The 115,343-nt window shown below is 68.4% G+C and carries 92 protein-coding genes (2 of these 92 only partly in view); 51 read left to right on the plus strand and 41 right to left on the minus strand.

Going from position 1 to position 115,343, the window contains the following annotated elements; genetic code table 11:
- Window positions 1-128, plus strand: the 3' portion of a protein-coding gene (locus tag ENSA7_RS29040) for a secondary thiamine-phosphate synthase enzyme YjbQ (RefSeq protein WP_106092632.1). Its footprint begins 316 nt before the window's first position; only the last 128 of its 444 coding nucleotides appear in the window; the start codon falls outside the window, past its left edge; it ends in the stop codon at window positions 126-128.
- Entirely contained in the window at window positions 125-967 is an 843-nt protein-coding gene (gene ttcA / locus ENSA7_RS29045) for a tRNA 2-thiocytidine(32) synthetase TtcA (RefSeq protein ID WP_244923942.1), read from the plus strand. The genes ENSA7_RS29040 and ttcA overlap by 4 nt, the downstream gene beginning before the upstream one ends.
- On the opposite strand, the gene ENSA7_RS29050 is transcribed toward ttcA, so the two are convergent.
- The 8 genes from ENSA7_RS29050 to ENSA7_RS29085 form a co-directional block, all read right to left on the minus strand.
- On the minus strand, window positions 945-2,015 hold the full coding sequence (locus tag ENSA7_RS29050) for a metallophosphoesterase (protein ID WP_244923943.1): 1,071 nt from the start codon (window positions 2,013-2,015) through the stop codon (window positions 945-947). The two genes, ttcA and ENSA7_RS29050, sit on opposite strands and share 23 nt — an antisense overlap.
- Window positions 2,016-2,041: 26 nt before the next feature.
- A complete protein-coding gene (locus ENSA7_RS29055; RefSeq protein WP_219908076.1) occupies window positions 2,042-2,479 on the minus strand; it encodes a TraR/DksA family transcriptional regulator in 438 nt (145 codons plus the stop codon).
- A 29-nt stretch (window positions 2,480-2,508) separates the two neighbouring features.
- Entirely contained in the window at window positions 2,509-3,285 is a 777-nt protein-coding gene (locus tag ENSA7_RS29060) for a hypothetical protein (RefSeq protein ID WP_106092634.1), read from the minus strand.
- A gap of 47 nt (window positions 3,286-3,332) precedes the next feature.
- A complete protein-coding gene (locus ENSA7_RS29065; protein ID WP_106092761.1) occupies window positions 3,333-3,992 on the minus strand; it encodes a phenylalanine--tRNA ligase beta subunit-related protein in 660 nt (219 codons plus the stop codon).
- 72 nt (window positions 3,993-4,064) lie between these two features.
- Window positions 4,065-5,168, minus strand: coding sequence for a sensor histidine kinase (locus tag ENSA7_RS29070; RefSeq protein ID WP_181234225.1), 1,104 nt, complete (start codon window positions 5,166-5,168; stop codon window positions 4,065-4,067).
- A gap of 38 nt (window positions 5,169-5,206) precedes the next feature.
- On the minus strand, window positions 5,207-5,944 hold the full coding sequence (locus ENSA7_RS29075; RefSeq protein ID WP_106092636.1) for a response regulator: 738 nt from the start codon (window positions 5,942-5,944) through the stop codon (window positions 5,207-5,209).
- Entirely contained in the window at window positions 5,941-7,188 is a 1,248-nt protein-coding gene (locus ENSA7_RS29080) for a protoglobin domain-containing protein (protein WP_106092637.1), read from the minus strand. The genes ENSA7_RS29075 and ENSA7_RS29080 overlap by 4 nt, the downstream gene beginning before the upstream one ends.
- A gap of 11 nt (window positions 7,189-7,199) precedes the next feature.
- Window positions 7,200-7,586 (minus strand): CBS domain-containing protein, encoded by a 387-nt coding sequence (locus ENSA7_RS29085; protein WP_244923953.1) that lies wholly within the window; start codon window positions 7,584-7,586, stop codon window positions 7,200-7,202.
- Between ENSA7_RS29085 and ENSA7_RS45490 the strand changes: the two genes are divergently transcribed.
- Window positions 7,515-7,682 carry a hypothetical protein gene (locus tag ENSA7_RS45490; RefSeq protein ID WP_244923957.1) on the plus strand — a complete coding sequence of 56 codons (168 nt, stop codon included), beginning with the start codon at window positions 7,515-7,517 and terminating at the stop codon, window positions 7,680-7,682. The two genes, ENSA7_RS29085 and ENSA7_RS45490, sit on opposite strands and share 72 nt — an antisense overlap.
- A 98-nt stretch (window positions 7,683-7,780) precedes the next feature.
- Here the strand turns inward: ENSA7_RS45490 and ENSA7_RS29090 are convergent, their stop codons facing one another.
- On the minus strand, window positions 7,781-9,052 hold the full coding sequence (locus ENSA7_RS29090; protein WP_244923944.1) for a DUF5690 family protein: 1,272 nt from the start codon (window positions 9,050-9,052) through the stop codon (window positions 7,781-7,783).
- Window positions 9,053-9,208: 156 nt separating this feature from the next.
- On the opposite strand from ENSA7_RS29090, the gene ENSA7_RS29095 reads away from it, so the two are divergent.
- The 4 genes from ENSA7_RS29095 to ENSA7_RS29110 all read left to right on the plus strand — a co-directional run bounded on the left by ENSA7_RS29095 (window position 9,209) and on the right by ENSA7_RS29110 (window position 14,385).
- Window positions 9,209-10,201: a TRAP transporter TatT component family protein gene (locus ENSA7_RS29095; protein WP_106092639.1), complete on the plus strand. Its 993-nt coding sequence runs from the start codon at window positions 9,209-9,211 to the stop codon at window positions 10,199-10,201.
- Between the two features lie 197 nt (window positions 10,202-10,398).
- Complete coding sequence (locus ENSA7_RS29100; RefSeq protein ID WP_106092640.1) at window positions 10,399-11,424, plus strand: TRAP transporter substrate-binding protein; 1,026 nt, start codon at window positions 10,399-10,401, stop codon at window positions 11,422-11,424.
- A gap of 202 nt (window positions 11,425-11,626) precedes the next feature.
- Window positions 11,627-12,565 (plus strand): TRAP transporter small permease, encoded by a 939-nt coding sequence (locus tag ENSA7_RS29105; protein ID WP_106092641.1) that lies wholly within the window; start codon window positions 11,627-11,629, stop codon window positions 12,563-12,565.
- A complete protein-coding gene (locus tag ENSA7_RS29110) occupies window positions 12,562-14,385 on the plus strand; it encodes a TRAP transporter large permease (RefSeq protein ID WP_219908077.1) in 1,824 nt (607 codons plus the stop codon). Before ENSA7_RS29105 ends, ENSA7_RS29110 begins: the two co-directional genes overlap by 4 nt.
- A gap of 35 nt (window positions 14,386-14,420) precedes the next feature.
- Here ENSA7_RS29110 and ENSA7_RS29115 read toward each other — a convergent pair whose 3' ends face one another.
- On the minus strand, window positions 14,421-15,200 hold the full coding sequence (locus tag ENSA7_RS29115) for an arginyltransferase (RefSeq protein ID WP_244923945.1): 780 nt from the start codon (window positions 15,198-15,200) through the stop codon (window positions 14,421-14,423).
- 244 nt (window positions 15,201-15,444) lie between these two features.
- Between ENSA7_RS29115 and ENSA7_RS29120 the strand changes: the two genes are divergently transcribed.
- On the plus strand, window positions 15,445-16,398 hold the full coding sequence (locus ENSA7_RS29120) for a TonB family protein (RefSeq protein ID WP_181234226.1): 954 nt from the start codon (window positions 15,445-15,447) through the stop codon (window positions 16,396-16,398).
- Here the strand turns inward: ENSA7_RS29120 and hemH are convergent.
- Window positions 16,395-17,459 carry a ferrochelatase gene (gene hemH, locus ENSA7_RS29125; RefSeq protein ID WP_106092764.1) on the minus strand — a complete coding sequence of 355 codons (1,065 nt, stop codon included), beginning with the start codon at window positions 17,457-17,459 and terminating at the stop codon, window positions 16,395-16,397. The two genes, ENSA7_RS29120 and hemH, sit on opposite strands and share 4 nt — an antisense overlap.
- Window positions 17,460-17,584: 125 nt before the next feature.
- Here hemH and ENSA7_RS29130 point away from each other — a divergent pair, with 125 nt between their 5' ends.
- The 3 genes from ENSA7_RS29130 (at window position 17,585) to lon (ending at window position 21,783) form a co-directional block, all read left to right on the plus strand.
- Complete coding sequence (locus tag ENSA7_RS29130; protein WP_106092643.1) at window positions 17,585-18,409, plus strand: SDR family oxidoreductase; 825 nt, start codon at window positions 17,585-17,587, stop codon at window positions 18,407-18,409.
- Between the two features lie 3 nt (window positions 18,410-18,412).
- Window positions 18,413-19,042: a hypothetical protein gene (locus ENSA7_RS29135; RefSeq protein WP_106092644.1), complete on the plus strand. Its 630-nt coding sequence runs from the start codon at window positions 18,413-18,415 to the stop codon at window positions 19,040-19,042.
- 356 nt (window positions 19,043-19,398) lie between these two features.
- Window positions 19,399-21,783 (plus strand): endopeptidase La, encoded by a 2,385-nt coding sequence (gene lon, locus ENSA7_RS29140; RefSeq protein ID WP_106092645.1) that lies wholly within the window; start codon window positions 19,399-19,401, stop codon window positions 21,781-21,783.
- 75 nt (window positions 21,784-21,858) lie between these two features.
- Here the strand turns inward: lon and ENSA7_RS29145 are convergent, their stop codons facing one another.
- A complete protein-coding gene (locus ENSA7_RS29145) occupies window positions 21,859-23,376 on the minus strand; it encodes a HEAT repeat domain-containing protein (protein ID WP_106092646.1) in 1,518 nt (505 codons plus the stop codon).
- 60 nt (window positions 23,377-23,436) lie between these two features.
- The gene (locus ENSA7_RS29150) at window positions 23,437-24,156 is read right to left on the minus strand and encodes an FHA domain-containing protein (protein WP_106092647.1); all 720 of its coding nucleotides are present in this window, start codon (window positions 24,154-24,156) and stop codon (window positions 23,437-23,439) included.
- Window positions 24,157-24,285: 129 nt separating this feature from the next.
- On the opposite strand from ENSA7_RS29150, the gene ENSA7_RS29155 reads away from it, so the two are divergent.
- A complete protein-coding gene (locus ENSA7_RS29155) occupies window positions 24,286-25,515 on the plus strand; it encodes a glycosyltransferase (RefSeq protein ID WP_106092648.1) in 1,230 nt (409 codons plus the stop codon).
- Here ENSA7_RS29155 and ENSA7_RS29160 read toward each other — a convergent pair.
- Window positions 25,490-27,568 carry a PQQ-dependent sugar dehydrogenase gene (locus ENSA7_RS29160; protein WP_106092649.1) on the minus strand — a complete coding sequence of 693 codons (2,079 nt, stop codon included), beginning with the start codon at window positions 27,566-27,568 and terminating at the stop codon, window positions 25,490-25,492. The genes ENSA7_RS29155 and ENSA7_RS29160 overlap by 26 nt on opposite strands.
- Before the next feature lie 103 nt (window positions 27,569-27,671).
- Here ENSA7_RS29160 and ENSA7_RS29165 point away from each other — a divergent pair, with 103 nt between their 5' ends.
- From ENSA7_RS29165 to chaB, 8 genes are all read left to right on the plus strand, one after another.
- Window positions 27,672-28,019 (plus strand): hypothetical protein, encoded by a 348-nt coding sequence (locus ENSA7_RS29165; protein ID WP_146158252.1) that lies wholly within the window; start codon window positions 27,672-27,674, stop codon window positions 28,017-28,019.
- Window positions 28,019-28,324: a DUF3817 domain-containing protein gene (locus ENSA7_RS29170; RefSeq protein WP_106092651.1), complete on the plus strand. Its 306-nt coding sequence runs from the start codon at window positions 28,019-28,021 to the stop codon at window positions 28,322-28,324. Before ENSA7_RS29165 ends, ENSA7_RS29170 begins: the two co-directional genes overlap by 1 nt.
- Before the next feature lie 15 nt (window positions 28,325-28,339).
- On the plus strand, window positions 28,340-29,290 hold the full coding sequence (locus tag ENSA7_RS42610) for a C40 family peptidase (RefSeq protein ID WP_146158253.1): 951 nt from the start codon (window positions 28,340-28,342) through the stop codon (window positions 29,288-29,290).
- A 118-nt stretch (window positions 29,291-29,408) separates the two neighbouring features.
- The gene (locus ENSA7_RS29180) at window positions 29,409-30,203 is read left to right on the plus strand and encodes a hypothetical protein (protein ID WP_106092652.1); all 795 of its coding nucleotides are present in this window, start codon (window positions 29,409-29,411) and stop codon (window positions 30,201-30,203) included.
- 2 nt (window positions 30,204-30,205) lie between these two features.
- Window positions 30,206-30,814 (plus strand): hypothetical protein, encoded by a 609-nt coding sequence (locus tag ENSA7_RS44320; protein ID WP_181234227.1) that lies wholly within the window; start codon window positions 30,206-30,208, stop codon window positions 30,812-30,814.
- Between the two features lie 36 nt (window positions 30,815-30,850).
- Window positions 30,851-31,351, plus strand: a complete 501-nt coding sequence (locus ENSA7_RS29190) for a hypothetical protein (protein ID WP_106092653.1) — start codon at window positions 30,851-30,853, stop codon at window positions 31,349-31,351.
- A gap of 39 nt (window positions 31,352-31,390) precedes the next feature.
- Window positions 31,391-31,699: an encapsulin-associated ferritin-like protein gene (locus ENSA7_RS29195; RefSeq protein WP_106092654.1), complete on the plus strand. Its 309-nt coding sequence runs from the start codon at window positions 31,391-31,393 to the stop codon at window positions 31,697-31,699.
- Window positions 31,700-31,813: 114 nt separating this feature from the next.
- Window positions 31,814-32,062 carry a putative cation transport regulator ChaB gene (gene chaB / locus ENSA7_RS29200; RefSeq protein ID WP_106092766.1) on the plus strand — a complete coding sequence of 83 codons (249 nt, stop codon included), beginning with the start codon at window positions 31,814-31,816 and terminating at the stop codon, window positions 32,060-32,062.
- A 3-nt stretch (window positions 32,063-32,065) separates the two neighbouring features.
- Here chaB and ENSA7_RS29205 read toward each other — a convergent pair whose 3' ends face one another.
- From ENSA7_RS29205 to ENSA7_RS29220, 5 genes are all read right to left on the minus strand, one after another.
- Window positions 32,066-35,140, minus strand: coding sequence for a protein kinase domain-containing protein (locus ENSA7_RS29205; RefSeq protein ID WP_106092655.1), 3,075 nt, complete (start codon window positions 35,138-35,140; stop codon window positions 32,066-32,068).
- A 267-nt stretch (window positions 35,141-35,407) separates the two neighbouring features.
- Entirely contained in the window at window positions 35,408-37,222 is a 1,815-nt protein-coding gene (locus ENSA7_RS29210; RefSeq protein ID WP_106092656.1) for a serine/threonine-protein kinase, read from the minus strand.
- 156 nt (window positions 37,223-37,378) lie between these two features.
- Window positions 37,379-37,504: a hypothetical protein gene (locus ENSA7_RS45875; protein WP_280524044.1), complete on the minus strand. Its 126-nt coding sequence runs from the start codon at window positions 37,502-37,504 to the stop codon at window positions 37,379-37,381.
- Window positions 37,494-39,560, minus strand: coding sequence for a tetratricopeptide repeat protein (locus ENSA7_RS29215; RefSeq protein WP_106092657.1), 2,067 nt, complete (start codon window positions 39,558-39,560; stop codon window positions 37,494-37,496). Before ENSA7_RS29215 ends, ENSA7_RS45875 begins: the two co-directional genes overlap by 11 nt.
- A gap of 206 nt (window positions 39,561-39,766) precedes the next feature.
- Window positions 39,767-40,282 (minus strand): response regulator, encoded by a 516-nt coding sequence (locus ENSA7_RS29220; protein WP_106092658.1) that lies wholly within the window; start codon window positions 40,280-40,282, stop codon window positions 39,767-39,769.
- A gap of 340 nt (window positions 40,283-40,622) precedes the next feature.
- On the opposite strand from ENSA7_RS29220, the gene rpsB reads away from it, so the two are divergent.
- From rpsB to ENSA7_RS44325, 5 genes are read left to right on the plus strand one after another with little or no spacing between them, the layout of a single operon-like run.
- Window positions 40,623-41,510, plus strand: a complete 888-nt coding sequence (gene rpsB / locus ENSA7_RS29225; protein WP_244923954.1) for a 30S ribosomal protein S2 — start codon at window positions 40,623-40,625, stop codon at window positions 41,508-41,510.
- A 23-nt stretch (window positions 41,511-41,533) separates the two neighbouring features.
- Window positions 41,534-42,184 (plus strand): translation elongation factor Ts, encoded by a 651-nt coding sequence (gene tsf, locus ENSA7_RS29230; protein ID WP_106092660.1) that lies wholly within the window; start codon window positions 41,534-41,536, stop codon window positions 42,182-42,184.
- A 42-nt stretch (window positions 42,185-42,226) separates the two neighbouring features.
- Window positions 42,227-42,985 carry a UMP kinase gene (gene pyrH, locus ENSA7_RS29235; protein WP_106092661.1) on the plus strand — a complete coding sequence of 253 codons (759 nt, stop codon included), beginning with the start codon at window positions 42,227-42,229 and terminating at the stop codon, window positions 42,983-42,985.
- Between the two features lie 3 nt (window positions 42,986-42,988).
- Complete coding sequence (gene frr, locus ENSA7_RS29240) at window positions 42,989-43,558, plus strand: ribosome recycling factor (protein ID WP_244923946.1); 570 nt, start codon at window positions 42,989-42,991, stop codon at window positions 43,556-43,558.
- Window positions 43,558-44,058 (plus strand): hypothetical protein, encoded by a 501-nt coding sequence (locus ENSA7_RS44325; protein WP_106092663.1) that lies wholly within the window; start codon window positions 43,558-43,560, stop codon window positions 44,056-44,058. Before frr ends, ENSA7_RS44325 begins: the two co-directional genes overlap by 1 nt.
- Before the next feature lie 13 nt (window positions 44,059-44,071).
- On the opposite strand, the gene ENSA7_RS44330 is transcribed toward ENSA7_RS44325, so the two are convergent.
- Complete coding sequence (locus tag ENSA7_RS44330; RefSeq protein ID WP_181234228.1) at window positions 44,072-44,695, minus strand: hypothetical protein; 624 nt, start codon at window positions 44,693-44,695, stop codon at window positions 44,072-44,074.
- A 100-nt stretch (window positions 44,696-44,795) separates the two neighbouring features.
- On the opposite strand from ENSA7_RS44330, the gene ENSA7_RS29255 reads away from it, so the two are divergent.
- Together ENSA7_RS29255 and ENSA7_RS29260 are read left to right on the plus strand one after the other, a co-directional pair.
- Window positions 44,796-45,695, plus strand: coding sequence for a ChaN family lipoprotein (locus ENSA7_RS29255; RefSeq protein WP_181234229.1), 900 nt, complete (start codon window positions 44,796-44,798; stop codon window positions 45,693-45,695).
- 69 nt (window positions 45,696-45,764) lie between these two features.
- Window positions 45,765-46,427, plus strand: a complete 663-nt coding sequence (locus ENSA7_RS29260) for a transglutaminase-like domain-containing protein (RefSeq protein WP_106092665.1) — start codon at window positions 45,765-45,767, stop codon at window positions 46,425-46,427.
- Here the strand turns inward: ENSA7_RS29260 and ENSA7_RS29265 are convergent.
- The 4 genes from ENSA7_RS29265 to ENSA7_RS29280 form a co-directional block, all read right to left on the minus strand.
- Window positions 46,402-47,517, minus strand: a complete 1,116-nt coding sequence (locus tag ENSA7_RS29265; RefSeq protein ID WP_146158254.1) for a hypothetical protein — start codon at window positions 47,515-47,517, stop codon at window positions 46,402-46,404. The genes ENSA7_RS29260 and ENSA7_RS29265 overlap by 26 nt on opposite strands.
- A 70-nt stretch (window positions 47,518-47,587) precedes the next feature.
- Window positions 47,588-48,727 (minus strand): lamin tail domain-containing protein, encoded by a 1,140-nt coding sequence (locus ENSA7_RS29270; RefSeq protein WP_106092667.1) that lies wholly within the window; start codon window positions 48,725-48,727, stop codon window positions 47,588-47,590.
- A gap of 49 nt (window positions 48,728-48,776) precedes the next feature.
- Complete coding sequence (locus ENSA7_RS42615) at window positions 48,777-48,956, minus strand: hypothetical protein (RefSeq protein ID WP_146158255.1); 180 nt, start codon at window positions 48,954-48,956, stop codon at window positions 48,777-48,779.
- A 94-nt stretch (window positions 48,957-49,050) separates the two neighbouring features.
- On the minus strand, window positions 49,051-51,930 hold the full coding sequence (locus ENSA7_RS29280; protein ID WP_106092669.1) for a serine/threonine-protein kinase: 2,880 nt from the start codon (window positions 51,928-51,930) through the stop codon (window positions 49,051-49,053).
- Between the two features lie 186 nt (window positions 51,931-52,116).
- On the opposite strand from ENSA7_RS29280, the gene ENSA7_RS29285 reads away from it, so the two are divergent.
- Together ENSA7_RS29285 and ENSA7_RS29290 are read left to right on the plus strand one after the other, a co-directional pair.
- Window positions 52,117-52,794 carry a sterol desaturase family protein gene (locus ENSA7_RS29285; RefSeq protein ID WP_181234230.1) on the plus strand — a complete coding sequence of 226 codons (678 nt, stop codon included), beginning with the start codon at window positions 52,117-52,119 and terminating at the stop codon, window positions 52,792-52,794.
- Window positions 52,795-52,849: 55 nt separating this feature from the next.
- A complete protein-coding gene (locus ENSA7_RS29290; RefSeq protein ID WP_146158256.1) occupies window positions 52,850-53,386 on the plus strand; it encodes a hypothetical protein in 537 nt (178 codons plus the stop codon).
- On the opposite strand, the gene ENSA7_RS29295 is transcribed toward ENSA7_RS29290, so the two are convergent.
- The gene (locus ENSA7_RS29295) at window positions 53,387-55,018 is read right to left on the minus strand and encodes a CPBP family glutamic-type intramembrane protease (RefSeq protein WP_181234231.1); all 1,632 of its coding nucleotides are present in this window, start codon (window positions 55,016-55,018) and stop codon (window positions 53,387-53,389) included.
- Between the two features lie 262 nt (window positions 55,019-55,280).
- Here ENSA7_RS29295 and ENSA7_RS29300 point away from each other — a divergent pair, with 262 nt between their 5' ends.
- Together ENSA7_RS29300 and ENSA7_RS29305 are read left to right on the plus strand one after the other, a co-directional pair.
- The gene (locus ENSA7_RS29300) at window positions 55,281-56,696 is read left to right on the plus strand and encodes an Ig-like domain-containing protein (protein ID WP_106092673.1); all 1,416 of its coding nucleotides are present in this window, start codon (window positions 55,281-55,283) and stop codon (window positions 56,694-56,696) included.
- Window positions 56,697-56,742: 46 nt separating this feature from the next.
- Window positions 56,743-57,879 (plus strand): hypothetical protein, encoded by a 1,137-nt coding sequence (locus ENSA7_RS29305; protein WP_106092674.1) that lies wholly within the window; start codon window positions 56,743-56,745, stop codon window positions 57,877-57,879.
- Window positions 57,880-57,900: 21 nt separating this feature from the next.
- Here ENSA7_RS29305 and ENSA7_RS29310 read toward each other — a convergent pair whose 3' ends face one another.
- Window positions 57,901-58,638 (minus strand): hypothetical protein, encoded by a 738-nt coding sequence (locus tag ENSA7_RS29310; RefSeq protein ID WP_146158257.1) that lies wholly within the window; start codon window positions 58,636-58,638, stop codon window positions 57,901-57,903.
- Window positions 58,639-58,859: 221 nt separating this feature from the next.
- Between ENSA7_RS29310 and ENSA7_RS29315 the strand changes: the two genes are divergently transcribed.
- Together ENSA7_RS29315 and ENSA7_RS29320 are read left to right on the plus strand one after the other, a co-directional pair.
- The gene (locus tag ENSA7_RS29315) at window positions 58,860-59,867 is read left to right on the plus strand and encodes an Rpn family recombination-promoting nuclease/putative transposase (protein WP_106092676.1); all 1,008 of its coding nucleotides are present in this window, start codon (window positions 58,860-58,862) and stop codon (window positions 59,865-59,867) included.
- A 5-nt stretch (window positions 59,868-59,872) separates the two neighbouring features.
- A complete protein-coding gene (locus tag ENSA7_RS29320) occupies window positions 59,873-61,027 on the plus strand; it encodes an alpha/beta fold hydrolase (RefSeq protein ID WP_106092677.1) in 1,155 nt (384 codons plus the stop codon).
- A 23-nt stretch (window positions 61,028-61,050) separates the two neighbouring features.
- On the opposite strand, the gene ENSA7_RS29325 is transcribed toward ENSA7_RS29320, so the two are convergent.
- The gene (locus tag ENSA7_RS29325) at window positions 61,051-62,082 is read right to left on the minus strand and encodes a tetratricopeptide repeat protein (RefSeq protein WP_146158258.1); all 1,032 of its coding nucleotides are present in this window, start codon (window positions 62,080-62,082) and stop codon (window positions 61,051-61,053) included.
- Between the two features lie 102 nt (window positions 62,083-62,184).
- On the opposite strand from ENSA7_RS29325, the gene ENSA7_RS46015 reads away from it, so the two are divergent.
- Complete coding sequence (locus ENSA7_RS46015; protein WP_219908078.1) at window positions 62,185-63,633, plus strand: PQQ-binding-like beta-propeller repeat protein; 1,449 nt, start codon at window positions 62,185-62,187, stop codon at window positions 63,631-63,633.
- A 109-nt stretch (window positions 63,634-63,742) separates the two neighbouring features.
- Window positions 63,743-67,474 (plus strand): AAA-like domain-containing protein, encoded by a 3,732-nt coding sequence (locus ENSA7_RS29335; RefSeq protein WP_106092679.1) that lies wholly within the window; start codon window positions 63,743-63,745, stop codon window positions 67,472-67,474.
- Here the strand turns inward: ENSA7_RS29335 and ENSA7_RS29340 are convergent.
- Window positions 67,457-68,812, minus strand: a complete 1,356-nt coding sequence (locus tag ENSA7_RS29340; protein ID WP_106092680.1) for a putative porin — start codon at window positions 68,810-68,812, stop codon at window positions 67,457-67,459. The genes ENSA7_RS29335 and ENSA7_RS29340 overlap by 18 nt on opposite strands.
- Window positions 68,813-69,254: 442 nt before the next feature.
- On the opposite strand from ENSA7_RS29340, the gene ENSA7_RS29345 reads away from it, so the two are divergent.
- Both ENSA7_RS29345 and ENSA7_RS29350 read left to right on the plus strand, forming a co-directional pair.
- Complete coding sequence (locus tag ENSA7_RS29345) at window positions 69,255-72,875, plus strand: BadF/BadG/BcrA/BcrD ATPase family protein (RefSeq protein WP_106092681.1); 3,621 nt, start codon at window positions 69,255-69,257, stop codon at window positions 72,873-72,875.
- A gap of 103 nt (window positions 72,876-72,978) precedes the next feature.
- Window positions 72,979-74,820, plus strand: coding sequence for a 2-hydroxyglutaryl-CoA dehydratase (locus tag ENSA7_RS29350; protein WP_181234232.1), 1,842 nt, complete (start codon window positions 72,979-72,981; stop codon window positions 74,818-74,820).
- A gap of 165 nt (window positions 74,821-74,985) precedes the next feature.
- Here the strand turns inward: ENSA7_RS29350 and ENSA7_RS29355 are convergent, their stop codons facing one another.
- Both ENSA7_RS29355 and ENSA7_RS29360 read right to left on the minus strand, forming a co-directional pair.
- On the minus strand, window positions 74,986-76,530 hold the full coding sequence (locus tag ENSA7_RS29355) for a sodium/proline symporter (protein ID WP_219908079.1): 1,545 nt from the start codon (window positions 76,528-76,530) through the stop codon (window positions 74,986-74,988).
- 64 nt (window positions 76,531-76,594) lie between these two features.
- The gene (locus tag ENSA7_RS29360) at window positions 76,595-79,516 is read right to left on the minus strand and encodes a serine/threonine-protein kinase (protein WP_106092682.1); all 2,922 of its coding nucleotides are present in this window, start codon (window positions 79,514-79,516) and stop codon (window positions 76,595-76,597) included.
- An 83-nt stretch (window positions 79,517-79,599) separates the two neighbouring features.
- Between ENSA7_RS29360 and ENSA7_RS29365 the strand changes: the two genes are divergently transcribed.
- Complete coding sequence (locus ENSA7_RS29365; RefSeq protein WP_181234233.1) at window positions 79,600-80,517, plus strand: LysR family transcriptional regulator; 918 nt, start codon at window positions 79,600-79,602, stop codon at window positions 80,515-80,517.
- A gap of 45 nt (window positions 80,518-80,562) precedes the next feature.
- Window positions 80,563-81,411, plus strand: a complete 849-nt coding sequence (locus ENSA7_RS29370) for an endo alpha-1,4 polygalactosaminidase (protein WP_106092684.1) — start codon at window positions 80,563-80,565, stop codon at window positions 81,409-81,411.
- A 9-nt stretch (window positions 81,412-81,420) separates the two neighbouring features.
- Here the strand turns inward: ENSA7_RS29370 and ENSA7_RS29375 are convergent, their stop codons facing one another.
- Window positions 81,421-83,103: an IgGFc-binding protein gene (locus ENSA7_RS29375; RefSeq protein ID WP_106092685.1), complete on the minus strand. Its 1,683-nt coding sequence runs from the start codon at window positions 83,101-83,103 to the stop codon at window positions 81,421-81,423.
- 80 nt (window positions 83,104-83,183) lie between these two features.
- Between ENSA7_RS29375 and ENSA7_RS29380 the strand changes: the two genes are divergently transcribed.
- Window positions 83,184-84,401, plus strand: coding sequence for a glycosyltransferase (locus tag ENSA7_RS29380; protein ID WP_181234234.1), 1,218 nt, complete (start codon window positions 83,184-83,186; stop codon window positions 84,399-84,401).
- A 6-nt stretch (window positions 84,402-84,407) separates the two neighbouring features.
- On the opposite strand, the gene ENSA7_RS29385 is transcribed toward ENSA7_RS29380, so the two are convergent.
- A complete protein-coding gene (locus ENSA7_RS29385) occupies window positions 84,408-87,323 on the minus strand; it encodes a hypothetical protein (RefSeq protein ID WP_146158259.1) in 2,916 nt (971 codons plus the stop codon).
- A gap of 71 nt (window positions 87,324-87,394) precedes the next feature.
- Window positions 87,395-88,243, minus strand: a complete 849-nt coding sequence (locus ENSA7_RS29390) for a formylglycine-generating enzyme family protein (RefSeq protein WP_106092688.1) — start codon at window positions 88,241-88,243, stop codon at window positions 87,395-87,397.
- A 200-nt stretch (window positions 88,244-88,443) separates the two neighbouring features.
- Here ENSA7_RS29390 and ENSA7_RS29395 point away from each other — a divergent pair, with 200 nt between their 5' ends.
- From ENSA7_RS29395 to ENSA7_RS29405, 3 genes are all read left to right on the plus strand, one after another.
- Window positions 88,444-90,600, plus strand: a complete 2,157-nt coding sequence (locus ENSA7_RS29395) for a M3 family metallopeptidase (protein ID WP_106092689.1) — start codon at window positions 88,444-88,446, stop codon at window positions 90,598-90,600.
- Window positions 90,601-90,633: 33 nt separating this feature from the next.
- Window positions 90,634-94,560 carry a DEAD/DEAH box helicase family protein gene (locus ENSA7_RS29400; protein WP_106092690.1) on the plus strand — a complete coding sequence of 1,309 codons (3,927 nt, stop codon included), beginning with the start codon at window positions 90,634-90,636 and terminating at the stop codon, window positions 94,558-94,560.
- 64 nt (window positions 94,561-94,624) lie between these two features.
- On the plus strand, window positions 94,625-95,596 hold the full coding sequence (locus ENSA7_RS29405) for a glycosyltransferase (protein ID WP_181234235.1): 972 nt from the start codon (window positions 94,625-94,627) through the stop codon (window positions 95,594-95,596).
- On the opposite strand, the gene ENSA7_RS29410 is transcribed toward ENSA7_RS29405, so the two are convergent.
- Window positions 95,597-95,911, minus strand: a complete 315-nt coding sequence (locus ENSA7_RS29410) for a hypothetical protein (RefSeq protein WP_106092692.1) — start codon at window positions 95,909-95,911, stop codon at window positions 95,597-95,599.
- Between the two features lie 135 nt (window positions 95,912-96,046).
- On the opposite strand from ENSA7_RS29410, the gene ENSA7_RS29415 reads away from it, so the two are divergent.
- The gene (locus ENSA7_RS29415) at window positions 96,047-96,817 is read left to right on the plus strand and encodes a glycosyltransferase family 2 protein (protein WP_106092693.1); all 771 of its coding nucleotides are present in this window, start codon (window positions 96,047-96,049) and stop codon (window positions 96,815-96,817) included.
- A gap of 126 nt (window positions 96,818-96,943) precedes the next feature.
- The gene (locus tag ENSA7_RS29420) at window positions 96,944-98,089 is read left to right on the plus strand and encodes a choice-of-anchor L domain-containing protein (RefSeq protein ID WP_106092694.1); all 1,146 of its coding nucleotides are present in this window, start codon (window positions 96,944-96,946) and stop codon (window positions 98,087-98,089) included.
- On the opposite strand, the gene ENSA7_RS44335 is transcribed toward ENSA7_RS29420, so the two are convergent.
- Entirely contained in the window at window positions 98,073-98,675 is a 603-nt protein-coding gene (locus ENSA7_RS44335; protein ID WP_181234236.1) for a PP2C family protein-serine/threonine phosphatase, read from the minus strand. The genes ENSA7_RS29420 and ENSA7_RS44335 overlap by 17 nt on opposite strands.
- A 290-nt stretch (window positions 98,676-98,965) precedes the next feature.
- Here ENSA7_RS44335 and ENSA7_RS29430 point away from each other — a divergent pair, with 290 nt between their 5' ends.
- Window positions 98,966-100,405, plus strand: a complete 1,440-nt coding sequence (locus ENSA7_RS29430; RefSeq protein WP_181234237.1) for a high affinity choline transporter 1 — start codon at window positions 98,966-98,968, stop codon at window positions 100,403-100,405.
- On the opposite strand, the gene ENSA7_RS29435 is transcribed toward ENSA7_RS29430, so the two are convergent.
- Both ENSA7_RS29435 and ENSA7_RS29440 read right to left on the minus strand, forming a co-directional pair.
- Window positions 100,402-101,679, minus strand: coding sequence for a PEGA domain-containing protein (locus ENSA7_RS29435; RefSeq protein WP_106092697.1), 1,278 nt, complete (start codon window positions 101,677-101,679; stop codon window positions 100,402-100,404). The two genes, ENSA7_RS29430 and ENSA7_RS29435, sit on opposite strands and share 4 nt — an antisense overlap.
- A complete protein-coding gene (locus ENSA7_RS29440; RefSeq protein ID WP_106092698.1) occupies window positions 101,676-103,163 on the minus strand; it encodes a serine/threonine-protein kinase in 1,488 nt (495 codons plus the stop codon). The genes ENSA7_RS29435 and ENSA7_RS29440 overlap by 4 nt, the downstream gene beginning before the upstream one ends.
- 245 nt (window positions 103,164-103,408) lie before the next feature.
- Between ENSA7_RS29440 and ENSA7_RS29445 the strand changes: the two genes are divergently transcribed.
- Entirely contained in the window at window positions 103,409-104,617 is a 1,209-nt protein-coding gene (locus ENSA7_RS29445; RefSeq protein ID WP_106092699.1) for a hypothetical protein, read from the plus strand.
- A gap of 9 nt (window positions 104,618-104,626) precedes the next feature.
- Here the strand turns inward: ENSA7_RS29445 and ENSA7_RS29450 are convergent, their stop codons facing one another.
- Window positions 104,627-105,352, minus strand: a complete 726-nt coding sequence (locus ENSA7_RS29450; RefSeq protein WP_106092700.1) for a YebC/PmpR family DNA-binding transcriptional regulator — start codon at window positions 105,350-105,352, stop codon at window positions 104,627-104,629.
- Window positions 105,353-105,456: 104 nt separating this feature from the next.
- On the opposite strand from ENSA7_RS29450, the gene ENSA7_RS29455 reads away from it, so the two are divergent.
- Window positions 105,457-105,981, plus strand: coding sequence for a tetratricopeptide repeat protein (locus tag ENSA7_RS29455; RefSeq protein ID WP_106092701.1), 525 nt, complete (start codon window positions 105,457-105,459; stop codon window positions 105,979-105,981).
- Window positions 105,963-106,292, plus strand: a complete 330-nt coding sequence (locus tag ENSA7_RS44340; protein WP_181234238.1) for a hypothetical protein — start codon at window positions 105,963-105,965, stop codon at window positions 106,290-106,292. The genes ENSA7_RS29455 and ENSA7_RS44340 overlap by 19 nt, the downstream gene beginning before the upstream one ends.
- Before the next feature lie 9 nt (window positions 106,293-106,301).
- Here ENSA7_RS44340 and ENSA7_RS29470 read toward each other — a convergent pair whose 3' ends face one another.
- Complete coding sequence (locus tag ENSA7_RS29470; RefSeq protein ID WP_106092703.1) at window positions 106,302-107,981, minus strand: FG-GAP repeat domain-containing protein; 1,680 nt, start codon at window positions 107,979-107,981, stop codon at window positions 106,302-106,304.
- Window positions 107,982-109,094: 1,113 nt separating this feature from the next.
- Here ENSA7_RS29470 and ENSA7_RS29475 point away from each other — a divergent pair.
- Window positions 109,095-111,563: a serine hydrolase gene (locus ENSA7_RS29475; protein ID WP_181234239.1), complete on the plus strand. Its 2,469-nt coding sequence runs from the start codon at window positions 109,095-109,097 to the stop codon at window positions 111,561-111,563.
- A 767-nt stretch (window positions 111,564-112,330) separates the two neighbouring features.
- Here the strand turns inward: ENSA7_RS29475 and ENSA7_RS29480 are convergent.
- Together ENSA7_RS29480 and ENSA7_RS29485 are read right to left on the minus strand one after the other, a co-directional pair.
- On the minus strand, window positions 112,331-113,029 hold the full coding sequence (locus ENSA7_RS29480; protein WP_244923947.1) for a Dph6-related ATP pyrophosphatase: 699 nt from the start codon (window positions 113,027-113,029) through the stop codon (window positions 112,331-112,333).
- 60 nt (window positions 113,030-113,089) lie between these two features.
- A complete protein-coding gene (locus tag ENSA7_RS29485) occupies window positions 113,090-114,769 on the minus strand; it encodes an FG-GAP repeat domain-containing protein (RefSeq protein ID WP_146158260.1) in 1,680 nt (559 codons plus the stop codon).
- Between the two features lie 164 nt (window positions 114,770-114,933).
- Between ENSA7_RS29485 and ENSA7_RS29490 the strand changes: the two genes are divergently transcribed.
- On the plus strand, window positions 114,934-115,343 hold the 5' portion of the coding sequence (locus ENSA7_RS29490) for a protein kinase domain-containing protein (RefSeq protein ID WP_106092706.1). It continues 1,669 nt past the right edge of the window; the window shows 410 of its 2,079 coding nt (coding positions 1-410); the start codon lies at window positions 114,934-114,936; its stop codon lies off the right edge, out of view.

Here is a 115,343-nt window from a genome sequence, read left to right on the forward strand (position 1 = left end):
CCCAGGGCAAGCTCCCGCTCGGGACCTGGCAAGGCATCTATATGTGGGAGCATCGCCACGCCGCCCACGGTCGCCGCGTCACGATCACCGTGCAGGGCGAGACCCGCGACCCGGACGACCGCGCGTGACCACCACTCAACCCAACTCAACGGCCGGTCAATCCCCGCTGGCGAGCAAGCGCCTGCGTCGGATCATGGGCAAGACCATCGCCGACTATCAGCTGCTCGCCTCCGGCGACCACCTCATGGTTGCGATCTCTGGCGGCAAAGACAGCTACACCCTGCTCGAGCTGCTCGCCCAGCTCCGGGCTCGCGCCCCCATCGAGTTTCGGCTCACGGCGGTCCACCTCGACCAGGTCCAGCCCGGCTACGACGGCGCGCCTCTGCGACGCTGGCTCGAGCGCTCGGGGATCCCGTTCGAGATCCTGCGCGAGGACACCTACTCGACGGTCATCGACGTCACGCCGGCCGGCAAGGCCTTCTGCGCCGCGTGCTCGCGCCTGCGCCGGGGCGTGCTGTACACCAACGCCGAACGGCTCGGCTGCAACAAGATCGCGCTGGGTCACCACCGCGACGACGCGCTCGAGACCCTGCTCCTCAACCTATTCTACACCGGCAAGCTGCAGGCGATGCCGGCCAAGTACACGACCGACGATCAGCGCTTCGAGGTCATCCGCCCGCTGATCGAGTGCGCCGAGACAGACATCATCGAGCACGCCAATTGGGCCAGCTATCCGATCTTGCCCTGCAACCTGTGCGGCTCGCAAGACGGCCTGCGCCGCGAGCAAATGCGCGGGCTCATCGAGACCCTGGAGGCCGACAACCCCCACGTGCGCGCGAGCATGCTCAACGCGATTCGCAATGTTCGGCCCACGCACTTGTTGGACCGCAAGCTGTCCGATTACCGCGATTCAACCGCGGCACAAGCGGGTGACGCAGGCCTGATCACCCTGCGTCTTCCCCGATAGCGCGCGACTCGCTCAATACCGCGACCTGCTCGCCCTGAATGTCCAATACCTGCACGGGGCCGCCGTAGTAGTTGGCCATGCCCACGTCGATCATCCAGACCCGCTCGTCGCAAGCCGAGACGACGCCCTCCGTGTGCACGGTATGCCCGACCACCATGCGCTGGACGCCAATGATCTTCAATGCTTGCCCGAGCTGCTCGCAGTCGGCTTGGTCGGGCCCGTCGGAGTAGCGCCGCGTCCACACCGGGCCGTCCGAGTCCACCACCGCGGCAGGCGGCTCTGCGCGCTCGCCCGCGAGCCATTGCCGCGACTCGTTGTTGATGGTCTCGATCTGGCCCGCCCAGGTCGGCGTCACGCCGCCGTGCACGAACACGCTGTCGCCGACCACGACGATGGTGTTGCGCTTGGCCAGCTCCTTGGCCCATGGCTGCCCGGGCCAGAACGCGGCCACCCGCGCCCGGGCCTGCTCGGGCGCCTGCGCCATGATCTTGGCGAGCTCCGGCCGCGCGGTGTCGACCCCCGGCGCGTCCTCGAAGTCGGCGAAGCCACCCGGCGTCACGTAGCGCAGATCCCCGAGGGCGTTCATGAATTCGTGGTTGCCGTTGAGCAGGTGCACCGCGCCACCGGCCGCCGCCGCCTCGCGCTGAACCTTGGCGAGGAGCTCGAGGATCGCCTGCTCGTCGTCGCCGCGATCGAGCTGATCGCCGGTCTGGACCACCACCAGCTCGCCGCCGATCCAGTGATCCCCCTGGTCGATCGCCCCGGCCAGCCGCAGCGCCCGGCGGGTCGCCGCGATGTCACCATGCAGATCACCGACCGCGACCAGGCGCGCGGGCGCGGGGTAGCGATCGCTGGTCACGGGCAGCTCGCCGGGCTCGATCGCAAGCTCACCAGCAGGTCGAGCGGCGGGCTCGGTCGCCGCTGCCGCCGGCTCACCCGCGCTTGGCTCGGCCGCTGCCGATGCCGGCGCTGCATCGTGCTGCTCGTGGGCCGGGGGCGGGGCGAGCCGCTCGCAGCCCACACCCAGCGGCAAACTCAGTGACACCACCAGAGACAACGATCGATATGAATTCATCAGTAACCCGTGGGCTCACCAGCTTGGGGATTGGCGCGACCCGCCTCGCGCTCGCGCTGGGCGAGCGCCTCGACGGTGAAGCGGGTGGTCGGCTCGAGCTCGAGTCGGCGATACGAGATCTCCTCGTCGCTGTCTTCGCAGATCCCGTAGCTACCGTCCCGCATGCGCTCGAGCGCGGCTTCAATCTCGCTGATCCGCGCGCGATCGCGGCCAAGCAGCGAATTGGTCCGGAACCGACCGGCCTCCTCGGCCGCCGCGTCCTCGATGTCGCCCGGCTCGGCGGTGGGCGTGTCGGCGAGCTCGCTGGCCTCGGCGATCAACCGCGAGCTCAGCTGCGCGAGCTCGGTCTCGAGCTTGGCTCGCAAGCTGGCCAGCTGGGCTGCAGTGAGGTGGTCCATCGTGGGATCGAGCTTGCAGGTTGGATCGACGGCTGGCAAACACGCCGCTCCGGCAAGATTAGACCGGTTCAGTCGCCCGTCGTGATCGACAGCTTCAGCGGCACCCGAACGCTCGCGCCCGCTGCGGCAGCGAGGCTCCACGCGTCAGCGACCGACACCAGGCAGCGATCCAGCGCCGCGCCCAGCGGCGAGCTCCCCTCGATCGTCGCCGCCGAGACCTTCCCGCCTGCGTCGAAGCGCAGCTTCAAGGTCACCGCGCCCGCGAGCTTCGGAGCTTTGCCCAGCGCCAGCGCATAGCAGCCCACGAGGTCCCGCTGGCTGGCCTGGGCCATGTCTGCGAGCTTGCTCGGCGCGACCGAAGAGCCGGTCACCGTCGGCGCGCCGATGTCCACGAGCGGGCGCCCCCGCGGGCGCTCGTTGGGCCCGAACATGAATTGATCGCCCTCGATCTTGGGACCCCCACCCCGAAACGCGCTGTCGAACTCCTCTTGGGTCAGCGTCGACTCGTCGAGCAGCTCAGCGAGCTCGGCGTCGGCCTCCGGCGTTCCTGGGGCAGGTCCCGACGGCTGGATCGACGCGGCGGCATCGGCTGCCGGGGGTGACTCGGGGGCCTCGGGGAGCTTGGGGGCTTCGCCTGTCAGCTCCGGCTCGACCGGGCCGACCGCGGCGCCCGGTGTCGAAGCATCCAGACCAGGGTCGCGCGCGTCCGGCTGGGCCGGCTCGCTCGGGCGGTCCGGGCCGTTGGGGCCGGCCTGCGCTACTTCGTCGCTGCGCTGCTGGTGTTGATCCGCGAGCGTCGACTCGCTCGAGCTCGAGCACGCGAGCGCCAGCGCGGCGAGAGACACCAGGACAGTTGGCCGTGGTCGCACAGGCACCTCACCATAGTGGCTAATTATTGCCCGGCAGACGAGACCGGCGAGGTCTCGGCACCCAGCTGCGCGTGGAGCTGCCGATACCACTCGAGCGTCGCGCTCACCCGGGACGCCAGCGCCATGCAGCCCCACACCACGCACAAGGTCGTGCGCGTGTTCGCGTGGGTCTTGCTGCGCTGGCTGTCCTTGACCGGATTGGCGCACGGCCCCGCCGCGTCGTGCAGACACACCAGGCCATCGAGGCGCATCTCCTGGCCCGAGGGGTTGAACACGTAGCTTGTCTGTGGGCCTGCGATCTCGACCCGGAGCGGCGTCGCGATCAGCTCGAGGTCGACCACGCTGATCGGCAGTCCGCTGTGCAGCGAGACCACGTTGCACAGATCCACCGCGAGGTTGATCGAGCCCAGCTCCCGCTTGCGCGCGGCGCCCAGCAGGAACTCGCTGGCCGGCTTGCTGCGGCCCGAAGGCCGGAACCCACCATGTCGAAGCAGGTCGCGAACCGCCTTGCGAGTGGCGTCGTCCGGCGGCGGCAGCGGCGTCGCGTCAAACTCGAGCTCGAGCCCGGCGCGCAACCACGGCGGGGTCTCGAGCCCCTCGAGCGGCCCCGGCAGCCGGGCCACGAACACACCGAGCTGTAAGAGCGGATGCTCGGGAACGGTCAGTTGCAGCGAGCTGGACATCGCCGCCTGATACCGCGAAGCCGGTCGCGCGACCAGCACCGAAACCGCACCGAAGCCGCTCTAGCTCTAGCTCTAGCTGGACGACGCAGGCAGCAGGATGTCGACCTCGGTGCCCTTCTTGCACCGCACCAACATCGCCCCGCCGTGTTGCTGCACGAGCGAGTGACAGATCGCCATCCCCAACCCTGTCCCCATCGGCTTGGTCGAGAAGAACGGCTCGAAGATCCGCAGCAGGATCTCGTTGGGGATCCCGGGGCCGTCGTCGGCGACGCGCAGCCGGACCATGCCGTCTTCGCCCCATCCGAGCGAGACGACAATATTGCCGCCGTCGAACTCGAGCGCCTCGATCGCGTTGCGGACCACGTTGAGCACGACCTGCTGCAGCTTCTCGCGGTCACCGTCGACGTACATCGGGCCGGGCGGCAAGTCCGTGCGCAGCTCGATCTGCATGCGCGCGAGCTCCGGCGCGAGCAGCTCGACGACATGCGCGACCATCTCGTTGGCGTCGAAGCGACGGCGATACAGGTCCGCGGGCCGGGCGAAGCGCAGGAAGTCTTCGACGAGGTTGGAGAGCCGACCGAGCTCACCCTGCACGATCTCGACGGGGTCGAGCAGCTTGGGATCGTCCGACATTCGCTTGATGCGTCGCTCGAGCAGCTGCAGCTGCAGGCTCGCGGCGTTGAGCGGGTTGCGGATCTCGTGGGCGAGGCCCGCCGACAGCGTGCCGACGGCGGCGAGCTTCTCCGCGATCCGGGCGCGACGCTCGAGCTCTCGCGACTCCCGCTGCAGCCGAACCTTCTCGAGCGCGCGACCGACTGTCGCCAGCAGGTCGACGGGATCGAAGGGCTTGAGCACGTAGGCGTAGGCGTCGTGGCCAACGGCCTCGATCGCGTCGTCGATCGAGCTGCTACCGGTGATCAACAGGACCTCGCCGAAGCCATCGCCCGACTGCTTGAGCAGCGGCAGGAGTGAGAGACCGGTCGCGTCGGGGAGCCGGATGTCGACGAGCGCGACGTCGAAGCCCGCTCGCGCGAACGCGATCGCCTCGGACGCGCGGGCGGCCCGAGTCACTCGCGCACCTTCTTCTTCGAGGATCTCGGTCAGGTTGTCGGCGAGGTCGTCGTGATCATCGACGAGCAGGACGTGGGCGTTCCGCAGCTGCGGGCGAGTCGGCATCACGAGAGATCCCCCAGGCTCATAGAATGTCAGGTGTTTCATACGATCTCCCGAAAGCGCTCGAGCAAGGTCCGGACTAATAATGGCTTAGTCAGGACGATTAGCTCAGGGCCTGCCGATGACCGGTCTGGGTCACCTCCGACCGAATCGAGCTGTTCAGGGTGCCCTGTCATCACGAAGACGGGGCGCGCGCTGCCGTCGGGCCGGCGCTGAAGCTCGCGCACGAGATCCAACCCATTCCCGTCAGGCAGGCGTAGATCGATGATCGCGGCGTGAAAGTCGATGACAGCGGCGAGCTGTCGAGCCAGCGCCATGCTCGTGGCTGGGTGCGGAAGCACCCCTCTCTCTTCGCCCAGAATATCGGTGAGATTTTCGATCAGTGAGATGTCGTCCTCGACGATCAACACCGGCTTCTCGGCCACCGCCACGCGCCCCACGAGCTCGACGAAGGCGTCGAGGTTCAGGGGCTTGTCGACGATCGCCAGCGCGCCAGACTCGTGCGCTCGCGTCACGGTATCTAGGTCCGCAAAACCCGTCATGACCAGCACTGGAGTGGCAGGGCTTCGCAGCTTGAGCAGCGAGAGCAGCTCGAGACCGTTGCGCCCGGGCATGCGGACATCAGTGACAACCAAGCTCCACACGCGCTCGTCAAAGCAGCCCAACGCCTCATCGGCGCTCCTGGCCAGGCGAACCTCGACGTCCAAGTCTTCGAGGATCTCGGCGATGTTCTCCGCCAAGGCGGTGTTGTCGTCGATGAGAAGAATTGAGGTCTTCACGGCTGCCCCTGCCCAGCACTCAATGCCACACTGCGCACGGCGCCTGGCAAAAACATGTTCACTACGGCGCCACCCAAGGCGGCATTGTTTGCGCTCACGCGTCCACCATGGCGCTTAACTACACTCTTGACCAGCGCGAGACCTAGACCGGTCCCGCTGGGCTTGGTCGTGACCAGCGGCTCGAACACGGTGGGCACCGTGTCGAGCTCGAAGCCAGGGCCGCTGTCGGCGACGGAGATTGTCACGTTGGTGCCGTCGACCTCGGCGAGCACGCGAATGCCACCTGCCCCGCCGTCCTGCGCCTGAACCGAGTTGATGAACAGGTTGACCAGCGCCTGCTTGAGCAGACCGCCGTCGACCCACAGCTGCAGGTCGGCGAAGCCGACGCGCTCGAGCTCGAAGGCCTCGGGCACCCGCGCCGCCAAGATCGCGGCATTGATCAGCTCGATGCCGGCCACGAGCTCGCGTCGGGGCGGCTGATTTCGTGCCATCTCGAGCAGGTGGGTGATGATCGCGTCGCATTCCTCGACTTGATGCGCGATCTTCTCGACATGTTTCACCGCGCGCGCGTCCCCATCGACTCGTCGACGCAGGATATACAGCGAAGACTCCATCACGCTCAATGGATTGCGCAGGTCGTGCCCGATGCTCGCGGCGATCTGGCCGATCGTGGCGAGCCGCTCGCGTCGCCGCAGGCGATCCTCGACCTCGACCTTGTAGGTCTCGAGCATGATCGCCAGCTCGATGTCACACAGCCGGTCAATCGCGACCTGGAGCCGCTGAAGCTTGGCGCCATTGTCGACCGCGGTCTGGCTCGCCAATGCCTTGGTCGCGACCTCGCGGATGTCGAGCCGCATCACGCTCATGGCCGTGACCATGTAGCGCTGCGGCAGACCGATGCGCACGTGGAAGTGGCCGATGCGTGCGCGTCGACGGCAAAAGTCTTCGTCGTGCGGGCCCATGAGGCCGCTGCGCATCCACTCGACCAGGGTCCGCTTGAGCCGAGCGATCTGCTCGGCGCCGCCCGTGATCGTCTGGTGGGCGAGCGGATGGCTGACGATGCGCTCGCAGAAGTGCTCGGAGATCCGCTCGAAGTGCGGCTCGGCGAGCGGCAGGAATTCGCGCAGCAACAGCGAGTCCGCCGGACCAAATCCGACGTACCCAGCGACCTCATCCAGGAAGCTCGATGCATCCGTGGGGCTCGGGGCGGGGGAGTCAACGTCGTGCTGCTCAATGAGGTCCAACGTCTATGCCTCTATTCGGTCGCTAGACCTTCAGCGAGCTTGGCGAGCGCCAGCAGGGCGTCGGTTGTGGTGAACACACCAAGGATCTGATCGCTGCCCTCTCCCTCGACGATGATCGCGGTGCCGATCCGTCGCGCCGCCATGGTCTCCGCGACCCAGCTCAGGTTGGCGTTGGCCTCGACCGTCCACGGCTCCTCGCTCATGGCTTCGTCGACGGTGACCTCGGTGATGTCGACGCCCGGGAGCGCCTCGACGAGGGCGATGTCGCGGCTGCTGAGCACGCCCACGAGGTACCCGCCGTGGAGCACGGGGAGGTGTCGCACGCCATGGTCGTGCATGCGCTCGCGGGCAAGCGCGAGCGTTTGGTCATCACCGATCGTATGGGGTTGGGGCGTCATCCATCCCCCGACCGTGCGCTGTCCATCACTCATCGCGATTACAGTAGTGGCGCCGACATGTGGTTTGCCAGCGGCACCGACGGCAAGATTTGCTAGCAGTCGCCATCGAGGGCGTCGCGGGTTCGCGCTCAGCGCGAGTGGGGATTATTGACACGCTCGGCGTGACACCAACGTGACAGTTCACCCAGCGGGTGTTACGCGCGCCGCGTGGCGCGGGCCGTGACCTGGGCCGTGACCCGAGCGAAGTAGAGCGCACTGATGGTGAACCCGACAGCCCCGACGATCGCGGTGACCCACGAGAAACTGACCAAGAAGTCCAGCCAACTCAGCTCGCGCTGGCCGAAGTTCTTGAACAACAACACGCCGACGGAGCCGACGTATCCGAACGCGTCCGTCACGTAGATCATGAACACAGAGGTCCCCACGACCCCTGTCGCCGCGATCAGCCGGTCAAAGAGTACGCAGCCATAGGGCACGTAGCCGAGGTACAGGCCGACGCCAATGAGCACCATCCACGTGACCCCGTCGATTAGCCCTAGACCAAACCCGGCGGTGGCTGCTGCGATCAAAGTCACGCCGAAACCCATCAGCGCATGAATTGCGAGAAGCGCGCGCCGGTTGCCCTGAATCATAAAGATCGCCCCTAGTAATGCGAGAACGCACACGGCGACCAGAGTCTCGCTCCGTGCGAATACCGCGGCGTCGAGCACCCCGAGCTGGGCAAAAATCTCGGCGGCGAAGTTGTCGCGGAAATCCCGGTAGGCGGTGAGAAACACGTAGAGAGTGGTCAGCGCGATCAAGCCGGGAGCGAAGCGCGCAAAAAATGAGCGCCGTTCGTGACCGTGCATGACGTCCCGCTTGGTCCTCGCTTCGATGTCGGCTTCGGTGGGCGCCGGCAGCTTCGCGAGGGCCAACACAGACATCAGGAACAGGGGCAAGAACACCGCGCCACACGCGGCAGGCATCCATGCTTCTTGGACCCCCGAGTCCATTAGCTTCAAGCCCACCGCCTTCACGATCCCACTGGCCACGATGTACGACGCAGACAAGCCGGCGCCGAGCAGCTCGGTGGTTCGGCGGCCTTCGAGGAACCCAAACACCAATCCCCACACGGCGCCGAGCGGCAGGCCATTGAAGAACATCGCCACGACCTTGCCGCGCGGACCCACGAGTCCGAACCCGACCAGCGCGAGCTCGGCGATGGCGATCAAGCCGATCAACGTCCACGCCCGGCGGTGGCTCGGCGTCTCGCTGACGAGCCTGATCCCGATGAATTTGGACAGCGCGTAGCCGATCACCTGGCTGAGCACGAGGGCGATCTTCAACTGCACGCCCCAGGCTTCACCTTCGAAGCTCGCCGCCGCGAACGGTTTGCGGAACGCGTACATGCAAAAGTACGTGGTGAACGCGGCGCTGATGGCCCAGAACGTTACCAGGCCTGGTTTTGCGGGCACCGCCGCGGCCACGCCTGCCCGCTGCGGGTCGAGTTCACGCGTGCTCGGGTCTGGCCGATCGGTCACCAGCGGTGAGCATAGATCGTTGACCAGGCTGTCTGGCCGGTATATGCGAGGGAGGCCGATCCTGAGGTCGGCACGCCCGCACGCTCCCAAGGACTGCCCGACATGACAAAGCGATCGATCGAACTCGCGGCCCTGGCCATCGCCCTCACCTTCGCTGGCGGCTGCAAGGGCCGAACCGCGGCCTGGGAAGGCAAGGGGACCAAGGCCCCCGCTGACGCGACCGCGACCGAGTCCACGGCCACGGCCACGGCCAAGCCCAAGCCGCTCGACCCGGCCGAGATCAAGAGCACGCTGGAGGCCGCGAACACGGCCTGGCAGGCCCGCGGCCAGGGCAAAGACAAGGTGCTCGAGTCGATCGCAGCGTTCGAGCGAGCCATGGGTTGCACCCCTGGCGACACCCCACCAAAAGAGCGCTGCACCGAGCCTCCGGCCACGGCCGAGAACGCAGAGACCCTCGCGCTCATGACCCGCGCGATCTACTTCTACGCCGACTCGTACCTGCGTGGAAACGAGAAGGCCTACCTCGACTACATGGACCGCGCCGTGTGGTGGGGCGAGCGGGCCCTGATCGCCGCGTCACCCGAGTTTGGCGAGCAAATGCGCAGCAAGGCCAAATACCACGAGGCGATCACCGTCGTCGGTATCGAGGGCCTGCCCGCGATGTACTGGTACGCGACCGCGCTCGGGAAGTGGGCGCGCGCCTCTGGCTTCGGCGTACTGGTCGGTCAAAAAGACAACATCAAGGCGACCATGACCCGGGCCCTCGAGCTCGACCCGAACTACTACCACGGTGGCCCGCACCGCTACTTCGGGGCCTTCTACGCGATCGCCCCCGGGTTCGCGGGCGGCGATCCAGAAAAGTCCAAGGAGCACTACCAAAAGTCGCTCGAGCTCGCCCCCTACTTCCTGGGCACCAAGGTCTTGATGGCCGAGAACCTCGCCACCAAGCTCGACGACGAGGACATGTTCGAGAGCCTCCTGCAGGAAGTTCTCGACGCCGACGTTACCGCCGTGCCGGAGGAGATCCGCCCCGAGATGCAGATCGAGCAGGAAAAGGCCGCGGAGCTGCTGAAGCAACAGGAAGATCTGTTCTGATCCTGAACGTCCCTTCCGTGTGCAAGCGATGACGCGGTGACGCGGTAGTCGGAGCCGAGGCCCAGCGAACCAGAAAATCCTGGTTTGCGCCAGCCGTGCCCGAGTAAACCCTCAATGTACGCTGCGTAGATTCTCTCAGAGTCGATCACTACTAGGGGGTGAAGAATCCCCTGAACCCCGCGTCGAAAGCCCCGCTCATGACGGACAGCAAGAAGCCCCTCGATACTACTCGCCGCAACTTCATCGCTGGCTCCGCCGCCGCGGTCTCGACCTTCTTCATTGGTCGACCCAAGGCTCGAGCAGGTGACGCGGAGATCACCCTCAAGTTTGCGACCGTCGCTCCGAGCGGCACCCCCTGGTCCAAGCACACGTCGCGGCTGAAGAAGCGGGTCAAAGAGGGCACCGACGGCCGCGTCAAGGTCAAGGTCTACCTCGGCGGCGGGCTCGGAGACGAAGACTCCACCGTCAGCCGCTGCCGCAAGGGTGGCATCGCCGGCTGGGCCGGGACCACCGCCGCGATGGCGAGCATCATCCCCGAGCTGGCCGCCCTCGAGCTCCCCTACCTGTTCCCCAACGTCACCGCCGCCGACGACATCCTGGACAACAAGGTCACCGGTGAGGTGCAAAAGATGCTCGAGAAGGCCGGCTTCAAGCTGCTGTTCTTCTCGGAGAACGGCCACCGGTCGATCGGCACCAACTTCGGCTTCGTCAAGAGCACCGCCGATCTCAAGGGCAAGAAGATGCGCTCGCAGTCACACGACGTGCATCTGAACACCTGGCGGGCGCTCGGAGCGTCGCCGCAGCCGATCGCGGTGACCGAAGCGATGACCGCCCTCCAGACGGGCGTCGTCGACGGCTTCGACAATACCCCGCTGTTCACCTTCGCCGCCTCCTGGTTCCAGGCGATCACCCACTTCACGCTGACCCGCCACAGCTATCAGCCCGCCATGGCGGTCATGAACCTCGACGTCTGGAACCGGCTCCCCGCCGACGTCCAGACCCTGATCGCGGGCGATCTCAAGGCGGAGTCGGAGTACGGCCGCAAGACGGTCCGCGCGATCGGCAAGCAGCTGATCGACAACTTCGCCCCGGCCGGCGTCCAGGTCCACGAGTCGAGCCGCGCCGAGCTCGACGCGTTCGCCAAGGCCACCAAGCCGACCCACAAGAAGTTCACCGACAAGTACGGCTCGAGCTTCTACAAGGCGATCGCCAAGCACCTCTGATCCCGACCTCTGAACCTGCAGGGCCCGGCTAACGCCAGCTCTCCGTCGCGCGACCCAGCGGACCCCACTCGGGCTCTCCAGCTGGGTCTTCGTTTTTGTGGAACCGGCGCTCGTGGAGCGTACGGCGCGCGCTTCTCCGGTTGGGCGCGTGCCTCCGGCTCAACCCTACCTCCGGTTGGGCTCTAGGTAGTAAAGTCCGCTGGTGGAGTTCCTCAAGAAGCTCAACCACTGGCTGTACCAAGTGGAGCGGGTGATCGTCGTCATCTCGCTGCTCGTGATGTCGGTCGTGGTGTTTCTCTCGGTCGTCCATCGTCGCTACGCGGACCCCGAGAGCGTCCTCGCCGACAAGCTCGCCAGGCTGTTCGGGGCCGAGCGCGACACCCCGACGTGGGTCTCGCTGCAGGAGATCGCCGGGCCGGTGCTGCTGGTCGTGCTGGCCGCGATCATCTACCTGGGCTTTCGAACGGCCTCCCGCCGCAAGCTGTGGAACCGCGGGGACGAGAGCGGCAAGACCCTCGCGCAGATCCACGGCGAGCCGCTCTCGCACGCGAAGTGTGCCGCCTATGCAACGATCACCATGCTCGTGGCGTGGGGCCTGACGGTCCTGCTGTTCGGGACCGGCAAGATCGAGCAGTACGAGTGCATCGAGCTGCGCCTGGCGGGCGAGTACAGCTTTCACTGTGGACGGTTCCCGGCCGGGCTCGCGTGGGCCCAGCCGCTGGGCCTGATCTTGACGCTGTGGGTCGCGTTCCTCGGGGCCTCGATGGCGACGAGGGACAACCTCCACCTCAAGGTCGAGGCGGTGCAGCAGGCGATGCCGGAGAAGATCCAGCGGATCAGCGGGTTGCTGTCGGGGCTGTTGACGGCGGTCTTCTGCCTGCTGCTGGCGTACCTCGGCTACCGCTACATCATCGTGAAGCACGAGGAGTACGAGATCTCGAACGGACTCGGCGGCCTCCACAACGGAATTGCGATCCCCTACTTCATGAGCTTCATCGTCGTTCCCGTGGCGTACACGCTGATGGCCGCCCGCTTCGTCGGGCTTGGGGTGCTCTCGCTGCGAGGTGAGCTCGAACAGACACCGGCCGAGCTGCGTGACCTCAAACCAACCGGCTCGGTCGACGGGGAGGTCGGACAATGATCCGCCTGCTCGAGCCCCCCGCCCAGCACATCCGCAAGCGCGCCAGCGTGTTCGGGGCCCTGTGCGTGTTCCTCGTCGTCGCCCTGCTGGCGTTCACGGCCATGGCCGACGAGACCAGCGCGTTGTCCCAAGATCCCAAGTTCGGGGTCGGCATGGGGCTGACGCTGCTGTTCGCCGCGCTCGCGGCCATGGTCGTGCTCGGCATGCCGCTGTTCGTGATCATCGGCGTGCTCGCGATCTTGTGCTTCATGCTGCTCGGCGAGGACTATCGCGGCCTCGACACCCTCGATCTCCTGCCAGAGAAGGCGGCGGAGATGATGAGCAAGGAGGTCCTGCTCGCGATCCCCTTCTTCGTCGCCAGCGGGTCGATCATGAGCGCCGGTGGGATCGCCCAGCGGCTCGTCGACTTCGCCCGCGCGCTGGTTGGGTGGCTCCCCGGAGGCCTCGCGATCGCGGCGGTGTTCGCCTGTGTGATCTTCGCGGCGATCTCGGGTTCGAGCCCGGTCACGGTGATCGCGATCGGCTCCATGATGTACCCGCAGCTGGTCAAGGCCGGCTACGACCGCCGCTTCACCCTTGGCCTCGTCACCTCGGGCGGCTCGCTCGGGATCTTGATCCCGCCGTCGATCCCGATGCTGGTCTACGCGATCGTCGCGTCGAGCGCCCAGTCGATCGACGTCGCGGAGCTGTTCTTGGCCGGGGTCGTGCCGGGCATGTTGATCGGCGTGCTGCTCGCTGGCCGCGCGGTGTTCAACGCCCAGAACGTCGAGCGTGAGCCCTTCGCATTCAAGATCGTGTGGGAGCGACTGCGCAACGGGATCTGGGCGCTCAGCCTGCCCGGCGTGATCCTGGGCGGAATCTACACGGGCGTGTTCACGCCGACGGAGGCCGCCGCGGTCTCGGTGATCTACGCGCTGATCGTCGAGCTGCTGATTCACCGCGACATCGGCCCGGAGGACATCCCCAAGATCCTGACCGAGGCCGTGGTCAACATGGGCACGATCTTGATCATCATGGCGCTCGCGTTCGGACTCAACGCGTTCCTGGTCGAAGAGATGATCCCCGAGCGGGTGGTCGAGTGGATCTTGGCTCGCCACCTCACGCCGATCACCTTCTTGCTGATCATCAACATCTTCTTGCTGTTCGTCGGCGCGCTGATGGACTCGATCAGCGCGATCTTGATCATTGCCCCGCTGCTGGCCCCGATCGGCATGCAGCTCGGCATCGACCCGATTCACCTGGGGATCATCTTCATCGTCAACCTCGAGATCGGCTACCTGACGCCGCCGATCGGCATCAACCTGTTCGTGGCCTCGTCGGTGTTCCGGCAGCCGCTCGGGGAGGTCGCGCGCGGGGTGATCCCGTTCATCGGCCTCATGTTGATCGGGCTGATGGCGGTGACCTACGTGCCAACGATCTCGCTCGGGCTGGTCAACAAGGTCATGCGCGAGAAGCCGTTCTATGAGCCCTTCCCGGATCCGCCCGCCGCCCCCGGCGAGGCCGACGACCCCGACAGCGACGCCGACGTCGAGGGGGATCTCGGCGCCAACCAGCCGACGGTTGGCCCCACGGGTGAGCGCGTCATGTCGGTCGCCGAGATGATGGCCGCGGCCGACACCGAGGGTGAAGACGAAGACGACGACGACGACGACGACGACGACGACACCGCACAGACCGAGGGCGAGCCCAAGCCCGCGTTCGACTCCAGCGGCATGAACATGATCCCGGTCGATCCCGACGAGGACGACGACGACGAGGACGAGGACGAGGACGTCAAGCCCGCGTTCGACTCCAGCGGCATGAACATGGTCCCCCAATAGACCGCCGAAGCAGCGCCAAGGCCCTTTTCTAGGGGTTACTCATCGTCGTCGACCCGGCCGATGGTGCCGTCGCTGCGCCGGTCGTACAGCGCCCAGCGGCCGTCGTGCAGGCGCTCGTGCGGCAGGTACAGCGACTTGTAGGCCATCGACGGGCACTCCGACACGTACAGGCCCAGGTACAGCCAGCGCAGGCCCGTCCGCTTGCACAGCTCGACCTGCTCGAGGATCGAGAACACGCCGGGGCTCAGGTCTTTGAGATCGGGATCGAAGTAGGTGTAGACGGCGGACAGGGCGTCGGTGCCTCGATCGACGATCGCCACACCCGCCAACTCACCGTCGTTGACGAAGTAGCGGATCTCGAAGCTGTCCGCGCACGAGTCGACCAAGAACGCGCCGTAGCCAGTCTCGTCGATCGGGTCGCCCTCGCCCATGAGCCCGCGACCGGTCTTGTGCTTGTTGTAGAGGGCGACCTTCTCGGCGCTCAGCGCTGGTGGGCCAATCTCCACGCGAAAGCGCTCGCGCCCGCGCCGGTAGATCCGGCGCTGGGTCTTGTTGGAGGCGAAGGTATGGACATCCAGACGGATCGCTTCACAGGCGTTGCAGGTCGGGCAGTTGGGCCGATAGAGCACCAGGCCCTGGCGACGATCGCCGACGTGCAGTCGCTCGCTGAACTCCGCCGCCGTCAGCGGGCGCGTGGGGAGCCGCATCGGCAGCCGAGCCACTCGCGCGTCCAGATACGGACAGCTGGTGTCCTCGTCATAGACGAGCAGCTCCGGTGGGTGGCCGTCGAGCAGCCGGGGACGTCTCGTGCCCACGCTCATGCGGTTTGGTTCAAAGGGGGAGTTGGGTTGGCGAACCCAGACACAGTCACCGTAGCACGCACCCGCGAGCGCGACTGGCCCCGCGAGCATCTGGCACTTGGTCGAGGGGCAAACGCGTGGACCGCACCATCTCGCGCTGTTGGCGGCGAGACCCCGCGACGACATGGCCAAGGCTCTGGGGTTTCGCTACGCTCCCAAACGTGCGCGTCTCTCCCCGATCCGGGGCGCGGGACTGACTGTGGCCCGGTCTTCACTCTACCTGTTCGGCGCCGCTCATCGGCGCGAGGGGGTGTCGTGGTCGGCGGCGCTCGGGTTGGTGATCGCGGCCGTGCTGATCAACGCGATCGGACTCTACGCGACTGGAACCGCGCTCGCGCTCGCGCTCGAGCCGGTCGAGAAGCCCGAGCAGGAACAGGCGGTCGAGTTCGATCTGGTCAGCGCCGCTGACGAGCGCCCCTCCAGCGAACCTGCCGACGACGATCGGCGCCCCGAGCAACCTGATCAGATCGCCGACCAGGACGCGCAGATCGAGCCCAAGCCCGAGCCGCCAGCGGCCCGAGGTGAGCCCGACAGGGGGGCGCGCGCGCAGGTTCGCGGCGATGACATGGGTGAGCGAACCGGCGATCAGACCGGCGCAGGCGACGACAGCCTGGTCGCCGACGACGACGGCGACATCGACACCCAGGGCGCCGACGCGGCCGCGCAGCAGGGTCCGCCCAAGCCGCTCGCGGGCCTGGGCGGCTCGACCTCGATGCTCAACGACACCTTTGGTCGCCCGCGCCCCAGCGAAGCCCACGCGCGCGACGACCCCAAGAAGACGAGCATGCTCGACAACGAGCGGCACCTCTACTCGTCGTTCTTCAACCGGATGGCCAACCGCGTCCGCGAGCACTGGCGCCCGCAAAAAGCGATCGACAGCGCCGACCCCGACGGCCGCAAGTACGGTCGCTCGAGCCGCACGACCGGGCTGATGGTCCGGCTCGATGGTCAGGGAAACATCTTGAAGCTGGTCGTCGTGCAAAAGAGCGGCGTGCCCGAGCTCGACGACGAGGCCGTGCGGGCGATCCGGGCCGCGGGACCGTTTCCCAACATGCCAGCGGGGCTGGTCGACGAGAACGGGCACGTCGAATTCCCGTTTGGGTTCAACCTGCTCGACTCCGGCGACTGGAACATCTTTCGGTTGTCACACTAGCGCTGGCGAGCGGAGCTCGGCAGCTGCTCGGTGATCATGGTCTCGAGCGCGGAGATCCACGCCGGGCTGCTGTTGAGCGAGGGGATCAGCTCGAGCGTCTCACCGCCAGCGGCTGCGAAGTCATCGCGGGCGCGCATGCCGATCTCCTCGAGGGTCTCGAGGCAGTCGGCGACGAACGCCGGGCACATCACGGCCAGCCGACGCACGCCCCGCTTGGCCAGGGTCGGGACGACTTCGTCGGTGTAGGGCTTGATCCACGGCGTCCGCCCCAGCCGCGACTGAAACGAGATCGACCAGCGCTGCTCGACGCCGTGGTCCGGGCCCAGATCGAGCGAGCGCGCGAGCGCCTTGGCGGTGGCGAAGCACTGGGCCCGGTAGCAATTGCGATTGCCGTCGACCAGCCGCTCACAGCAGTCGGGCTGGACCACGCACAGCTTGGGGTCCGCGCTGGCGATCACCTGCCGCTCGGGTAAGCCGTGAAACGAGAACAGCACGTGGTCGGGGGCCAGCGCGTCGAGCCTGGCGCGGGCGACCTCGGTGAACGCCGAGATGAACGCCGGGTGCACGTAGAACGGCGGCACCAGCGTCAGGTACGGCGTGTTCCACAGCTTCGCGGCGCTGCGGTAGACCTTCTCGGCGGTCGAGCCCGTCGAACTCGACGCGTAGTGTGGATACAGGGGCACGACCACGATCTGATCACAGCTGCGCTCGCGCAGGCGGGTCAGCCCGGACTCGATCGACGGGTTGCCGTAGCGCATGCCCAGCTCGATCGGGAAGTTTGGGATCCGCTCGCGCAGCGCGGCAACCAGCGCGAGGCTGTGGGTCAGCAGCGGAGAGCCCGCGTCGGTCCAGATCTGGCGATAGGCCGCGGCGCTGCGCTGGGGCCGAGTCGGCAGGATGACCAGGTTGAGCAGCAGCCAGCGACCCACGGGGTTGATGTCGATCACCCGTGGATCCGACAGGAACTCCCGCAGGTAGCGACGCACCGCGGCCGGCTCCGGCGCGTCCGGGGTCCCGAGGTTGACCAACAAGATCCCGGTGCGGTGCAGGGCCTCGGACACGACCGCGCCACTGTGGCCCGGGGGCACGTGCGTGGCAAGCCGGGACGCGCGGACACGACGAGACAGGGCAAGGCGCGCGCCCAAACCACGCGCGGAAACCACTCGTCGTGATACACAGACAAGGCATGGCAGACCTCGCAGGAAAGACGCTCTTCATCACTGGCGCCAGCCGTGGCATCGGCAAGGCGATTGCGCTGCGTGCCGCCAAGGACGGGGCCAACGTCGTGATCGCGGCCAAGACCGCCACGCCGCACCCCAAGCTGGAGGGCACGATCTACACGGCGGCCGAGGAGATCGAGCAAGCTGGCGGCAAGGCGCTGCCCTTGATCGTCGACGTCCGCGACGAAGACCAGATCCAGGCCGCCGTGACCCAGGCTGTCGAGTGCTTCGGCGGGCTCGACATCCTGATCAACAACGCCAGCGCGATCATGCTGACTGGCACGCTGCAGACCCCGCTCAAGCGCTTCGACCTGATGCACCAGGTCAACGCGCGCGGGACCTTCGCCTGCTCGCAGGCTTGCATCCCGCACCTGCTGAAGGCCGACAACCCGCACATCCTCAATATCTCGCCGCCGCTCAACCTCAACCCGCGGTGGTTTCAAGGGCACGTGGCCTACACCATGGCCAAGTACGGGATGAGCATGTGTGTGCTGGGCATGGCCGCCGAGTTCGCGCGCAAGGGCCTGGCGGTCAACGCCCTGTGGCCGCGGACCCCAATTGCGACCGCCGCGGTCGAGAACCTGCTCGGCGGCGAGCAGATGATGAGGCAGTCGCGGACGGTCGACATCATGGCCGACGCCGCCCACCTGGTGCTCACCCGTGACGCGAAGACCTGCACGGGTAACTTCTTCATCGACGACGAGCTGCTCGCCGAGGCCGGCGTCACCGACCTGAGCAAGTACGCGGTCGATCCCACCCAAGAGCTGCTCCCAGACTTCTTCCTGGATTGACTCATGGCCAAGGCCCACGCGCTCCCACCCACGCCGTGGGCTGGCCCGGTCGCGGGCTTGGTCGCGAGCTTGGTCTCGCGGGTGCGCAGGCGGGTCCAACCAGCGCAGCAGCCGATCTCGAGCGTGGGTCCGGGCTGGGCGGTCGTGCGTGGGTGCGCGTGCGCGGGGGCCCTGGCCCGGCGTGCCCCGATCTCGGGCCGCCTGGGGCTGGGCTGGCGGGTGCTCGTCGAGCGAGAGTGTGGGGTCCGGGGCTGGGAGCCCGTCGTCGACCTGTGCGAGTTCGTGGACTTCGAGCTGCGCGACCTCAGCGGCTCGATCCGCGTGCGCGCGTGCGACTCGCCGATCATGATCGAGGTCGCCGAGCACCGCGGACGCGGCGGCCCGTTCGCGCCGCCGCCGTACGTGGTCGCGCAGATGATCGCTCGGGCTGCGAGCGGACCTTCAGGCATGCGGGGTGTGCTGTTTCACAAGGGCGTTCGCTGGCGCGAGTGGGTGCTCGAGGCGGGCGCTGAGATCGTCGTGCGCGGCCGCGTGATCACGGAGCCACGCGACGAGAGCACCGGCTACCGCGCGCTCACCAACGCCCTGGTGCTCGCGGGCGGAGCCACGCGGCCGCTGGAGCTGACACAATGACGATAGTTGCGCGGGTCTGATTGACTACAGTCGTCGCCACGCCGCGCCACCCGAGGCGCAGGTGCGGCAGTATGACAGCTCATCGTGCAGAGCTGACAGTCTATTTTCAGCTCGGGTCACGCTTCTGACCCGCTTGCAGGCGCCTCAGGAAACTAGAGCGCTCATTTGCAGGCGGACTTGCGCCGCGGGCGGCCTCTGTGGCGTGTGTAGCGAGCCCAACTACCCGCCTGGGGAGGAGCGAGTTTGGGTGCTTGCCTTGACCCTTCAAGACCGGGTCTTAGCTTCCCGACCAACGGCGCATTCGAGCCTCCATCGAATTAGCCAGCTAGAGTCCCATCCCACCGAACGGAACCATCATGACCGACAAGCCAACCAACGAGTACCCGCTGCTGCCCCTGCGCCGTGGGGTGTTGCTTCCAGGGACCGTGTCGACCCTCCCCGTCGGGCGTCCGCGCTCGTTGGCGCTGGTCGCCGCCGTGAACGCCGGCGACATCATCGTCATCGCCTCGCAGCGCGAGCCCGAGACCGAGAAACCCACGATCGCCGACCTGCACCCGGTCGGCGTGCTCGCGAGGGTCCACCGCATCGGCCGCAGCAACGATGGCAGCGCGCGCCTCGTCGTCGAGACCCGCGAGCGCGTGAACCTAGAGCAGGTGCTACAGAGTGATCCGCACATGCGGGTGTCGACCTCGCCAGCCCCCGACAAGAGCGCCGACTCGACCGAGGCCAAGATCCTGGCCGAGTCCCTGCGCGAGCACGTCCGCGAGCTCGCGGGCACCGACGGCGGCAACCTCGTCGAGGCCGTGGCCAAGCGGCTCGAGCCCGGCGCGCTGGCCGACGCGATCGGATCGCACCTGCCGCTCGAGCGCCGCGCCGAGGTCGAGGTGCTGATGACCCTCGATGTCCCCGAGCGTCTGCGCCTGGTCGCGCGCTTCGTCAACGAGGCGCACGAGATGCACTCGATCCGCCAGAAGATCGACGAAGAGGTGCGCAAGCGGCTCGGCAAGCACCAGCGCGAGGCGATCTTGCGCGAGCGCGTCAAGGCCATCCAGACCGAGCTCGGCGACGACGACGAGAACGGCGAGGCCGACAAGCTGACCGAGAAGCTCGCCGCCGCCGAGCTGCCCGAAGAGGTGCAGAAGGTGGTCGACCGCGAGCTCAAGCGGCTGACCAAGCTCAACCCCGCGCACCCGGAGTTCAACGTCGCGCGCACCTATCTCGACACCATCGCTGACTTGCCGTGGAGCACCCGCGCCGAGGTCAAAGACGATCTCGACGAGGTCTCCGCGCAGCTCGACGCCGACCACTTCGGCCTCGACGACGTCAAGCAGCGGATCCTCGAGCACATGGCGGTCCTCAAGCTGTCGGGCGGCAGCAAGGGCACGATCTTGTGCCTCGCGGGCCCCCCCGGTGTCGGCAAGACCTCGCTCGGTCGCTCGATCGCCGAGGCCACGGGTCGGCCCTTCGTTCGCATCGCGCTAGGTGGCGTGCGCGACGAGGCCGAGGTCCGCGGCCATCGGCGAACCTACGTCGGAGCGATCCCCGGGCGCATCATCAACGCGATGCGCAAGGCCAAGGTCAAGAACCCCGTGATGCTGCTCGACGAGGTCGACAAGCTCTCGCAGGGTTGGAGTGGCTCGCCCGAGGCCGCGCTGCTCGAGCTGCTCGACCCCGAGCAGAATCACACGTTCACGGATCACTACCTCGAGCTGCCCTTCGACATGTCCGAGGTGATGTTCGTGGTCACGGCCAATGATCTGAGCAAGATGTCGCCGCCGCTGCGCGACCGCCTCGATATCGTCGAGATCAACGGCTACACCCCGGAAGAGAAGCTGAACATCGCCAAGGGTCACCTGATCCCGCGCAAGCTGGAAGAGAACGCCCTCGGCCCAGACACGCTCGAGATCGACGATCTGGCCCTGCGCCACATGATCACCGACTACACGCGTGAGGCCGGGGTCCGGCAGCTCGGGCGCGAGCTCGGCAAGCTGTCGCGGGCGGTCGCGCTGCAGGTCGCCCGGCGTAAGGGTGACGAGCCGACCGAGCCAGTGCGGATCGCCGTCGAGGATCTCGACGAGTACCTGGGCAAGCAGCGCTTCTACAACGAGGTCGCCGAGCGCACGGCCGTGCCCGGGGTCGCAACCGGGCTGGCGTGGACACCGGTCGGCGGTGACATCCTGTTCATCGAGACCTCGCAGATGCCTGGCAAGGGCGCGCTCAAGATCACCGGCCAGCTCGGTGATGTCATGAAGGAGTCGGCCCACGCCGCGCTCAGCTATGTGCGCAGCAACGCGGCCAGCATCGGCGTGGAGCCGGACTTCCTCGACACGCGGGACATCCACATTCACGTGCCGGCCGGCGCCGTGCCCAAGGATGGCCCGTCCGCGGGGGTCACGATCTTCACGGCCCTGACCTCGCTGCTCAGCGGTCGTCGGGTCCGCAGTGACACCGCGATGACCGGCGAGTGCACGCTCCGCGGTCGGGTGCTGCCGGTCGGCGGGATCAAGGCCAAGGTGCTCGCCGCCCATCGGGCTGGGATCACCCGGGTGATCCTGCCGCACCGCAACGCCCGCGATCTCGACGACGTCCCGGAGGAGGTCCGCTCGCAGCTCGAGTTCGTGCTCGCGGAGGACATGGGCGAGGTGCTCGACGCCGCGCTCGAGCACGAGCCGCGACCGAGTCAGTCGCAGCTGGGGTTGTCGATCATCGATGAGCTCGACAGCTCGGCCCCACTGAGCTGACCGAGCAGCTGATTGAGCGAGCCCTGCTACCAACTGGTAGCCGGGCTCGTGTGTTTTTGTCTCGTGCTCGCGGGCTCAGGGCTCGCAGCCCTCGCCCGGAAACAGTCGGGCGACGGTCTCGCCAGCGGTCGCCGCGACCATCGGGTTGGCCCGACTGGTGCGGCACAGCGCGTCCCTGACCGTCTCGCTCGGGCTGCTCGCGTGGCCGAGCGCGACCACGAGATCACGCGCGAGATCGGGGTAGCGGCCCTCGAGCAACGACTCTGCGATGAGATCGGCACCGCCTGGATCGTGCTCGACCAGCTGCCGCGCGGCCTCGGCTCGCTGGGTCAGATCCACGCCGGAATTGTCGAGCAGCTCACGCAGGGCCTTGTACGCGTTGGGATCATTGCAGCGCCCAAGGGCGGTGACGGCGGCCCGACCGACCCGCGCGTCGCGCTCACCACCCGCGCTCACCGGCCCGGCGATGCTGGTCAGCGCGCGGACGGTGGTCTTGTCGCAGCCGCCGCTGTCGGCGACCCGGGTCAGCGCGGTCTTGCGAACCTCGGGCCAGGCGTGCCTCTGACTGGCGGCGAGCCAGCTGTGATCGGGGGCGAGCGCGGCGAAGCGGTAGCCGAGCTGGGCCAGGCGCGGGGCCTCGGAGCTGATCAGCGCCAGCTCGGCGCCCAGGCTCGCGGCCGTGTCCGCCGGCAGAGCCTCGAGCGCGAGCGCGACCAGGATCTCGGCCGCCTGCGCGCCCTCGAGCGCCGCCTTGCCCTGCGCGCGGACCATGGCCTCGAGCACGCCCGCGCCGCGCTCGAGCCGATCCAATCCATCGATCGCCGCGACCTGAACTTGAAACGGCGCGGCCGGATCGCTGAGCACGGCCTCGAGCCGGGCCGTGAACCCGTCGTCGACGTCGCAGCAGGCCGCGCGCAGGATCAACAGCTGCGCCAGCCGGCCCGCGTCGCTCGCGTCGGTGTCGAGGTCGTCGTCGATCCCCGCCGCGATCGCGGCCTGATCGTCGCTGCGCTCGCGGGCCCGACGGATCACCGCGCGGCGCAGCGCATCTTGCAGCTCGCTGGCGCCACGTCCGACCATGGCCATGAGCGCCCCGAGCTCGTCGCTGGCGGTCGCGTCCACCAGCGCCTCGATGAGCAGGCTGCGCTGCTCGTTGCTGAGCTCGCGGTCACCCACCAGCCCAATCAAGACCGGCGTCGCGGCCGAGCCTTGCCGACGCAGCAGCTGCAGCCACAGCTCGGTCGGCCGGTCCTGCAGCATCGCCCGGCGCAGCTGCTCGCCAAACATCGCCACGTGCTCCGGACGCTTGAGCGCGGCGAGCACGTTGAGCAGACGATCGCGCTTCTCGGGCCCCGGCGCGGGCACGGCCTCGAGCCGAGCCACGACCGCCTCGGCGGCCAACGCCGGGTACGCCTCGAGTCGGGCCCGCGCCTCCAGGTACGGCTTGCCCCGGTCGATGAGGATCACCTCGACGTCACGGGTTGCGGCCTCGAGGTCGTACGCGTCGACTGGCGCCTGGGCCACCGCGGGCTCGCCAGCGGGCGCTGCGACCGGAGGCGCAAACAGCTGCAGGATCAGGGCGACGCTCAGCACCCGCCCATGTTGCCACGTTTTTTCAACGACGACCGACCGCTGCCAACGCGGCCGTGGCGGTCAATTGCCGGTGAGACCGCGCTCGACGATCCAGCGAGTCAACGCCGCCCGGGAGCTGATCGAGAGCCGGCCATAAATATGATCGAGGTGGCTGGTGACGGTGCGCGGGGAGATCCCGAGCTGCTCGGCGATCGCGGCGTTGGTCATCCCCGTTGCGACCAGCTGGCTGACCTCCAGCTGCCGCGCGCTGATCGGCAAGTCCGAGAGCTTGGGCCGATAGAAGATCACCGCCGTCGAGTCCCCGGCGCCGTCGACCTGGCGCGGTGTGCCAGCGGCGGGCGAGCGCTGATCTTCTGTGGTCGCGACCTCGACGGGGGCAGGCCCCAAGCTGGAGCCGAAGCCAGCGCGCGCGAGCGCGGCCTCGTACATGCGCTCGGGCGGTCGGTACGCCAGGCGCAGGACGGCGTCGGGCCCCAGCGAGATCACGTCGCCCTCGAGCAGCGGGCCGCCATCAATTTTCTCGCCGTTGACGATCAACCCGTTGGTCGAGCGCATGTCCGCGGCATGGACGCTCCCGTCATCGCGGCGGGTGAGCTTGATGTGTCGACGCGAGACGCCGGGATCATCGATGTGGATCTCGGCCCCGGGCAGCCGACCGACCACGTAGCCGCGCACACGCTCGAGCGGGAACGCCTTGCCCTTGCTGCGACCCTCGAGCACGTCGATGCACGGCACCAAGCCCTCGTCGTCGTCGGCCTCCCGCTCCCCCGCCCCTTGCATGCGCACCACAATAGCAAGCCACGCGCTGGTTGGCAGCGCTGGTTGCCAGCGAGAAACCCAACGGGTCGGAAGCCGCGCGCGCGAACCTCGGGCCCGTGGGTCGCGGGCGAGTCGGGATATATAGACCTCGTGCCGGACACGCTGACCAGCGGAGCAGCGTTCCTCGCCCTGGTCTGGGCGGCCGTGCTCGCGTGGTTGGCCCTGGGAGCCGCCCTGCGTCGGGCGCAGCTGCAGCGACGGTTTCGTCGACAGCCACCGACCAGCGTCGCTGGCCGTCGCGTGCTGCTGATCCGGCCCTGCGCGGGCGCGGAGCCGCACCTGTTGGCGTGCCTGACCTCGCTCACGCAGGTTCAGACCACGGTCGAGCTGACGGTGGTGTTGTGCGTGGATGATCAAAACGACGGCGCCCGACCGGTGATCGACGCTGCGATCACACAGCTTCGCGCAGCGGGGATCGAGGCGCGCTTCGAGCTGCACGAACCGACCGGGCCGAACCGCAAGGCCAGCATGCACGCTGCCGTGCTCGCCCGCGCGGGCGATACCTACGAGCTCGCGGTCAACGTCGACAGCAACGTCGATCTCGCCGGGTACCCGCTCGACGAGCTGCTGATGCCGCTGGTCGACCCGGGCGCGCGCGTGGGGGCGTCGTGGGGTCCGTGGTCGGAGCTGCGGACCCACCCGGGGCTGGGTCCGCGCGCGAGCGAGGCGGTGCTCGGCGCCTCGCTCACGGCGTTCCCGCTGCTGTGCGGCATCTATGGCTATGGCCTGGTCGGCAAGATCTGGGCGGCCCGACGCGAGGCCCTGGACGCGTGCGCGGTCGCGGAGCTGACCCAGTATCTGGCCGAGGATCTCGAGATGGCGACGCGACTGCGCGCGGGCGGCTGGGGGATCGTCGCAGCGCCGATCCTCGGGCGCGCGCGCGGGGGTGACCCGAGCTTCTCGCAGGCCGTCGCGCGGTTTGGTCGGTGGATGCTGGCGGTCCGAGGGCAGCGGCCCGCGCTGATGTCGACGTATCCGCTGTTCTTCTTCGCCACGCCGATCGTGCTCGCGCTGGCGGGGATCGGGCTCGTCGGTCGGCCGATCATCGCGGCGACGGCCGCGGGTCTGGCCGTGTTTGGCCGGCTGGTCGTGACGCTCGCGGCTCAGCACTGGTCGGGGCGCCGGGTCGGCGTCGGGCGAGCGGTGATCGAGGCCGGGCTGGGCGACGTCGCGCTGGGCCTGGCGTGGCTGCGGGCGATGAGTCGGCGCGAGGTCGAGTGGCGAGGCCACCAGCTGCGGGTCGAGCGAAGCGGGCGGCTGTCGGCGGCGCCCCAAATCAAACCGATCAAGCCGGCTAGGGACACGCCACCAGCGCTGTGATCCACTCGTCGATCAGCGCGATCCCGGCGTCGTCGTGCGCCAGGCTCCCGAGCTGCGGCATCCGATCGTCGCCGTCGGCGTGCAGGCGCAGCGAGAGCACCGAGCTCGCCGGATCCCCCGGAACCAAAATACGGGCCCCCGGGACGCCCAGGTCCCCAGCGACCGGCTCGACATCGCACACCCCGATCTCCGCAGGATCCACCAGGTAGCGATCATAGCGATAGTTCCCCGGCGTGTTACTGGGGCCGGCCGCGCGGTGACAGTGGCTGCAATTCGCGTGCAGATACGCGCGAGCACGATCCTCGAGGGCCGCGTCGCCGTCGATGCTCGGCAGCGCGTCACCCGTTGGGAGCTCCGCCAACCACCCACGCCCGACCAAATCCTGCAGCTGGGTGCCGCGCTGCAGCTGCCCGGTCTCGAGCCCCAGCGAGATCCCGGCCGCGCTGGTGTGGCACGACATGCACTCGGCCCGCGAAGGGAACAGCCACTGCTCGGACCCAAAGCTGCGGAGCTCCCCGTCGCGCAGCAGCTCGGCGTCGCTGCCGTCCTGGTTCCACGCGTAGCTGTACCCGGCCCAGCGCCCGTCGTCGTGGTGGACGAGCAGCCGGGTCTCGACCGGGCGATCCCCGAGCCTGAATAATTTGACCACGACCGAGCCCGGCGGCAGCGACCAGTCGCCGTCGGCTTCGACGGTGATCGTCTCGCCCTCGGCGAGATGCAGCCACCGCGCCTTGTCGGCGCCGTCCGACCAAAACGGTACGTTGAGCTCGTAGCCGAGCGCGGTGGCGGGCGGCTGGGTTGGATCGTCAGCGTCGACGCAGCCGGTCGCGCGCAGGCTGGTCGGGAGCTCGGACGCGGCCCCGGCGTTGACGTTGGGCGCGAGCCGCCAGATCCCGCCGCCGTAGTCGACCCCGTACAGCTCGCCGTCCTGATCCTCACCGAAGGCCCCGAACGCGTGACCGGACGAGCCAAGCAGCACGCTCGGCTCGGCCCCCTCGACGACGGCCCAGATCGTGCCCAGGTAGAAGTCGGTGTAGATGTAGCTGCCGACCAGCTCGGGCATGGCCGCGCCCCGGTACACGTAGCCGCCGACCACCGAGGCGTCATCGGGGTTGGCGTACGCGGCCACGGGATCGACGAGATCGGCCTGGTCACAGGGATCTGCAGCGAAGCAGTGCGCGCCCTCTTTGAGGTTCCAGCCGTAGTTGCCGCCGAGCCGGATCCGATCGACCTCCTCCCAGTCGTACTGCCCGACGTCGCCCGCCCACAGATCGCCGGTCTCGCGGTCGAAGCTGAACCGCCACGGGTTGCGCAGGCCCCAGGCGAAGATCTCTGGGGCCCCGCCGCCGCTGGCGAACGGATTGTCCGCTGGGATCGCGTAGGGGTCAGCGCCGTCCACGTCGATCCGCAGCATCGAGCCCAGCAGCGTGTCGGTGTTCTGCCCGTGACCGTTGGGATCTTCCTTGGACCCGCCGTCGCCAAAGCCGATGTACAACAAGCCGTCGTGCCCGAAGTGGATGTCGCCGCCGTTGTGGTTGGTGTAGGGCTGGGTGAGATCGAAGATCACCGCCTCGCTGGCGGGATCGAGGCTCAGGCCGCCGTCGTCGCTGTGGTAGCGGGCGATCCGAGAGATGAAGGCGCCCGCGCCCGGGGTGGTGAGCGAGAGATACACATACCCGTTGGTCGCGAAGTCGGGGTGAAACGCGAGCCCCAGCAGCCCGGCCTCGGGCGCTGTCGCCAATTGATCGGTGACGTCAATGAACACGCTGGGGACCGCGTCCTGCTCGTTGGCGAAGCTGTAGACGACGCCGCCCTGGGTCGCGAGGTACCAGCGCGAGTCGTCGTCGGGTCGCTGGGTCAGGACGACGCCGCCCTCGACGTCGACGTTGTGGAACACGCGGGTCAGCTGGATCGCCGCGGTCGAGGGCAACGCCGCGATCGCTGCGCAGCCGACCGGGGGCTCGACGCGCGGACCACAGGCGAGGCTGAGCGCGGCCGCGAGGGTCAGCGCAGCGGCGGAGCTTCGCGCTCGAGTCGGGGTCAGCGGCGTCATGGGTCATGGTATCGCGGCTGATCGGCGGCGACGCCCGCAATCCGCCCGTCTGCTCGCCACCGTCTGCTTGACACCGACCCGGGCTGACGAGGATAAGCCGGCCGTGACCTTGTGGCTCGCCCTGCGCCTCGCCAAGTTCGTCGGCGTGATCGCGTTTGCGATGGGGATCGCCGTCGTGATCGCGCCCGGCGCCCAAGACGTTCGTCGGCGGGCCGCCCACTGGCTGGCGACGCCGGGCTTCGTGCTGACCTGGGTCAGCGGCTGGGGCATGGCGCGGGTCCACTCGATCTCGCTGGGCGCCCCGTGGATCTCGATCTCGATGATCGCCTCGCTGGTCGCCCTGCACGAGACCGTGCGCGCGGTCGAGCCGGGGCGCGAGCCCTCGCGCTGGCGCGCCGGGCTGATCTTGGTCGCGCTGCTCACCGCGCTCACGCCCATGGTGGTCCGCTGATGGATCAAGACACCCGAAATTGGTTCTACTGGATCGGGCGGATCGAGACGGCGAGCTTCGTCGCGCTGCTCGGGGTTGCGATGCCGCTCAAGTACCTCGCCGACCAGCCCGAGGCGGTCGGCTGGGTCGGCTGGACCCACGGCGTGCTGCTGATCGTCTACCTGATCGCGCTGCTCAGCGTCGCGCGGGTCTATCGAGTTGGGTTGTTTCGGGTGTGCCTCGCGGGCGTGCTCGCGCTGTTGCCGTTCGGTCCGGTGGTGCTCGAGTGGCTGTGGCGCAGGCAAGGCGTGCTCGGTCCCAGCTGACTCAGAGCGACGTCGATGGGCTTGGACGAGCGGCTGATCACGTACCTGCGGGGGATCCACGGCGAGCTCGAGCACCTGCGTGAGCGCCTGCGCCTGCGCTACGGGTGGACGCACATCGAGCTGAGCCTCGACATCGAGCCGCTGACGCCGACCTTGATCGTCACCGGGGAGATCGCGGTCCCGAGCTTGCGCGCAGCGGTCGTCGCCACGCTCACGCCGCTGCTGCTCGACGACATGCAGCTCGAGCTCGACCTGCGACCAATGCCCGTGCGCGAGTGGTACGCGGTCCCAGACGCGGGGCTGGAGCTGTGGGCCCAGCACCCCTCGTGTCCGAAGCGCTCGCTGGCGACCGAGCTCGAGGCCGATGACGGCCCCGTCGGCCACCTCGCGCACGACGGGCCAGGCATGCTCCTGCGGGCCCGCGACGGGACGATCGGCTGGGCGACGGGGCTGCTCGGTCCGGCCCAGCCCCCGCGACCATTGGTCGCACCCAGCCCAGATCCCGCAGGTGCTCGCATTTGTGAGGCGGCGCGGAGTTACCTGGGGATCCCCTACCGCCTAGGTGGTGCGAGTACTCGGCAGATCGACTGTTCGGCGCTGGTCCAGCGTGCCTATGATCGGGCGCTGCATTTATTGCTGCCGCGGCATTCACATGACCAACTCGCGGCGTGCGGGGGCGGGCAGCTGTGTGGAAGCGCGATAGGTACGCCAGGTGACCTCCTATTCATCCACTCGCGCACAATGCAACGATTGCACGTGGGTATCGTGGGCCCCACAGACACGATTATCCATGCCTCGCGCTCGCGGGGGATGGTGATCGAAGCACCGCAGGTCGAGTTCCAGCTCGACGCCGAGTGGCTGCGCCGGGGCTCGACCGCTGCGCTGCTCGACTGGGGCCGGGCCCAAGCGCAGCGCGAGCATGTGGAGTTGCCGTTGCGTGGTATTCGCCAGACTAATCTCCCCTGATCAGGTGTACCCAATGACGTGAGCCTACCCACGGAATTTGTGTTGGATAAAATGACCAGAGTTGGTCGGAGCCAAACGCTACACCGCTCGCCCTGACACCAAGTGCTACACTCCCGCCGTGATTGTCCGTGGGACCTTGTTTTCGATCGTGTTGTGCAGCGCGCCCGCGTCAGCGCCAGCACCCGTCGAGGACCCCGACAGCGTCATGATCTCGGCGGCCCAGCAGCTGTTTCTCGACGGCCAGACCAGGTACGAGACCCACGACTACCTCGGCGCGATCGAGGCGTTTACGGGGGCCTACGCCGTCGCCGAAGAGATCGGCGATCCCATCCGCCGGGACCGGGCGCTGGCGCGGTTGCGCTATAACCTCGCCCGCGCCCACGTCTACGCCTACGACGTCGACGCAGCGCACGAGCACCTCGAGCTGGCTCGCCGGTTGATGGCTGACTACCGCGCCGATGAGCGGGCGATCGGCAAAGATCCGGACACCGACACCGACGTCAAGCAGCTCGAGGATGACCTGGTCCAGCGCGAGGCGGCGCATCAGCGCGCCGTGGCCCACCTCCAGGGGCCGCCGCCAGACCCGATCAATACCAGGCGAGGCCAGACCCAGCGACGAGCGGGGATCAGCATGATCGCGCTGGCCGCCCCGTTCGCGGGGCTGGCGGTCGCGGGCGGCTTGATGGGTGCACAGGCCAATCGAGCGTTCACGAGCGTGACCACCGAAGACGCCCGCACGGCCGCACAGCAGCGCGGCCGCACGGGCAACGTGCTGTTCGGCGTTGGGGTCGGGCTCGCCGTGATCTCGGCGGCCTCGGGCGCGACCCTGATCGGCCTGTCCGCGAAGACCAGGCGAGCCGAGCTGTCGCTGAGCGCGACGCCGACCGGGCTCGTGCTCGCGGGGGAGTTTTGAGCATGCGCGCGCGCGGGTGGGCCATCTGCTTCGTTGTCTCGCAGCTCGCTTGCTTCGTGCAGGGCGACACCAGCGGCCTGCCCTGCACCGAGGACGAGGCCTGCTTCAACGGCCAAGTCTGCGGCACAGCAGGCGTGTGTGTCGAAGCCTTCATGGTCGACGACTCGACGACCGCCCCATACGGTGACGGCGATGACGACCCGACCGAGCCTGGTGATGGCGACGCCGACACCACAGCAGCTGGGGACGGCGATCCAAGCGAGTCCGGCGACGGCGATCAGACCGAGTCTGACGACGGCGACGACGACCCGAGCGAGGACGGCGACGGCGACGGCGACGGCGACCCCACCGAGTCCGGCGACGGCGACGGCGACGGCGATCCGGTGCCCGAGTGCGGCGACGGGATCGCGCAATCCAGCGAGAATTGCGACGGCATGGATCTCAAGGGCAAGACCTGCTCGGACTTTGGCTACGGCGGGGGCATGCTCGCGTGCAACGACTGCACCTTGAGCTTCGCCGGCTGCTGCCAGGGAACTGGGCAGAGCTGCGCATCCAAGGGCTGTTGCGCCGGCCTGACGTGCAGCCTGTTGCCGCTGCTCGTCTGCCAGTAGTGTTGGCGACGTCTCTCTCCGCGAGCTGTCGATTCCATGACTCACGAGCACGTCGCCCTCTTCGTCGTTTCCGCTCTCTGCGCCAGCTCCGGGGTCCTCGGCTGCGCGACCGCCAACCAAGACGACAGCCCGCCCGCCGTCACCGAAAAGTCCGGAGAGGCCGACGCCACACCGGCCGAGCCGCCGGCGACCGAGCAACCCGTGGCCGAGCAGCCGCCTGCAGACCCCACGTCGCTCACTGTCTCGGGCGCCCTCACGTACACCGAGCTGCCACGGACCAAGTCGGTCGAAGCCTATATGGGTCGCGAGTTCACGCTGGTCGACGCAGCCGGCACCGAGCACAACCTCAAACCATCTGACACCGTCAGCCACGAGCAGCTCGTCGGGCGCTCGGGTCAGACCGTCGAGGTCACCTGCACCCCTTTCGCGGAGCAACAACCGAACCCGCACGAGCAGGCGCCCCAGGGCGCGCCCGGCCAGGGCGCGATGCCACGCCCGGCGGGGTGCACCGTCACGGCCCTCAGCCCCGCTCCCTGACGCGTTTGTGCCAGCTGCATTGAATGCTATGGGGTAGTCGTGTCAAACGAAGGATATCACGAGCCCCTCGAGCGCCTGAGCGACAAGACCCAGGACGTGCACCGCGCCATCATCTCGCTGATGGAAGAGCTCGAGGCCGTCGACTGGTACAACCAGCGCGTCGACGCCTGCACCGACGACGAGCTGCGCAAGATCCTCGCCCACAACCGCGACGAGGAGATCGAGCACGCTGCGATGGCGCTCGAGTGGCTGCGTCGGCGCATGCCCGTGTTCGACTCGCAGCTGCGCGAGTACCTGTTCAAAGAGGGCAGCATCACCGGTCATGAGGCGACCGTGACCGGCGACTGATCGAATCTGGCACAGCGTTCGGGCATTCGGGCCACGCCGAGCTCAGCTCTGGCGTGGGGCGCAGGTATGGGGTTTGCAGCCTTCGCCCACGGTGACTCACCAGGAGTGATGCCAGTGCCATACGCAACGAATTCCGATCTCCCCGAGAGCGTGAAGGACAACCTTCCGGCCCACGCACAGGACATCTACCGCGAGGCGTTCAACAGCGCGTGGGAGCAATACAAAGATCCCAAAGAGCGACGGGACAAGGATGACACGCGCGAGGAGACCGCCCACAAGGTTGCGTGGGCCGCCGTGAAGAAGAAGTACGAGAAGCCGGACGAGGACGGGGACCAGGGCGGAAAGTGGCGAGCGAAGGGCTGAGCGCTACCGCCCTCGCAGCCACTCGCGGATCTGGCCGTGCAGCTCACGCCCATCCGCATTGTTCACCTCGATCTCGAGCCCCCGCTGGGCGGCCGCTCGCGCCTCCGTCTTTCGCCCGAGCGCCCACAGAGCCTTCGCGTGATCGAGCGCGAGCTCGATGTAGTTGTCGTCGTCCCGAGGCCTGTCGAGCGCCCAGGCCCGCTCGATGTGGGCCAGCGCCTGCTCCGTTGCGCCGAGCTTCAGCTCCGCCTCGGCGAGCAGGACGAAGCTCAAGAACGTCATCTCGTTGGGCGGGAATCCGCGCGCCTCGGCGAGCTCGAGGTTGCCGAGCATCAACGCCTGGGCCCGCGCGGCGTCGTCGTGCGCGAGCATGGCAAAGTACGCCTGTAGGATCCGCGCACGCAGGACCATGTCGTGGGTGTCGCCGAACGCCTTGATCCCGGCGCGCTCGGCCATGTTCGCCCGCTCGATCGCGCCGTCGAGATCGCCAGTCGCGGCCAGGATCCCTGCGAGCTGCACGTAGGTGTAGACGGCGGGTCCCGAGTGATCGGTGTGCGCCCGCTGATGGATGGCCTCGGCCTCGCGCATGGCCGCGATCGCGCCTTCGACGTCACCCAATTCGTTCCGGGTCGTGCCGAGGTTGGTCAGCGCGGAGGCCAAGCTGGGGTGGTCGGGCCCGAGGCTGCGGCGGCGGATCTCGACGGCCCGCTCGAGGTCGGCGCGAACCAGCTCACGGTCCTTCGCCAGGCTGTAGACCATGGAGCGATCGTTGTAGAGATCCCCGAACCATGGGTGGTCCTCGGGCAAGGTCTTGGACCACAGCTCGTGGACCCGCTCCATCAGCGCTCGCGCGTCGTCGTGGCGCGACTCGGCGGTGGCGATCTGGGCGAGCCCGAGCCAGGTCAGGCCCAGGCGCGGGTGGCCCTCCCCGAGCTCGGCGCGGATCAGCTCGCCGCCGCGCTCGAACTCGACCCGGGCCTCGTCGTTGCGACCGAGGTCTTGCAGCAAGTCGGCGAGCGTCAGGTGGATGGCCGCGCTGCCAGCGTCTTGCTTGCCGCGGGCGCCGCTGTGGAGCTCGAGGGCCCGGCGCAGCTCGGCCTCGGCCTCGGCGTTGTCGCCCTTGGCCATGTGGACCTGGGCCAGTCGATCGAGGCGCCGCGCTTCGTCGTCTTCGGTGCCGCTGCGGGTGATCACGGCGGCGGCGTGCTCGGCCCACTCGACCGCGCTCGCGTAGTCGGCCTCGAGCTCGCCGGTCGCGAAGATCAGCTCGGTCGCGGCCCCCAGCGCGAGCTCGTCGAGCCCCAGCGCCTGAGCCGAGAAGTACGCGCTGCGCAGCGACGCGACCGCGGCTGGACCGTGGGCCTGCTCGGCGTGCAGCCGGCCCAGACGCAGATCCGCCTCGGCCAGGACCGGGGGGTAGTCGAGGCTCGCCGCTCGCTCGCGCAGGGCCTCGACCTCGGCGAGCCGCTCGCTGGGCGCGACCCGACGCAGCGTCTCGCTGGTGGCCAGCTCGCGGCGCAGCTCGTCCACGGCGGCCGCGACCTCCGGGTCTTCGGGCGGCGGGACCACGGCGCGGACATAGTCTTCATCGGCGCAGCGAGCCGGACGCGGGAGCGCCTGGGCGGCCGCGACCGCGCCCTCGACCACGTCGGCGTCGGCGGCCTCGAGATCGTCGACGAGCACCGCGAACCCACGTCGCTGGCGATCCAGGCAGCGCATCCGCAGCTGCATGAGCTCGGCGCTCTGCCCGCGGTGCAGCTCGGTCGCCTCGCAGGTCTCACGGTGCGCGTCGATCCAGCCGCGGCTCCACAGATCGAGCTCCGGGGCGATGCGCGTCCAGGTGTCGGCGGCGTGATCGAGCTTGGTCGCGCGCACGGCTTGCTCGGCCAGGCTCACCCGCGCGGGGCTCCAGGTCTCGGCCATGATCCGCGCGCCACCCGTACAGATCTCGGGCTTGTCGGGCTCGTCGCGACGAAGCCACGGGATCGTGGCCAACGCCACCAACGCGACGCCCGCCAGCCCGATCCCGAGCTGGCGCAGGCGTCGGCTACGATCGCGCTCGAGCTCGGCGAGCAGGACGTCGAGCTTGGGCCAGCGCTGGTCGGGGTCGATCGCCAGGCCGCGATCGATCACCCGCCGCAGCCAGGCGGGCACGTCGGGGTTGGTAGACTCGCGGCGCGTGTTTTGAACCACCGACAGGGCCAGGGCGGCCGCGTTGTCGCCGGGAAACGGACGCTCACCGTAGAGCGCCTCGTGCAGCGCCACGCAGAACGAGAACTGATCGGTCCGGGCGTCGACGGCCTCCGACAAGAATTGCTCGGGCGCCATGTAGGCCGGCGTCCCCGTCAGCGAGCCCATCGCCGTCACCGTGGTCGAGAGGTTGGTCCGGCTGCCGTCGAGGTCACCGCGCAGCCGCTCGACCACGCTGTCGCGGTCGAGCGCGGTCACGCTCGAGGCCTCGCCGGGCTGGCGCGCGCGCGCCAGCCCGAAGTCCATGACCCGAACGCGGCCGTCGTCACCGACCATCACGTTGTCTGGCTTGAAGTCGCGGTGGATCAGCTTGGCCGCGTGGGCGGCAGCGAGGCCTCGCCCGGCCGCGACGAACACCGCCAGGATCTCCCGCCAGTCGCGCGGCCGCTCCTGCAGCCACGCGCCCAGGGTCTGGCCCGCGATGAACTCCATGGCCAGGAACACCCGGCCGTGATGCTCACCGACGTCGTGAACCGCGACGGTGTTGGGATGCTGGAGCCGGGCCATCGCCTGGGCCTCGCGCAGCAGCCGAGTGCGCCCGATCGTCGAGTCGGTGCTGGGCGCCGCCGGGTGGAGCAGCTTGAGCGCGAGCTTGCGGTCGAGCTGTGGATCGTAGGCGGAGAACACCTCGCCCATGCCACCCGCGCCGATCCGCGCCAGCACCAAGAACCGCCCGACGTGGTCGCCGGGGGCGAGCCGAGCCGGCGCTCGAGACCCGCCGGGTGGGACTGCGCCCGGCGTCGCTCGAGCGTCTCCGACCAGCGTCGCGTCGCTCGTGTCCACCGGCGCCGGCTCATCGGCGGCCAGCGTGTCGTCGACGTTCGGCACGCGCGAAAGTCTACACGAGTGCAGCCGAGCGCGAGGCTCAGCTGAAGACCGGCGGCTTGACGCTCGCGCTCACGCTGCCGTTTGGCTTGGCCACTGGCGCCCGCGGAGGAGCTGGCTCGCTCTTGCACAGTCTTGGTCTCCGCGCCGTCAGCCTCGAGCGCAGCGATCTCTACGACGCCCGGCGATCTCCTCTTCGTACTCCGCGATCTCCTTGCGCATACCGTCGCCCGGTGACCCTCCGGGGTAGCTGACCTGGCGCGGCGCCGATCAGTACTTCATCACGCACAGCGCCCGCGCGACGCTGCGCTCGGCCTTCTCGGAGGTCTTCTTGCCGCCCGGCATCGAGTAGGTCCACGCGCGGCCTTTGTTCAAGGCCGTCGTCCAGTAGCGCCCGCGCTTGACCTTGTTGTTGCCAATGAACTTGGCGAGCTGGGCCGGGTTGGCCAGCTTCCAGCCCGACTCGCCTGCGTAGCCTGTGCTCGCCAGGTTCGCGCAGGTCGCCTTGGCCGCGGCGAGGTCCGAGTTCGAGCCCGGCTCGTTGGGGGCGATGTAGGGCCCGGCCCGGAATGTGCCCGACGGGGCCGGCCGCTCGGTCGCAGCTTCCCAGGCGCCGCCGCCCGTGTCGGCGGATGGGTCGGCCTCCCCGGTCTCGGTCTCAATCTCGGTCTCGGTCTCGCCAGAGTCCTCGAGCTCGCCGGTCTCGGTCTCGCCAGAGTTGGCGAGCTCGCCGGTCTCTCCAATTTCAGTCGTCGACTGCCCCGCGGGATCGGCCCCGGCGGCGAGGTCCAACGGCGGCGCACCGCTGGTCTCGCTGGCCGACTCGCCGATCCTCGCCTGCTCGCCTGGCGTGGGCGCGGGGGTCGGCGCGGGATCCTGGAAGTACAGCCACAGCGCGCCGACGACGACCACCACCGCCGCCACGATCCCAACCGCCAGCTTCGAGTTGGTGGTGGGCGCGGCGGCGAGCTGCGCGGCCACGATCGGCGCCTTGGCTTGCTCCGCCAGCTCGCGCTCGCGCCAGATCGCGGTCTCGGACTCCCCCGCAGACTCGACGGCGTCGTCGGTGACGACCTCGAGCGCCGAGACCGACAGCTCGCGGGTTGACTCCGGCTGCGGGATCGGGACGGCGTCGACCTCGAGGGTCTCGAACGGCTCGAGCGCCTCGGACAGCTCTTCTGCAGTTTGAAACCGCGCTGCGATGTCGCGCTGCAGACACCGGTGGATGATCGTTTCGAGCTCCGCCGGCACGCCCTCTACGAGCCGCGACAGCGGCGTGACCTCGTCGAGCGCCATCGACCTGATCACCGCGACCAGCGTGGGCCCGCTGAACACCTGGTGGCCCGTGATCGCCCGATACAAGATCGCGCCCATGGCCCACAGATCCGAGGATGGGCCCAGCTTGTTGGCGCCCTCGAGCTGCTCGGGCGCCATGTACTCTGGCGTGCCAAGCAGGATCCCGCTGCCGGTCTGCGCCTCGCCCGTGCCGTCGAGGAACTTCGACACGCCGAAGTCCATGAGCTTCACGACCGTGTCGCCGGACTCGGTGCGGTGCAAGAAGATGTTGGCCGGCTTGAGATCCCGATGGACGATGCCGGCCGCGTGCGCAGCCGCGAGCCCCTCGAGGGTGTGACGGACCACCCGCACCGCGTAGCCCGGCCGCAGCCGCCCCTGCCGCCGGATCAGCTGGGCAAGATCGATCCCGCGCAGCCGCTCCATCACGATGTACGGCCCGATCGGCGAGTCACCCAGGTCCAGGATCTCGCAGATGTGCTGGCTGCCGATCCGTCCGGCCGCCTTGGCCTCGCTCCGAAATCGAGCGACCGCCTCGGGATCTCGCCCGACCTCGGGTCGCAAGAACTTGATCGCGACTTCTCGATCAACCCGCTCGTTGACCGCCAGGTACACCGTCGCCATCCCGCCGCTGCCGAGCGCCGACAGGAACCGAAATTTCCCGTCGAGCCGCCGGCCCTCGAGCGGCAGCAACAAGTCCGTCGAGTCACACCGCAGCAGATCTTCGTCGTGGAGCGCGGCGCAGTGAGGGCAAGGAGCGAGCTTCGCCGTCGCTTCAACCTCCCTGGGCATCCGCGCAGAGAATATCAAAGGTTCACTTCGACAAGACCCCCTCGGGTCGACAAGTTCCGGCGTCCGTGATCGCACCCTGGGCGTGGGAATCTCGCCGCGCGAGACGGCCGACTTCGCCAGCTACCACGCCCACCATCAGGCCAGCGGACCGGCAGATCAGGTCGCGCCGTAGGTCTCGTCGAGCTTGTCGAGGTCCTCGACGGTGTCACCACAGGCTACTCCGCCGATCGAGATCGAGAGGGCGGCGATGACCAGCAGGGCATAAAACTTCTTACGGCTCATAAGGAAAGACTCCAGGGTCGAGCAGCGAGTGTAACAGGGAGAATCCGGGGGCGGTGCGCGCTGCGGCGAGGCGACGGGTGAGACGCGTGCGAGTGGCCGGGTCGGCCCGCTCGAGCAGCTTGGCCTCGGCCCACCACGTCCGGTGTGCCGCCGCAGCATCGCCGAGATCGAGGGCGAGTTCCACCCCCCCGACGACCGTCTCCCAACGGTCGGGTCGCAGCGACCTTGCACGGCGATATAGCTGCATGGCCCGCTCCCCCTCGCCGAGCCGATGGTGGACCCGCGCGGCGGCGGCGTGGAGCTCGGGCGAGTACGGGTACGCGCCTAGTCCGCGCTCGAGCCAGCTGCGCGAGAGGTGCTGGCGATCACCGAGCTCAGGGTGGTGGCGGAGCCACGCGCTGGGCAGATCCAGGGCCAGCTGGGCGAGCGCGGCGATCGGCCGATCATTGCGATCGACGCTGAGCTCGACGGCCCGCGCGTGATGTTCGTAGGCGGCAGCCCAGTCTTTGCGAGAGATCGCCAGCGAGCCCAGACACAGCTGCGGGAGCTCGTACAGAGGATCGAGCTGCTGTGCGACGCGACACGCATCCTCGGCCTTCGCCGCAATTTCGACGTCGAGGTGATCCCCCGCTTGCGCGGCGCCGCTGTACTCGAGGCCCAGCAGCGCGTGGGCGCGAGCCGACTCGGGGGCTCGGCGGGCGGCCTCGTGCCACAGCGTGGTGTTGCTCACGTATACCCGAGCCTCGGCGACCGCGAACGAACCCTGCATCAGCACGCACGCGGCGAGGGGCAGCCACGCGTGAAGATCGTCGCGGGTCCGGGATCGCTCGGGATCGGGCCCGAGCTCGAGCCCGAACTCGAGCTGGGACCGGATGGCCGGGTGCGCGGCCAGGCGGCGTCCGAGCGCGAGCAGGCCAACCGCCAGCGCGACACACAGCGGCGCGCTGGGCAGGTACATGAACCGGTCCGCCCGCATGTTCGGCAGGCCGATCAAGTTGCTGGTCGGCACGCTCGCCAGCATCCACGCCAGCACGGCGAAGCTCGCCAGCGGCCAGCGACGACGCAGCACCAGCGCGGCGACGAGGAGCGCGATCAGGCTCGCGCTCGCCAGCAGCGTCGCGGGCTCGAGCCAACCTGCCCCGCGATCGACGTACTCCGGCGACAGCCCGAGCGGCACCAGGATCTGCTGCAGATACCCGACGTGGATCTTCGTCGAGGCCGCGAGCACCGGAGCCAGCCCGATCCGCTGGGCCAAGACCCGAGGGTTGTCGACGCCGTAGGGGCTGCCGCCGTGGACGATCCAGGTCTGCGCCACGGCCAGCGCGACCCCGACCGCGAGCAAGCCGACGATCAGCAGGAGCCGCGCGCGACCGCGAGCCAGCGCCGCGCAGCCCGGGCCTGGGCCCAGCCACGCGAGCACCACCAAGATCCCAGGCAGCGGCGCCGCCGACAGCTTGGCGCCGCACGCCAGCGCCTGCAGACCCATGGCCGCGACCCCCCACCCGAGCGCCGCGCGGGCACGCTCGGCCTGGATCCCGCGCACCGCCGACAGCATGGCCGCGAGGCCCAGCGCCGCCGCCAGCAGGTCCTCACGAAACGAGACGACCGCGATCGCCTCGGCGTGGATCGCCAGCAGCCCAAACAGCGCCACGCTCGCGAGCGTGGACGACTCGTCCAGCCCGAGCCTTCGCAGCAACCGGGCGAGCAAGCCACACACGCTCAGATGCAGCAGGATCGACAGCCCGTGATGGGCCCAGGGCTCGACCCCGAGCAGGCGCACGCTCAGCGCGTCGAAGCTGACGAGCGTCGGTCGAAATGCATCGGGAACATGGCGCGCCCCCGCCTCGGGCGAGAACAACAGCGCGAGCTCGAACTGACCGGGGCGCAGGAACCCGTTGCTGCGCAGGGTCCAGCCGTCGTCGTAGACCAGCCCATGACGAAGCAGCGGCAAGAACACGACCGCCACCAACGCGAGCACCCCCGCCAGCCGGGCCCGATACGAGAGCGGCGCTCGCTCGCTGGACGCCCGCGAGGGCGAGGGCTCGCGCTTGGTCACCGTGAGAATCGTGCCTCAGCCTGGCACCTGTTTACAGCTCGGGTCAGGCGCACGGTTGCGACGACGCTCGCCGCTTCGAGGTTGCGAACCGGAGCGCCCGCCTCAGGACCGGTGCGGGCGAGTGAAGCGGCGAGCGACCGCGCGTAGACCCAACGTGGGCCACGTTCGGGCTTTCAGGCCGGCGAACTGCGAGCGCCGATCTAGATCTAGAGACCGAGCTCTTTGCAGCGTCGGCGCTTGTGGACCAGGGGGCCGCAGCGGTTCCAGTCGACGCCGTAGGTCACGATCGACAGCGCGTAGCCGAGCACGGCCGCCGCAGCCGTCGCCATCGCCGCCGTGTTGAACGCCTCGCCGCGGTTGACCAGGGCATCGCGATCCTCGACGGTCAGCCCGTCGTCTTGGTAACCAGTCTTGAGCTGGTTCTTGGTCACGAACCCCGCGACCCCGAACGACACGCTGCCGACGGCCCCAGCCGTGCCCACGATGATGCCGGTCCAGAACAGCGCCGGCGTCAGCTTGGGCCGGTCTCGATCGCCGGTCTCGATCCGCACGTCACGCTCGAGCTGCGTCATGCTCGCGACCGAGAACTGCTGCATCTCGGGCCGATCGAGATCCACCGCGTGCAGCCCCGCCCCACCCGGCGAGACCAACCCCGCGCAGCCGCTGGCGACGAGGGTCAGCGCAGTGAGTCCAGCGAAGACGGCTTGGCACGGGCGGATCATGGGCGCGGCGCGAAGGTATCAGGTGATCCGGACTCCGGGCAGCCGCCGGCCGACCCCACGCGTGGCCCCGCTCACGCACGCGTGCAGCGCCCACCCCTGGGTTCCGTGGTTGCCGGTCTCGGCGGAGCGGCGCCAGGCATTGCACCAAGCGCTCCCCGGTGGTACCAACCGCCGCCTTTTCAACCAAACCCCATGCCCCTGGAGGATGCGCCGGCGTGCCGGCCGAGGCGAACGAACGCCGCGGTCGGTGGGCAACTCCGACGAAGGGGGCAGAGGCCCAACGCGAGGATAAAAAATGACCGAGACCGATACCGATACCGCGGCCGACAGCGGCCTTCAGATGATGGACGAAGCTCAGCGGATCATCACGATCCGCCAGCTGCTCGAGTGCGGCGTGCACTTTGGTCACCGGACCGAGCGCTGGAACCCGAAGATGAACCAGTACATCTTCGGCGCGCGCAACGGCGTCCACATCGTCGACCTGCAGCAGACCGCCAAGCTGATGCGCCGCACCTACGCGTACGTGCGCTCGGTCGCGGCCGAGGGCGCGCCGATCCTGTTCGTGGGGACCAAGCGCCAGGCCCAAGACGTGCTGATCAACGAGGCCCAGCGCTGCGGCCAGTACTTCGTGGTCACCCGCTGGCTCGGCGGCACGCTCACCAACTGGAAGACGATCCGCCAGTCGGTCGACAAGCTGCGCAACATCGAGAAGATGTCCGAGGACGGCACCTACGAGAAGCTGACCAAGAAAGAGGTCCTGCAGCTCGAGCGTCAGCGCGGCAAGCTCGAGCGCAACCTCGGCGGCATCAAGGACATGCCCAAGCTCCCCGGTGCGATCTTCGTGATCGACCCCGCCAAGGAGCACATCGCCGTGGCCGAGGCCAACCGGCTCAAGATCCCCGTGATCGCGCTGGCCGACACCAACGCCGATCCCTCCAAGATCCAGTACATCATCCCCGGCAACGACGACGCGATCCGGTCGATCAAGCTGATCACCAGCAAGATCGCCGACGCCGCGTCCGAGGGCATGCGCCTCGGCAAGCAGCGCGCCGTGGCCGAGGCCGACATCGAGTCCGCGCCCGCGCCGATCCGCGTCACCACTGGCGGCGACGGGCCCAAGGTCGAGCTCGTCTCGCGCCGCACCCAGCTGCCGACCCCCGAAGCCGCGGCGTCCCCCGAGGGCGAGGGCTCCTCGAGCTCCGCCGACGCCGACGCAACCTCCAACTGAGCCCACCGGCAAGGAACATACCCATGAAGGTCACCGCATTGATGGTCAAGGAGCTCCGCGAGCGTACGCAAGCGGGCATGCTCGACTGTAAAAAGGCGCTCAAGGAGACCGACGGCGACATGGACAAAGCCGTCGACTACCTGCGCACCAAGGGCCTGTCCAAGGCCGCCAAGAAGGCCGGTCGTATCGCCACCGAGGGCGCGATCGTCAGCTACGTCCACGGCGGTCGCGTCGGCGTGCTGCTCGAGGTCAACTGTGAGACGGACTTCGTCGGCAAGCTCGACGACTTCCAGACCTTCTGCCACGACGTGTGCCTGCAGATCGCGGCCATGAACCCGCTGGCCGTCGACCGCGAGGGCGTCAACCCCGAGCGGGTCGAGGCCGAGCGCGTCGTCCTGCGCGAGACGGCGCTCAACAGCGGCAAGCCCGAGAAGATCGTCGACAAGATCGTCGACGGTCAGATCAACAAGTACTACGCCGACAACGTGCTGCTCGAGCAGAAGTTCGTCAAAGACGACAAGAAGACCATCGAAGAGGTCCAGCGCGAGCTCGTCGCCAAGATCGGCGAGAACGTGAAGATCCGTCGCTTCGTTCGCTATGAGCTCGGCGAGGGTCTCGAGAAGAAACAAGAGGACTTCGCAGCCGAAGTCGCGGCTCAGGTCGCCAACTCGTAAGCCAGGAGGCGGGGCATCAACCCCGCCTTTTTTGCGTCAGTCATGTCAAAAGCCAGGTTCCAGCGCGTCACGCTCAAGCTGTCCGGCGAGGCCCTTCAGGGCGCGCAAGGCTACGGCATCGATCCCCCCGTGCTCGACACGATCGCGGGCGAGATCAAGGCCGTGATCGAGCTCGGGGTCGAGACCGCCGTGGTGATCGGCGGCGGCAACATCTTCCGGGGCGTCAAGGCGTCGGCCAAGGGCATGGACCGCGCCAGCGCGGACTACATGGGCATGATGGCCACGGTCATGAACGCGATCGCCCTGCAAGACGGGCTCGAGCGGATCGGCGTGTACACGCGGGTGCTCTCGGCGATCGAGATGAAGGAAGTCGCGGAGTCGTACATTCGGCGGCGGGCGACCCGCCACCTCGAGAAGGGCCGGGTGGTGATCTTCGCCGCCGGCACGGGCAACCCCTACTTCACGACCGACACCGCCGCGGCCCTGCGGGCGATGGAGGTCGGCTCGCAGGTGCTGCTCAAGGCCACCAAGGTCGACGGCGTCTACGACAAGGACCCCCTGAAGCACGATGACGCGGTCCGGTTCGACCGGCTAGAGTACCTCGACGTGCTGTCCCGCGGCTTGCACGTGATGGACGCCACCGCGATCTCGCTCTGCAAGGAGAACAACCTCCCGATCGTCGTGTTTGATATGCTCGCCACTGGCAACATCGAGCGCGTCGTGTGCGGAGAAAAGCTCGGCACGCTCGTCGCGCCCAAGCACTACGAGTGGCCAGAAGAAGAACCATCAAGCAGGAGTTGAGCGATGGCCAGTTTCGACGGTGAAGAGGTACTGATGGAGACCGAGGGCAGCATGGAGTCCGCTCGTGATGCGTTCGGCAAGGCGCTGTCGCGGGTCCGGGCGGGCACCGCCAACCCGAGCCAGCTCGATGGCGTGCGGGTCGAGGCCTACGGCACGCAGATGAAGCTGCGCGAGGTCGCGACGGTCGCCAAGGCCGACGCGCGCTTGCTGATCGTCAAGCCATTCGACGCCAACACCATCTCGGCGGTCGAGAAGGCGATCATGAACGCGGGGCTCGGCCTGAACCCCAGCTCCGACGGCGTGGTCCTGCGGGTCCCGATCCCGCACCTCACGGAGGAGCGGCGCAAAGATCTCGTCAAAGAGGTCCGGCGCGCGGGTGAGGACGCCAAGGTCGCGCTTCGCAAGGCCCGGCGGTCGGCCAACGACGCGTTCAAGAAGGCCGAGAAGGACAAAGAGATCTCCGAGGACGAGCTCAAGTCCGCGCTCGACAAGATTCAGGAGCTGACCGACGCCTTCAGCAAGCAGGTCGACGACTCGCTCGGCAAAAAAGAAGCCGAGATCATGGACGACTGATGCCCACGACCTGGAACACGAGTTTGACCCGAACGCTCAGCCTGGTGATCTGCCTGGGCGCAGGTGGCTGCTTCATCGAAGCCGCGGAGCCGTCGACGTTTCGGTTCCAGTGCGGGTCCAGCAGCGAGTGCGCGACCGACCAGGTGTGCGCGAGCGGGCTGTGTCAGCAGCCTTGCGGCGGCGAGGACGACCTCGAGTGCCCGCAGAGCGCCCCGATCTGCCTCAACGAGTTCTGCGCCAGCGTCTGCCCGATCAGCGAGGACGTCTGCCCCGCGCCGCAGTCGTGCGTGGCGCTGACCGTGCCCGGTGACGAACCGAGCGAGTCGGGGGTGTGCACGATCCCCTGTGGTGACGCCAATCCCTGCGCGGATGGCATGCTCTGCGTCGAGGAGTTCGGCCTGTGCGTGCAGGCCTGCGCCACCACCGACGAGTGTGGCCCGGCCGAAGCGTGCGTCCAGGGGTTTTGCGTGCCCACGGACTCGGGCGGCGGCGCTCCCTGAGCTTCGAGCCGGCCTAGGACGGCTTCTTCTTCTTCTTCTCGGTGGGGGCCTTCTTCTTGGCGGGGGCCTTCTTCTTGGCCGGCGCCGCCGCTGGGGGCGTGACGGTCGACGGCCGCGCGAACGGCCGGGCACCCGCGGCCGCGCTGAGCTTGTCAGCCATCGCCCCGCCGATCTCCGCCATTCGCTCGCGCACCGCCAGCGCGTCGGGGACCGCCTCGAACGCGTCGAGCTCGTCGTCGGGGATCCGCTCCACGCTAGCCTCGCGGCCGCCCACGCGCACGCGATACCCGAACCGGATCGCGACGACGCCGACCCCGATCAGCTCCCCCTCGCCGCCGAACCCAGCCGCGGCCGCCCACGCCGCCGCGAACCCGACCATGCTCTCGGTGAAGCCGGCCTGGCCCTGAAACGAGCGCAGCTGGATCTCGTCGCCGGCCCACTCGATCTCCAGAAATTCGCGGGCCTCCACGAACTCGACACCATCGACCATGTCGCCGACGGTCTCGCCGCTGATGTAGCCCTTCAACACCTGGTGACCCGGGACGCTCTTCCAGTCGAGCTCGGCCGCCAGCCACGCCGCGCGGTGCTCAGCGGGGATGACGAGTCGACCTGAAATAGCGGCGTCCCAGGGCTTCACCACACCATCATCGGGGCTCGCAAGCTGAGGCGCAATCGATCCCTGGAACCCCCGCTGGCGCAATCTCTCACGCGCGAGTCGTCGTGCAACACTGTCGTGTGTGAGTAGCCTCGTCGACGTGACCCGCCGTGTCTTGCTCGCTGGCTCGCTGCTGATCGGCGTCGGTTGCGACCGCCTCGACCAGCCGACCCAGACCCCCGAGCGGGCCACCGAGCGTGATCCCGAAGCCCACGCCTTCTTCGACAGTGACGGCGACCCGAGCGAGCTCGATGGCTTCATCGCCAGCCTCGCCGACGTCGACTTTGTCGGGTTTGGCGAGCTCCACCATCACAGCGTGGGCGCCCAGGTCCAGCTCGCGGTGCTCGAGGGCATGGCCGCGCAGGATCGACCCGTCGCCCTGGCCATGGAGTTCTTCGAGGCTGATCAGCAGGCCACGCTCGACGCGTACCTGGCCGGGTCGATCGACGAGCCGACCTTTCGCGAGCAGACCGGGCGCGACGACAACTACGAGCAACTTCACCGACCCCTGATCGAGTTCGCCAAGCGCAGCGGGATCCCGGTGATCGCCGCCAACGCCCCGCGCGAGCTGGTCACCGCCTACCGCGAGTCTGGGGCGACCTACGCCGACTACCTGGCCACGCTGTCCGAGGGCGAGCAGGCCCTGATGCCCCGCACCTCCGTGCCGCCCGACGACGAGTTCAAGGCCCGGTTCATGAAGACCATGGGCGAGCGCGGCCCGGCCTTCTATCCGGCGATGGCGCTGTGGAACGACGCGATGGCCGAGTCGAGCGCCGACTTTCGCGACGCCCACCCCGAGCACCGGATCTTGTTGATCGTCGGCGTCTATCACGTCGCCAAGCACCTCGGCGTCATCACGCAGTACCGCGCGCGCCGACCCGACGACAGCGTGCGGGTCGTGACCATGACGCCCGTCGAGGGCCCGATCGTGTTCGACGAGTCCAACCGCGGCGAGGGCGACCTCGTGCTGGTGGTTCGCTGACCGGACCCGCGCGAGGCCGACAGCCACGCCAGGTGCGAAGCCGGCGGGCCGGGACTATCATCCTCGCCTGTGCTCGACCCGGCCTACTCGACTGCAAACCGCTTCGTCGACAGTGATCACCCGGCGGTGCTCAGCTACGCCCGCGAGCATGGCGTGGGCGCGACGGCGCGCGAGCGGGTCGTCGCGCTGTACTACGCGGTCCGCGACGGGTTTCGCTACAACCCCTGGAACGTCACCTTCGAGCCGGAGCACTTCAGCGCCAGCCACCTGCTGCTGCGCGACCGGTCGCTGGGGGGGCACTGCGTGGACAAGGCGACCCTGCTCGCGGCCTGTGCCCGGGCGATCGGTGTGCCCAGCCGGCTACACTTTGCGAACGTCCGCAATCACATCGGCACGGCCCGGCTCGAGGCCCACCTGGGCACCGACTTGCTGGTCTATCACGGCTATACCGAGCTGTGGCTGGGCGAGCGCTGGGTCGCGGCCACGCCCGCGTTCAACCGCGAGCTGTGTGAGCGGCTCGCCGTCGCGCCGCTGGAGTTCGATGGCGTCGAAGACAGCGTGTTTCAGGCCTACGATCGGGGCGGCGGCCAGTTCATGGAGTACGTGACGGACCACGGCGTCCACGCCGAGATCCCCGTCGACGCCATGGTCGCCGCGTGGCGGCTGCACTACCCCGCGATCATGGCGACCGGGGCCTGGCCGCGCCCTACCAGTCAGTCAGCAGATCGTTGACGAGCGCGCCCACCGACTCGTCCTTGGCGATCGCCTCGAGCGCGGCCACGCCGATCGGCGCGAGCGCGGGGTCTTGAACCAGCGCGTCGATCAGCCCGGCGAGCGCGTCCGTGAACCCCGGCCGGGTCAGCAGCGGATCGAGCACGGCCGTGAGGTCAGCCTCGCTGGGATCGTCGAGCAGCATGGCGTTGAGCGTATCGATGATCTGCTGCTGAACTTCGGGCTCGCGGGCCACGGACTCGAGCGCGTCGACCAGGTGGCCGATGAACGCGGGCGAGTCGAGCAGCTTGACCACGGCGATCGCAACTTGGTCCTGGGTCGCGGGCAGGCTGAACAGATCGACGTAGAAGCGCTCGAGCCGGGCGGTCGTGAACCAGTGCTCGAGCAACAGCGCGGTGGCCTCGCTCGAGCTGGGCCGCTTGCCGCCGTTGAGCTCGGTCAGTCGCGCGGTCCAGTTGGCCTGTTGCTCGCCCTTCTCGACCGCGTCACGGACGATCCCGACCAGGTAGGGGTTGTTGGCCACCGCGACCTGCAGCCGGCCGAGCGCGGCGACGACCGAGGGCGCCGCGAGCACCTTGTCGAAGCTCTTGTCGAACGCCTGGTCGAACGCCGGGCCGCTCGTGACCTTCTCGATCCGCTGCCCGACCGCCTCGCCGACCGCCTCGGCGCCCATCTGTGGGTTTTGAGCCATCAGGTCGAGCACGATCTGCTGCAGCCGCTTGGACTCGCCGAGCGCCCCGATGATCGACTCGCCGACGCTCGCGAGCTTGGGCGACTGGGCGAGCGCGCTCATGATCCGGTCACCGGCCGCGCCAACCTGGGGATCCTGCGAGACCGTCTCGAAGCACGCGGTCGCGGCGGCCTCGACCGCGGGTGCGCTGGCGGCCGTGCCCGCCCGGCTCTCGAACTCCGTGGTCAGCCGCGCCATGTCGACCTCGATCGGCGCGTTGGGGTCGGCCGCCTTGCTCAGCTCATCGAGCTTCTGGCAGCCACCCAGCGCGGGCAGGGACAGGGCGAGGCCGAGCGTGAAGGCCCGCCAGCGGGGCAGCGATCGGCGAGTCTGGGCGGGAACCAAGCGGGAGCGTGCCATCGGGGGAGAGTATCGAATTCTGTCCGGCTCCTACAGGCACCCGACGAGCCGACTCACAGCTGATCGGCGCTCAAAAGCCCGGCGTCGCGGGGCCTGACACCCAATTCTCGGGGATGTCGGGGCCGGCCGGGTCCACGCGATGGATCGGCTGCTCATCGACCGGCCACGGGCCGATGTCGGGGTCGTTCCACGAGCGGTAGGTGCTGATCAACAGCTCGCCGTCTTGTCCCGCGTGATACAGCTTGATCCGCGTGAACGGCTGCAGCAGCGCCCCGAAAATGTGGGCCGTGTGTGAGCTGAGCACCAGCGCGCTGCCGATCCCGCCGACGTAGCCGTTGCCGACGAACAGCGCGCGCCGGCCTGGCGCCAGGCAGGTCTGGCTGATCTGGGCGCAGCCGCCATCACCCGCGACCACGTCGAAGTTGTCCTGAATGCTGTCGGCGCTCTGGTTGATGTAGTCGCCGAACGACAACAGCCCCAGGTCGAGCTCCTGGTCGGACAGGTTGATGATCTCCACGAACTCGAAGGGCATCTCGGAGATCGTGACCCCGGGCGGGTCCGCGAAGATCTCGACGATCTGCAGCTCGCCCGGCGCGACGTCCGTCGCGCCAATACACGCGCCCAGGCTCGGGTTGAGCGGCGTGTCGAGGCCCGAGCAGCCAAACCCTGGCACCCCGCAGCCCGCCTCGCCGAGCTCGACGTCGCACAGCAAGGTGCAGCAGCCCGCCCGATTGCCGCAGCCGCCGGGGTAGCTGGGCTCGGGGACACACCAAAGACCCGGCGCGCAGTCGACCGCGGAGTCCCAGCAAGGCTCGCCGTGACCCGCCTCATTGCCGAACGCGCGGCAGCCAAACCCTTCGAAGTCGCCGTGCCAGTAGCAGCCCTGGTCGGGCGGGCAGTCCTGCAGGAGCGGATCGCAGCTGGTGTCTTGGGGCACGTCGGGGACCCAGTCCGTGTCCGTGTCCGTATCCGTGTCTGTGTCCGTGTCGGTCGAGTCGTCGGTGGTGCTCGAGTCGTCGCTGCTGCTCGAGTCGTCGCTGCTCCAGCCCTGGGTCGCGTACGGATACGGATCGAGCTGGGGGCTCTCGTCCGAGCCACCGTCGTCGGTGAACGCCGGCACGACGCGACTGCAGCCGAGGGTGAACAGCAGCGAGGGAGCCAGCGCGATCAGCCGAGCCGAGTGACCGAAGATCTGACCGCGCCCAGACACAGGCACAGAATGTCACCCGGTTGGGGGACGTGGCAAGCGGTCCGCGAGCTCAGGGACCGCCGCGGCCGATGATCACGATCCCGCCGTTGGGGTCGTCGTCGTCGTCCCCGCGGCTCGAGGTCGTGCCAGAGGTGACGCCGGTCGTGGACGACGACGAAGACGTGGTCGTGCTCGTGCTCGTGCTCGTGTCGCGGGGGTCGGTGGTCGTGGCGGTGCTGGTGGTCGGCATGGGCGAGTCTCTCGTGTGAACTGGGGAAGTCGCCGGGCGCAGAGCCGTGCATGAGGGCCACGAGGGCGCCGTGCCATGGCGACGAGTGGGTTGGTCAGCGAAGCCGCTGCAGCTCAGCCTCGAGCCGCGCGCGGGTGTTGGGATCTTTGGCGCACGCGAGCCCGCTCTCGAGGCTGGTGATCGCCTGCGCAGGCAGGCCCAGGCTCAGCGAGCTCTCGGCGTGGCGCTCGTAGCTGCGCACCATCTGGTGGCACTGGGCAGGCCCGAGCCGCGCGGCGATCGGCGGCAGCGCGGCGTCGATCAGGGGGAGCGCGCGCTGGTGGTGGCCGAGCGCGGCGAGCGACTTGCCAAGCTCGAGCTCGACGAGCGAGCGCTGAATTCCAGGGGTGGGCATCAGCGCGAGCGCCCGCTCGTAGTAGTCCACGGCCGCGTCCCAGCGAGACTCCCGGGCCTCGAGCTGACCGAGCAGCCGGAGGGTCTCGGGCAGCGCGTCGCGGTCACCGGTCGAGCGCTCGAGCGAGCGCAGCGCCAGCTCGGCGTGGCGCTTGGCGAGGTCGTAGCGCTGAGCCACGAACTCGAGCGAGGCCAGGCCCAGCTCGCTGCGCGCGAGCTCGGGGTGATCGACTCGCAGCGCGGCCGCCCGAATGTCGCGGGCCCGACCCAGTCGCTCGCGCGCGAGCTCGAGCTCACCGCGCTCGTGGGCCAGCGCCCCCGCGTCATGCCAGATCCGCGCGTTGCTGGGATGATCTCGACCGCGGACCCGCTCGGCGCGGGCGAGCGCGCGGCGATAGTCATAGTCGGCCTGCTCGAACAGGCCCGCTTGATCGCGGGCCCGGGCGAGCGCGTGCAGGTGATCGATCGCGAGGATCGAGTCACCGGCCTCGATGCCGTCGAGCTGGCGAAGACCCTCGTGCAGCAGCGACTCGGCCCGCGCCGGCTCACCGGTGTCCATGTGATCCAGGGCCGAGCTCAGCCGCACGGTCGCCTGCAACAGCTGCGCGTGGCGGTTGGCCTCGCTCGAGTCGCTCGCACCCAGCAGCGCGTCGACGTGGGCGCGCGCCGTGTTCAGTCGGTCCCGGCGCAGCTCGAGGTTGTCGAGCCTGCGTCCAGCCCACACGATCTCGACCCACAGCTCGGCCTCGGTCCGGTGGTCGCCCGTGCGGATCGCCAGCTCGCGGGCGCGCTCGAGGTCCGCGCGTCCAGCCGCGCCGCGCCCGGCGTCGATCTCGGCGAGGCCGCGCTGGCGCAGGGCCGCGAGCTCGACGCTCGGCCACCCGTGCGCCTGAGCCTGGCGAAGCACCGAGTCCGCGCTGACCCGGGCCAGCTCGACGTGGCCCAGCCCGCGCTGGGCGGCCGCCTGGGCCAGCTCGTGCAGCGCGGGCACGATCAGCTCCGCGTCGGCGCGCGCGACCGCGGAGGCATGCTGGGCATCACAGCGCGAGGGCTCGGGCAGCGCGTCGACGGCCGCGACCGCGCCCTCGAGCAGCACCGAGTCACCGGTGAGCAACGCCTTGATCGTGAAGTTCACCTGCTCGCGCTGGCCGGCGAGACAGGCCCGGACCGCGTCGCGGGCCAGGGGATCTTGGAGATGCTCGCCGTCGCGGGCCTCGCTCAGCCACCGCTGCGACCAGTCATCGAGCTCGGCGAGCACCGTGGCCTCGCTGCCCGCGGCCCACGCCGGGGTCGCCCCCGAGCCAGCGGGGCCGGCGACAGGAGCCGATCCAGGGGAGCCGGCGACAGGAGCCTCACCGGGTCGCGCCAGCCGAGCGAACGCCTGCGACAGCTCGTCGCGGCGCTGGGCGTCCCAGACCCCATCGAGCACCGGCTCGGGCGGCTGGACCCCCGCGTCGGATCGCAGCGCCTTCGAGCCGGCCAGCACCGCGAGCGCGGTCATGCCCGCGACGACCCCAGCGAACGCCGCTCGCCGCCAGATCGCTCGGCGATCGCGGCTCAGCTCCGCGACCAGTGCGTCCATGGTCTCGAACCGATGCTCGGGGCGACGCGAGAGCCCGCGCAACAACAGGCGCTTCAGCCAGCGCGGCACGGTAAATTTGGGTGGCTCGAGCGGGAACTCGACCGCGCAAGTGTCGAGTCGATAGAGCAGCTCCATCACGCCCTGGGCCGGGAATGGGCGCGCGCCGTAGATCGCCTCGAACAGCGAGACACAGAAGCTGAACTGATCGGCCAGGGCCCCGCCCGTGCCCATGAACGCCTGCTCCGGGGCCATGTAGGGCAGCGTGCCGGGACCCGCCAGGCTCCTGGTGGCGGCCCGATTGTCGTCGCTCTCGTCGCCGATCGTGGGGGCGGCCTCGACGATCAGCTGCTTGGCGACGGCCAGGCCAAAGTCGACGACCCGGACCCGCCCCTCGGCGCCGATCAGCACGTTGCTGGGCTTGAAGTCGCGGTGGGCCAGGCCGGCCGCGTGGGCAGCCGCGAGCCCGCGCCCGGCCTGCGCGTAGATCGAGACCAGCTCGGCGAGCGAGTCGGGCTCCCAGTCGGCCAGGGTCGGCCCGTTGATCAGCTCCATCGCCAGGAAGGTCCGACCTTGGTGGCGCCCGACCTCGTACACCTGCACGACGTTGGGGTGAGACAGCCGCGCGAGCGACTGCGCCTCGAGCCGGAGCCGCTCGCACTCGTGACCGATCGAGGTTCGGGTGCCGGCGCCGCCACGATGGTGGATCAACTTGAGGGCGACGACGCGATCGAGCTCGAGGTCGTGGGCCGAGAACACCTCGCCCATGCCGCCCGCGCCCAGCCGGTCGCGGATCATGTAGCGGCCGATGATCGAGCCCGGCGCCGCCGAGCTCCCAGCGTCACCACACAGGCGGATGCTGGGGACCGTCTCACGGCCCTCGCCCCCGGCGAGGCCACGCTCGCCGCGGGACGAGCGGGTCGCGTAGGCCTGCCCGTCACGCGAGAGGGTCTCGGTTGCGAGGTGGCTGGTGTCCAGCTCTGGTGACGGCGACGCGGTCATCAATGGATTCCGGGCACCGCCCGAGCCCACAGGTAGTGTTCGAAAGGACAGAGATCGTCACGGAATTTTGATGGCCCAACTCACGTCGCCGCAGAACCCTCGGACCGTGGGTCGAAACTCCCCAGTGTCGACACTTGGGCCATGTTTGCGCGAGGCTCCGACAACACCGCATGTTACGTTGCGTTCGTGGCCCTCACTCCCGACCGCGTCCGCGCATACCGAGACGACTACCGCGCAGAGTGGATCAGCGAGCGCTATGGCGGCTGGCTGCACCTCGCGACGCTGACCGCGATCTGCGTCACCGCGATCTGCATCGCGCTGGCGATGATCGTCAGCTTTTGCTGGACCGAGCTGCTCGTCGTCCCGGCCGCGTGGGCGCTGGCCAACCTGATCGAGTACGCGGTCCACCGCGGGCCGATGCATCACCTCAGCGTCGGGATTGGGCGCCTGTACCGGCGCCACACCAGCCACCACCACCGATTCTTCTCGCACGAGCTGATGGCGGTCGACAGCCCCCGCGACTTTCACGTGACGCTATTTCCCGCCTGGATGTCGCTGTTCTTCGTCGGCTTGATCGGGGTGCCGATGGCGCTCGCTACTTATCTGTTGTTCGGCCGCGACGTCGCGCTGCTGATGTACGCCGCCGTCGTGTTCTACTATCTGGTCTACGAGTGGATGCACCTCAGTGCGCACATGCCGGAAGACAGCCCGCTCGGGCGGCTACCGCTGATCCGGTTCGCGCGTGCCCACCACGGGCTCCACCACGACGCCGCCAAGATGCGCCGGGCCAACTTCAATTTCGCGTTCCCGCTGTGCGACTGGCTGTTTGGGACCCTGGAGAAGTCGCCGCGCGCCGACGCTTGAGGCGACTCGCGCGAGGCGCAGCTTTTGTGGTAGCAAAGGGTCGAAGATCTCGACCATGCGCATCCGAAATCTATCCTCGAGCCTCACGATCTCTCTTTGCTTGCTGCTGACCGCGGGCCTTGGTCTGACCAACCTGAGCGGTTGCGACAAGAGCAAGCCCGCCACCGACGATCCCTCGACGACCAGCGGCGGGGCTGCCGACTCCGGAGGCGACGACGCTGCCGCGGCAGCGCCGGCCGAGGAGGCCCCCGCGACCTGGGCAGACATGGATCGCGGCGAACGCATGACCTTCATGGGCACCAAGGTGCTGCCCGAGATGAAAGAGTCGTTCAAGGGCCAGGGCTTCGACACCTTCAAGTGCGCCAATTGCCACGGCGAAGACTACAAAGAGGTCGACTTCAAGATCCCCAACGACCTCACGCCGCTCAACCCCGACAACCCGATCCAGTCCGGCATGGATCTCGACGAAGAGATGACCAAGTTCATGGTCTCGAGCGTGCTCCCACAGATGGCGGAGCTGCTCGGGAAAGAGACCGACGTGACCACGGGCAAGGGCGAGTTCGGCTGCCTCAGCTGCCACCTGTCCGAGTAGTCACGAGAGCGGCGTCAGCCACAGCAGCGCGGCGTCCCAGCCCAGATGCGCCACGAACGGGGCGAACAGCGAGCGCGTGCGGATCGCCAGCCAGGTCCACGCGCCGCCAGCCAGGGCCGCCGCGATCGCGAGCACGGGTGGGCCGGTGCTCAGGTGGGCGATCGTGAACAGCGCCGACGACAGCAGCACCGCCGACCACGGCCCCATTCGGTCACTTCGGCCCGCCAGGGCGACGCCGAGCGCCCCGCGCCAGACCACCTCCTCGCCGGCCACGATCAACGTCAGCAATCCGAGCGCGAGCGGGGGCGCGAGCGTGAGCTGGTCGGACCAGGCGTAGAGCGTCGTCGTCTCTGACCAGAGCTCGGGCGCGAGTCGAGCGAGCGCGGCCGCGACCCCGAACGCGCCGGCCCACATCACCACCCCCGCGCCGACGCCCCACCCGAGCGCGGCCGCGCTCGGGCGCCACAGCCGAGCCCAGCGCAGGCCCAGCAGCGTGAGCGCCAGCAGCGACAAGACCCCCTCGAGTCCGGCCATCCGGGTCCACACCGAGCCCGGCAACCACGGCCCCGCGAGCAGGCCGCCGACCGCGAGCGCGGCGAACCAGGCGAGCCTCCAGCGCTCGGTCCGGTGGCCCGCCAGATCGCGCAGCTCGAGCGCGGCCGCTGGATCCGGGACCAGGCGGACGCTCGGCAGGCGCGGCTTGAACTCGGCGAGCGCGTGGGTGATTGCGGCTCGATCGAGCGGGTCAGGCTGGAGGCCGAGCTCGGTCCGCGCCGGCTCTGGATCCCCGACGACCCCAGCCGCGAGCAGCTCCAGCTGCGAGCGCGTGATCAAGGGATCGGCCGACGCACGCTCGAGCACGCGAGCGACCGCGCGCTGGACCACCAACGGCGCGGGCACGACCACGCAGCGCCGCGCGACCACCGGACAGCTCGCGACCCTGTCCACGAGCTCGCGCAGCTCGAGCCGCTCGGGACCGACGAGATCGTAGTCCCGCCCGCTCGACGCTGGCTGCTCGACGCAGCGCATCACCGCGTCGGCGAGATCCTCGACCGCGATCGGCTGAATCGAGGATCGTCCGCCGCGCGGGGCCGGAAACACTGGCGCCGCGCGGATCGAGTCGGCGAGGTTTCGCAGCAGATCGTCGCCGCGCCCGTAGATCACCCCCGGTCGCAGGATCGTGATCGCCGGGCCGTCCGTCCGCGCGCGCAGCCGCTGGTCCCCGCGGGCCTTGCTGTCGAGGTACGCGCCCGCGCCCGCGCCCGCGCGATCGCTGCCCGCGACCGACACGTGGATCATCCGCGACAATCCAGCCCGCCGCGCCGCCTCGGCCAGCTGCTCGGGGAGCTCGACGTGAGCCCGCTCCCAGCTCCACCCGGCCGTCTCGCGCTTGATGCCGACCAGGTTGATCAGGATCTCGCAGCCCTCGAGCAGCTGTGGATCGACCCCCCTCGACAGATCGACGGCCCGCAATCGCGCGTCCGCGATGCTGCTGGGCAACCCGTGGGGCGCCCGGGCCAGGACCACGACGGCATGGCCGGCGGCGAGCAGCTGCGCGACGACGTGGCGACCGACAAACCCCGTCCCGCCCGCGACCGCGATCACCAAACAGCCCGTGCGCGCTTCATCCATTGTTTGAACCGGGTTCCCCCGCGCGAGCCTACCGTCGGGCCGACCAATAGCGAAGGGCGTCCGCAGCGATCGCGCATATCGAGCGAGGAAATACACGCAGTTCGCAGCACGATCATGGCAGAGCTGGACGCCAGGTTCCGCCATTGATGTTGCTTTTCACAGCTTTTGGCTGGTATTCAGTTAGCTACCCCCAGTAAACCAGTCCCAGAAGGTGTCCGCAAGCGGGCGAGAAGCCTCGCCCGAGCTGAAAGCAGTGTGGGTCATGTCTAGCCAAACCAAACGTCAGCTCGGCTGCGTGGCGCTGGTTGCCACGACGGTCACCTGCGCGATCGGAGCGATATTGGTCGGTGCCGAACATGCGGCCGCCAGCCCACCGCCGGCAGGGGCCGGCGCCGCCGAGGCGCCCGAGTACACCCGCTTGTCGGTCCCGATCCCCGCCAACATGATCGTCGACGGCGGCGGCCCAGCACCCACGCCCACCGCCGAGCCCGAGTACGTCTATGTCAACATGGACGGCACCAACATCATCTGCAATGGCAATGACGACGCCGTCGCCAATTCCTCGTGGATCGCCTGCCAATACGGGTTCTCGGGCAACTATCCGGCGTGGGGCGGGACGCCGGCGCAGCGCCAGTCGGTCATGGACGCGACCAAGCAGGACTGGGCGCCGTTCAACGTCGTTGTCACCCAGACGCGGCCCGTGAGCGGCACCTACACCATGTGCTTGACCGGGCCGGCCAACCACCCGTTCGGCAACGGCGTGCTGGGTATCGCGCCGCTCGACTGCAACGACCAGATGCCGAGCAACGTGGTGTTCGCGTTCCACAGCGCCAACCAGCTCAATCAGTTCGGCGCCAACACCCAGGCCACGACGATCAGCCAGGAGGTCGCCCACGCCTACGGGCTCGAGCATGTCAGCAGCAGCTCGGACATCATGAATCCCTACAACCAGGGCGGGAATCCGAGCTTCACGGACACCTGCATTGGCCTGGTCAGCGGCAACGGTCAGCCGATCCAGTGCAACCCCCAGCATCAGCAGTTTTGCAACGCAGGCCAGCAAAACTCCTACCAAGAATTGCTCGGCATGTTCGGGGCCAACGACCCCGACACCGAGGCGCCCAACGTGGTGGTCAGCTACCCCTACGACGGCGACACCTTCGAGATCGGCGCCGACTTCACGATCACCTGCCAGGCCAACGACAACCAGGACCTCGCCTCGGTTCAGCTGTGGATCGACGGCGCGCAGATGGGCGGGACCAAGGCCGCGCCGCCGTTCGCCTGGGAGGTCACCAACATCCCCGAGGGCAGCTACGAGATCTACTGCGTCGCCGCCGACGAATGGGACAACGCCGCGATGAGCCCCGTGATCGGGATCGTCGTCGAGGATGGCGGCATGCCCGGCGACGGCGGAGCCGACTCGGACTCGGGCGGGGACTCCGGCGGGGACTCGGGCGGAGCCGACTCGGATTCGGGCGGCGACTCGGGGGCCGACTCCAGCGGGGACTCGGGCGGTGACGGCACGGGCGACTCGGGCGGCGTCTCCGGGGGCCTGCCGCCAGGGTTTGGGCTCGACAGTGACAGCGGCTGCGCCTGCGCCAGTGAAGGGCTCCCCACGCGGGCGCCCGCGTGGATGCTGCTGACGCTGCTTGGCCTGCCACTCCTGCGTCCGCGCCAATAGCCATTCATTCCCTCGACCTCCCCACTCCAACCTACCGATCGCACCCATGCTCAAAGCTTCACATCTCGTCATCCCCTGCGCTGCCCTGGCGCTCATCAGCTGCTCGCCGGCCGAGGGCGACCCCAACCCATTCACGACCGCCGCGAGCATCGACACCGGCGTCTCCACGACCCTCGAGACCGGGACCGGCAGCGGTGACGGCGACGGCGACGGCGACTCGGGTGACGGCGACGGCGACGGTGATCCTGGCGACGGCGACGGCGACGGCGACGGCGTCAAGCTCGATGTGCTCCCAGCCGACACGGGGGTCGACGACGGCCCGGGGGACGAGAGCTGCGACTTCGTCGATCTGCTGTTCGTGATCGACAACTCCGTCTCCATGGGCGGCTACCAGGCCGCGCTCGGCCTCGCGTTCCCGCAGTTCGCCGACACCCTCGCGGCCGTGCTGCCCGAGGGCACCAACGTCCACGTCGGCGTGACCAGCTCCGAGATGGGCTACGCCGGATCAGGCAGCACCATGATCAGCAACGGCATGTGCACCTTCACTGGCGACGGGATGCCGAGCGACAATTTTTACATCACGCCCGACATGCAGAACACCGGCAAGAACGGCGCGCAGGGGCGCCTGTTCGATCCCGGCGGCGGCCAACACTACTTTGGCTTCAACGTCGGCGACGCCGCCCAGACCGCCGCGCTCGAGACCTGGTTCTCCGACGCCGCCGCGGTCGGGACCGGTGGGTCCAACATCGAGATGTCGACCGCGCCCGCCGGCTGGGCGTTCGACCCGGCCAACAACGCCACAAACGCCGGCTTCGTGCGCGACGAGGGCGCTGTCTTGGTCGTGTTCTTCATGACCGACGAGCCCGATCAGACCCCGCTGATGATCAACGGCATGTCCGGCGGCCAAGCCATGCTCGACAAGGTCGCCGCCGCCAAGAGCGGCTGCGGCGGGCTCGACTGCGTGATCGGTGGTGGTTTTCTGCTCGAGTCGGCGTGCAATGCCCAGGGCAACCTCCCGCTCGACGACTTCTTGGAGGGCATGAGCGAGCCCCCGCAGGTCGCCCCGCTGCCCGACGACAACCTCCCGGCGATGCAGGCCGCCGACGAGATGAACGCGCTGCTCGCCGACACGCTCGCCGACGCGATCGCGGCCAAGTGTGACGAGATCCCGCCCGTCGGGTGACCCGTCGGCTGCCCGCGTTCGCTACCCACAGACCGAGTGAGCGGCGCAGTCCGAGCAGCTGCAGCCCTCGAAGTAGGGGCTGCACTGCCCATTGTCACTGCACGCATCGCCCATGCAGTAATTCTTGTCCGTGCAGTCGGGACAGACGCAGTCCTCGTCTTGCGTGCACTGACCGTTGTTGTTGCAGCCTTCGCACACGCACAGCTGGGGGTCGGCCACATCACAGCCATTTGGGAACATGTCGCACATGAGCGGATCGCCGTCCCCGTCCCCGGTCGAGTCGCCGTCCCCGTCCCCGTCGCCGGTTGGATCCCCGTCGCCGGTTGGATCCCCGTCGCCGGTTGGATCCCCGTCGCCGGTTGGATCCCCGTCGCCGGTTGGATCCCCGTCGCCCGTGCTCGCGCCCGGCAGGCACAACCCGGCGTCACACATGAGCCCGGGATCACAGGCACCGCCGCCCGTGCACGGGCAGCCCTCGGAGCCCACGAGGCAACCACCACACACGTCGGCGTCACAGACCAAGCCGGGATCACAGCCACCGCCCGGTGTGCACGCACAACCGTCGGAGCCAACCATGCAGCCCGCGTCCGCCGAGTCGTCGCCGCCCTCGGACTGGGTATCGCCAGCGGTCTCGCTGTCTTCGGCCGCGCTGCTCGCTTGTTCGCCGCTGGTGTTCGCCTCGCTGTAGGGAGTGGGGCTGCAGCCCAGCGCGAACACCAGCGCGAGCGCCGAAGCGAGGACAGACCAAGTCCGAGTCATGCCCACGACTCTCGCTCAACTTCGTGCCGAATGCACCCCTGCAACTGGTCATGACCGACTCCGCGCGCGATCGCAGGTGGCCCGGATCCCAGCCACCGGGCGAGTTCGGGGCCCCGCGAGCCCGATCAAACTAGCCATGCAAGGGCGCTGACGCGCGTTTTGATCTCCCCCCACGAGGCGTGCTCCCAAGTCGCTCGAGCCCCGAATGCTAGAGCGGACCCATGACACCACGACCTCACGACGCACTGTTCAAGGCCGCCTTCGATGCACCCGCGCACGCCGTCGGCCTGCTCCGCCGAATCATCCCACCCCCCCTGTCCGACGCCATCTCCTGGGACACGATCAAGCGCCAGCGTGGCTCGTTCATCGGTCCCAAGCTCAAAGACACCCACAGCGATCTCCTCTTCTCGGTTCAGATCGGCGACACACCGGCGCTGCTGTACCTGTTGCTCGAGCACCAGAGCACCTCCGACAAGTACATGCCGCTGCGCATGCTCAGGTCGCTGGTGCGCATCCATGATCAACACCGCACGGACAAGCTCCCGCTGCCGCTGATCATCCCGGTGGTCATCTCCCACGCGCCCGGAGGCTGGACCGCGCCCGCGTCGTTCGGCGAGCTGTTCACCCCACATCCAGACTCCGTTCCGGGGCTCGGCGCGTTCGTGCCCAGCTTCTCGCTGCTCATCGAAGACCTGTCCGAGCTCAGCGACGAAGACCTGCGTGGTTGGGCGCTGGCGGCGTTTCCCAAGCTGGCGCTGTGGCTGCTTCGGGACAGCCGTGACGCCGACCGACTGTTGCAGGGGCTCGAGCAGTGGGCCTGTGAGCTGCGCAAGGCGCTGCGTGCACCAAACGGGATGCATGCGGTCGCGCAGCTCCTGCGCTACATCGCTCTGGTCTCGGGAGGTATGCACTTCACTACCTTTCGTGCGAAAATCCAGGAGCAGATCCCGGAAGTCGAGGAAGTCGCCATGACGATCGCTGAAGAGCTACGCAAAGAAGGCATGGAGCAGGGCCGACGAGAAGGCCGACAAGAAGGCCGACAAGAAGGCCGACAAGAAGGCCGACAAGAAGGCCGCGTCGCTACGCTCGGGAAGCTGCTGACGTTGAAATTCGGCGAGCTGTCCGCCGCGTATGCAGAGCAGATCCAGGCGGCGACGGAGCCGCAGCTCGAGCGCTACATCGAGCGAATCCTCAGCGCGGACACCATCGAGGCCGTGTTCGCTGACTGAGGCGCATGACCCCTCCACCCGATGCGTCGACCCTGCCGGTGGCGAGCATGCATGCGCCGCCCGCCATCCCAGACAAGCTCGTCGCGTTTGCGACCCGCGGGGCCGACAAGATCTTGCTCGCGGTCTTGCGCCGGCTGTTCCTGGCCAGCCAGCCACCGCTGATCCCCGAGCAGTTCGACCAGCTCGTGACCCGGCTGCAGCGCTACGTGGATCCAGCGCTGCTCGCCGATCCCCAGCGCCTGCTCGCGCCGCCGCCCGTGCTCCCCAAGCCGCGCGTGGTCCAGCGTCAACCCTTGCTCGTGCGCGGCCGCGAGGTCGGGCTCAACGAGCACCTGAGCTTCGCCACGCCCTACCGGCCCTACGACCCGGAGTACGAGCAAGAGTACGCCAGCTACCCCGAGATCGCCCAGACCCATCTGTGGTCGTGGCGGCACCTCGACCCGGCGCCCGCGACCATCCTGCTCACCCACGGCTGGGGCGCAGGTCCGTGGTGGATGCACCGCCACGAGTACAACGTGCCCCATCTGTTTCACGAGCTCGGGCTCGACGTCTACTACTACCTCGCGCCCTTCCACGCGCGTCGAACCCCGGCGCGGGCGCGCATGGGCGGGCAGCTGCACCCATCTGCGGACCTGGTGCGCACCAACGAGGCGTTCATCCAGACCGCGATTGAGCTGCGCACGGCGATCTCGTTGATCCTGGCCCGCAACGGCGCGCCGCTGGGCATGATGGGCTCGTCGCTGGGCGGGTACACGTCGGCGTTCATGGCCTCGATCGACGAGCGCCTGGATTTCGTGATCCCGGTGCTGCCGCCGGCCTCGATGGCGCATCTGCTGTGGGATCACGGCAACGGCGACAGCATGCGTGCGCAGGCCGAGGCGCTGGGCATGACCCGGGCCCGCTTTCACCACTTTTGGTCGCTGCACTCACCGCTGACCCACCGGCCCAAGGTCGCGTGGGATCGGCGGTTGATCATCACGGGGCTCGGCGACACGCTGGTGACCGCCGAGCACACCCGCGCGCTGTGGGAGCACTGGGATCGACCGCGTCACTTTCGATTCCCCGGTGGCCACGCGTGGCAGGTGCAGCGCGAGCGCTACCATCGCGAGGTCGGCCGGTTTTTGCGTGACATTGGCCTGATCTCGACCGGCGCGCGCTGAGGTCACCGCCCGCTTGGATCGGCTCAAAAGCGAAGCGTATAGCCGAGGCCGCCCCCGCCCAATTGCCCCGATTGCTCTGGCAGCTGCCCCGCCAGTTGCGCTGGTGATTGGCCGCCCAATTGCTCGGTGTATTGCCCGACCACTTGCCCAGGTAACACGATTGGGGCCAACCCAGCGATTGGCCTGGGCTTGGTGTCGAGCACCTGTCGCCGCTGCGACCCGCCCTTGGCGATCAGCAGGCCGCCAGGGATCAGCAGCCCCAGTCCGATCACGCCGGTCACGGCGCCCCCGGTCCAGAACGCTCCCGCGAACACGTCGGCCGACGGCGCGACGACGAACGCACCGATCGAGATGATGGCGAACACGCTGCCGAGCCCAGTGAGCACGGCCCCACCAACGATCCGCTTTTGCCCCTGCGCCCAGCTCGGCCCGAGCGTGGGGTCGGCCTTGACCTCGGCCTCCCACTGTTGCTGTGGGTTCATGCGCTGGGGCGCGACCGCGGGCGGGGGCACCACGCCGCTGGGTTCGGGGCTCGTGTCGACCTCCGCGGCGATCGGCGACTTCTCGCCGGCGGCCTCCGACGCTGCGATCATGTCGTCGAGTTCGGTGAGGCGATCGTCGACCTCGGTCCGCTCGGCGATCGCCTCGGCCTCATCGCCGTACAGCGCGCGATGATCCGCGCGGTAATTTTCGAGCAGGATCTTGGCCTTGCGCAGGTGCGCGGGATCGCGGTTGATCTGGTACGCGCGGCTGTGGGCTCCGGCCATGTTGTAGACCAGCGCGTGGCGGATCCCGCGGGTCTCCTCGCCGTCGGGCAGCATCCCAAACGCGCGGATCCACAGCTCCAGCGCCTGCTCGTATTCAGCGGTCTGAAACTTGATCTCGCCTTGTTTGTAGAGCGCCCTGACCTGCGCTAGCGCTGGATCTTCGGCGGCGCCCTGAGCGGGGCCGGCAAATCCAAGCGGGCTCGCGTCGGCCGTTCCCGGGATCATGAGCGGCGTCCAGATCGAGGAGGCGGCGATCGTGAACGACAGCAGCGGGAACAAGCGGCGCACGCCCTGAAGCTAACATCGTTGGTCCCGGCCCTGAAGAACCCGTCGCGGGCCAACCAGCCATCCATCCTTGACCCCACACTCATCGGTGGGGAAACTCCCGACATGAATCTCCCGCTACATCGCTTGCCTTTTGCGCTGAGCCTCGGCGCGCTACTTCTGACCGCGTGTCCGAGTGACGACGTCCCGGCCGACACCACCGCGACCGACACCGACACCGGCGACGGCGACGGCGACGGCGACCCAGGTGATGGCGACGGCGATCCGGGTGACGGCGACGGCGACGGCGACGGCGACACTGGCTCCTCCTGCGGCGACGGGGTCCTCGACGCTGGCGAGGCCTGCGACGACGGCAACACCGACGACGGTGACGGCTGCTCTTCCACCTGCACGGTCAGCGCGTGTGGCCTGGTCTGGACCGCGAGCGAGGCGGTCCCCAACTCCACGGCCGGGTCGTTCGACGTGGCCGTGGGCACCGACGGCAGCATCTATGGAGCCGGCATCACGATCAACGCCGACAACGACGCGTGGGCGGTCAAGTGGAACCCCGACGGCAGCGTCGCGTGGAGTCAGAGCTTCGACAGCGGCAACGGCAACGACGCGGCCGTGGCGATCGCCCTGGGTGCCGGCGGTGAGGTCTATGTCGCGGGGTGGATGCAGGGCGCGGACGACGACGACCTGTGGTACGCGGCCCTCGACGGCGCGACCGGCAACGAGACCTGGTCACAGCTGATTCAAGGCCCGATGATGGTCATGGAGGACGCCGACGATCTGGCCACGGGCATCGCCGTGGATCCGACCGGCGGGATCGTCATAGTCGGGCGCTCGCGGGTGGCCACGGGCGACGACGACGTCTGGGTCCGCAAGGCCATGGCCGACAGCGGCGAGGAGGTCTGGACCACCACGTGGACGGGCGCCGGCGACGGCAACTTCTCGACGGATCGCTCGGGTCCGGTCGCGGTCGCGGCCGACGGCACGATCTGGGTGACCGCCCGCGAGCACGTCGACTTCAACACCCAGGAGGCGACCCTGCTCGAGTTCGACGGCAGCGGCACCTTGCTGTCCACGACCCAGCCGCAGGCCGGCGGCAATCAGACCTATGATCCAGTCGACGTCGCCGTCGACGGCGACACCGTCTACTTCGCGTTCGAGAAGACCAACTTCCCCTACCGCGGCTGGCTCTACAAATTCGAGGGCGGCACCGAAGCGTGGGTCAAGACCGAGCAAGACTGGATCGACGACGACGAGGGCGACGATTGGACGATCCGCGGGCTCGGCATCGACGCGGACGGCAACCTCGGCGTCGGCGGTGTGTTCGCCAACGAAGAGCCGGGCGAGGGCATCGACTGGGGCGAGGCGTGGGTCGCCAAGCTCGACGGCGCGGGCGACATCGTCTGCCGCAGCGCGCACATGGTCGACGACGGCAACTTGATCCCGCCGTCACTCGACATCGACGGCGCCGGCTATGGCTCCGCGGGGTTCGGCCTCACCGGCATCGAGACCGCTGGCCAGGGCAACGCGACCACGCTCTGGACCGGCTTCTTCATGCCCTGAGCACAGGCCCTGAGCAACAGGCCCCGAGCGACCCTGAGGCTCGGCGACAGTGGCCGGGCCCGGGTCCACCAAGTCGGCGCACGAGGCGGTATCATCTCGCGGCGACCTCATGTCCAGTCCGAGCAAACGACCGCAGCGCGGCCGGAACTTCTACGGTCCGGGTCCCTACATCGAGCGGGAGGTCGACGTGGGCCTGCTCGAGGCGCTGCACGCTGGCGAGTACACGCTGGTGCTGTCGGCCCGCGGCAGCGGCAAGTCCAGCCTGCGGATCCGTGCGTCGGAGCAGCTCACCGCCAGCGGCACGCGCGTCGCCACGGTCGACCTCGGCGGGATCGGGGCCGAGACCCGCGCCGACGCGTTTTGTGGCTCGGTGGTGATCGAGGCCGCGCGCAGCCTGGGCCTGGCCGAGCAAGCCAAGAAGGCCTGGCGCCGCTCGAAGGGCCCCCCGCAGACCCGCCTGCGCGCGTGCCTGCGCGAGGTCTTGCTCGAGCCCCACGACGCGCCGCTGGTCCTGTTCATCGACGAGCTCGAGCTGGTCCGCTCGCTGGGGCCGGCCCGCGATGACTTCTTCGCGGCGCTGCGGGCCATGTCCGACGCCCGCGGCGAGGACGGCGTGTGGCGGCGGCTCAGCGTGTGCCTGATCGGCGCGCTGACCCGCGACGAATTAATCAGCGATCCCGGCCGCAGCAGCTTCGATCTGCCGGCCCGCGAGTTCAACCCGCGCGACTTCAGCCGCGAGCAGCTCGACGAGTTCGGACCCACGCTCGCGCCGCTCGGGGTCGATCAAAAGGCCCTGCTCGACGCGCTCTACGACTGGACCTCGGGCAACCCCGCGCTGGTCCAGTGGATCTGCGGCGACCTGCTGCTGCGCGAGTTCAGCCGCGGCAGCGAGGCCTCCGCGGTCGAAGCGGTGATCCGCGAGTCGTTCCTGCAGCGCGGCCCCGAGGTCGATCCGCTGCTCGGTGACACGGCCCGGCGGCTGCGTCGGGACCACCGCGACCCCTACCGCACCCGCATGCTCGCGGCCTACGAGCGGGTGCTTCGCGGCGAGATCGTCGATCTTCGCGGGCGGCAGCTCGGGTCCGAGGGCGCGCTGGTGGTCGCCCGCCTCAAGGTCGCCGGGCTCGTCGCGCCCTCGGCCGGCGGCAAGCTGCGGGTTCGCAACCGCGTGGTCGAGCGCGCCTTCGATCGCAACTGGGTCCGGCGCGCGCTCGCGGGCCGCCCGGTCTCCGATGCGCTCGAGCGCTGGGAGACCGGTGGGCGTCGCTCGGGCCTGCTGCTCCGGGGCGAGGGCCTGCGCGCCGCGATCGAGTGGGTCGAGGGCCGCCCCGACGTGACCCCGAGCGAGCGCGACTTCGTGCTGGCCAGCGAGAGCGCCCGCGCGCTGTGGCTGCGACGCCTGCTCTATGCCGGCAGCGCGCTGTGCCTGGGGCTCGGGGCCACGCTGGGCGTCGTCGTCTGGCAGTACCGCGTGGCCGTCAGCGCGCCCGTGGTCTCGCCCGACGCGGCAGCGCCCGGTGGCACCGGCACTCAGCCCGACCAGGGGTCCGCATCGAACGACCCCAGCGGTGGCTCGGCCGACGTCGCGGGCGTCGCCGCGGATCCGCAGGGCCCGAACTTCGTTGCGACCGCGCGGCACGCCGTCGAGCAGGCCGCGGGCACCGACGAACAGAGCCTGAAGATCAACACGCTCGAGACCGAGCTGTCCGCGCTCGAGCTGCGCCTGGCGATCGAGCGGGCCGCCCGGGCCGAGCTGCTGGCCCCCGAGCCCACCCGTCGCAGCGAGGGGCTCGAGCTCGCGCTGGCGGCGTTGTCGGCCTGGAGCGAGGCCGGCTCGGACATCGCCGACGTGCCCGCGCCGATCACCCGCGGGCTCACGGCCAACCTCGCGAGCCCGGGTGACACCATGCTGATCTCGGCCCACGCCGGGCCCGTGGAGTGGCTGCAGTTCACGGCTGACGGCGCCCGCCTCGCGAGCGTCAACACCAACGAGATCCACGTGTGGGAGCGCGACACCGGTCGTCGCGTCGCCAGCCTGACCAGCATCGCCGGAACCATCGACGCGCTCGCGCTCTCGCCCTCGGGCCGGCGCCTGGCCGCGCTCAGCGAAGAGGGCAGCTTGACGGTCTGGAACCTCAGCGAGGGGGCCGCGCTCGGGCCCGCGCCGATCACCGCGCCGTTCGGGGTCCCGATGCCGCTCGCGCCCGTCGCGAGCCTGGCCGTCGACGATGGCGGCAACGTCAGCGTGATCCGCCGCGACGGCAGCATCGACACGGTCGATCCCAAGGCCGGCAACGCGAGCGCGCGGCTGCAGGCCAGCGCGCTGGCGCGGACGCTCGCACTGGAGCAGGCCGTCGTGATCAACCCCAGCCTCGGCGCCGAGACCCGCGTGGGCGTGGTTCACGGCGAGTCGATCGAGCTGTGGGATGTCGCCAGCGGACAAGTTCAGGCCAGCGTCAGCGTCCCCCAGCTGCGCGACGGCGGCCGAGCCCGCTCACTGCTCGCGACCCCCGACGCAGGTGAGCTGCTCATTGCGTTCGAGGGCGACCCGGCGATCACCGTGTGGAACACCGCCCGCGGGACCCTGCGCTCGATCGCCGAGCTCACCTCGGCGGCCGCAGACGCCCCGTCCGCGGGACCGGCCAACCAACAGGTCGGACCGTCGGATCTCAGCTCGCCCGCGCTCGCCCTGTCACCCGAGGGCGAGCTGATCGCCACCGGGGGCGAAGATCGCATCGCGCGGGTCTGGTCGATCGAGACCGGCGAGCTGCTGACCAGCACGCAGGCTCACGAAGCCCCCCTGACCAGCCTCGCGTTCACCCCCGACAGCGCCGCGCTGGTCGTCGGTGATCGCAGCGGGCAGCTCCGCGTTCACCCGCTCACGCTCAACAGCACCGCCAGCTTGCCGCTGCGCGGGGCCACGCTCAACACCGCGGGGGTCGCCGCGACCGTGCACTACGACGAGACCGCGCTCGAGCTGCGCTGGTCCGGCGGCCAGACCAGCGTGCGCTGGGCCCAGCCACGACCGCTGACCAGGGCCGGCGTCAGCGTGGACGGCAGCCGCCTCGCGCTGCTCTACGCCGACGGCGAGCTCGCGTTGATCAGCGGCGCGGCCGGACCCGACGCCAAGCCGATCGCCACGGTCACCGGCGCCGACGGCAGCCGAGTCCTCGACTTCGCGCTCAGCATCGACGGCAAGCTGCTCGCGGCCGCGACCGAGGATCGCAAGGTCTTGCTGCTCGCGGGTGACGGCCAGCCGATCGCGACCTTGTCGGGCCATGAGGCCCCCGTCGATCGGCTCGCGCTCTCGCCCGACGGCGCCCGCCTCGTCAGCGCCGACCGCAGCAACATCGTGCGCGCGTGGGATCCGGGCACCGCGGCGATCCTCGGCACATTCGAGACCGAGCGCCGGGCCGAGCACCTCGCGATCAACGGCGACTTCTTCTTGATCATCGACCAGCTCGGCGGCGCCGAGCTGTGGTCCACCCAGACCCGCGAGCGCCTCGCCACCCTCGAGCTCGGGACCGAGCCGATCACCGGGGTCGCGATCGCCGACGACGGTGAGTGGTTCGCGCTGGGGCGCAGCGGCGGCACGGCCAGCGCCGTCGAGCTGTGGCGGCCATCGAGCCCCGAGGCGCTCGCGCGGTTCCGCGGGTTCGGCCCCGTGGCCGCGCTGCGCTTCATCGACGAAGGCGAGACCGTGCTCGCCGTCGACGGCCGCGGGCAGCTGGCCCGGTGGCCCGCCCGGCCGCGCGCGTGGCTGGCCGAGGGCTGCGCGACCTTGGCCCCCGGCTCCGTGGTCCCGAGCGTCTGCGCCGAGCCTTCAGATCCCGATCTGTAGCTGCAGCCGAACCTGGTTGGCGCCCTGGGCAAAGTCGGCGTTTGACCAGGTGTGGAAGTAGTCGAGCTGCAGCTTCATCGCGTGCCCCTGCAGGTACCAGCTGGGCCCCGCGCCGAGCTCTCCGATGCTGCCCATGCTGCTGTTGCCAAGCGCGATCGTCTGCCCGCCGCGCCCCGCGAGCTCGACGGGCACGTGCGGCAGCAAGTAGCCGGCCTGCACGAACCACCCCATGCCGTTGCGCGGCGCGGTGATCGGCAGCGGGACGCCCATGTCGTCGACCGCCGAGCCTGGGTTTCGCGTGCCGCGACGCCAGAAGAACTCACCGGTGGCTGAGAACCCCCGCAGCTTGAACACGCCGTCCGCCACGATCTGGTGGATGTTGGTCGTGCCCCCGTCGGCGGGAAGGGCCCCGATCACGCTCCGATCGCGCGTCGCGTGATCGCTGAACGAGTACGCTGCCCCGAGCGCGAGCTTGGGCTTGCGCCTGCGCTCGAGATCGGCCTCCACGTACTCGTCGAAGCCCCCGAGCGGGAGCACCTCGAGCCGCGCGACGTAGTCCATGCGAAGGTCGTTGATCGCCAGATTGTTGCGACCCTGGCCCATGTACAGACCCAGCGAGTAGCGAAACAGATCGAGGCCGCCGAGATCGTTCGAGAACAGATCAAAGCCGAGGTCACGCTCGAGCAAGAACTCGGACTGAACGGTCGAGCGATCGACGAATTGCAGATCGGCCCACGCCGCGATGAACTGCCGACTGTACTGCGGCTTGTATTGCCCGATGCGGAGCGAGAGGTCGCGCAGATAGTCGAAGGTGAAGAAGAAGTCGAAGACCGGCGACTGCGTGACCTGGCCGTCCTGCATGCCGAGCCCGCGCGGGTCGAACACCAGCTGCAAGAAGTACTGGTTGTGGGGACCAAACACGTTGCCCGCGAAGAACAACGAGACACGCCTGAACTCCATGCCGTTTGTCAGGTTCGGCGGCGTGGTGGGATTGTGAGTGAGCGTGTCCCGCAGCTGCATGCGCAGCCACGTCCCCATTGCGAACCGACCGTCGGCGCTGCTGACGAGGACCCCGAGGTTCGGCCGGTACTCGACGCTGAGCCGCTTGTTGGGATCGGGCTCGTCGGGCGCAGACGCCACAGGCTCGCTGGGCGCGGGCTCGATCCCCGGCTGAGTCTGTGTGACCGGGTTGGGCGCGGGCTCGACCGGCTGCGCCGTCGCCGGCTCGACCGGCTGGGCGTCGTCGCCTGGCCCGACCGACGCTGGCGCGTCAAACGGGACGGGCTCGATCGGCGCGGGTGAGCTGGCGGGCGGCGCAGCGCCGAGCAAGCTGGCCAACAACGTGGACCCTACGCATCCAACCATCAGCTCGCCCTCGGTACGGGTCCGCCCCCGTCGATGTCAATGTCGCGCTGCAACTGTTCGAATGCGGTCGTGGGATCGCCTGACGGCCAGCAAGCTGGAAGATCGGCGACCATGGGCAAACTGAGGCGTTTGATCGGCGGGATCTTGGCATACACCCAGTAGCAGTCAAGCGTTGGGTTTCTAACTTTTCGGCGACATTACTTCCATCCATGACAGTTGTCCGCACCACTGAAATGGCGCCACCCCAGCAAGAAATGCCGAGCACGAAAAAATTGCGCTGGCCGCACATGCGCGGTCACCGGTATAGAACCCGCAAGCCGACGTAGGACAAACACGGTTCCACCGGGCGCGCGAGTGCGCCCATGGAGCTCCCTCGGGGTGAGTTTGTGGGCATTTGTGGCCTCCTGGAACCGGCATGCGAGCAGATCAGAGCGACCTCGTCATTGGAATGGACATTGGCTCGACCACCGTGAAGGCGGTCGTCATCAATCGACATTCGTACGAAATCCTGTGGAGCGACTACCAGCGCCACCACACCAAGCAACCAGAGAAGGTCCTCGAGCTGCTCGAGGCGATCTTGGTGGCCCATCCGCAGCTGGTCTCGGAGCCCTGCCAGATGTTCTGCACGGGCTCGGGCGCCGGCCCGATCGCCGAGCCGACCGGGTCCAAGTTCGTGCAAGAGGTCAACGCGGTCACGCTCGCGGTCGAGCACCTGTACCCCGACGTGCGCGCGGTGATCGAGCTTGGTGGCCAGGACGCGAAGATCATCGTCTTCAAGCAGGATCAGGACGGCAACCTGACCGCCAACGCGTCAATGAACGACAAGTGTGCGTCGGGCACGGGCGCCACGATCGACAAGTGCATGATCAAGGTCGGCGCCGAGCCGGGCTTTGCGACCAGCTTGCACTTTAGTGATCACGCGCTGCACCACGTCGCCGCCAAGTGTGGCGTGTTCGCCGAGACCGACATCGTCAACCTGATCAAGTCGGGCATCCCCAAGGACGAGGTGCTCAACTCGCTGGCCGACGCGATCGTGCTGCAGAACCTCTCGGTGCTGACACGCGGCAACACCCTCAAGCCCCGGGTCATCCTGCTCGGCGGGCCCAACACCTACCTGCCGTTCTTGCAGGAGTGCTGGAAGAAGCGGATCCCCGAGACCTGGCGCGACCGTGGGTTCGAGCCGCCCGCCGACATGACGATCGACGAGATGATCTTCGTGCCCGACAACGCCGAGCTGTACGCAGCGTTCGGGGCCGCGATCTACGGGATGTCGCTGCCGGACTCGGGCGCCCGCTTCAAGGGCCGCGAGCCGCTGCAAGAGTTCATCCGCAACGGCCGTCGGGCCAAGCTCGGCGACCAGGCTGGCCCGCCGCTGTCGGCCACCACCGACGAGACCGACAGCTTCCGCGAGACCTATACAATCCCCAAGTTCAAGCCGGCGAAGCTCGTGCCGGGCTCGGTGGTCCGCGCCGTGATCGGGCTCGACGGCGGCTCGACCTCTTCGAAGGCCGTGCTCGTGCGCGAGGACGGCGAGATCGTCGCCAAGGCCTACCAGCTGTCCAAGGGCAACCCGATCGTCGACGCCAAGGATCTGCTGCGATCGCTGCGTGACCAGGTCCACGCCCAGGGCGCCACGATCGAGTGTCTGGGTCTGGGCGCGACCGGCTACGCCGCCGACGTGCTCGAGGAGGTCGCGCTCGCCGACGTCAACATCGTCGAGACCGTCGCCCACATGATGAGCGCGGTCCACTTCTTCGGCGACGTCGACGTGATCTGCGACATCGGTGGTCAGGACATCAAGGTCCTGTTCATGCGCAACGGCGACATTCAGGGCTTCAAGCTCAGCAACTCGTGCAGCGCCGGCAACGGCATGCTGCTGCAGGCGATGGCCGACCAGTTCGGCATCCCGATCACCGAGTACGCCGAGAACGCGTTCGAGGCCTCGCTCGCGCCCAAGTTCTCGTATGGCTGCGCGGTGTTCCTGGACACCGATCGGGTCAATTTCCAAAAAGAGGGGTTCCAGAAGCAAGAGCTGCTCGCCGGCCTCGCTCAGGTGCTGCCCAAGAACGTGTGGCAGTACGTGGTCCAGATCCCGCGCATGGCCTCGCTCGGGCGCAAGTTCGTGCTGCAAGGCGGCACCCAGTACAACCTGGCCGCGGTCAAGGCCCAGGTCGACTACATCAAGGAGCGGGTCCCCGACGCCGAGGTGTTCGTGCATCCGCACACCGGTGAGGCCGGGGCGATCGGCGCGGCCATGGAGTGCCTGCGCCGCTACGAGCGAACCCAGACCACGCGCTTCATCGGCATCGACGCCACGCTCGGGCTCGAGTTCACCACCCAAAACGACGAGTCCACGACCTGCCACTTCTGCCCCAACGAGTGCAGCCGCACCTTCATCGACACCAAGCGGCCCGACGGCAGCCTGTCGCGCTATATCTCCGGCTTCTCGTGTGAGAAGGGCACCGTCGAGAGCCAGGAGGCGATGCTCGAGGTCGTGCGCGCGAAGAAAGAGATCGCGTCGCAATACCCCAACATGGTCACCTACGAGGCCAAGAAGGCGTTCATGCACGTCTACGACACCTCGCCGATGCCCGCGGCCGGGACCATGATCGACGACGTCGAGGTCACCCCCGGCGTGCTCAAGATCGAGCGACGCAAGATCCGCCGCCCGTTCCAGCGCTCCGACGCGCACGAGCGCCTGAAGAAGGTCCGGATCGGCATGCCGCGGGTGCTCAACTTCTACTCGACCGCGCCGTTCTTCCGCGCCTACTTCGAGTCACTCGGCGTGCCCAAGCAGGGCATCGTGTTCAGCGACGTCACCGACGACACGCTGTGGACCGAGGGCGGGCGCTACGGCTCGATCGACCCGTGCTTCCCCGCCAAGGTCTGCCAGGCCCACATCCACAACCTATTGTTCCACAAGCACCAGCCCGAGAAGCGGCGCCCGCTCAACTTCATCTACTTCCCGGTCAAGACCTTCATCCCTGGGTTCATCGTCGACACTCACAACAATGGCGTGTGCCCGATCGTGGCCGGCACCCCCAACGTGATGCGGGCCGCGTTCACCAAGGAGCTCGACTTCTTCGCGGTCAGGGACATCGAGTACGTCGATGACCCGATCAACATGGAAGAGGTGAACTTCCTCAAGAAGAACCTGTTCGACACCTGGGGCCCGCGCCTGGGCATCACCCAGGACGAGAGCGACTTCGCCTGCAGCCAGGGCTTCGCGGCCCTCGAGGCGTTCAACGCCGACGTCGAGCACAAGGGCCAGGCGATCCTCGACACCGCCGAGGCCGAGAACTCGATCGCAATCTTGGTGCTCGCCCGCCCCTACCACGGCGACCCCGGCATTGGTCACTCGATCCCCGAGGAGTTCCAGGCGCTCGGTTACCCGATCTTGAGCATTCGCTCGATCCCCAAGAGCCGCGAGTATCTGGATCGCTACTACAAAAAAGAGCTCGACAACGGCGACATTGGATCGCCGCTCGAGATCAGCCACGTGTGGCCCGAGAACTACCTGGCCAACAGCGCCCAGCGGGTCTGGGCGGCCAACTTCGCGGCCCACCACCCCAACGTCGCAATCTTGGATCTGAGCAGCTTCAAGTGTGGCAGCGACGCGCCGACCTACGGGCTCGTCGACTCGATCATCCAGGCCGCCAAGGTCCCGGCCGCCGCGCTCCACGACCTCGACGCCAACAAGCCCGGCGGCTCGATCAAGATCCGGGTCAAGACCTACACCCACTCGCTCTCGCTCCACAAAGAGCGGCTCGAGGACGCGTCGGCCAAGCGCGAGCAGCTGCTGCAGTCGATCGAGAACAAGCGGCTCGAGCTGCTCGAGCTCAAGCAAGCGCAGCTGCGCAAGATGCAGCGCCGCGACCCTGGCATCGACGAGGCGCTCGAGGCGGTGCGCAAGCGGGTCCGCGAGTACGTGCCCAAGCCGGCGGTCGAGACCGGCCAACGGCTGCTCTCGAAGGCCAAGAACTTGGTCCAGATCCGCCTGGGTCGTCGGGACAAGACCGAGACCATCGCGCCCTGAACAATTCCCCACCCCAACTCTTCTTCCACGCAGCCATCACACCTTCGCTTCGCAGCCATCACACCTTCGCTTCGCAGCCATCCCTGCCACCCACAGGACCGCCATGAACGACGTCATTTCGCACAAGCTCCCGATCTACGGCCAGTCGCAGATCGCAGACATTGAAAAAGAGCTCGCCGAGTTCGAGCAGCAAGAGCGCCAGCGCCTCGGCCTCGAAGACACCAAGTACTGGACCGACGAGATGGTCGATCTCGGGTTCACCAAGTCGGAGAAGGCCAAGATCACCATGCTGCTCGGCGGGCTGACGGTCGCGCAGGACATGCTGATTGAAGCCGCGGTCAAGGCCGTGGGCTACAACATTTTGGCCCTCGATCGGCCCGACAACGAGTCGCTGCGGCTGGGCAAGGAGTTTGGCAACCGGGCCCAGTGCAACCCCACGTACTACACGGTCGGCAACCTGGTGAAGTACCTGACGGCGCTGCGCGACGAGAAGGGCATGGCCACCCAGGACATCATCGACAAGTTCGTGTTCTTCACGGCCGGGTCGTGCGGTCCGTGCCGGTTTGGCATGTACGCGACCGAGTACCGCAAGGCCCTGCGCGACGCCGGCTTCGACGGGTTCCGCGTGATGCTGTTCCAGGAGAAGGGCGGCGTGGATCAGGCTACCGGTGAGGACAGCGGCCTCGACATGAGCCCCAAGTTCTTCGCCGCGATCATTCGTGGTCTGCTGATCGGCGACGTGATCAACGGCCTCGGCTACCGGATCCGCCCCTACGAGCGCGTGCCGGGGGCCACCAACATCGCGCTCGAGCAGGCCAAGAAGGTCTGCTACGACGCCTTCACCGACAAAAAGCCGCTGATCCCCGCGCTCCACAAGGCCAAGAAGATCATGGCCGCCGTCGAGGTCGACCACATGAAGGTCCGGCCCTTCGTCGGCATCACCGGCGAGTTCTGGGCCATGACCACCGAGGGCGACGGCAACTACTACATGCAGCGCTTCCTCGAGCAGGAGGGCGCCGAGGTCAAGATTCAGTTCGTGACCGAGTGGCTGCTCTACAACATCTGGGAGGAGGTCGCCGACCTCGAGCAGCGCGAGCTGCTGCGCGAGCACGACCCCCAGAGCGGGCTCGAGGACAAGGGCCGGTTTGGCGCGTTCAAGAAGCGCAGCTTGCTGTGGATGGCCCAGCAGGCCGTGCGCGCCGGGTGGACCACCTACTCGGAGATCATGGGCTACCACGACTACCACCTGCACAGCGTCGCCCACGGGACCGAGACCGCCAAGGGCTTCTACAGCTCCGAGCTGCGCGGCGGCGAGGGCCACATGGAGGTCGCCAACACGATCAGCAACTTCGTGGATCGCAAGACCAACATGACCTTGAGCGTCAAGCCGTTCGGCTGCATGCCCAGCTCGGGCATCAGCGACGGCGTGCAGTCGGTCGTCGCCGAGCGCTACCCCGGCACGATCTTCTGCGCCGTCGAGACCAGCGGCGACGGGGCCGTGAACTTCTACTCGCGCGTGCAGATGTTCCTGTTCAAGGCCCAAAAGGCGGCCGAGAAGGAGCTCGAGAGCGCGCTCGAGGACTGCGAGCTCACCCTCGATCAGGTCAACGAGTACATCGCCAAGACCCCCAAGTTCAGCGACACGCTGTACTTTCCCAGCCAGCGCAAGATCGCCGCGTGCAAGGCCGCCCGCATGGTCTACGACGTCCGCGATCACATGAACACCACCGCGTGGGAGCGCGGGTTGATCAAGGCCCGCAAGCTCGCCGACGACGCGGTTGGGCTGGCGAACGCCACCCGCGACGCCTCGCCCGCGCTCGCGCGGGGGGCCAAGGTGGTCGCGCGCGAGCTCGGTGAAGAGGCGATGCTGCAGCTTCAACAGCGGGTGCCGCTCGAGAAGTTGCCCGTGATCGGCTCGCGCTTCGCGGCGCGCTCGGTACACTGATCTGGACGTCGTTCGGTCAACGCGGCTCTCGGCGCTCGCCGGAGCCGCGGTTTCTCGGTGGGCCGGCCCAGCGCATCGTCGCTAGCCTCGCCGGGACCTCGTCAGCATTCAGAACTCGTGGGGGCCGCCCGGTCGTACCAACCCGCATGACCGTGTCCGCGTCCGCTACTTCGCGGCTTCGTCGAGCTCAGTCGCGACCTCGCGGAGCCGCTCCGCCCCCGCACGATCACCCAGGCTGACCACCACCCCGATCACGACCGACAACACCATCGCAGGCGGCAGCTCGCTGAGCTGCGCGACGACGGCCCCAACCGCGCCGAGCTTCGGCACCACGAAGGTAAACAGCGGCACCGCCAGGAACCCACTGATCATCGCCGCCAGGGCCCCGCGCTTGGTCATGCCACGCCAGAACACCGACAAGATGATCGTTGGGCAGAACGTCGCCGCGATCCCCGACCAGCCGAACAGCACGTACCAAAACACCGACTGCCGACCCGTCATCCCGGCCACGCCAAACGCGATCGCCAGCGCCCCCACGGCCAGCCCCAGGGTCACCCAGCGGCTCAGGGACACCAGCGCCTCATCGCGCAGCTCCGGGTGCAGGACCTTCTGGTGGTAGTCGCGGACGACCGCGCTCGCGGCCAGCACCAGCAGCGAGTCGACCGTCGACATGATCGCGGACAGCACAATCGCAATGAACAGCCCGACCAACGCCAGCGGCAGCAGCTGCTCGACCAGCTGCGGGAGCACGTTCTCGGCCTTCAGACCCAGCACCGCCTCGACGTCGTCACCGGGGCCGGTCAGCAAGTAGCGCCCCACCATCCCGGTCAGCACGGCGCCCGAGTCCGCCAGCAGGGTCCACGCGATCGCTACGCCCGCGCCCTTGTTGATCTCGCCCTCGTCGCGCAGCGCCAAGAAGCGCACGAAGATCTGCGGCGAGCCCATGAACCCCACGCCGATCGCAACCAGGCCGACCACGCTGAGCACGGCGCCCAGGCTCCACGCGCCCTGCCCCGACCAGCTCAGCAGATTGGGCTCGATCCGGGTCAATCCCTCGCTCACGCTGCCCCAGCCGCCGGCGACCACAAACCCGACGATCGGCAGGCTGACCAGACCCAGGAACATCAGCAAGCCCTGGAAGATGTCGGACCAGACCACGGCCACGAACCCGCCCGACATGATGTAGATCAACACCACGACAAAGCCCACGAGCGCGCCGACATAGTAATTCCAGCCCAAGAAGCCCTCGAAGGCGGCCCCGGTCGCGTGGATCTGCGCCGACACATAGATCGTCACAAACACCACGAGCCCGATCGCGGCGACCCGGCGCAGCAGCTGCGCGTCATCTCGAAATCGAGATTCCAGATAGTCGGGGATCGTGATCGAGTCATAGCGATCCGTGAGCCGCTTGAAGCGTCGCGCCATCAACAGCCACGCCCCCATCACGCCCAACACCTCGCCGAGCACCACCCAGAACGCCTTGACCCCGACGAACGCGCCCATTCCCGTGAGCCCGAGCAGCAGCCACGCGGACTCCCCGGTCGCCCGGGCCGAGAACGCGATACCCAGAAATCCGAGGTTCTTCCCGCCCGCAAAGTAGTCGCGCATGTTCTTCATGCGTCGCGAGGCCGCCGCGCCAATCCCCAGGAGCACGCCCAGGTACAGCAGGATGCCGACTAGCTTGAAGATCGTCTCGTACGATTCGCGCATGTGCGGCCCAGGCTAACACTGTCGTCAGCTGGGGCCAGGCGCCTGTGGGTGCGGGCTAGACCCGTCACTGCCGCGCGCTGAGCCAGGTCGAGACCTTCTCAATCAGCTTCGGCAGGCTCTGATCCAGCTCGGCCGCGGCGTCCTGTGCCTCGAGCATCGCGAGGCCAGCTTCGGCCTTCTCCAGCCCGACCTGCTCGTGCCCGAGACCCACCAACACCTGGCCAAGCAAAAAGTACGCGCGCCCGGTCTCGATCGGCTCGTCAGCGGCCTCGAGGGCAGTGAGGGTCGGCTCGAGTAACGCGCGCGCGCCAGCTAGATCCCCGCGCGCGAGCTTGATCGAGGCGACATCGAGCGTCAGCTCCAGGGTCTTGGGATCGGCGTCCCCGTGGATCCGCCGGGTGATCTCGAGGGCTCGGTTCGCCAGCTCGCTGGCGGCTTCGAGGTCGCGGTCTTCGATCAGGTGAAACTGCTGGTCGAGCACCCCGGCCAGACGCCTGCCTTGATCGGTGGTGTCAGCCTCGAAGATGGCGGCCGCGCGCCGCACGTATTCAAGCGCAAGCTCGACGTCGCGGGGCTCGACGGCGGTGGCCAGGTTCACGTAGGCCTCGCCGGTGTCGAGGTTGTCCGGCCCATAGCGCCGCTCGTAGACCTCCTGAACGTGGCGCAGGTGCGGCTCGGCCTCGGCGTGCTTGCCCAGCTTGATCAGCGAGATCCCAAGGTTGCTGCGGACGTCGATCGTGGCGATGTGATCGGCGCCGAGCTGCTGCGTGCGCATGGTCAGAACCCGCTCGAACTGATCCGCCGCCGCTTGCACCCGCCCCTGAACCAGATGGGCGACCGCGAAGTTGGACAGCACGCCAGCGAGCGCGGGATGGGTCGGCCCGTAGTGTCGCTCGAGGATCTTCAGCGCCCGCTGGAAGCTGGCCTCCATCTTGGCGTGCTCGCCCCGGACATACTCGACGCGTCCGACCGCAGCGATCGTCGGGACGAGCTCGATGTGGTCCTGGCCCAGCAGCTCCTCGCGCAACATCAAGCTCGCGCGCGCGGCCGCGTGTGCAGCCTCGAGCTCGCCGCGCTCCGTCAGCCCGCGCGCGCTGAACATCAGGAGCTCGCTCTCGAGCTTGGGGTCGCCGCCGAGATGTTGGATCCCCGCGGCCGCGATCCCCTGCCAGTGGTCGGCCTCGCGCAGCCGATGCTGGCGAGCCACCAACATGCCGACCAGGGCGATCGCAGCCTTGGCGAGCAGCTCATCGTGGCCGCTGGCGATCCCGGCTGCCACCGCCTGGGACAGGTCGTCCTCGGCGAGCTCGGGCTGGTCTAGGGCTGCCCGCACGCGCCCGCGCTCGTACACGGCTTCGGCCTCGATCGGCGGATAGTCGAGCGCTGCGGCCTGCTCCACCAGCGGCCCGGCGAGCGCCGCGGCGGCGTCCAGGCGCTCGGCCGCTCGCATCGCCGACACCCGCGCGAGCTGCCCGCGCAGCTGCTCGACCTCGGCGAGCACCTTCGGATCTTCGGGCGGGGCGACCCGCGCCAACAACAGCTTGGTGTCGCCGCAGCGGGCCACCCCAGGCAGCTCGGAGGCCATCCGTTCGACGTTGGCGAGCAGCTCGCGGTCGGGCTGATCGAGCAGCTCCGTCAAGCTTCGCAGCTGATGCAGGCGATCGCCGAGACACGCGACCTGCAGATCCAACATGCGCAGCGACTGCTGGTGGTGCACGTGGGTGGCCTCGCAGGCGTCCCGGTGCATCGCCAGCCACTCACCTGTGTAGGCATTGAGCGTGGACTCGAGCGCCCGCCAGGTCTGCGGGCCGTACTCGATCCCACTCGCGTCGATCGCCGCGTGGATCTCTCGCTTGCGGGCGCCGTCCCAGACATCGACGAGCAGCTGCTCGGCGGCCACACACGAGCGCGTGGGATCGTCGGCGTCATCATTGAGAAGCGCGACGCCCAGCCCCACGCCGCCGAGCACCACCGCCAGCGAGATCGCGGCCACGCCCATGCGCCGCCGCTCCGCGCCGACATCACGGCTCAGCGCACGGATCAGCTCATCCATGTCGGCGTAGCGATCCTGGGGATCCCGCGAGAGCCCGCGCAGCACCACCTTGCGCAGCCAGCCTGGGACCTTGGTGCCGGCCGGCGGCTCGCGGACCTCGCCGTGGAGCACTTGAAAGGTCAGCGCCGCCACGTTCTCCCCCGCGTACGGCCGCTCGCCGTACAGCGCCTCGTATAGCGCGACGCAGTACCCAAATTGATCGCTGCTCGCGTCGACGACCGCGCCCGCGTGGGCCTCGGGGGACATGTACGCGGGCGTGCCCATGACCGCGCCCGTGACCGTCATCCGCGTGTCCAGGCTCGAGCTGGCCGCCGCTGGCGTCACCGGTTGGCTCGCCTGCGGGGGCTTGTCCGCGTGGCCCCGCGCGAGCCCGAAGTCAGCGACCAACACCCGGTGATCCGCGCCCAGCAGCACGTTGTCGGGCTTGAAGTCGCGGTGGATCAACCCTGCCTGGTGCGCGGCCGCGAGCCCTCGCCCGGCCTTGATCAACACCTCCAGCGCCTCGCGCCAGCCCGGCTGGTCGTCCTCGAGCCACTGCCCCAGCGTCCGCCCCTCGACGAACTCCATGGCCATGAACACCTGGTCCCCGAAGGTGCCGACGTCGTGGACGGTGAGCACGTGAGGGTTGGTCAGGCGCGCCATTGCCTGGGCTTCGCGGACCAGCCGCGTCGCGCCGCCCGTGCTCGTCGAACCGACGCCGCGCTGGGCGTGCAGCAGCTTGATCGCGACCTTGCGATCGAGCTCGGGGTCGTAGGCCGCGTAGACCTCCCCCATGCCACCCACGCCGACCCGCTCGAGCACCAGGTAGCGACCCAGCGCCGAGCCGCGGGCAAGCCGAGCTTGCGCGTCGAGATTGGGCGGCGCGCTCGGCTGTTCGGAGGGACCGTCCGCGAGCAGGGTCTGCTCATCACCCTCGCTGAAGGCCTTCGCCATCGACCAATGGTACCCCGGCGCTGGGGCGGGCCAAGGCCAACGAGCCCGCGGCCGCGAGCGCCTGTGCCAACATGCCCGCAGCCATGGAACTCAGCCAGCTGCGAGCTCTCATCGCGGTCCTCGACTCGGGATCGGTGCTACACGCCAGCAAGGCCCTCAAGGTCTCGCGTGGGACCCTGTACGCGCGGATGACCGCGCTGGAGGAGAACCTCGGCCTCAAGCTGCTCGTCAGCACCAATCAGGGTGTGATCGCCACGGACTACGGCCGACAGTTCGCCGCCGAAGCACGCGCGTTGCTGGCCACCGCCGACGCGATGGCGCGAGCGGCCAGGCGCCAGCGCGACGAGCTGCTCGGCGAGCTGTACATCCGCGCGTCTGTCGGCCTGCCGCCGCAGCTGCTCATGGTCCTGATGCGGCAGATCGGCAAGCGCCACCCCGAGCTCGCGGTCCGCTTCGAGATCACCCGCGACCCGGCCGCAGATCTGCCCGCGGACACGGACCTCGTCCTGCACTTCGCCCCGGCCGTGCCCGCGGGGCCGTTTCGTACCTTCGTGCTCAGTCGGTTTCCCGAGCACTTGATCGCCAGCACCGAGTACCTCGATGCCCACGGCCGCCCGCAGACGCTAGAGCAGCTCCGCGAACACCAGCTCATGAGTTGGTGCCCGCCCGGCGAGGACGGCTCGTGTCTGCCCTTGCTCGGGGGCGGCAGCTTCCCGATCACGCCCGACCTCGTGAGCGATCAGGTCTACGTGCTTCATTGTCTGGCCGCCGCCGGTCATGGCATCGCGCTGCTGCCCGACAGTCAGCCGATGCGCCACCTGATCCCTGGGACCCCGCGCGAGGTCGTGCTGCCAGATCTGGTGGGTCGTCGGAGCTCGCTGTGGGCGCTGATCCCCGAGGCGCAGGCCGACACACCGCGCAGCCAGGCCGCGGCGCGGCTGATCCGTGAGGTCTGCAGCGGCGTGTTCTCGCTTCACGTCGAGCAGATCCCAGAGGGGTGACGCACAGACTCCTACGCGCGAGCCGTTCTCCGGCTAAGATCGGCTGTGCGCGCCTCGATCTCGACTGCCTTGCTCGTGTTCGTCGGCGCGTGCGTCGACAACCAGTACCCGCCGCTCGACCCTGCCGTCGACCCGCTCACCGAGGGTGAGTGGTACCGACCGACGACGACCACGACCTGGCAGTGGCAGCTGCAGGTCCGTGAAGGTCAGGCCGGGCTCAACACCAGCTATGCGGTCGACGTCTACGATCTGGATCTGTTTGACGTCAGCGCCGAGCAGATCGCAGCGCTTCAGGATCAGGATCGCCGAGTGATCTGCTATTTCTCCGCCGGATCATGGGAGGAGTGGCGCGAGGACGCCGACGCGTTCGATCGCGCCGACCTCGGCGCCAAGCTCGACGGCTGGGCGGGTGAGCGGTGGTTGAACATTCGCTCGCCCAAGGTCATGGAGATCATGCTCGCGCGCCTGGATCTCGCCGTGCAGCGGGGCTGCGACGGGGTCGAGCCCGACAACGTCGACGCCTACACCAACCACAGCGGGTTCGAGCTGCTGGCCGAGGATCAGCTCGCGTACAACCGAGCGCTGGCCAACGCCGCGCACACCCGGGGTTTGGCGATCGGGCTCAAGAACGCTGGTGATCAGGCCGTGGAATTGGTCGATTACTACGACTTCTCGCTCAACGAGCAGTGCCACGAATATGACGAGTGCGCGCAGCTCCAGCCGTTCACCCAGGCAGGAAAGCCGATCTGGAACGCCGAGTATGTCTCACCTGACAACCTCGCTACTGCGCAGGCCGCCGCGTTCGAGCTGTGCCCGCGCGCCGAGGCGGCGGACATCCGCACGCTGGTGCTGCCGCTCGAGCTCGACGACGCGTTTCGCGTCAGCTGTGACTGACGGACGTGCTCAGCCCTGCGGGTTCGGGTTGATCACCCCAGTCCCGGTCCCGCCGAGGTATGCGTAGCTGTCGTACGAATCGTAGCCCACGATCACGATCGAGAACGCCGCGTCGCCGCCGTCGAACACGTGAATGCCGTCGGCGACCGGCACCCGCGCGACCTCGTAGCCGCTGTTGGCGACCGGGATGAACAGCGCGTCATTGATCGCCACGCCGTCGAGCTCGATCGTCGCGCCCTCGGGCCGGGCGACCACGGCGACGTCGGTGACCCAGGTGCCGGGCACCAACACGACGTAGCGCGGCAAGAATTGCTCGACCGGACTCAACTGCACCATCGCCGGATCGCCGATGTTATTGGCCCCAGGGTTCTGGGCGCCGGTCATGTAGTTGATCACCGCGATCGGCTTGTTGGCGTCGATCTCGAAGTCACCGGGCACCGCCTGGACCCCGCCCACGTACATCTCGACCAGGTCGCCAGCGTTGAGGTCGACCTGGTTATTCTGGATGCCAGTGACCTCGGGGTCGGCGCTGATCGTGACGGTGGTGCCGTCCTCTGACGCGTAGATCTGCCACAGCGAGGTGTCGACGGCGGGGCTGCGCGGGGGGACCCGCGAGGCGATGAAGTGCTGGCCCCACAGGCGCACGCCCGAGAGCTGCTCTTCGATGTGATCACACGCCTGCACGTTGGTCGGAATGAAGGTGCACTCGTTGCCCGAGAACACCGCGACCGGGTGATCCTCGTCGGTCTCGACCCGGGTCCCGGTCAGGTGGCTGTCGGGCGTCTGCGTCATGACCTCGGCGAGGTCGCCCTCGTCGAGGCTGATCATGAACGGCACGTTGGGTTGGCCGGCCGGGACCCCGGTGCCGGCCATGGTCGCAATGTTGGGTGTGACCGTGACCTGCGTGCCGTCGTGCGCGGCGATGATCGAGACATACGAGCCCTGGTTGCCAAAGCCGTCGTTGATGACCCGCCACCCGACCACGTGATTGACGCGATCCCAGGTCGGGACCGGATACAGCATGGAGGCGTCGGACAAGAACGAGCTCGAGCCGTCGACCGGGTTGAACTGATAGGCGATGATCGGCTCGTCGGAGCTCACCCGATACGCGCCACCGACCTTCTTTCCGCTGTTGTCCTGGTTGAACGACGGCAAATTGAAGGTATGCAGATCGAGCGGGGCCACGACCACGGGCCCGGCGATCACGCTCCAGTTCCCGCCCATTTTGGACTCCACGGTCACCGTCGCGGGATCGTCGATCTGCACGTTGGACACGGCGATCGCAAACTGCTGGTTCTCCGCCGCGTCGTGCGAGTCGAGGTCGGCGCCGAAGAACAGGCAGCCCACGGTGCTCTCGCCAGCCTCGGCCTGCTGGCAGGTCTCGGGGATGATCGGGCCTTGCTCACCGCCGCCCGAGTCGGGCACCGCGGACAGGTCGAACTTGGGGCCGCCGTCGGGGTCACCGTCGCCCGGATCTCCGTCGCCTGGATCTGTGTCGCCCGGGTCGCCGTCACCCGGATCTCCGTCACCCGAATCTCCGTCTCCTGGACCGCTGGTACCGAGGCTGACCCCGATGCCACTGTCGAGCTCCGCGCCAGTGTCACGGCCACCGCCACCGCCACCGCACGCGGGCCCGATCGAGCAGAGCGCAGACAGACACACGAGTGAGAGCGATCGATTGAGCTGATGCATAGGGACGACCTCGGCGAGCCGATGATAACGCGGCCGCGGCAGCCTTGCTCGCTTGCGGCAACTGGGCTACACGCGAGCGCGTGCTGACGGTCCTCGACGTCAACAACTTCTGGAGCCCAACCGGCGGCGGCGTGCGACGCTACGAGCTCGAGAAGGCCCGGGTGCTGGGGGCCCGCGACGACGTTCGGTTTGTGTTCGCGCTGCCGGGCAAGACCACCAAGCGCGAGCAGATCAGCGAGAACGTCGTGTTCGAGCACATCGGCGACAGCGTGCCCTCACGCGGGCAGTACCGGAACATCGTGATCAGCCGGGGTCTGCGACGGGTCGTCGAGCGGCACCGCCCGGACGTGATCGAGTGCGGCTCCCCGATCTTCCTGCCGCCGCTGGTCCGGCTCGCCGCCGCCGCGATCGACCCAGCGCCCGCGTTGGTTGGATTCTGGCACGCCGACTTTCCACGCACCTATACAGGCCTGGGCATGCGCCTGCTGCATCCGGCGCTCGAGCCCTACGGCGAGCAGTTCGGCTGGTGGTGGATGCGTCGGGCGTTTCGCAGGTTCGACGCGATCTTCGTGGCGAGTCGCTGGGTCGGTCGCAACCTGCAGCGCAACGGGCTCGAGCGGCTGTACTACACGCCGCTGGGTGTCGACACCGACACCTTCAGCCCGCAGCGGCGCGACCCCGAGCTGGTCGCGCGGTTTCGCGGCGGCGCGTCGGACCGGGCGATCCTGTTGTTCCCGCACCGCTTCTCGGAGGAGAAGGGCCTGCGCAACCTGCTGAGCGCCTACGCGATCCTACGCGAGCGCGTGAGCCCGGTGCCTGCGCTGGTGTTCGCCGGGACCGGCCCCGAGCAGGACCTGGTCGAGCAGGCGGCGCGCGAGCATGACCACGTGCACTTCGTCGGCTACCTCGACTCGCGCGAGCAGCTGGCCGCCCACTTCGCGTCATGCGACATCTGCCCGTGCCTCTCGAAGTTCGAGACCTTTGGCTTGTCCACCGCCGAGGCGCTGGCCTCGGGGCTCTCGGTCGTGGCCGCCAACGAGGGCTGCGCGGGCGAGCTGGTCGAGGACTGTGAGGGCGGGCTGACGGTGCCCTACAACGACGCGCCCGCGCTCGCCGAGGCGATCGCCTCACTGATCGAGGACGGTCAATTCGAAGCTCGCGCGCAGCGGGGTGTCGCCTACGCCAAGCAGCTGAGCTGGGACGCCACGTTCGAGCGAGAGCTGCGGTTCTATCGTGAGATCATCGAGCGCAAGCGCGGCGGCTTGCCAGTCGAGACCGGGTTTCACGGGCTCGGTTGAGACCCATCAATCATTGACGGGCTGGCCAAACAGCACCCGCCCGGCGATCGCCACGTCCTCGACCCCGTCGCCGTCAAAGTCACCCACGTGCCCCACGCTCTGGGTGTCCAATCCATCGAGCATCAGCACGCCCCGTGGGTCGAGGTTCTCTGAGCTAAACCCCACATTTAGCCCCCAGATCAGCCCGGTACCCAGGAGATCGCCGCTCATGAGCTCGCGCCCAGCCGAGCCATCGAGCTCGATCCAGCGGACCCAGTCAATGCGCTTGGGCTGCTCGTCATCCGCTTCGTCCTCGCCTTCGTCGTCGCCTTCGAACAGCGCGAAGGTCATGAGCGAGTCCAGCGACAGCGTGCCCGTGCCGTCGCCCCGCAGGAGCTTGATCTCATCATTGATCGTGACCCAGGTCAGATCCATGTAGCCGTCGCCGTCCGCGTCGGCGACCTCGAGGAAGGGATCGTTGCCGTCCGCGAGCCCCCGGACCACGCCGTCGACCGCGAGCACGTCGACCAATTCAAAGCACATGCTGCGCGACTCGAGCTTGCCCTGGCCAACGTCCACCAAGAACACGCCGCTGCACAGTGAGTTCGTTGGGGAGGTCTCGATCCGGGGTCGCAGCACCGCGATCTCGAGCCCAGTGTCGGTGCGCCCGACGACCACGGCCTCCTGCGTCGCGGGCGTTCCCTCGTCTTGCTCGAGCCGCCCGAGCTCGATCGCCACGACCGTGCTGTGATCGGGCTTGGCGCTGGGGAGCACGTCCGAGAGCGGCGTCAGGGGACCGACCGAGTCGTAGGCCGGCCCGAGCTCCGCCTCGCCGCTGATCGCCCGCAGCACCCGCAGACCGCCGTCGCTGCTGGTCTGGGCCAGACCCAGCCCCCACCCAAAGTGAGCCGCGTGAAGCTCGTCGCCGAGCACCCCGGCGGCGAAGCGCACGTGGCAGTCCTGCCGGGTGACGCAGCTGCCGGGCGCGGTCAGGGCCAGCGCGGGCCACTGGCCGTCTCGAAAGATCGTCAGCCGTCCGTCCCGCTCGGCGCCCAGGCTGGCGCTTGGCAGCCCCTCACCAAACACCCGCAGCAGGTCAAACCCGGCCGGCGAGAAGTTGGTGGCCCGGGCCGAGTCGTAGGGGGGACCCCAGATCACCTGCAGCGCCGACCCACCCGCGTACACGAGGTCGACCGTGAAGTCGCCGTCGATGTCCCCCGCCGCGACCTGCTCGATGCGGGTGTTCTCGATCGTGTGCATGACCAGCTGGGCGCTGGACTCGTCACGCCAGAGCAGATCCAGAAAGTCGATCGGTGAGTGATCGGTGGGCTGGCCCGTGAACTCGATCTTGTTCTTGTCGATCGCCGCGAACCCGAGCTGTCCATCGCCGCGCAGGTCGACGACCGTGGCCAGCGAGTCGTTGGTGCGCCAGTTCCTGCTGACCTCGGCCCGGGTCGCGGTCTCGGCGTCGATCAGCCCGCCGCTGGTCACCATCAGGCAGGCGTAGCCCCACTCCGGCTCGCCCGAGGGGCTCACGGGCGGGCCCGCGAGCACGGCCTCGCCCGCGATCAGGCACTGATCCGTCGGGTTCGGGGTGCTCAGCGCGACCACCCCCGCGGTCAGCAAGAAGTCCATGTGGCCGTCGTGATTGACGTCGGCCATGGCCCGCGGCCAGGTCGCGTGCTCGATCCGAAACTCGGGATCGGTGAACTCGGTCGCCCAGCTGTGCCCGCGGATCAGCGGCGCGTCTGGGTCGGCGAGATTGGGCATCCCGGCGAGATCGGGCGAGCTGTTGAACTGGCCGTCACCCGCGCCATAGACCACGTAGGTCTGGGGATCGTCGAGGGTCGCCGCGTCGTTGTCGGTGACGTTGAGCAGCAGGTCCGGGAATCCGTCGGCGTTGACGTCACCCTGGCCCGCGAGCGCGAGGCTGTAGGTGTCCGCGAGCTCGGACACGCTCACGCTCGAGATCGAGTCGACGCTGCCGAGCGGAGCCAGCGACATGCTCTGGTTGAGCTGGTTGGGGCCCGCACACAGCGGAAAGAAGTCGACGAGGTTGCCGGGCGAGCCATCGCTGCTGGACCGGTAGCTGACCGCCAGGGTGTCGCACGAGCGCCCCTGATCCCAGCGCGCGACGGCGGCGTGTTGCGATCGGTGGTCATCGGGCAGCCGAAACAGCGGGATGAAGCGGCGATCCTCGAGCACGGCGAAGCGGGTGCCAGCGTCGTCGGTCTTGCCCAGCAACAGCGTCTGCGTGCACCCGCCAACGTCGCAGACCGACTGCGGCATGCCGCGCGGGTTGAAGACCGTGTACAGGTCGCGGGTCCCCGGCGAGACGAACGGCGCGGTCACCAGCTCGACGAAGGGGTCGCCGAGCAGCCGGTTCTGCGCGCCAGTGAACACCCGCACGGCGATGTCATCACCGATCAGCGGCAGCGCGAGATCGTCGACCCCGTCCTTGGTCATGCGCGTGACGATCGGCTGCACGGCCGGCGAGTCGCTGATCGGCCGCCGCGCGGGATCGACGAACAGATCGGCGAGCACGCGGCCCTCGGTGAAGAACGCGATCGATGCCTCACCCTGGAACCCGCGCAGGACCACGTCGTCGCGGCCGTCGCCGTCGAGATCACCCACGCCGCGCGCGAGCCCGGGCAGCGTGACGAGCTCGAACTCCGCGTTGGGTCGACGGCACACGCCGTCGGTGCCGCAGCCCCACCCCGGCGGGCACTGGGTCTTGGTCGAGCTCGAGTCACAGGTGAGCCGGCACGCGACCGCGCTGCCGGGCGCGCCACAAGTGGCGTTCTCGCCGAAGTTGCTGGCCGAGCCGTCGCAGTCTTCGCCCAGCTCGGGCTCGAGGATCCGGTTGCCACACACGCCAAAGTCCACGGTGCCCAGCTCCGCGCACGCGATCGCGCCGCCCACCGCGACGCCGATCGAACCCACGATGCCCGCCAGCCCCGCCAACCGAGCCCGTCCAAGCACACGTGGGCGCGGAGCAGATCGCCGCATCGCCCCTACCGATCTCGGGCGCAGCGGACTCCGTAGATGCGCACGGTCGAGTCGGGCGAGGCCGAGTTGCGCTTGGAGATTCGCTGGGCCGGAAACCCGGGCGGGACCGTGAACGCGCTGCCCTTCACGCCGTGCTCACTGCCGCTGGCGGGGCCCTGCGGGTCGTCCTCGCCCACGCTCTCGCTGTAGTAGTCGGCGGCGTAGAAGTCCGACACCCACTCCGAGACGTTGCCGGTCATGTCGGCGATGCCGAACGGCGAGTCGCCCTCGCGCACCGAGCCGACCGGCGCCGTCGAGTTTCCGCAGGTGTCGACCCGCGCGAGCTCGCAGGTGGGTGGGTCGTCGCCCCACGGATACAGCTGCAGCTGATCGCCGCGGGCCGCTCGCTCCCACTCGGCCTCGGTCGGGAGCCGCAGCCCTCGCCACTCGCAGAAGCTGGTGGCGTGATTCCAGCTCAGACAGTTGACCGGGTGATCTTTGCGATCGCTGCGCGAGAGGTTGCAGTCGGGATCGTCGGCCGTCTCCTCGCAGACGCCAGCGTCGACGCACCGCCTGTACTCGGCGACGGTCGCCTCGTGCTCGTCGATGAAGAACGCCGAGACGTTGATCATGCCGCCCGGGTTCTCGTTGGCGTCGCAGTCCTTGTCGTCCATGAGGCAGCCGCGCCACACCTCGCCGCCGGGGATCAAGATCGTGCCGAGCGGGATGAACAGCGGCTCGTCGTCGGTGTCGGGCCCCGGGTCCATCCCCGTCTCGTCTTCTTCATCGGCCGGCGCGTCGTCGCCGGTGCATGCCATACACAGCAGCGCTGTCGACAGCAGCAGCGCGGTGCAGAGGCGCAAATCGCAGATCATTCGGCAATCGTTCCACCGACGGGGGCCGGGGTCAACGACCTCTTGGGCGGCCTCGAACGTTGCGTTGCGCGCCCGCCAACGCGGCTCGTCGGCCGCTGCGTCCCCTGAAACCGGGCTCCGAACCCGTTCGCCGCTGGCGGCAGCGCGCACGACGGGCGGAGCAGACCCGCGCGCTGTGGGTGGTACAGTCCGCGACTCCCATGCGTACTGCTTCACTGGTCACCCTGTTCGCTGGCTCGCTGGCCCTGTCCGCGTGCGCCCATGATCCCGCCCCAGACCCACAGCCGACGGTCACCGACGGCCCAGAGCAGACGCCCGTGGAAGCCGACAACCCCTTGTTCACCACCAGCACGCTCCAGTACCAGGCGCCCGACTTCGCCGCGATCGAGCTCAGCCACTTCCGCCCGGCCTTCGAGCGCGGCATGGCCGAGCAGACCGCCGAGATCGAGGCGATCGCCAGCTCGGAGGAGCCCGCCAGCTTCGAGAACACGCTGGTCGCAATGGAGCGCAGCGGCGACCTGATCGAGCGGACCGCCAGCGTGTTCTTCAGCTTGACCGGGACCGTCTCGACCGAGGAATTGCGCGCGCTTCAGTCCGAGCTCGCGCCGCTGCTGTCCGCGCACGCCGACTCGATCACCCTCAACCCCAAGCTGTTCGCGCGGGTCGAGGCCGTGTACCAGGCCCGCGAGCCGCTGGTCGGCGAGGACAAGCGACTCGCCGAGGAGATCTATGCGCGCTTTGTCCGGGCCGGCGCTCAGCTCGACGAGCCCGCCAAGGCGGAGATCCGCCAGATCAACAGCGAGCTGTCCCAGCTCACCACCGAGTTCTCACAGAACCTGCTCGCCGCGAGCACCAGCGGCGCCGTGATCGTCGAAGACGTCGCCGAGCTCGCCGGGCTGTCGGACGCCGACATCAAGGGCCTCGCGGCCGCGGCGACCGAGGCCGGGCACGAGGGCAAGTACCTGATCAACCTGCTCAACACCACGCGCCAGCCCGTGCTCAGCAGCCTCGAGAACCGGGCCCTGCGCCAGCGTGTGTGGGAGGCCTCGGCCCAGCGTGGGGTCGCCGACAACGGCCCCGCGCTGCTGCGGATCGTCGAGCTGCGCGCGGCCAAGGCCAAGCTGCTTGGCTACCCGACCTGGGCCGCGTACGTGCTCGAGGAGCAGATGGCCAAGACCCCCGACGCGGTCCTGAAGATCCTCGATGATCTGGCCCCCAAGGCCGCCGCCAAGGCCAAGGCCGAGGCCAAGCAGATCCAGCAGGCGATCAAGCGCGACAAGGCCAAGGCCGGCGGCAACTTCGAGGTCCAGGCCTGGGACTGGGCCTACTACGCCGAGAAGGTGCGGGCCAAGCAATTCGAGCTCGACGAGGCCGAGATCCGAGCTTACTTCGAGCTCGAGAGCGTGCTGCAAAACGGCGTGTTCTTCACCATGGGCAAGCTCTACGGGATCCGCTTCGAGGAGCGCACCGACCTGCCCGTGTATCACCCGGACGTGCGCACCTTCGAGGTGTTCGAGGAGGACGGGACCAGCATCGGGCTGTTCTACGCCGACTACTACGCGCGCGAGGGCAAGCGCGGCGGCGCGTGGATGGGCGCGATCGTGCCCCAGTCCAGGCTGCTCGAGCGCAAGCCCGTGATCGTCAACGTGCTCAACATCCCCAAGCCGGCCAAGGGCGAGCCCACGCTGTTGACCTTCGCCGAGGCCACCACCATGTTCCACGAGATGGGACACGGCGTGCATGGCCTGTTCTCGGACGCGCTGTATCCGAGCCTGGCCGGGACCTCCGTGCCGCGCGACTATGTCGAGTTTCCCTCGCAGTTCGAGGAGGACTGGCTGATCGACCCGATCGTGATCAGCAATGTCGCCAAGCACTACCAGACCGGCGAGCCGATCCCGAAGCCGCTGCTCGACAAGCTGCTCGCGTCGCGCAAGTTCAACCAGGGCTTTGACAGCCTCGAGTATCTCGGGGCGGCGCTGCTCGACATGGAGTGGCACTTGATCGCCAGCGGGGCGGAGATCACCGACGCGCAGGCGTTCGAGGATCAGGCCCTGGCCAAGCACGGGGTCGACTACGCCCCGGTGCCGCCGCGGTATAAGTCGACGTATTTTGCGCATACGTTCGCTGGGGGGTACTCGGCTGGGTATTATGCGTATCTGTGGACCGAGGTGCTGGCCGCGGACGCGTTCGCGTTCATGGGCACGCAGGGCGGGCTCACGCGGGCGAATGGGGATAAATTTCGGGAGTTGATTCTGTCGAAGGGGAACACCGTGGACCCGATGGCGCAGTATGTCAGCTACCGCGGGCAAGAGCCGACCGTCGACGCGCTGCTGGTCCGGCGTGGGTTGGTCAAGTAGCGCGCACGCTCACCGCGAGGGGTCGGCCGTCGAATGTCAGTATTCTCGTCGATCCCCCGCAGCCAGTGGGTCGCGACCAACGAGCTGGCCTTTGCGATCCGCGACGGCTACCCGGTCAGCGAGGGCCACACGCTCGTCATCCCCAAGCGCGTCGTGGCGAGCTGGTTTCAGGCCACCGAGGCGGAGCGAGCCGCGATCTTGCAGCTCGTCGATCGAGTCAAGGCCGATCTCGATCGTGAGCTGCAGCCGGACGGCTACAACATTGGCATCAACGACGGCGCGGCGGCCGGCCAGACCGTGGCTCACCTGCATGTCCACGTGATCCCGCGCTGGGATGGAGACGTCGACGATCCCCGCGGGGGTGTCCGGTTTGTGATCCCCGAGCGGGGGAACTACAAGGAGCCGGGGCGCTTGCCCGCGGCCAGGCGGGATCCGGGCCCGTGGCGGGCGGACGCGGGCGCCACAGCGTCGAGCCCCGGACCCCGCCATCAGCTCGCGACCGGCGGTCTTCGTGATCCGTTCTACGACCACCTGCGTCCGGCGCTGCTGCGCGCCGACGTGATCGACATCGTCGCGGCCTTCGTGCAGGACAGCGGCGTCGAGCTGCTCAACGACGCGATCGATCGGGCGCTCGCCCGCGGCGCGAAGCTTCGCGTCATCACGGGCGACTACCTGCACATCACCCAGACCCAGGCCCTCTACCAGCTGCTCGACCGGACCCAGGAGGCCGACAGCGCCGACGAGACGCTGGGCGGCTTCGAGGTCCACATCATCGAGACAAAGACCCTGGGCGGTCGCGCGTTTCACCCCAAGTCTTGGCGCATGGAGGGCCCGTCGCTCGCCGTCGCGTGGGTCGGGAGCTCGAATTGGTCGAGGTCGGCGCTGACCCACGGGGTCGAGTGGAACCTCCGGGTCGAGCGCGCGCGCCAGCCCGAGGCCTACCGAGAGCTCGTCGTCGCCTTCGATGAGCTGTGGGCGCGCGCGCGTCCCCTCGATCTGGCGTGGCTCGAGGACTACGCGCGTCGGGCCCAAGAAACCAGCGCCGTCCGCTTGCCGCCGGCCGAGCTCGCCGACGCGACCGCGACGGCGCCGGCCGAGCCCCGCGGAATCCAGCTCGACGCGCTGGAGATCCTCGCCAACACCCGCGCCGACGGACGCGCCCGCGCGCTCGTCGTGCTCGCGACGGGGCTCGGCAAGACCTTCCTCGCGGCGTTCGATGTCCGCAATTTCGCCGACCAGCTGGACCAGCCCGCCCAGGTCAGCGGACCGCCGCGGGTGTTGTTCGTGGCCCATCGCCGTGAGCTGCTGATCCAGGCCCGCTCGACCTTCCGCCGGGTGTTCCCCACCGCGTCGTTTGGTCTATTCGTCGGTGACGCGACCCAGCTCGACGCGCAGTTCGTGTTCGCGTCGGTTCAAAAGCTCACGCGTCCGCGCACGCTCGAGGCGCTCCGCCCCGACGCGTTCGACTACGTGATCATCGATGAGTGCCACCACGCCGCGGCCGACTCGTATCGACGGCTCCTCGCACAGCTCGCGCCGCGCTTCTTACTTGGTCTCACCGCGACGCCCGAGCGGGCCGATGACGCCGACGTCGCCAGCTTGTTCGACGACCATGTCGCGTACCGCGCTGACCTCGGCGAGGGCATCGCGCGCGAGCTGCTGGTCCCGTTTCACTACCTCGGTATTCGAGACACGATCGCCTACGACCAGCGCCAGTCGTGGTCGCGCTACACCGCCGAGGTGCTCGCGGGCCTGGCCACGAGCGAGGCCCGGATGGAGAAGCTCTGGCAGGCGTGGCAGGACCATCCCGGCCAGCGGACCCTGGTGTTTTGCGTCTCGATCGACCACGCGGACTACGTTCGAGACTGGCTGCGCGAGCGGGGGGTCGCGGCCGAGGCCGTGCACACGGGCCCGCGCTCTGGCGATCGTGAGCGGGTCCTCGCCGAGCTCGAGGCAGGGGTGGTCGAGGCGCTCGTGGCCGTCGACCTGTTCAACGAGGGCCTCGACGTCCCGCGGATCGATCGCGTGGTCATGCTGCGCCCAACCGCCTCGCCCGTCGTGTTTCTTCAGCAGCTCGGTCGTGGTCTGCGGGTCGCCGAGGGCAAGGCGTCGCTGCAGGTCATCGACTTTGTCGGCAACCACAAGGTGTTCTTGCAGCGCGTGCGCACGCTGTTGTCGCTGTCGCCGAAGCCGCCCAGCTTGCATGAATTCCTGCGCGATCAGGCCGCCCTACACCTGCCCGCCGGCTGTCGCGTCGAGCTCGAGCTCGAGGTCATTGATCTGCTCGCCAAGCTGCTCCCGGCCGGGTCGCGCAACGAGACGGTTCGCATCTACCGTGAGCTCCGCGAGGCCCGAGGTATTCGGCCGACCCCGGGCGAGCTCGCGCGTCGCGGCCTCAACCCGGCGTCCGTCCGGTCCCAGCATGGGCACTGGTATGGCTTCGTCGAGGCCGAGGGGGACCTCAGCGCGATCGAGCGACAGGCCGTGAGCGGGCACGACTGGCTGCGCCAGCTCGAGCGCTCGTCGATGACCAAGTCGTTCAAGATGGTCGTGCTCGAGGTGTTGCTCGCCCACGACGCGCTGTTCGCTGGCATGGCGATCGAGCAGCTGTGCCGCGCCAGCCATGCCTGGCTGTTGCGCAACCCCGACCTGCTCGCGGATCTCGATGGCGTCAAAGCGCTGAGCGATCCTCGTCAGCCCGATCACGACCAATGGCGTCGCTACTGGGAGAAGAACCCGATCGCAGCCTGGACCGGCGGCAAGCGGCCGTCCTTCGTGATCGAGGACGGCGTGTTTCGGTTTCGCAAGGGTGCGCCCGACGATCCCGCGGTCGCCGAAGCCCTCGCGCGCTTGACCCGACACATCGTCGACTGGCGGCTCGCGACCTACCGTCGGCGCCAGGTCGGGGGCGCCGACGCGGCGACGTCGTTCATCTGCAAGGTCAGCTGGAACGGCAGGGATCCGATCTTGTTCTTGCCGCCCGGCGACCGCGACGCGCTGCCCCGCGGCGAGGTCGACGTGCGCCTGGAGACCGGCGAAGTCTGGAGCTTTCGCTTCGTTCAGGTCGCCGTGAACGTGGCGCGCCCGACTGGGCAGCGGACCAACGGCCTACCCGACCTCATGCGCCAGTGGTTTGGCTCCGAGGCTGGCAAGCCAGGCACGGACGCGGGGGTTCGGTTTCGCCGGAGCCCGGAAGGTTGGTGGGTCGAAGCGCTGGGCCAGGTCCTCGAGTTCGCGCCCCGCGGCATGCTCGTCGCGTACCCAAGCTTGCGGGCGGCGGCGGGCCAGCTCGGCGAGGCCACAGTCGAAGCCGAGGCTGAGCTCGTGCGGCTGCCGATCGAGCCTCGGCCCGACCGCTTCGCCGTGCGCGTCGCCGGCCACTCGATGGACGGCGGGCACACGCCGCTGCGTGACGGCGACTGGGCCGTGCTCGAGTGGGCGCGAGGGGCCGGGCTCGCCGCCTTGGTGGGGCGCGTGGTCTTGCTCGCGCGCGGCGACGTCGACGAGGGCCAGCGCCACCACCTCAAGCGCGTGGTCCGTGTCGACGGCGGGGTTCGCCTGCGCTCCGACAACCCCGCCGAGCCCGAGCTGGAGATCGATGCGACGACAGTCGTGATCGCGCGGCTCGTCGAGGGCGTTCGGCCCGAGCAACTCGGGCCCAGCGTGGGCAGCGTCGTGCGCGACTGGGACCAGGCCTTCGGCATCCACGAGCCACCGCGCGGCCGATCATCGCGGATCGACGGGCACCTGTTCATCTTGGTCGATGCCAAGGGGCTCCTCGTTGCGCCCGACCGAGTCGATGTCCCCGTTGGCGACCGCGCGCCAGCGGAGACCGCGTTTGTCTTGACCCGCAGCGGCGACGCGTGGCGCTACGCGGGCGTCGGTCGCTGGTCCGAGGGGGCGTGGCGGATCCCCTCCGTCGACGATGCGACCTGGCGCAGCCTCGGCGATGCGCCTTGAAGCGGCCGAGAGCGGGACCGACGCCCTCCGCACCCGACCGAGTCGCCTGTTAGGCTCCGGCCCCGTGATCCCAGCTGTCGCGCACTTCATCTGGTTCGGCCCGCAGCTGCCGTGGGTGCACGCGCTGTCGATCCGCTCGGCGGCGCTGCGCGGCGGCTTTGATCAGGTGATCCTCCATCACGCGGATGACCTGTCGGGCACGCCAGTCTGGGCGGAGCTGAACGAGCTGCCGGAGTTTTGTGCGCGGCGCATCGACGCGGGTGAGCTACTCGAGGCGGTCGGCGACGGGGCCGGCGCGCTCGCGGATATCTATGCCAAGCTCGAGGCCCCGGCCGCGCGCGCCAACCTGCTGCGGGTAGCGATCTTGGTCGGCGAGGGCGGCGTGTATCTGGATCTCGACACGATCACGGTGCGCCGCCTCGATGCGCTGAGGACTCAGCACGGCGCGTTCTGTGGCGAGGAGCGGGTGATCTGGCCGGCCGCGGTCAAGCGCTCGCAGGACCTGCCGATGCGCGCCGCCAACCTGCTGCGGGCCGGGGCGCGGGAGCTGTATCGCGTGGTGCCCGGCGGGTGGCGGGGGTTTCGGACGATCGAGCCGCTGTACCCCGCGGCGGCCAACAACGCGGTGGTCGGGGCCGAGCCGGGGCACCCGTTCGTGCGGCGGCTGCTGAACAACATGCTCGCCGTGCCCGACTCGCGGGTGCTGGTGCGCTTCGCGCTGGGCACCCACCTGCTGCAGGACACGCTCGCACACTCGCGCGAGGCCGACCTGCGGGTGTTGCCGCCGCGGTATTTTTACCCGCTTGGGCCCGAGATCAGCCGGCACTGGTTTCGCGTGGGCGGATCACCGCCGCCGCTGGATCAGGTGATGAGCGAGGACACGCTTGTCGTGCACTGGTATGCGTCGGTGCGGACCAAGTCGATCGTGCCGAAGATCGACGCGGCCTACGTGCGCGCCCACGCGGACCGGCAGCTGTTCTCGGCGCTGGCGCTGCCGCTGCTCGCGGAACAGCATGGCGTGGGCCGCGGGGCCTGATCACAGCGAGTCGGGGTCCACCTCGATGCCGGCGACCACTTGCATCGCCCGGACCACGACGCGTCGCGCCTCGACGTGGGGCTCGGTGTCGTCGGCCCCCACGCGATCGTGCTGCAGCTGGACCTCGTTGATGATCGCCAGCGCCCGCGTTTGGACGCGCCGGGCGTCGCTCAGCTTGGCGTTGGCGATCAGGTCGACCGCTCGCTTCGCAGCTCGAGTCAACGCTGTGGCAGCAGCGACGTCGCCTTCGGTCCCGCAGTAGAGCTGCCAGTCCTCTGGGGAGCTCGGGATCTTCACCTGCTTGTACTCGATCATGGTTTTTCGCTCGTGAAATGGCTCGACCCTGCAGACAATGTGGGGCTTGTCTGTAGTCGGCATTCCCGAGCGACCTGATCCCGCCGCCGCTGTGAGCTGGCCCCGGACCCAATCACCCAGTACCCTGCCGCCCCAATGCCCCACGTGCAGCTCAGCGCCGTGATCCCCGTCCGCGACCGCAGCGGTCCGCGCCTCGAGAACTGCCTGCGCTCGCTCCGCTGGCAGCAGCTCGATCCATCCACGCTCGAGATCGTGATCACCGACTTCGGCAGCTCGCCGGATCAAGCCGCAGCCTTGCGCGACCTGTGCGAGCGCCACCGCGCCCGCCTGGTCCGGGTCGACACCAGCGAGACCTGGAACCGGGCCCGCGCGCTCAACTATGGGATTCAGCAGACCGCCGGGCGCTACGTGTTTTGCACCGACGCCGACATGATCTTCGCCCCGAATTTCGCGGCGACGCTGCTTGGCACTCAGGCGCGCGAGCGCGACGCGGCGTTCGTCGTCTGCCACTGCCGGGATCTCCCCGAGCGGCTGGCCGAGCGCGCGTGGACGCTGGACGACTTCCCCGAGCTGCTGGCGGCGGCGCCGTTTCGCAAGGCCACGGGCACGGGCGCGTGTCAGGTCGCGCGCCGCGAGTTCTTCGAGCGAGTGCGCGGCTACGACGAGGGCTTCGCGTTTTGGGGCCAAGAAGACAACGACATGCGGTTCCGGGCCGGGAGCGCCGGGTTGCGCCAAGTCTGGATACAGGATCAGACCGCAATGCTGCATCAGTGGCACCCCAGCGAGCGCGGCAAGCAGCCGCTGCGCAAGTCCTTGAATGACGTCCGCTATCACCTGACCAAGCGGGTGACGGTCAAGAACTGGCGCGGGTGGGGCGAGCGGACGCGGCCGCTGGGCTTGGGGTGAGTATCTTTTTCCAACCCCTCCCATAATATTGGTAGGCTGGGACTACGCGCCGCTCGCTCGGCGGGGATTAACGCCATGCCCATGTCTCTACCGTCGTCATTCGCTCGCCTGTCTGTCAGCTCCTGCATGGCCCTGGGCCTCACCGTTGGGTGTGGAAGCCCGAAAGATGCTGGCGCGGGCACCAGCGCCGACGGGATCGGTAGCCTCGATCAAGGCAATGCCAGCCTCGGCACCGAAGACGGCCCAACAGGCGACGGCGACGGCGACAACACCATGGGCGACGGCGACGCGGATCCCACCGCCGGAGACGGTGACGCGGATCCCACCGACGACACCACGGGCGGCAGCGGGACCAAGTTCGACATCGCCGGGGTGCCCGACGGCGGCGCCAACGGTGGCTGCGCGGCGCCACTGCACACCCCCTGCGACGACGACAGCGATCCCTGGCACGCGATCGGGGTCAACTGTCCGAGTGAGTACGAGGTCACGACCGCGTACACCGGCCACGTCGACGCCCTGTATGTGCACACCGGTCAGCTCGGCACGTACAATCCGGCCACGTATCCACCCCTCGAGGGCGACAAGATGGTGATCCTGTCCAGCGGGATCGCGCAGCAGCTCACGATTCCGGGCCAGTACGCCTCGACCTCCCACGTTGGCAACGATCCGCTCAACCTTCCGGCGCCGCTCAACCCCACGCCCGTCGACAACGGCCTGATGACCGACTGCGTCAACAACCCCAACCTGATCGGCACGGGCGACTGCTCGAACACGATCCAGGAGCAGTGGAGCCAGGGCAACGGCGCCTACGACTACGCCGAGATGCGCATGACCGGCGAGGTCCCGTTTGGCGCGACTGGGTTTAGCTACAACCTCGCGTTCTTCTCGACGGAGTACCCGGCCTTTTATCAGTCCAGCTACAACGACATGTACATCGCGTGGCTCGAGAGCGAGAAGTGGACGGGCAACGTCTCGTTTGACGAGATGGGCGCGCCGATCTCCCTCAACGCCGGGTTCCTCGACTACAAGGACGCCTCCAACCCCTACGACTGCCCCAACCCGTGCACGGCGCCCGAGCTGCAGGGTACGGCCATGCAGGGCCACGCGGGCACCAAGTGGCTCACGACCAGCGCGGGCGTCGAGCCCGGCGAGGACTTCACGATCGTGTTTGCGATCTTCGACCTCAGCGACAACATCCTCGACAGCGTGGTGATCCTCGACAACTTCTCGTGGAACTGCGAGGGCGGGCCGCCGGTCACGGTTCCGGGCTGACGCGATCCTGAATCAAGAGGCGGCCCGGCAGCGAGCGCGTGGGGTCGAGCGCGTCGTCGAGGTAGTGGGCGGGCGGCCGAAAGTCGTGGAGGTGGGCCGCACACAGCAGCAGGGCGTCGCCGGGGGCCAGGGTCCAGGTCTGTGCGTCGGAGCGAACGCTGGGCCCACCGAGCGAGCGCGTGACGATGCGGGCGAGCGCGGGGTTGTCCTCGCATGTCATCGTGCTTGCGAGCTCGTTGGCCAGGGTGTGATCACGCGTGCTCGCGACGAGTCGCCCGCGACGGATCAGGTGGCCGCGCACGTCGCCGATCCACGCGACTTCGGCCCGCTCGGGTCGCCACAACACCGCGACCGCGCTCAGCAGTCGCTCGTCGCTGGCGCAGTGGTGAAGGGCGTCGAGCACCAGCTCGGGATCGCGCAGGGTCCTGCGGCCGTCGAGCACGTGGCGCACGAACCTGGCGGTCGGCAGGATGTCGGCCACCACGGGCGCCGAAGCGAACACGACGAGCAGCTTGCTGGGCCCGAGCCAGCCGACCCAGAACCCGTCCTCGACGCTCAGCTCCTGGCGGCAGCGGGCCGGGAGCATGGGAGCGTCGCGCGGAGCAGATCTGGCGCCGACGCGCCGTCGCGCGGGGTCCCGCGAGCGCGGACCGGATGCAGTGGAACGTTCGAACATGGCGGAACCGACAGAATGTTAATATTCGCGTGAGCGCGACCGCGGGCAATACCGACATCGACGTTCGCATAGTTTACCGGCTCGCCCACGGCTCCTCGACCACGGTGCGGGCTCCTGCTCGCCGGTTTTTGTTGCTCCAGCCGAGCGCTGCGCGGTACTCGTCGCACAGGCATGGTCTTCAACTCGCCGCAGGCCCTGTCGTGAGCGCGCAGCTGTCGACGATCCTCGCGATCACGGTGATCGCCTACGCGGCGCTCATGCTCGGGATCGGCTGGTGGGCGCGGGGCCGGGTCGAGTCGACCGAGGACTTCCTGGTCGCGGGCCGCAAGCTGCCGCTGTCGTTGGCCACGCCGACCTTGCTCGCAACCTGGTTCGGCGCAGGCACGCTGCTCACGGCCACCGACGAGGTCCGCGCGGGTGGCCTGCGCATGGCCGCGCTCGAGCCGATCGGCGCCGGGCTGTGCCTGATCCTCGCGGGCCTGCTGCTCGCGCCCAAGCTGTGGCGCATGAAGCTGCTCACGCTCGGCGACTTCTACCGCAATCGGTTTGGCGTGCGAGCCGAGCGGCTGTCGGCCGCGCTGATGGTCCCCAGCTACTTCGGGTGGATCGCCGCGCAGTACGTCGCGCTGGCCCACATGCTCGAGATCAGCTTCGGCCTGCCGCTCACGCTCGGGCTGGTGCTCGTCGCCGCGATCGGGATCGCCTACACGCTGCTCGGCGGCATGTGGTCGGTGACAGCGACCGACGCGATCCAGATCGCGCTGGTGATCCTGGGTCTGCTCGCGCTCGCGTGGGTCGTGCTGCGCGAGCTCGGCGGGCCGCTGATCGGGCTCGAGCGGATCTGGACGGCGATGCCGGCCGACAAGCGCGTGGTCATTCCCCACGCGCAGGCGGGCGAGCTGCTCGGCTGGCTGGGGGTGCTGGCGGTCGGTTCGCTGGGCAACCTGCCGGGCCAGGAGCTCGCCCAGCGGATGTTCGCCGCTCGCGACGAGCGCACCGCCGTCTGGGCCTGTCACCTGTCGGGGCTGGGGTACCTGAGCATCGGCATGCTGCCGTTGATCGTCGGGCTCGCGGCTGATCTGCTGGTTCCCGGCGCGCCCGAGCGCTCGACGCTGACCACCCTCGCGCAGCTGTTCTTGTCGCCGGGTATGGCGGTGGTGTTCACCCTGGTGCTGATGTCGGCGGTGCTGTCGACGATCGACTCTGCGATCTTGTCGCCGTCCAGCGTGCTCGCGCAGAACCTGGCCTGGCCGCTGTTGGGGGCCGAGCTGGAACCACGCGGGTGGACGCCGCTGCGCATGAACCGGCTGTGCGTGGTCGTGATCGGGCTGGGGGCGCTGGTCACCGCGTTTGTCGGTGAAGACGCCTACTCGCTGCTCGAAGAGGCCTACGCCCTGGGCCTGGTCTCGCTGTTGGTGCCGCTGCTGGTCGGGCTTCACAGCGAGCGCGGGCGTGAGCGCGCGGCGTTGGTCGCGATGGTGGTCGGCACCGGGAGCTGGGTGCTGCACCTGGTCAGCGGCGCCGAGTCGTTCATGGGCAGCTGGTGGCCAGCCGGATGGGTGCCGCTGCCGGTCGGGCTGTGCTGCGCGGGCCTGGCTGGAGCCGGCTACGTGATCACGGCGCAACTCGAGCTCGGCTAAAACCGCAGCGACGCCGCGACCCCGGTCGTCCCGCCGCCGAACACTGGCCCACCGCTGAGCCGCGCCAGCGCCCCGCCCGGCCGCAGCCGCGGATCATCGAACACGTACAGCGCCACCCCGGTCACAAACAGCACGGCGCCGCCCAACCCGGAGAACACCGCCCCGGTTCGCAGTGCGTTGCGCGAGTCGACCAGCTCCAAGTAGCTGTTGTACTCGTTGGTCGTCAGCTGCGCGTTCTTGCGCTGCCTGTCGAACACGAGCGCCCGATTTTGACGCTCGACGCTGAGCCCGATCAGCACCGCGCTGCTGATCACTCCCACCGCTCCGAGGCCCAGAAAGAAGAACGACGTGAAGCGCTGGTTCGAGACATCGAGGGCGGCCCGGACCGAGCTCTGGCCGTTTCGCACCAGCACGATGTCCTTGCTGAATGGCCGATACCCGTTCTTGGTCACGCTGACCACGTGTGGCCCCGACTCGGCCTCGACCGGGTGAGCGAGCGGCAGCTCGCCCACGACCCGGCCGTCGAGCAGCACGACCGCGCCCTTGGGGCCGACGACGCCGACCGCCCCGGGCATGTCCTCGAGCTCGGCCTGGACCTGAAACGTGGTCCCCTCGGGCACGTCGAAGCTGCGCACGAAGTCGTGGTAGCCGTCGGCCCGCACGACGATCTCGTGAGGCCCAGGCTCGATGCTGATCACGCCCGGAGCCGGCAGCGGCGCGCCGCCGTCGATCCGCATGGTCGCGTCCTCGACGGTGGTCGAGACCAGGATCCGCGTCACGGCCTCGAGCTCGATGTCGCCGAGATCGCGGTCGGCCAGCAGCGAGGTCAGGTAGTTCTGCGCGAGGTCGGCGCTCTCGGCGTCCGGGGCCGCGGACAGGTACTGCTGGTAGCGACGGATCGCCAGGCGGCGATGCTCGGCGTCGCCGTCACGCTCGTAGGCGCGGCGGTGGGCCGAGCCCAGCGAGTACAGCAGCGTCACGTAGGGGTACGTTCGGTAGGCCTCGGCGAGGAACTCGATCGCGTCTTCGAAGCGCTCGTCGCGAAACGCGGCCTTGGCCGAGTCCTTGAGCACGCGCGCGTCGTCCTCGCTGCGCAGCTCCTCGGGCAAGGGCTCGAGCACGTCGACGTACGCGGGCCCCGATCGCTTGACCCTGGCGCTGTCCTCCGGGGGATCGAGCGGGGTGAGATCACTGGCCGAATCATCAGCCAGATTCTCAGCTGGCTCACTGGGCGGAGCAAATGTCAGACACGCCAGCAGCCACGCGCAGATCAATAGCCCAGCTCCTTGTCGACGTTGCCGGAGTCCTGCCCCTGCTGCGTTTTCTTGGTCTTCTTGACCTTCTTCGCCGGCTTGTCGGGCTGGGCCTCGAGGGCGACCGGCACCGTCAGATCCGCGACCGGCACCACGACGACGGCCGCGCGCTCGTAGCCCTCGGCGACGATCTCGAGGCTGACGGTCGCGTCGCTCTTGTCGAGGGTGAAGGGCTGATCCGCGGAGCCAACTTCACGATCACCAATGAACACCTGCGCGCCCGCGGGCGCCCCCTCGAGCGTGACGACCACGGTGGTGCTGGGTGGCTCGGGGACCGGGTCGACCGCCACGTCGGTGGGGATCGGGGGCTCAGGCGGCTCCGCGGGTTCGGGCTCCGGGGTCGCTGCGGGCGGCTCGACTTCGATCACGCTCGCGCTCGCCGTCAGGTGCCCCTGCGAGAACGCGAACGCCAGGCCGCCGACGATGAGCGCCCCGACCACCGCGGCGCCGATCCACACCCGACTTCGGGCCCCGGCCGCCGTCGCTTCCTCGATCTGCTCGAGCGCCCGCGCGAGCTCACCTGCGCTCTGCCAGCGCTGCTCGCGATCTTTGGCCAACGCCTTGTGCACGATCCGCTCGACCGCAGGTGAGAGCTTGGCCTCCGGCGCGAACGCCCGCAGCGAGGGCACCGGCTCGGTCAGGTGCTTGGTGATCATCCCGAGCGGATGGTTGGACGAGTACGGCAGCTTGCCCGTGAGCATGCGAAACAGCATCACGCCCACGGCGTAGACGTCGGCCCGCGAGTCGACGTCGGCGTCGCCCCGCGCCTGCTCCGGGGCCATGTAGGCCGCGGTCCCCACGATCACGCCGGTCTTGGTCAGCTCCGAGCTGTCGCCCTCGGCGGTGGTCTTGGCGATGCCAAAGTCGACGACCTTGATCAGATCGCTGGTCCCGCTCTGATCGACGCAGAAGCAATTCGCAGGCTTGACGTCGCGGTGCACGATGCCCTGGTCATGGGCGGCCTGCAGCGCGTTGCAGATCTGCACGATGAAGCGGCGCGCTCGCTCGAAGCTGAGCCGGCCCTCGCGGTGCAGGATCTGCTTGAGATCCTCGCCCTCGAGGTACTCCATCGCGATGAAGGGCGCGCCCTCTTCGGTGCTCCCGTAGTCCGTGATGTCGACGACGTTGACGTGCCTGATCTGCGACGCCGACCGGGCCTCCCGCAAGAACCGCTCGCGCAGGACCTTGCGCCGGCTGAGCTCGACGCTCAGGGTCTTGACCGCGACCAGCTTGCCGATCGCGGTTTGCTCGGCCAGGTACACGTTGCCCATGCCACCCGAGCCGAGGTGACGGATGATCCGATAGCGACTCGCGATCTCGCGACCTTCCTCGAGCCGCTCGGCCATGCGCTCGAGCTCGGGGTTGGTCTCGACCATCCCCGCCAGCTCGGCGCTGTCGACCGCGGCTTCGGTCGGGGCATCGGAGATATCGGCAGTCAATGCCACGGCCTTCCGATTGGGGTCAGTCCCAGCCAGGCGAGCGGGCGAGCGGAGCCCTCGGCGGTGCAGCTTTGGTTCATCGCTTTCGTCGACGAGACTGGTCGCTGAGCATAACCCACCACGCGCGGCGGCGACATCGCGCGATGCACGACTGGCGGTCGAGTTGGTAGCCCACCACCCACAACTAAACCGCCGCGCAGGACCACGTTTGGGCCGGCTGGCGGACAGACCTTGATAAGCTACGCGACGCGATGTGGAAGCCTTGCTCACCACTGCTGGCCGTCGTGCTGGCCTCGATCTCGCTCGGCTGCTCACCGAGCTCGGACGGACAGGCCGCGGTCGATCAGGCCAAGCCGCTAGTGCCAAACAACTCGGCGGTCGAGCCCGAGCCCGCCTCGGCCAGCGAGTCCGACGACACGAGCAACGGGTCCGACACGGACGAGCTCGCGATCGAAGCCGTGATCGAGATCGACGCGCCCACGACCGCGCCCAACACCGTCCCGACGTCTCCGGCGTCTCCGACCCCGATCACGCTGAGCTGGCGCGAGGTCGCCACGTTCCCGGCCCCGCTCGCGTTCGTCTACATTCAGACCGGCGTGCTCGCCCGCGGAGCCGCCGGCTACTACGACCTCGACGACGCGGGCCAGCTCGCGCCGCGGGCCGGGCTCGAGCTCCCCAGCGGCGAGCTGCTCGGCGACTGGCCCACCGACGCCTGGCTGGTGACGAGCACCCAGCAGCCGATCGCGCCCGGTCAACCGCTGAGCTTCGAGCACGAGGTGATGCAGCTCGACGCGGATCGCAGGTGGGTCACCCGTGAGCTTCGCAATCAGGCGCGCTGGATCGCGGGGGCCCACGTGGTCCGCAAGGGAGCGTTCGGGACCGTGCTGGTCCGCGAGGGCTCGAAGCTCACGCGCGTCGGCGGCAAGGACAACCCCAAGACCGGCCCGCGCATGGGCAAGCTGATCGTCGACGTGATCGAGACCCGCGCGGGCAGCCTCTACAACATCAGCGAGCGGCCCAACGGCATCTACGTCCAGATCAATTGCAGCGACCGCGACTGCGTCGACGACAACGCCAAGAAGCTGCCCCACGGCAGCCTGTGGAGCTTCTCGACCCAGGTCCTGCGCCAGACCACCGGCGTGTCGGTGGTCGCGACGGTCGACCGTGAGGGCGCGGTCGGCCACCACCTGCTGCACTACGAGCGCGGCAACTGGAAGCTCGAGTCGCTGCTGCATCCCCCGACGGGCCTGTGGCCGGCCGACGACGGCGGGCTGTGGGTGCTGGGCAACGGCAAGCTGATGCACCGCGACAGCCAGGGCGTGTGGCACACCGTCGCGGCGCCCGAGGGCGCGAGCTCGATCAGCGCGGCGATGCTGCCCGACCGCACCGAGCTGTGGGTCGCGGCCACCGTCAAGGGCAAGGGCGTGGTGTTTGCGACCTCGGCCAGCCCGCCCACGTAGCCGCGCGGACTACCCGAGGTTGTGAAACACGACCTGGACGTCGTCGTCCTGCTCGAGCCGATCGATCAGCTTGAGCACCGCGTCGGTCTGTTCGTCCGACAGCTCCGTGGTGGTCTTGGGCACCCACTCGAAGCCCGACGACGCGACCGCGATCTTGTTGGCGTCGAGGCCCGCCTGCAAGTTCCCGAAGTCTTCACGAGCGCAGCGCAGCACCAACACCGGGTCGCCGTCGTCGTTGATGCCGTCGTCGAGCTGGTCGAGCCCGTGGTCGATCAAGGTGAGCTCGAGCTCGTCGCGGTCGAGCCCCTCGGGGTCGAGCCGGAACACGCCGAACTGGTCGAACATGAACGCGACGCTGCCCGTGCTGCCGAGGTTGCCGTCTTCCTTCTTGAACGCGAACCGTACGTTGGCGACGGTCCGGGTCGGGTTGTCGGTCGCGGCCTCGACGATCAGCGCGATCCCGTGCGGGCCGTAGCCCTCGTAGAACACGGTCTTGTACTCGTCGACGTCGCCGAGCCCGGCGGCCTTCTCGATCGCGCCCTGGATCCTGTCCTTCGGCATGTTGACGGCGCGCGCGTTTTGGATCGCGCGGCGCAGCCCGGGGTTGTTGTCGGCGTCGGGGCCCCCGGCCTTGACGGCCATGCTGATCTGCCGACCCGCGCGGGTGAACGCCTTCGCGTCGCGGTCCCCGCGCTTCAACATTGCTAACTTCCGGTTCTCGAAGGTGCGGCCCATATCGCTGTCCTGCTGGCTCCTGGCGGCCTTCTACACCAGCGCCTCATTCCCGGCTAGGGCACCGCGCGGGGCCGTTGCCAAATCGCTCGGGGTACCATCACGGGATGCGTCGGCTCGCGGTTCCGCTCTCGGCTGTGGCGTTGTTGCTCGCCGGCTCGTGCAAGCGTGCCGACACGCCACCGCCACCGCCGCCGGACGAGGCACCGACCGCCGACGCCCCGGCCCCCGACCCCACCGCGTCCGATCCACCGCCCAGCGAGTGCGCCACGCTCGAGCTCGAGGCGTGCGCCGAGCAAGGCGCGGCGCTGCTGGTCAGCGACACGCCCGAGCGGGCGGTCCCGCTGCTCACCTGGGCCTGCGGCAACGACCACGCCGACGCCTGCGCCACCCTGGCGAGCAGCTACCGGGCCGGCCACCTCCCCTCGCCCGGCGCGAGCGAGGTTCATGCCCTCAACCTGCGTGGCTGCGCGGCCGGGTCGCCCCACAGCTGCACCCTGCTGGGCGCCGACTACTACGAGGGCGAGGCCGTCGACAAGGACGTGAACAAGGCCACCGAGCTGCTCACCCAGGCCTGCGAACAAGACGAGCGCCAGGCCTGCGCGCTGGCTCGATGGACGTCAATGGCATGACGATCATGGATCTCCAGTGTCGGCTGTCGGGCGGCGGCGGGCTGTTTGGCTCGATGGCTCTGGTCGCGACCTTGGCCGACAAGAAGAAGGCGTTCGACAAGTGCGCGCCCAAGGGAGCGGCACCGATCGTGCGCTGGGACTTCGAGGGCAGCAAGACGACCGTGCTCGACGTCGACGACCCCTCGGAGCAGGTCGCGGCCTGCGTCGAGAAGATCATGAACAAGGTGCCACCGACCATGAAGGCGCAGTGCCGGGCGATGTTGCTGGTGGGCGACAAGTCGGGCGCCGAGCAGGCGGCGGCGAGTCGCTAGCGCTCTCGCTCACCCCTGCGGCTCGGGCTTGCAGACCTCGCCGGCCTCGATCTGCGCGTTGGTCCGAAACGTGTTGAGCGTCGCCCAGCTCGGCGGCTCCCACTGCGGGATGGTCCCGTCCTCGCGCACGTTGGTCACGTGATAGCTGTGCTGATTCCAGATCCGCCGGGCCTGGATCCAGCGATCTTGCACATCACGAATCACCTGCACGGTCGGCGCGGTCTGCATCATCTCGAACCCGGCGTCCGAGACCACGATGATCTCCGCGGAGCCATCATTGTCGACGTCGGCGACGGTCGGGTACTCGGTCAACGTCCGCGCGCTGCGGGGCACGGTCAGCAGCGGCGCCCCCTGGTCGTCAAAGATGAACAGCTGGGCCTCGTCGGCGTACATGGCCTCGGCCCGGCCGTCGCCGTCAAAGTCGAACGCGGTCCCGCCCGAGGAGCCGCTCGCGTCGTCGATGATCGCGCTCCACACCAGCGAGGGCGCCGGCTCGAACACCGAGTAGACGCTGGCCGAGCTGACCGCAAACTCGGCCAGGCCGTCGCCATCGAAGTCGTGCACGGCCGCCGGTCGCAGCCCCGTCCAGATCCCCTCCGGCTTGACGTTGAGGTAGACGATCGTGCCGTCGTGCTCGAGCAGCGTGACGCCGCGGTTGTTGGTGACGAGGATCTCGGGCTCGGGGTCTTCGTCGAAATTGGCGATCTGCGGGAATCCGGGCGTGACCATGATCTCGAAGTAGAACTGGCTACCGTCGTGGTGATAGGCGCTCTGGCCGAGCACGACCTCGAGATCACCGTCGCCGTCGAGGTCGGCCGCGGTCACGGCCGTACTCAGCGGCTGCAGCCCGAGCTGCGCGGGCGCCTCGAACACCACGTCCCCGTTGTGGTCGAGCACCACCGTGTCAAACATGATCTCGACGTCCCCGTCATTGTCGAGATCAGCCAGCGCGATCGATCCCCCCTGCGGGTGATCATGACTGTGCGCGCTGGTCCACTTGTGGGTGCCGTCGTGCTCGAAGGCCATGAACCGCGCCGGTCCTTGAAATCCAGCGCCGTTGCCCGCGATGATCTCCGGAAACCCGTCATTGTCGATATCACCGATCGCGGGGGTGATCGTGAACGCGACAAACGGCGCGATCTTGAAGTGCAGCTGCCCGGTCGCGCCGTCGAGTACGTAGATGTGCGACTCCCCGCCAAACGTGGCCGCGACCACGACCACGTCCGGGGTGTCGCACAGATCGATCACGCCGTCGTCGTTGTCGTCGGTCAGATTCGCGACAAGGGCCGGCACGAACGACTCGGTCTCGCCGTCGGGGCCCCACCAGCTCCACTGCACGTCGGGCTCGAACGCGTCGGGCGGCGCGGACTCGTCACAGTCGCCGACCGCGTTCATGTCGTCGACGACCATGCACAGCTCGGGAGGTATTGGGTCGTTGAAGTCGGAGACCTGGGCCATGTCGAACTTGGTCCCGTCGCCGTCGCCGTCGCCGTCGCCGTCGCCCGCATCCGTCGAGCTGCTCGAGCCCTCCGCGTCGCTCGTCGAGCCCTCGCTGTCGCCGGTCTCGCCCTCCGTCGCGACGGCGACCGAGGTCGCAAACACCTCGCCCGACCCACCGTTGCAGCCACCCACGCTGACACACGAGGCCAGCGCCCAGGTGATCAGCGTGGTCGCGTCGGGTCGTCGCATCGCCGCGGGATTCTAACAGGCGAGGGACCAGATCGCCCGCCAACCGCCCGGACCCGCGGACGAATCCCGAGGATTCGAGCGGGCCCGGGCGGGGTCCATGGAGCAGCCGACGAGGTGCTGGTCAAAGACCGCGCCAGGACGTTCCTGGCTCACCGCAAACCCCGAACAACGGGACGTACGGGCGTCCTGGGCAGCGCCTCGCGGGCTGTGCATAGCTCCATCGTCAGCCACGATACAGAAATTTTATCCCGACCCAAGTGCGCGTCAACGCCGTTTTGACCGCGGTATTTGCGAATTTCCGTGACGGCTCCGCGACGTGATGCGGCAAACGTGGAGCAGGCGAATGGCCAACGCTAGAGCGCCGAGCAGGCCCCGTGCTGCGGATCTTCCTCCCCGCGGGGCTTCTCCTCTCGGTCGAGTCGCTGATCGAGCCCATCTCGCGGCGCAGACGCGCAACGGCCTCCACCTTGGACAGGCCCTCTCGCTTCATCAGCAACTCGAGAGGGTCCCTCTCACCATACCGGACGAGTATCGACCCGCGGGCAACTGCTGGGGCCCAATGAATTCACCCGGCAGCGTATCCACCCTGCCACATGGCTCACACTTCGCCAGCCTCAACTCGACCTCGGGGATCTCGTTGCCACAGTCGAGGGTAAAGGTGACATCGATCCCGTGCTCGCCGTCTACGCTGACCAGACCCAGGTCGGGTGTGGCCTAGGCAGCTCCACACCCGAACCCGACGTTCTTCGCCTACATTGAGTAGACGCCGCGACCGACGTCCGGCCGCCATGTTTGCTGGCGGGCTGTGACATGAATGCAGCTGCCCCCGCCGCATTGGGCTTGCGGGTGAAAACTGTGGCGCAGTTGGCAAGACAGAGAGTGTCTCCGCCCAACCCTCTCTGCGCGGCGGACACCGCAGGTTGGATCGGCCAAGCGGCCGGCACGCACCCGTGCATTCGCAAAACATAGTGGGCTATGGGATCAATATTGACCCGGTGCCATAATGTGGTGACTTACGAACGTTTGGTTTTGCGCTTGACGACCTGAAATCGACGGCCTAGAGATTGAGTCATGTTGTGCGCAGATCTGCGTCTCCTATACGCGTGTTTGTCGGTGATAGCGCTGCTCCTCACCGCGTGCCCTGAAGACGATGTCGGGGCGACCGGCGGGGGCGAAACCGCTGGCACCACGGGACCGGGTGAGCCCGACCCGGTTGACCCATTGGATGGTGAGGGCAGCAATCCTCCGGAAAAACCCGACGCAAGCTCGACGTGGAATGCACCGACAACGCTCGGCAACGGTATGGTGCATGATTCTCGGTATGATCTGCGGGCCGGCGAATACTCGAGAAAGGTGAACACACTGGAACTCGCGGCCGGGGTTGATTGGAGCTTTGTCGGCAGCCACAGGCAAAAACTCCAGAACGGATTTCGGCCCACATCCGTGGACGCGCACGTCTCGCTCACCGACAACGGTGAACTTGTCATCATTGACCGCTCCGTCTACATGTCAGACGACGACGCGAACTTTCGAACGGAGACAAAGACGTACGTGTTCGTGAGTGTCTCCAAGGAAATGAACTTGTCGCGGAGTGGCCCATCATCGCACGGCGAACCTCGACCCACCTCGATCGACACATTCAGCCTTCCCGACGGGAGGTTCGGTGACACGATCGTCTGGACGTACGACAACAGCTCCACGCCGTGGCGGCTCATCGTGGGCCAGGTCGCGACCACCTTCAACGCGACGCGCAACGCGCTCGAAGACGCCGGGTTTCGCCCGATCTCGATCGCCAGCCGCAGCCGCGGCGGCGTCAGCCGGTACTCGGCGATCTTCGTGCAGGACGACGTCTCCGCTTCGGACTGGACGGTCTCGCTCGGGCAGACTGAGGCGACGCTCGCGGACACCATCACGACGCAGTGGGGCAACGGGTACTATCCATTTCGCCTGACGTCTGAGAGTGGCGCCCAGGAGCCCGTGTTCAACATTCTGTGGACCAAGCGCACCCCAGAGCTGAAGCTCGAGATTCGCCAGAATCTGGATGAGGCGCTGTTCAACGAGCAAGACACTGGGTGGCGTCAGCAGGGCTACCACCTCGAGAACGCGTGCGCGTACCAAGACGCCGGAGTCGAGCGCTACACGGGGCTGTGGACGCGAAGTGAACCCTATCTGCGGATGACAGTCGGTGACACGCTGGACGAAAATAGCCCGACCTTCGCCGCACGTTATGCGCCCCTGGAGGATCAGATCATCCAGGTGATGACCTTGGCTGGTAGCGCCAAAGAGGGTAACTTTTTCCGACCATCGGGGACCCTGCACGTGTTTGAAGGCGACGAACTTGTGCTCAACCGCGCGTACACGTACGCGCCGGCGAACTACCCCGACACGGAGCTGAACGCACCGATGGCGCTGGCGAGCGTGAGCAAGTCGATTACGGCGGCGGCGGTCGTGCGTGAGCTGAACCTCAGGGGCGTTCCGCTGACGGCGCCCTTTGCCGGGACGGCGGGGATCACCGGAGTGCCAAAGATGGTGATGGTGCCGACCGTCGTGGATGTGCTGCGGAACCTTGGGGGCTTCAATGAGCAGGTGGCCTCGTACAACGATCATTCGTTGATGGGCATGGACTATCCGATCGACGGGCAGAAGATGTACGACTATGTTACACATCCTACAACTGGTCACCTCGGCGTCGGCGGCACGGATAGCTACTGGGATTTGATGACGTACCAGGAAAGCCTGAATCTGGGTAAATTCTACTACTCCAACCCCGGGTTCTCAATGCTGGGTGAACTAGTTCGGATCCAGTCAGGTGTGCCCTACGCCAACTATGTTCGAGACAATTTGCTCGCTCCGCTGAACCTCCACCAAGAGATCTACCCGGACCCAGGCCACCGCAACGCGGTCAGCGAGCCCACCCAGGCCGGTCTCCGTAGCTACCTCATCAATTCGGCGCACCCGTACACTTGCGACCCTCAAACGTGCACGCCGGCCACTCCGCGCTCGGCGTCAGAGCCTGTTCCCGTGCCCAGCGCTGGCGATCTCTCGCCGCGATGGGGCGAGAATGCGGGTCCGATTGATTCGTCGGCCCCCGCGCACTCGGCTCTTACCCGCTACGCAGGTCGCGTCTACATGGGCGGCGCCCCGCTCGCCGCAGGCGGATGGCACGCGGATGGCGAGTCGCTGGGTGTTTTCATCCGCAGCCTCGCCCAATTTGGGTACCTGATGCCACAAACCACCGCGAGGCAACTGTGGGATCCTCAGTGGTGGAACATGACCCAGAACAGGGCTCCGGGATGGGCCTATGGACTCGGGTGGTACGTACGCGGCAACTGGATCGCCATGGCGGGAGGCAGCGACGGCGCAATGGCCACGGTGTTGCACAATCGCCGGTGGGACTTCACGGTTGTCATTCTCACCAACGTGCTTGGCAACGGTATGGATGAGTATGTCAACCCACTCCTCAACGCCCCCGGGGGAGTGTGGGGGACCAGCACCCTCGGCAAGCAGTTTCCGTGTGGCGATGACCTCGCTACGACCTCCGGCAACGAGTGCGCGATCTGGGGCAACGGATACATCTACTGAGGGAGACATTTCCATGCGCAGCATACTCAGCAAAACTCTGACGTTCTTGGCGGTCGGCGTCCTGACACTAGCCGCCTCAGCGTGCCGCGGTCCGATGCCGTGCCCCGACTGCGACGAGCAAGCCGACGACGACGACTCTCCCCCAGACCTTCCAACTCCCGACCCTTTGCCGGACTTGCCCTGTGGTGGCGCCGACTTCATGAGCGACAGCTACAACTGCGGCAGTTGTGGCCACGAGTGCCCGCTGTGGTACGAGGGAACTGAGTGGGAGGCAGGCACCTGCGTCGCGGGGGTGTGCGGGCCAGTGTGGTCGCAGTGCGCCGGCAACAGCGGTTGGGGGGGAAACACCTGTGGAGAACTCTGTGCAGGCGGCGGCCGAACCTGCGTTGCCAATGGTTGCTCAGGCTTCACCGCGCTCTTGCTCTACACGCCCGCCTTCGATCCTTGCCACCACCCGCCCCTTTTTGATCCCGTGGGGGTGATGACGGGTTCGTGTGACGAACAGATCCCGTGGGAGAACGACGAATTCAGCCCGATCAACGTCCAGTGCTGCTGCGCCCCTTAGGTGCCTGCGATCTCCGGCAAATGAGTGCGCGATCTGGGGCAACGGATGCATCGTGGTCTCGCGCCCCATGTCTGTCCCAATGGTTCTCCCGCGACACCGCGGTTTGCGCCGGCATGGTTGCTGCGCAGCTCTAAGGCCCCAGGAACGCTCCAGCGATCGGTGTACTCCCCGCCGGGGTCTTGCCGCCGCAGCTCGCCACCGTCTAGAGTAGATCCGCGAACCCAAACCCGTCGCGCTCGACGACCTCGCCCCGCTGGTGCGAGATCGGCTCCGCGAAGCCCGGCCCGTCGCTCACGAAGGTGTGAAACTCACCTCGCTCGCCGCATGGATCCACGCCCTCGGGCAGCTCGCGGAGCAGGCTCGCGTCCCAGCGCCGACCGACCAGCTCGATCGGCAGCTTGGCCAGATCCACGCACGTCAACGTTGCGACCACGCCCGCGCGCAGCATCTGCTCGGCGAGCTCGCGCGTGTCGGCGCCCCACAGCGGGAACACTGGCTCGAGCCCCGTGCCCGCCAGCTGCTGCTCGCGATAGGCCCGAATGTCCGCGAGGAACAGATCCCCGAAGATCATCACCTCCACGCCCAGCTCACGCGCCCGCTCGACCGCCGCGCCCATGCGCTGCTCGTAGATCTCGTTGGAGCACGGGTGCGGGAGCTCGATCACCTGGACGGGCAGCCCGAGCGACGCGGCTTGCCGACGCAGCAGCTCGTGGCGAACGCCATGCATGGCCACGCGATCGGCCGAGGCGTTGATCGTGGTCAGCAGCCCGATGATCTCGAGCTTGGGATTCGCGCGAGCCAAGTGCAGCGCGTAGGCGCTGTCCTTCCCGCTGCTCCAGCTCATCAACGCCTTGCGCGGCTTGGTGCGCGGCTGGGTGCGCGGCTGGGTCTGGGTGGTCATGACCGGATGATGCCCGATACGCAGTGGTGACGCGCGCGGATCGGCGCACGCGCCGTCGCATCAGCCTTGCGGGTCAGGCTTGCAGATCTCGCCGCCCTCGATCTGCGCGTTGGTCCGAAACGTGTTCAAGGTCTCCCAGTTGGGCTGCTCGAACTGCGGAATTGTCCCATCCTCGCGCACGTTGGTCACGTGATAGGTGTGCTGATTCCAGATCCGCCGGGCCTGAATCCAGCGATCTTCGATGTCGCGGATCACCTGCACGGTTGGCGCCGTCTGATTGTTGGCAAACCCCGAGTCTGAGACCACGACGATCTCCGCGGAGCCGTCGTTGTCCACGTCGGCGACGATCGGGTACTCCGCGAGGGTCTTGGCGCTGCGCGGGACCGTGAGCAAGGGCATGCCCATGCCGTCGAAGATGAACAGGTTCTGCTCGTCGGCGTACATGGCCTCGGCGATGCCGTCGCCATCAAAGTCGAACGCGGTCCCGCCCGACCAGCCGCTGCTGTCGGTGACCGGGGCGCTCCACAGCACCGAGGGCGTGGTCTCGTAGACCGAGTACACGGTGCTCGAGCTGACCGCGAACTCGGCGAAGCCGTCGCCGTCGAAGTCGTGGATCGCAGACGGGCGAAACCTGGGCTGCGTGCCGCCTGGCTGGGCGTTGAGGTACTTGATGGTGCCGTCGTGCTCGAGCACGGTCACGCCGCTGTCGCTGCTCACCAGGATCTCGGGTTGTGGGTCATCGTCGAGGTTGCCGACCTGTGGAAACCCAGCGGTGACCGCAGGGTTTGCGTACACCACGGTGCCGTCGTGGTGGTAGGCGCTCTGACCCAAGATGACCTCGAGATCACCGTCACCATCGAGGTCCGCGGCGGTCACCGCGGTGTTGGCGGGCACCCCGACCTGCGCAGGCGCAATGAACACGGTATTGCCCAGATGATCGACGACGAGGCGATCACCCATGATCTCGACGTCGCCATCATTGTCCAGATCTGCCAGCGCGATCGAGCCGCCCTGGCTGTGGGACCAGATCGCATCGTTCGTCCAGATATGGGTGCCGTCGTGCTCGAACGCGACGATCTGCCCGCCGCCCGAGAACCCAGGGCCGATCGCCGCGACGATCTCGGGCAGGCCGTCATTGTCGATGTCGCCGATCGCCGGGGTGATCGACCACGCGACCCCCATCGGGACCTGAAAATGCAGCTCGCCGGTCTCGCCGTCGAGCACGTAGATATGCGCGCTGTCGGGGAAGTTGGTCGCGACCACCACGACATCGGGGATGTCGCAAAGATCGATCTCGCCGTCGTCGTTGTCGTCGGTCAAGTTGGCGACCAAGGGCGGCACCAACGACTCGACCTCGCCGTTGGGCCCCCACCAGTCCCACTGAATGTCGGGCTCGAACGCGTCGGGCGGGGCCGACTCCTCGCAGTCACCGACGGCGTTCATCTCGTCGACGACCTTGCACAGCTCCCCGGGCCCGCCGGTGTCGTCGCCATCGGGTAGCGGCGCCATGTCGAACTTGGTCCCGTCGTCGCCGTCGCCGTCGCCGTCGCCGTCGCCGTCCCCAGGGTCTCCATCTCCATCCCCGTCGCCCGAGTCCCCGTCTCCGTCGCCGGACATGCCGCCGGTCCCATCGCCTGCGCTCGAAATTTGCGTGCTCGATCCCTCTGCCCCCGCGCCACCACAGGCGAGGGCAGGCAGGACCAGGCAGGACAGACACGGGATCAAGCTGAGCGGGCGCATCGCGCTAGCACCCTACCGAACCCCGAGCCGGAGCTGTATTCGCAGACAGATCCGACGCGTGAGCCCGCGCCCCTGCACGTTTGTCGAGCGTGGACGACGGCAGGCCGCAGCTCTCGCCGATACCGCGCAAACGCTTGCATGCCCTGCTATACCTCCCGGCGACCATGGGCGATCCAGGGCAGCCGCTGCCGCCGTGTCCCCACTGTCGGGCGGCGCACCCCGAGGAACTCCTCGTCTGTCCCAACACCAATCGTCTGCTTCCGCTGCAGGGGCGGGTGCTCGACAACCGGTTCCGGTTCATGACGATGCTCGGCGAGGGCGGCATGAGCACGGTGTGGCTGGCGGAGAATTTTCGGGTCCGCAAGCGGGTTGCGATCAAGCTGATGCACCCCGAGTTCGCCCGCAATCCGCGGACCCTGCATCGGTTCCAGAACGAGGCCACCGCGGCCGGGCGGATCGGCAACCCGCACATCTGCGACATCCTGGATCTCGGCGAGTCGCCGCTCGGCCCCTACATCGTGATGGAGGCGCTGTCGGGCCAGAGCTTCGGCGAGCTGCTCGAGACCCAGCTGCG

It is taken from the genome of Enhygromyxa salina (genome assembly GCF_002994635.1).
GTDB lineage: Bacteria > Myxococcota_A > Polyangia > Nannocystales > Nannocystaceae > Plesiocystis > Plesiocystis salina_B.

Excerpts from the sequence above, each read along its gene's own strand:
- ENSA7_RS44340 (WP_181234238.1), top strand. The coding sequence starts at position 105,963 with ATGGACGTCAATGGCATGACGATCATGGATCTCCAGTGTCGGCTGTCG.
- ENSA7_RS29290 (WP_146158256.1), top strand. The coding sequence starts at position 52,850 with ATGCGCATCCGAAATCTATCCTCGAGCCTCACGATCTCTCTTTGCTTG.
- ENSA7_RS29395 (WP_106092689.1), top strand. The coding sequence starts at position 88,444 with ATGCGTACTGCTTCACTGGTCACCCTGTTCGCTGGCTCGCTGGCCCTG.
- ENSA7_RS29265 (WP_146158254.1), bottom strand. The coding sequence starts at position 47,517 with ATGGCACGCTCCCGCTTGGTTCCCGCCCAGACTCGCCGATCGCTGCCC.
- ENSA7_RS29375 (WP_106092685.1), bottom strand. The coding sequence starts at position 83,103 with ATGCATCAGCTCAATCGATCGCTCTCACTCGTGTGTCTGTCTGCGCTC.
- ENSA7_RS29350 (WP_181234232.1), top strand. The coding sequence starts at position 72,979 with ATGAACGACGTCATTTCGCACAAGCTCCCGATCTACGGCCAGTCGCAG.
- ENSA7_RS42615 (WP_146158255.1), bottom strand. The coding sequence starts at position 48,956 with ATGCCGACCACCAGCACCGCCACGACCACCGACCCCCGCGACACGAGC.
- ENSA7_RS29210 (WP_106092656.1), bottom strand. The coding sequence starts at position 37,222 with ATGCCCAGGGAGGTTGAAGCGACGGCGAAGCTCGCTCCTTGCCCTCAC.
- ENSA7_RS29070 (WP_181234225.1), bottom strand. The coding sequence starts at position 5,168 with ATGCCGACTCGCCCGCAGCTGCGGAACGCCCACGTCCTGCTCGTCGAT.
- ENSA7_RS29065 (WP_106092761.1), bottom strand. The coding sequence starts at position 3,992 with ATGTCCAGCTCGCTGCAACTGACCGTTCCCGAGCATCCGCTCTTACAG.
- ENSA7_RS29390 (WP_106092688.1), bottom strand. The coding sequence starts at position 88,243 with ATGATCTGCGATTTGCGCCTCTGCACCGCGCTGCTGCTGTCGACAGCG.
- ENSA7_RS29170 (WP_106092651.1), top strand. The coding sequence starts at position 28,019 with ATGGATCAAGACACCCGAAATTGGTTCTACTGGATCGGGCGGATCGAG.
- ENSA7_RS29100 (WP_106092640.1), top strand. The coding sequence starts at position 10,399 with ATGACGGACAGCAAGAAGCCCCTCGATACTACTCGCCGCAACTTCATC.
- ENSA7_RS29110 (WP_219908077.1), top strand. The coding sequence starts at position 12,562 with ATGATCCGCCTGCTCGAGCCCCCCGCCCAGCACATCCGCAAGCGCGCC.
- frr (WP_244923946.1), top strand. The coding sequence starts at position 42,989 with ATGGCCAGTTTCGACGGTGAAGAGGTACTGATGGAGACCGAGGGCAGC.
- ENSA7_RS29415 (WP_106092693.1), top strand. The coding sequence starts at position 96,047 with ATGCCCCACGTGCAGCTCAGCGCCGTGATCCCCGTCCGCGACCGCAGC.
- ENSA7_RS29305 (WP_106092674.1), top strand. The coding sequence starts at position 56,743 with ATGCTCAAAGCTTCACATCTCGTCATCCCCTGCGCTGCCCTGGCGCTC.
- ENSA7_RS29150 (WP_106092647.1), bottom strand. The coding sequence starts at position 24,156 with ATGCAAGGGGCGGGGGAGCGGGAGGCCGACGACGACGAGGGCTTGGTG.
- ENSA7_RS29455 (WP_106092701.1), top strand. The coding sequence starts at position 105,457 with ATGCGTCGGCTCGCGGTTCCGCTCTCGGCTGTGGCGTTGTTGCTCGCC.
- ENSA7_RS29410 (WP_106092692.1), bottom strand. The coding sequence starts at position 95,911 with ATGATCGAGTACAAGCAGGTGAAGATCCCGAGCTCCCCAGAGGACTGG.
- ENSA7_RS29220 (WP_106092658.1), bottom strand. The coding sequence starts at position 40,282 with ATGATCCGCCCGTGCCAAGCCGTCTTCGCTGGACTCACTGCGCTGACC.
- ENSA7_RS29300 (WP_106092673.1), top strand. The coding sequence starts at position 55,281 with ATGTCTAGCCAAACCAAACGTCAGCTCGGCTGCGTGGCGCTGGTTGCC.
- ENSA7_RS29130 (WP_106092643.1), top strand. The coding sequence starts at position 17,585 with ATGGCAGACCTCGCAGGAAAGACGCTCTTCATCACTGGCGCCAGCCGT.
- rpsB (WP_244923954.1), top strand. The coding sequence starts at position 40,623 with ATGATGGACGAAGCTCAGCGGATCATCACGATCCGCCAGCTGCTCGAG.
- tsf (WP_106092660.1), top strand. The coding sequence starts at position 41,534 with ATGAAGGTCACCGCATTGATGGTCAAGGAGCTCCGCGAGCGTACGCAA.
- ENSA7_RS29420 (WP_106092694.1), top strand. The coding sequence starts at position 96,944 with ATGGCCCTGGGCCTCACCGTTGGGTGTGGAAGCCCGAAAGATGCTGGC.
- ENSA7_RS29320 (WP_106092677.1), top strand. The coding sequence starts at position 59,873 with ATGACCCCTCCACCCGATGCGTCGACCCTGCCGGTGGCGAGCATGCAT.
- ENSA7_RS29355 (WP_219908079.1), bottom strand. The coding sequence starts at position 76,530 with ATGCGCGAATCGTACGAGACGATCTTCAAGCTAGTCGGCATCCTGCTG.
- ENSA7_RS29280 (WP_106092669.1), bottom strand. The coding sequence starts at position 51,930 with ATGACCGCGTCGCCGTCACCAGAGCTGGACACCAGCCACCTCGCAACC.
- ENSA7_RS29365 (WP_181234233.1), top strand. The coding sequence starts at position 79,600 with ATGGAACTCAGCCAGCTGCGAGCTCTCATCGCGGTCCTCGACTCGGGA.
- ENSA7_RS46015 (WP_219908078.1), top strand. The coding sequence starts at position 62,185 with ATGAATCTCCCGCTACATCGCTTGCCTTTTGCGCTGAGCCTCGGCGCG.
- ENSA7_RS29345 (WP_106092681.1), top strand. The coding sequence starts at position 69,255 with ATGCGAGCAGATCAGAGCGACCTCGTCATTGGAATGGACATTGGCTCG.
- ENSA7_RS44320 (WP_181234227.1), top strand. The coding sequence starts at position 30,206 with ATGCGCGCGCGCGGGTGGGCCATCTGCTTCGTTGTCTCGCAGCTCGCT.
- ENSA7_RS29085 (WP_244923953.1), bottom strand. The coding sequence starts at position 7,586 with ATGACGCCCCAACCCCATACGATCGGTGATGACCAAACGCTCGCGCTT.
- lon (WP_106092645.1), top strand. The coding sequence starts at position 19,399 with ATGACCGACAAGCCAACCAACGAGTACCCGCTGCTGCCCCTGCGCCGT.
- ENSA7_RS29400 (WP_106092690.1), top strand. The coding sequence starts at position 90,634 with ATGTCAGTATTCTCGTCGATCCCCCGCAGCCAGTGGGTCGCGACCAAC.
- ENSA7_RS45490 (WP_244923957.1), top strand. The coding sequence starts at position 7,515 with ATGGTCGTGCATGCGCTCGCGGGCAAGCGCGAGCGTTTGGTCATCACC.
- ENSA7_RS29485 (WP_146158260.1), bottom strand. The coding sequence starts at position 114,769 with ATGCGCCCGCTCAGCTTGATCCCGTGTCTGTCCTGCCTGGTCCTGCCT.
- ENSA7_RS44325 (WP_106092663.1), top strand. The coding sequence starts at position 43,558 with ATGCCCACGACCTGGAACACGAGTTTGACCCGAACGCTCAGCCTGGTG.
- pyrH (WP_106092661.1), top strand. The coding sequence starts at position 42,227 with ATGTCAAAAGCCAGGTTCCAGCGCGTCACGCTCAAGCTGTCCGGCGAG.
- ENSA7_RS29135 (WP_106092644.1), top strand. The coding sequence starts at position 18,413 with ATGGCCAAGGCCCACGCGCTCCCACCCACGCCGTGGGCTGGCCCGGTC.
- ENSA7_RS44335 (WP_181234236.1), bottom strand. The coding sequence starts at position 98,675 with ATGCTCCCGGCCCGCTGCCGCCAGGAGCTGAGCGTCGAGGACGGGTTC.
- ENSA7_RS29335 (WP_106092679.1), top strand. The coding sequence starts at position 63,743 with ATGTCCAGTCCGAGCAAACGACCGCAGCGCGGCCGGAACTTCTACGGT.
- ENSA7_RS29190 (WP_106092653.1), top strand. The coding sequence starts at position 30,851 with ATGACTCACGAGCACGTCGCCCTCTTCGTCGTTTCCGCTCTCTGCGCC.
- ENSA7_RS29160 (WP_106092649.1), bottom strand. The coding sequence starts at position 27,568 with ATGACGCCGCTGACCCCGACTCGAGCGCGAAGCTCCGCCGCTGCGCTG.
- ENSA7_RS29315 (WP_106092676.1), top strand. The coding sequence starts at position 58,860 with ATGACACCACGACCTCACGACGCACTGTTCAAGGCCGCCTTCGATGCA.
- ENSA7_RS29310 (WP_146158257.1), bottom strand. The coding sequence starts at position 58,638 with ATGACTCGGACTTGGTCTGTCCTCGCTTCGGCGCTCGCGCTGGTGTTC.
- ENSA7_RS29445 (WP_106092699.1), top strand. The coding sequence starts at position 103,409 with ATGTGGAAGCCTTGCTCACCACTGCTGGCCGTCGTGCTGGCCTCGATC.
- ENSA7_RS29095 (WP_106092639.1), top strand. The coding sequence starts at position 9,209 with ATGACAAAGCGATCGATCGAACTCGCGGCCCTGGCCATCGCCCTCACC.
- ENSA7_RS42610 (WP_146158253.1), top strand. The coding sequence starts at position 28,340 with ATGGGCTTGGACGAGCGGCTGATCACGTACCTGCGGGGGATCCACGGC.
- ENSA7_RS29480 (WP_244923947.1), bottom strand. The coding sequence starts at position 113,029 with ATGACCACCCAGACCCAGCCGCGCACCCAGCCGCGCACCAAGCCGCGC.
- ENSA7_RS29450 (WP_106092700.1), bottom strand. The coding sequence starts at position 105,352 with ATGGGCCGCACCTTCGAGAACCGGAAGTTAGCAATGTTGAAGCGCGGG.
- ENSA7_RS29360 (WP_106092682.1), bottom strand. The coding sequence starts at position 79,516 with ATGGCGAAGGCCTTCAGCGAGGGTGATGAGCAGACCCTGCTCGCGGAC.
- ENSA7_RS29295 (WP_181234231.1), bottom strand. The coding sequence starts at position 55,018 with ATGGATGAAGCGCGCACGGGCTGTTTGGTGATCGCGGTCGCGGGCGGG.
- ENSA7_RS29470 (WP_106092703.1), bottom strand. The coding sequence starts at position 107,981 with ATGCGACGACCCGACGCGACCACGCTGATCACCTGGGCGCTGGCCTCG.
- ENSA7_RS45875 (WP_280524044.1), bottom strand. The coding sequence starts at position 37,504 with ATGAGCCGTAAGAAGTTTTATGCCCTGCTGGTCATCGCCGCCCTCTCG.